The organism is Pseudomonas sp. BS3782 TE3695, assembly GCF_050435305.1.
Lineage (GTDB): Bacteria > Pseudomonadota > Gammaproteobacteria > Pseudomonadales > Pseudomonadaceae > Aquipseudomonas.
Map to the genome: position 1 here is coordinate 1151813 of NZ_JBNDKB010000001.1, position 112945 is coordinate 1264757.

The 112945-nt window shown below is 59.9% G+C and carries 108 protein-coding genes and 1 pseudogene (1 of these 109 only partly in view); 56 read left to right on the forward strand and 53 right to left on the reverse strand.

Going from position 1 to position 112945, the window contains the following annotated elements; translation table 11 throughout:
- Together ABH909_RS05150 and ABH909_RS05155 are read right to left on the reverse strand one after the other, a co-directional pair.
- Positions 1–166, reverse strand: partial view of a penicillin acylase family protein gene (locus ABH909_RS05150; protein ID WP_429430991.1) — the beginning only. 2246 nt of this gene lie to the left of the window's left edge; the window shows 166 of its 2412 coding nt (coding positions 1–166); the start codon lies at positions 164–166; the stop codon falls past the left edge of the window.
- 103 nt (positions 167–269) lie between these two features.
- Positions 270–848, reverse strand: coding sequence for a DUF6436 domain-containing protein (locus tag ABH909_RS05155; protein ID WP_429430993.1), 579 nt, complete (start codon positions 846–848; stop codon positions 270–272).
- A gap of 97 nt (positions 849–945) precedes the next feature.
- Here ABH909_RS05155 and ABH909_RS05160 point away from each other — a divergent pair, with 97 nt between their 5' ends.
- Complete coding sequence (locus ABH909_RS05160; protein WP_429430995.1) at positions 946–1893, forward strand: alpha/beta hydrolase; 948 nt, start codon at positions 946–948, stop codon at positions 1891–1893.
- Positions 1894–1996: 103 nt separating this feature from the next.
- On the opposite strand, the gene ABH909_RS05165 is transcribed toward ABH909_RS05160, so the two are convergent.
- Positions 1997–2749, reverse strand: a complete 753-nt coding sequence (locus ABH909_RS05165) for a DUF2059 domain-containing protein (RefSeq protein ID WP_429430997.1) — start codon at positions 2747–2749, stop codon at positions 1997–1999.
- A 133-nt stretch (positions 2750–2882) separates the two neighbouring features.
- On the opposite strand from ABH909_RS05165, the gene ABH909_RS05170 reads away from it, so the two are divergent.
- Together ABH909_RS05170 and ABH909_RS05175 are read left to right on the forward strand one after the other, a co-directional pair.
- A complete protein-coding gene (locus tag ABH909_RS05170; RefSeq protein WP_429430999.1) occupies positions 2883–3515 on the forward strand; it encodes a 2OG-Fe(II) oxygenase in 633 nt (210 codons plus the stop codon).
- A 2-nt stretch (positions 3516–3517) separates the two neighbouring features.
- Positions 3518–4003: a DUF523 domain-containing protein gene (locus tag ABH909_RS05175; protein ID WP_429431001.1), complete on the forward strand. Its 486-nt coding sequence runs from the start codon at positions 3518–3520 to the stop codon at positions 4001–4003.
- Between the two features lie 125 nt (positions 4004–4128).
- On the opposite strand, the gene ABH909_RS05180 is transcribed toward ABH909_RS05175, so the two are convergent.
- Positions 4129–4716, reverse strand: coding sequence for a transporter substrate-binding domain-containing protein (locus tag ABH909_RS05180; RefSeq protein WP_429431003.1), 588 nt, complete (start codon positions 4714–4716; stop codon positions 4129–4131).
- A gap of 138 nt (positions 4717–4854) precedes the next feature.
- On the opposite strand from ABH909_RS05180, the gene ABH909_RS05185 reads away from it, so the two are divergent.
- Positions 4855–5280 carry a DUF4399 domain-containing protein gene (locus ABH909_RS05185; RefSeq protein WP_429431005.1) on the forward strand — a complete coding sequence of 142 codons (426 nt, stop codon included), beginning with the start codon at positions 4855–4857 and terminating at the stop codon, positions 5278–5280.
- A 105-nt stretch (positions 5281–5385) separates the two neighbouring features.
- Here ABH909_RS05185 and serA read toward each other — a convergent pair whose 3' ends face one another.
- Positions 5386–6615, reverse strand: coding sequence for a phosphoglycerate dehydrogenase (serA, locus tag ABH909_RS05190; protein ID WP_007897715.1), 1230 nt, complete (start codon positions 6613–6615; stop codon positions 5386–5388).
- A gap of 204 nt (positions 6616–6819) precedes the next feature.
- Here serA and ABH909_RS05195 point away from each other — a divergent pair, with 204 nt between their 5' ends.
- The 4 genes from ABH909_RS05195 to ABH909_RS05210 all read left to right on the forward strand — a co-directional run bounded on the left by ABH909_RS05195 (position 6820) and on the right by ABH909_RS05210 (position 11172).
- Positions 6820–8214, forward strand: a complete 1395-nt coding sequence (locus tag ABH909_RS05195) for an FAD-binding oxidoreductase (protein ID WP_429439753.1) — start codon at positions 6820–6822, stop codon at positions 8212–8214.
- Between the two features lie 36 nt (positions 8215–8250).
- Entirely contained in the window at positions 8251–8916 is a 666-nt protein-coding gene (locus ABH909_RS05200) for a fumarylacetoacetate hydrolase family protein (protein ID WP_429431007.1), read from the forward strand.
- A 215-nt stretch (positions 8917–9131) separates the two neighbouring features.
- Positions 9132–10061: an SdiA-regulated domain-containing protein gene (locus ABH909_RS05205; protein WP_429431009.1), complete on the forward strand. Its 930-nt coding sequence runs from the start codon at positions 9132–9134 to the stop codon at positions 10059–10061.
- Between the two features lie 193 nt (positions 10062–10254).
- Positions 10255–11172 carry an SdiA-regulated domain-containing protein gene (locus ABH909_RS05210; RefSeq protein WP_429431011.1) on the forward strand — a complete coding sequence of 306 codons (918 nt, stop codon included), beginning with the start codon at positions 10255–10257 and terminating at the stop codon, positions 11170–11172.
- A gap of 122 nt (positions 11173–11294) precedes the next feature.
- Here ABH909_RS05210 and rpiA read toward each other — a convergent pair whose 3' ends face one another.
- Positions 11295–11969 (reverse strand): ribose-5-phosphate isomerase RpiA, encoded by a 675-nt coding sequence (gene rpiA, locus ABH909_RS05215; RefSeq protein WP_183680830.1) that lies wholly within the window; start codon positions 11967–11969, stop codon positions 11295–11297.
- A gap of 349 nt (positions 11970–12318) precedes the next feature.
- Between rpiA and ilvA the strand changes: the two genes are divergently transcribed.
- Positions 12319–13833, forward strand: a complete 1515-nt coding sequence (gene ilvA, locus ABH909_RS05220) for a threonine ammonia-lyase, biosynthetic (RefSeq protein WP_429431013.1) — start codon at positions 12319–12321, stop codon at positions 13831–13833.
- Between the two features lie 39 nt (positions 13834–13872).
- The gene (locus tag ABH909_RS05225; RefSeq protein WP_429431015.1) at positions 13873–14298 is read left to right on the forward strand and encodes a DUF2269 domain-containing protein; all 426 of its coding nucleotides are present in this window, start codon (positions 13873–13875) and stop codon (positions 14296–14298) included.
- A gap of 84 nt (positions 14299–14382) precedes the next feature.
- On the opposite strand, the gene ABH909_RS05230 is transcribed toward ABH909_RS05225, so the two are convergent.
- Positions 14383–15039: an HAD family hydrolase gene (locus tag ABH909_RS05230; protein ID WP_429431017.1), complete on the reverse strand. Its 657-nt coding sequence runs from the start codon at positions 15037–15039 to the stop codon at positions 14383–14385.
- 143 nt (positions 15040–15182) lie between these two features.
- Between ABH909_RS05230 and ABH909_RS05235 the strand changes: the two genes are divergently transcribed.
- Together ABH909_RS05235 and ptsP are read left to right on the forward strand one after the other, a co-directional pair.
- Positions 15183–15662 carry an RNA pyrophosphohydrolase gene (locus ABH909_RS05235; protein ID WP_007897732.1) on the forward strand — a complete coding sequence of 160 codons (480 nt, stop codon included), beginning with the start codon at positions 15183–15185 and terminating at the stop codon, positions 15660–15662.
- Positions 15663–15684: 22 nt separating this feature from the next.
- Positions 15685–17964 carry a phosphoenolpyruvate--protein phosphotransferase gene (gene ptsP, locus ABH909_RS05240; protein WP_429431019.1) on the forward strand — a complete coding sequence of 760 codons (2280 nt, stop codon included), beginning with the start codon at positions 15685–15687 and terminating at the stop codon, positions 17962–17964.
- A 160-nt stretch (positions 17965–18124) separates the two neighbouring features.
- Here ptsP and ABH909_RS05245 read toward each other — a convergent pair whose 3' ends face one another.
- Positions 18125–18871 (reverse strand): NRDE family protein, encoded by a 747-nt coding sequence (locus tag ABH909_RS05245; RefSeq protein ID WP_429431020.1) that lies wholly within the window; start codon positions 18869–18871, stop codon positions 18125–18127.
- Positions 18872–19005: 134 nt separating this feature from the next.
- Between ABH909_RS05245 and ABH909_RS05250 the strand changes: the two genes are divergently transcribed.
- From ABH909_RS05250 to ABH909_RS05260, 3 genes are all read left to right on the forward strand, one after another.
- A complete protein-coding gene (locus tag ABH909_RS05250) occupies positions 19006–19788 on the forward strand; it encodes a sulfite exporter TauE/SafE family protein (RefSeq protein WP_429431022.1) in 783 nt (260 codons plus the stop codon).
- 82 nt (positions 19789–19870) lie between these two features.
- Positions 19871–20677, forward strand: a complete 807-nt coding sequence (gene lgt / locus ABH909_RS05255) for a prolipoprotein diacylglyceryl transferase (RefSeq protein WP_429431024.1) — start codon at positions 19871–19873, stop codon at positions 20675–20677.
- A gap of 64 nt (positions 20678–20741) precedes the next feature.
- Complete coding sequence (locus tag ABH909_RS05260; protein WP_008007347.1) at positions 20742–21713, forward strand: thymidylate synthase; 972 nt, start codon at positions 20742–20744, stop codon at positions 21711–21713.
- Positions 21714–21838: 125 nt separating this feature from the next.
- Here the strand turns inward: ABH909_RS05260 and cadR are convergent, their stop codons facing one another.
- Complete coding sequence (gene cadR / locus ABH909_RS05265) at positions 21839–22288, reverse strand: Cd(II)/Pb(II)-responsive transcriptional regulator (protein WP_007897786.1); 450 nt, start codon at positions 22286–22288, stop codon at positions 21839–21841.
- Positions 22289–22372: 84 nt separating this feature from the next.
- On the opposite strand from cadR, the gene ABH909_RS05270 reads away from it, so the two are divergent.
- The 7 genes from ABH909_RS05270 (at position 22373) to ABH909_RS05300 (ending at position 31443) form a co-directional block, all read left to right on the forward strand.
- Positions 22373–24634, forward strand: a complete 2262-nt coding sequence (locus ABH909_RS05270; RefSeq protein WP_429431026.1) for a heavy metal translocating P-type ATPase — start codon at positions 22373–22375, stop codon at positions 24632–24634.
- Between the two features lie 16 nt (positions 24635–24650).
- Positions 24651–25514, forward strand: a complete 864-nt coding sequence (locus tag ABH909_RS05275; RefSeq protein ID WP_429431028.1) for a LysR family transcriptional regulator — start codon at positions 24651–24653, stop codon at positions 25512–25514.
- Between the two features lie 229 nt (positions 25515–25743).
- On the forward strand, positions 25744–26820 hold the full coding sequence (locus tag ABH909_RS05280) for a putative 2-aminoethylphosphonate ABC transporter ATP-binding protein (protein WP_429431030.1): 1077 nt from the start codon (positions 25744–25746) through the stop codon (positions 26818–26820).
- A complete protein-coding gene (locus tag ABH909_RS05285) occupies positions 26820–28544 on the forward strand; it encodes a putative 2-aminoethylphosphonate ABC transporter permease subunit (protein WP_429431032.1) in 1725 nt (574 codons plus the stop codon). Before ABH909_RS05280 ends, ABH909_RS05285 begins: the two co-directional genes overlap by 1 nt.
- A 36-nt stretch (positions 28545–28580) precedes the next feature.
- Positions 28581–29606 carry a putative 2-aminoethylphosphonate ABC transporter substrate-binding protein gene (locus ABH909_RS05290; RefSeq protein WP_429431034.1) on the forward strand — a complete coding sequence of 342 codons (1026 nt, stop codon included), beginning with the start codon at positions 28581–28583 and terminating at the stop codon, positions 29604–29606.
- A gap of 146 nt (positions 29607–29752) precedes the next feature.
- Positions 29753–30886: a TIGR03364 family FAD-dependent oxidoreductase gene (locus ABH909_RS05295; RefSeq protein WP_429431036.1), complete on the forward strand. Its 1134-nt coding sequence runs from the start codon at positions 29753–29755 to the stop codon at positions 30884–30886.
- On the forward strand, positions 30886–31443 hold the full coding sequence (locus ABH909_RS05300) for a phosphonate degradation HD-domain oxygenase (protein ID WP_429431038.1): 558 nt from the start codon (positions 30886–30888) through the stop codon (positions 31441–31443). The genes ABH909_RS05295 and ABH909_RS05300 overlap by 1 nt, the downstream gene beginning before the upstream one ends.
- Positions 31444–31590: 147 nt before the next feature.
- Here the strand turns inward: ABH909_RS05300 and ABH909_RS05305 are convergent, their stop codons facing one another.
- Together ABH909_RS05305 and ABH909_RS05310 are read right to left on the reverse strand one after the other, a co-directional pair.
- Entirely contained in the window at positions 31591–32967 is a 1377-nt protein-coding gene (locus ABH909_RS05305; RefSeq protein WP_429431040.1) for a GTPase/DUF3482 domain-containing protein, read from the reverse strand.
- Complete coding sequence (locus tag ABH909_RS05310) at positions 32960–34336, reverse strand: DUF2868 domain-containing protein (RefSeq protein ID WP_429431042.1); 1377 nt, start codon at positions 34334–34336, stop codon at positions 32960–32962. Before ABH909_RS05310 ends, ABH909_RS05305 begins: the two co-directional genes overlap by 8 nt.
- Before the next feature lie 85 nt (positions 34337–34421).
- Here ABH909_RS05310 and ABH909_RS05315 point away from each other — a divergent pair, with 85 nt between their 5' ends.
- Positions 34422–34934, forward strand: a complete 513-nt coding sequence (locus ABH909_RS05315) for a dihydrofolate reductase (RefSeq protein WP_429431044.1) — start codon at positions 34422–34424, stop codon at positions 34932–34934.
- Positions 34935–35052: 118 nt separating this feature from the next.
- Here ABH909_RS05315 and ABH909_RS05320 read toward each other — a convergent pair whose 3' ends face one another.
- The gene (locus tag ABH909_RS05320; protein ID WP_429431046.1) at positions 35053–36444 is read right to left on the reverse strand and encodes an L-cystine transporter; all 1392 of its coding nucleotides are present in this window, start codon (positions 36442–36444) and stop codon (positions 35053–35055) included.
- 238 nt (positions 36445–36682) lie between these two features.
- Between ABH909_RS05320 and ABH909_RS05325 the strand changes: the two genes are divergently transcribed.
- Entirely contained in the window at positions 36683–37744 is a 1062-nt protein-coding gene (locus tag ABH909_RS05325; RefSeq protein WP_429431047.1) for a haloacid dehalogenase-like hydrolase, read from the forward strand.
- A gap of 241 nt (positions 37745–37985) precedes the next feature.
- Here ABH909_RS05325 and ilvD read toward each other — a convergent pair whose 3' ends face one another.
- The 5 genes from ilvD to ABH909_RS05350 form a co-directional block, all read right to left on the reverse strand.
- Positions 37986–39827 carry a dihydroxy-acid dehydratase gene (ilvD, locus tag ABH909_RS05330; RefSeq protein ID WP_429431049.1) on the reverse strand — a complete coding sequence of 614 codons (1842 nt, stop codon included), beginning with the start codon at positions 39825–39827 and terminating at the stop codon, positions 37986–37988.
- A gap of 258 nt (positions 39828–40085) precedes the next feature.
- On the reverse strand, positions 40086–41306 hold the full coding sequence (locus ABH909_RS05335; protein WP_429431051.1) for a multidrug effflux MFS transporter: 1221 nt from the start codon (positions 41304–41306) through the stop codon (positions 40086–40088).
- Positions 41299–42273, reverse strand: coding sequence for a diiron oxygenase (locus ABH909_RS05340; RefSeq protein WP_429431053.1), 975 nt, complete (start codon positions 42271–42273; stop codon positions 41299–41301). Before ABH909_RS05340 ends, ABH909_RS05335 begins: the two co-directional genes overlap by 8 nt.
- Positions 42270–43349, reverse strand: a complete 1080-nt coding sequence (locus ABH909_RS05345) for a SagB family peptide dehydrogenase (protein WP_429431055.1) — start codon at positions 43347–43349, stop codon at positions 42270–42272. Before ABH909_RS05345 ends, ABH909_RS05340 begins: the two co-directional genes overlap by 4 nt.
- A 436-nt stretch (positions 43350–43785) precedes the next feature.
- The gene (locus ABH909_RS05350; protein ID WP_007897847.1) at positions 43786–44982 is read right to left on the reverse strand and encodes a class I SAM-dependent rRNA methyltransferase; all 1197 of its coding nucleotides are present in this window, start codon (positions 44980–44982) and stop codon (positions 43786–43788) included.
- A gap of 385 nt (positions 44983–45367) precedes the next feature.
- On the opposite strand from ABH909_RS05350, the gene ABH909_RS05355 reads away from it, so the two are divergent.
- The 3 genes from ABH909_RS05355 to ABH909_RS05365 are packed head-to-tail and all read left to right on the forward strand — an operon-like array spanning position 45368 to position 47401.
- A complete protein-coding gene (locus ABH909_RS05355) occupies positions 45368–46180 on the forward strand; it encodes an HDOD domain-containing protein (protein WP_429439755.1) in 813 nt (270 codons plus the stop codon).
- A 30-nt stretch (positions 46181–46210) separates the two neighbouring features.
- Positions 46211–47023: a bifunctional DNA-formamidopyrimidine glycosylase/DNA-(apurinic or apyrimidinic site) lyase gene (mutM, locus tag ABH909_RS05360; protein WP_429431057.1), complete on the forward strand. Its 813-nt coding sequence runs from the start codon at positions 46211–46213 to the stop codon at positions 47021–47023.
- Between the two features lie 54 nt (positions 47024–47077).
- The gene (locus ABH909_RS05365; protein WP_429431059.1) at positions 47078–47401 is read left to right on the forward strand and encodes a multidrug transporter; all 324 of its coding nucleotides are present in this window, start codon (positions 47078–47080) and stop codon (positions 47399–47401) included.
- 156 nt (positions 47402–47557) lie between these two features.
- Here the strand turns inward: ABH909_RS05365 and ABH909_RS05370 are convergent, their stop codons facing one another.
- The 5 genes from ABH909_RS05370 to ABH909_RS05390 form a co-directional block, all read right to left on the reverse strand.
- Entirely contained in the window at positions 47558–47809 is a 252-nt protein-coding gene (locus tag ABH909_RS05370; protein ID WP_003195146.1) for a YfhL family 4Fe-4S dicluster ferredoxin, read from the reverse strand.
- Positions 47810–47957: 148 nt separating this feature from the next.
- A complete protein-coding gene (gene coaD / locus ABH909_RS05375) occupies positions 47958–48437 on the reverse strand; it encodes a pantetheine-phosphate adenylyltransferase (protein WP_007897855.1) in 480 nt (159 codons plus the stop codon).
- A gap of 115 nt (positions 48438–48552) precedes the next feature.
- A complete protein-coding gene (locus tag ABH909_RS05380) occupies positions 48553–50148 on the reverse strand; it encodes a GMC family oxidoreductase N-terminal domain-containing protein (RefSeq protein ID WP_429431061.1) in 1596 nt (531 codons plus the stop codon).
- A 154-nt stretch (positions 50149–50302) separates the two neighbouring features.
- The gene (locus ABH909_RS05385) at positions 50303–50848 is read right to left on the reverse strand and encodes a twin-arginine translocation pathway signal protein (RefSeq protein WP_429431063.1); all 546 of its coding nucleotides are present in this window, start codon (positions 50846–50848) and stop codon (positions 50303–50305) included.
- A gap of 28 nt (positions 50849–50876) precedes the next feature.
- On the reverse strand, positions 50877–52307 hold the full coding sequence (locus tag ABH909_RS05390; RefSeq protein WP_429431065.1) for a coniferyl aldehyde dehydrogenase: 1431 nt from the start codon (positions 52305–52307) through the stop codon (positions 50877–50879).
- 146 nt (positions 52308–52453) lie between these two features.
- On the opposite strand from ABH909_RS05390, the gene ABH909_RS05395 reads away from it, so the two are divergent.
- Both ABH909_RS05395 and ABH909_RS05400 read left to right on the forward strand, forming a co-directional pair.
- Positions 52454–53125, forward strand: coding sequence for a TetR/AcrR family transcriptional regulator (locus ABH909_RS05395; RefSeq protein ID WP_429431067.1), 672 nt, complete (start codon positions 52454–52456; stop codon positions 53123–53125).
- 44 nt (positions 53126–53169) lie between these two features.
- Entirely contained in the window at positions 53170–54024 is an 855-nt protein-coding gene (locus ABH909_RS05400; RefSeq protein WP_429431069.1) for a sulfurtransferase, read from the forward strand.
- A gap of 114 nt (positions 54025–54138) precedes the next feature.
- Here ABH909_RS05400 and ABH909_RS05405 read toward each other — a convergent pair whose 3' ends face one another.
- The 5 genes from ABH909_RS05405 to ABH909_RS05425 all read right to left on the reverse strand — a co-directional run bounded on the left by ABH909_RS05405 (position 54139) and on the right by ABH909_RS05425 (position 59527).
- On the reverse strand, positions 54139–54981 hold the full coding sequence (locus ABH909_RS05405; RefSeq protein WP_429431071.1) for an AraC family ligand binding domain-containing protein: 843 nt from the start codon (positions 54979–54981) through the stop codon (positions 54139–54141).
- A gap of 3 nt (positions 54982–54984) precedes the next feature.
- The gene (locus ABH909_RS05410) at positions 54985–55995 is read right to left on the reverse strand and encodes a hydrolase (RefSeq protein ID WP_429431073.1); all 1011 of its coding nucleotides are present in this window, start codon (positions 55993–55995) and stop codon (positions 54985–54987) included.
- 73 nt (positions 55996–56068) lie between these two features.
- The gene (gene rsmD, locus ABH909_RS05415; RefSeq protein WP_429431075.1) at positions 56069–56686 is read right to left on the reverse strand and encodes a 16S rRNA (guanine(966)-N(2))-methyltransferase RsmD; all 618 of its coding nucleotides are present in this window, start codon (positions 56684–56686) and stop codon (positions 56069–56071) included.
- A 2-nt stretch (positions 56687–56688) separates the two neighbouring features.
- Positions 56689–58179 (reverse strand): M16 family metallopeptidase, encoded by a 1491-nt coding sequence (locus ABH909_RS05420; RefSeq protein WP_429431077.1) that lies wholly within the window; start codon positions 58177–58179, stop codon positions 56689–56691.
- Positions 58172–59527 (reverse strand): M16 family metallopeptidase, encoded by a 1356-nt coding sequence (locus tag ABH909_RS05425; protein ID WP_429431079.1) that lies wholly within the window; start codon positions 59525–59527, stop codon positions 58172–58174. The genes ABH909_RS05420 and ABH909_RS05425 overlap by 8 nt, the downstream gene beginning before the upstream one ends.
- 344 nt (positions 59528–59871) lie before the next feature.
- Here ABH909_RS05425 and ftsY point away from each other — a divergent pair, with 344 nt between their 5' ends.
- The 4 genes from ftsY to rpoH all read left to right on the forward strand — a co-directional run bounded on the left by ftsY (position 59872) and on the right by rpoH (position 64077).
- Positions 59872–61416, forward strand: a complete 1545-nt coding sequence (gene ftsY / locus ABH909_RS05430) for a signal recognition particle-docking protein FtsY (RefSeq protein ID WP_429431081.1) — start codon at positions 59872–59874, stop codon at positions 61414–61416.
- Positions 61413–62084, forward strand: a complete 672-nt coding sequence (ftsE, locus tag ABH909_RS05435; RefSeq protein ID WP_018928694.1) for a cell division ATP-binding protein FtsE — start codon at positions 61413–61415, stop codon at positions 62082–62084. The genes ftsY and ftsE overlap by 4 nt, the downstream gene beginning before the upstream one ends.
- Entirely contained in the window at positions 62081–63109 is a 1029-nt protein-coding gene (gene ftsX, locus ABH909_RS05440) for a permease-like cell division protein FtsX (protein ID WP_429431083.1), read from the forward strand. The genes ftsE and ftsX overlap by 4 nt, the downstream gene beginning before the upstream one ends.
- A gap of 113 nt (positions 63110–63222) precedes the next feature.
- Positions 63223–64077 (forward strand): RNA polymerase sigma factor RpoH, encoded by an 855-nt coding sequence (rpoH, locus tag ABH909_RS05445; protein ID WP_045059814.1) that lies wholly within the window; start codon positions 63223–63225, stop codon positions 64075–64077.
- Positions 64078–64257: 180 nt separating this feature from the next.
- On the opposite strand, the gene mtgA is transcribed toward rpoH, so the two are convergent.
- On the reverse strand, positions 64258–64980 hold the full coding sequence (gene mtgA, locus ABH909_RS05450) for a monofunctional biosynthetic peptidoglycan transglycosylase (protein ID WP_429431085.1): 723 nt from the start codon (positions 64978–64980) through the stop codon (positions 64258–64260).
- A gap of 73 nt (positions 64981–65053) precedes the next feature.
- Here mtgA and ABH909_RS05455 point away from each other — a divergent pair, with 73 nt between their 5' ends.
- The 4 genes from ABH909_RS05455 (at position 65054) to trmB (ending at position 67306) form a co-directional block, all read left to right on the forward strand.
- Positions 65054–65425 (forward strand): DUF423 domain-containing protein, encoded by a 372-nt coding sequence (locus ABH909_RS05455; protein WP_429431087.1) that lies wholly within the window; start codon positions 65054–65056, stop codon positions 65423–65425.
- Positions 65426–65515: 90 nt separating this feature from the next.
- Positions 65516–65716: a sulfur carrier protein ThiS gene (gene thiS / locus ABH909_RS05460; protein ID WP_007897898.1), complete on the forward strand. Its 201-nt coding sequence runs from the start codon at positions 65516–65518 to the stop codon at positions 65714–65716.
- Positions 65717–65776: 60 nt separating this feature from the next.
- A complete protein-coding gene (locus ABH909_RS05465; protein WP_429431089.1) occupies positions 65777–66571 on the forward strand; it encodes a thiazole synthase in 795 nt (264 codons plus the stop codon).
- Between the two features lie 9 nt (positions 66572–66580).
- A complete protein-coding gene (trmB, locus tag ABH909_RS05470; RefSeq protein ID WP_429431090.1) occupies positions 66581–67306 on the forward strand; it encodes a tRNA (guanosine(46)-N7)-methyltransferase TrmB in 726 nt (241 codons plus the stop codon).
- A gap of 132 nt (positions 67307–67438) precedes the next feature.
- On the opposite strand, the gene ABH909_RS05475 is transcribed toward trmB, so the two are convergent.
- The 10 genes from ABH909_RS05475 to ABH909_RS05520 all read right to left on the reverse strand — a co-directional run bounded on the left by ABH909_RS05475 (position 67439) and on the right by ABH909_RS05520 (position 74513).
- Positions 67439–67762 (reverse strand): DUF3392 domain-containing protein, encoded by a 324-nt coding sequence (locus ABH909_RS05475; RefSeq protein ID WP_007897907.1) that lies wholly within the window; start codon positions 67760–67762, stop codon positions 67439–67441.
- Between the two features lie 9 nt (positions 67763–67771).
- Entirely contained in the window at positions 67772–68977 is a 1206-nt protein-coding gene (gene hemW / locus ABH909_RS05480; RefSeq protein WP_429431092.1) for a radical SAM family heme chaperone HemW, read from the reverse strand.
- The gene (gene rdgB / locus ABH909_RS05485) at positions 68974–69570 is read right to left on the reverse strand and encodes an RdgB/HAM1 family non-canonical purine NTP pyrophosphatase (RefSeq protein ID WP_123500249.1); all 597 of its coding nucleotides are present in this window, start codon (positions 69568–69570) and stop codon (positions 68974–68976) included. The genes hemW and rdgB overlap by 4 nt, the downstream gene beginning before the upstream one ends.
- Positions 69567–70001, reverse strand: coding sequence for a DUF4426 domain-containing protein (locus ABH909_RS05490; RefSeq protein WP_429431094.1), 435 nt, complete (start codon positions 69999–70001; stop codon positions 69567–69569). Before ABH909_RS05490 ends, rdgB begins: the two co-directional genes overlap by 4 nt.
- A gap of 26 nt (positions 70002–70027) precedes the next feature.
- Positions 70028–70648: a methionine biosynthesis protein MetW gene (metW, locus tag ABH909_RS05495; RefSeq protein WP_008068110.1), complete on the reverse strand. Its 621-nt coding sequence runs from the start codon at positions 70646–70648 to the stop codon at positions 70028–70030.
- A 7-nt stretch (positions 70649–70655) separates the two neighbouring features.
- Entirely contained in the window at positions 70656–71795 is a 1140-nt protein-coding gene (gene metX, locus ABH909_RS05500) for a homoserine O-succinyltransferase MetX (RefSeq protein WP_218395303.1), read from the reverse strand.
- Between the two features lie 272 nt (positions 71796–72067).
- The gene (locus ABH909_RS05505; RefSeq protein ID WP_123357326.1) at positions 72068–72361 is read right to left on the reverse strand and encodes a DUF167 domain-containing protein; all 294 of its coding nucleotides are present in this window, start codon (positions 72359–72361) and stop codon (positions 72068–72070) included.
- The gene (locus ABH909_RS05510) at positions 72361–72948 is read right to left on the reverse strand and encodes a YggT family protein (protein ID WP_429431097.1); all 588 of its coding nucleotides are present in this window, start codon (positions 72946–72948) and stop codon (positions 72361–72363) included. The genes ABH909_RS05505 and ABH909_RS05510 overlap by 1 nt, the downstream gene beginning before the upstream one ends.
- Before the next feature lie 23 nt (positions 72949–72971).
- Positions 72972–73790, reverse strand: a complete 819-nt coding sequence (gene proC / locus ABH909_RS05515) for a pyrroline-5-carboxylate reductase (protein WP_429431098.1) — start codon at positions 73788–73790, stop codon at positions 72972–72974.
- Positions 73791–73826: 36 nt separating this feature from the next.
- On the reverse strand, positions 73827–74513 hold the full coding sequence (locus ABH909_RS05520) for a YggS family pyridoxal phosphate-dependent enzyme (protein WP_429431100.1): 687 nt from the start codon (positions 74511–74513) through the stop codon (positions 73827–73829).
- A 56-nt stretch (positions 74514–74569) separates the two neighbouring features.
- On the opposite strand from ABH909_RS05520, the gene ABH909_RS05525 reads away from it, so the two are divergent.
- Complete coding sequence (locus ABH909_RS05525; RefSeq protein ID WP_183680898.1) at positions 74570–75604, forward strand: type IV pilus twitching motility protein PilT; 1035 nt, start codon at positions 74570–74572, stop codon at positions 75602–75604.
- Positions 75605–75745: 141 nt separating this feature from the next.
- On the opposite strand, the gene ABH909_RS05530 is transcribed toward ABH909_RS05525, so the two are convergent.
- Positions 75746–76369: a C40 family peptidase gene (locus ABH909_RS05530; RefSeq protein WP_429431102.1), complete on the reverse strand. Its 624-nt coding sequence runs from the start codon at positions 76367–76369 to the stop codon at positions 75746–75748.
- 18 nt (positions 76370–76387) lie between these two features.
- Here ABH909_RS05530 and ABH909_RS05535 point away from each other — a divergent pair, with 18 nt between their 5' ends.
- Positions 76388–76606 carry a hypothetical protein gene (locus tag ABH909_RS05535; protein ID WP_429431104.1) on the forward strand — a complete coding sequence of 73 codons (219 nt, stop codon included), beginning with the start codon at positions 76388–76390 and terminating at the stop codon, positions 76604–76606.
- Positions 76607–76619: 13 nt separating this feature from the next.
- Complete coding sequence (locus ABH909_RS05540; RefSeq protein WP_192344910.1) at positions 76620–77051, forward strand: NINE protein; 432 nt, start codon at positions 76620–76622, stop codon at positions 77049–77051.
- A 97-nt stretch (positions 77052–77148) separates the two neighbouring features.
- Here ABH909_RS05540 and ABH909_RS05545 read toward each other — a convergent pair whose 3' ends face one another.
- The 7 genes from ABH909_RS05545 to gshB all read right to left on the reverse strand — a co-directional run bounded on the left by ABH909_RS05545 (position 77149) and on the right by gshB (position 83230).
- On the reverse strand, positions 77149–78420 hold the full coding sequence (locus ABH909_RS05545) for a dihydroorotase (protein ID WP_429431106.1): 1272 nt from the start codon (positions 78418–78420) through the stop codon (positions 77149–77151).
- Entirely contained in the window at positions 78417–79421 is a 1005-nt protein-coding gene (locus tag ABH909_RS05550; RefSeq protein WP_429431108.1) for an aspartate carbamoyltransferase catalytic subunit, read from the reverse strand. Before ABH909_RS05550 ends, ABH909_RS05545 begins: the two co-directional genes overlap by 4 nt.
- Before the next feature lie 27 nt (positions 79422–79448).
- Positions 79449–79952 carry a bifunctional pyr operon transcriptional regulator/uracil phosphoribosyltransferase PyrR gene (gene pyrR / locus ABH909_RS05555; RefSeq protein WP_429431110.1) on the reverse strand — a complete coding sequence of 168 codons (504 nt, stop codon included), beginning with the start codon at positions 79950–79952 and terminating at the stop codon, positions 79449–79451.
- Between the two features lie 99 nt (positions 79953–80051).
- Complete coding sequence (ruvX, locus tag ABH909_RS05560; RefSeq protein WP_008007435.1) at positions 80052–80489, reverse strand: Holliday junction resolvase RuvX; 438 nt, start codon at positions 80487–80489, stop codon at positions 80052–80054.
- Entirely contained in the window at positions 80489–81061 is a 573-nt protein-coding gene (locus tag ABH909_RS05565; RefSeq protein WP_429431112.1) for a YqgE/AlgH family protein, read from the reverse strand. Before ABH909_RS05565 ends, ruvX begins: the two co-directional genes overlap by 1 nt.
- Positions 81062–81252: 191 nt before the next feature.
- Positions 81253–82152: an energy transducer TonB gene (locus ABH909_RS05570; protein WP_123500229.1), complete on the reverse strand. Its 900-nt coding sequence runs from the start codon at positions 82150–82152 to the stop codon at positions 81253–81255.
- A gap of 106 nt (positions 82153–82258) precedes the next feature.
- Positions 82259–83230: a glutathione synthase gene (gene gshB, locus ABH909_RS05575; protein ID WP_429431114.1), complete on the reverse strand. Its 972-nt coding sequence runs from the start codon at positions 83228–83230 to the stop codon at positions 82259–82261.
- A 234-nt stretch (positions 83231–83464) separates the two neighbouring features.
- On the opposite strand from gshB, the gene pilG reads away from it, so the two are divergent.
- The 6 genes from pilG to ABH909_RS05605 all read left to right on the forward strand — a co-directional run bounded on the left by pilG (position 83465) and on the right by ABH909_RS05605 (position 93456).
- On the forward strand, positions 83465–83869 hold the full coding sequence (pilG, locus tag ABH909_RS05580) for a twitching motility response regulator PilG (protein ID WP_429439757.1): 405 nt from the start codon (positions 83465–83467) through the stop codon (positions 83867–83869).
- 57 nt (positions 83870–83926) lie between these two features.
- Positions 83927–84292, forward strand: coding sequence for a twitching motility response regulator PilH (gene pilH / locus ABH909_RS05585; RefSeq protein WP_008068134.1), 366 nt, complete (start codon positions 83927–83929; stop codon positions 84290–84292).
- A 10-nt stretch (positions 84293–84302) separates the two neighbouring features.
- A complete protein-coding gene (locus ABH909_RS05590; protein WP_429431116.1) occupies positions 84303–84848 on the forward strand; it encodes a chemotaxis protein CheW in 546 nt (181 codons plus the stop codon).
- 158 nt (positions 84849–85006) lie between these two features.
- Positions 85007–87055, forward strand: coding sequence for a methyl-accepting chemotaxis protein (locus ABH909_RS05595; protein ID WP_429431118.1), 2049 nt, complete (start codon positions 85007–85009; stop codon positions 87053–87055).
- A gap of 37 nt (positions 87056–87092) precedes the next feature.
- Positions 87093–92996 (forward strand): Hpt domain-containing protein, encoded by a 5904-nt coding sequence (locus ABH909_RS05600; protein ID WP_429431120.1) that lies wholly within the window; start codon positions 87093–87095, stop codon positions 92994–92996.
- Positions 92989–93456 (forward strand): chemotaxis protein CheW, encoded by a 468-nt coding sequence (locus ABH909_RS05605; RefSeq protein WP_429431122.1) that lies wholly within the window; start codon positions 92989–92991, stop codon positions 93454–93456. The genes ABH909_RS05600 and ABH909_RS05605 overlap by 8 nt, the downstream gene beginning before the upstream one ends.
- A 154-nt stretch (positions 93457–93610) precedes the next feature.
- Here ABH909_RS05605 and ABH909_RS05610 read toward each other — a convergent pair.
- Positions 93611–93987: pseudogene (locus ABH909_RS05610) on the reverse strand (DUF6124 family protein).
- Between the two features lie 540 nt (positions 93988–94527).
- On the opposite strand from ABH909_RS05610, the gene ABH909_RS05615 reads away from it, so the two are divergent.
- From ABH909_RS05615 to trhA, 5 genes are all read left to right on the forward strand, one after another.
- Positions 94528–95157 (forward strand): nucleotidyltransferase domain-containing protein, encoded by a 630-nt coding sequence (locus ABH909_RS05615; protein WP_429431124.1) that lies wholly within the window; start codon positions 94528–94530, stop codon positions 95155–95157.
- Positions 95120–95560: a hypothetical protein gene (locus ABH909_RS05620; protein WP_429431125.1), complete on the forward strand. Its 441-nt coding sequence runs from the start codon at positions 95120–95122 to the stop codon at positions 95558–95560. The genes ABH909_RS05615 and ABH909_RS05620 overlap by 38 nt, the downstream gene beginning before the upstream one ends.
- Before the next feature lie 240 nt (positions 95561–95800).
- Complete coding sequence (locus ABH909_RS05625; RefSeq protein ID WP_429431127.1) at positions 95801–97957, forward strand: hypothetical protein; 2157 nt, start codon at positions 95801–95803, stop codon at positions 97955–97957.
- Positions 97950–98981 (forward strand): NAD(P)/FAD-dependent oxidoreductase, encoded by a 1032-nt coding sequence (locus ABH909_RS05630; protein ID WP_429431128.1) that lies wholly within the window; start codon positions 97950–97952, stop codon positions 98979–98981. The genes ABH909_RS05625 and ABH909_RS05630 overlap by 8 nt, the downstream gene beginning before the upstream one ends.
- Before the next feature lie 114 nt (positions 98982–99095).
- Entirely contained in the window at positions 99096–99713 is a 618-nt protein-coding gene (gene trhA / locus ABH909_RS05635; protein ID WP_007897999.1) for a PAQR family membrane homeostasis protein TrhA, read from the forward strand.
- On the opposite strand, the gene ABH909_RS05640 is transcribed toward trhA, so the two are convergent.
- The gene (locus ABH909_RS05640; protein ID WP_429431131.1) at positions 99701–100648 is read right to left on the reverse strand and encodes a LysR family transcriptional regulator; all 948 of its coding nucleotides are present in this window, start codon (positions 100646–100648) and stop codon (positions 99701–99703) included. The genes trhA and ABH909_RS05640 overlap by 13 nt on opposite strands.
- 108 nt (positions 100649–100756) lie before the next feature.
- Between ABH909_RS05640 and ABH909_RS05645 the strand changes: the two genes are divergently transcribed.
- Complete coding sequence (locus ABH909_RS05645; RefSeq protein WP_429431133.1) at positions 100757–102004, forward strand: D-amino acid dehydrogenase; 1248 nt, start codon at positions 100757–100759, stop codon at positions 102002–102004.
- 27 nt (positions 102005–102031) lie between these two features.
- Positions 102032–102934, forward strand: a complete 903-nt coding sequence (locus ABH909_RS05650; RefSeq protein WP_429431135.1) for a transporter substrate-binding domain-containing protein — start codon at positions 102032–102034, stop codon at positions 102932–102934.
- An 83-nt stretch (positions 102935–103017) separates the two neighbouring features.
- On the opposite strand, the gene ABH909_RS05655 is transcribed toward ABH909_RS05650, so the two are convergent.
- Positions 103018–103737 carry a 16S rRNA (uracil(1498)-N(3))-methyltransferase gene (locus tag ABH909_RS05655; protein ID WP_429431136.1) on the reverse strand — a complete coding sequence of 240 codons (720 nt, stop codon included), beginning with the start codon at positions 103735–103737 and terminating at the stop codon, positions 103018–103020.
- Positions 103738–103938: 201 nt separating this feature from the next.
- The gene (locus ABH909_RS05660) at positions 103939–105345 is read right to left on the reverse strand and encodes an adenosylmethionine--8-amino-7-oxononanoate transaminase (protein ID WP_429431138.1); all 1407 of its coding nucleotides are present in this window, start codon (positions 105343–105345) and stop codon (positions 103939–103941) included.
- A gap of 222 nt (positions 105346–105567) precedes the next feature.
- Here ABH909_RS05660 and ABH909_RS05665 point away from each other — a divergent pair, with 222 nt between their 5' ends.
- A complete protein-coding gene (locus ABH909_RS05665; protein ID WP_429431140.1) occupies positions 105568–107331 on the forward strand; it encodes an FAD-dependent oxidoreductase in 1764 nt (587 codons plus the stop codon).
- A gap of 90 nt (positions 107332–107421) precedes the next feature.
- On the opposite strand, the gene ABH909_RS05670 is transcribed toward ABH909_RS05665, so the two are convergent.
- Positions 107422–108351 carry a YncE family protein gene (locus tag ABH909_RS05670; RefSeq protein ID WP_429431142.1) on the reverse strand — a complete coding sequence of 310 codons (930 nt, stop codon included), beginning with the start codon at positions 108349–108351 and terminating at the stop codon, positions 107422–107424.
- 284 nt (positions 108352–108635) lie between these two features.
- Between ABH909_RS05670 and ABH909_RS05675 the strand changes: the two genes are divergently transcribed.
- Both ABH909_RS05675 and ABH909_RS05680 read left to right on the forward strand, forming a co-directional pair.
- Positions 108636–109187, forward strand: coding sequence for a cytochrome b (locus ABH909_RS05675; RefSeq protein ID WP_429431144.1), 552 nt, complete (start codon positions 108636–108638; stop codon positions 109185–109187).
- A gap of 32 nt (positions 109188–109219) precedes the next feature.
- Complete coding sequence (locus ABH909_RS05680; RefSeq protein WP_260296571.1) at positions 109220–109813, forward strand: YceI family protein; 594 nt, start codon at positions 109220–109222, stop codon at positions 109811–109813.
- A 168-nt stretch (positions 109814–109981) separates the two neighbouring features.
- On the opposite strand, the gene ABH909_RS05685 is transcribed toward ABH909_RS05680, so the two are convergent.
- Together ABH909_RS05685 and ABH909_RS05690 are read right to left on the reverse strand one after the other, a co-directional pair.
- Positions 109982–111844 carry a DEAD/DEAH box helicase gene (locus ABH909_RS05685; RefSeq protein WP_429431146.1) on the reverse strand — a complete coding sequence of 621 codons (1863 nt, stop codon included), beginning with the start codon at positions 111842–111844 and terminating at the stop codon, positions 109982–109984.
- Between the two features lie 223 nt (positions 111845–112067).
- Positions 112068–112883 carry a substrate-binding periplasmic protein gene (locus ABH909_RS05690; protein ID WP_429431148.1) on the reverse strand — a complete coding sequence of 272 codons (816 nt, stop codon included), beginning with the start codon at positions 112881–112883 and terminating at the stop codon, positions 112068–112070.
- Between the last annotated feature and the right edge of the window lie 62 nt (positions 112884–112945).

Consider the following 112945-nt stretch of genomic DNA (forward strand, 5'->3'; position numbering starts at 1 on the left):
GGATATGCGGCACGCCGCGCACGTCGTAGCGCACGGTCACCGAACCTTGCAGGTGCTGCAATTCCACCTGGCCCTGGCGCGTTGGTTGCTTGCTGTACACATACCAGCCGCCTCCGGCGACGAGCACGACGATCAGCAAGGCAAGTACGGTCAGGACGCGTTTCATGGTGACTCCTTGTTCTTTCGGGATTGCCGCCCGTGGGGCTGCAAACGTGTAGCACAGACCTCCTGTGCCGGGCATCGCGGTCCTGGAAAGGTCAGCAATGCCTTTACTGCATCTCAGCAGGCCACGGGCAGTAGCAACCCACCGCCAGCGTATGGGTGGCGTTCACCGCCCGGCCTTCATTCAGCGCTTGCAGGATGGGCTCGATAAAACTGTTGCTTGAATTGCAGGTCAGGCCTTCGCTGTACGGACCGAAATACGCCAGCCTGCCACTGCGGTCCCAGATCGCCACCGCCGGGCTGGCAGGGATTTGTTCGGAACCTGGCAGGACAGTAATGGTTTTAAGGCGGCTCAACGTGCCGGGCAATTGACCGTGGCTGCCGGGCTTTTGGACTGCATAGAACTCGACGCCCTGCGGTACATACTGCTCGACCAGTTCGGTCAGGTGTTGTTGGTTGCCGACATTGCACGGGCAGGCCGGGTCCCAGAAATGCACCAGGCGAATGGCGCCGGGGCCTGCGAATTCATCCGGCAGGCGCAGGGGGTCGCCGGAAAACACCGCAGTGTGCGAACTGAAGGCGCGCAAGTAGCGCCCCTGAAACCAGTCATAGGCGGCCCACAACACGCCGGCACACACAAGGGCGAGCAGGCTGGCAAGCAATGTGGTGCGGTAGGCCGGACGCATGGGTTTCAATCCTCGAAGGTCGGCTAGCTTGCCATGCTTGCCGCGACAGATGAATATCGCAGGCCCATAAAGTCCGTTTTGCGCTCTGGAATAGCCCATGTTTGCCACTTTCGACCCCGATCATTTGCGTGCCAGCCTGCGGCCATTGGCCGAGTGGCAACCGCTGTCGACCGAGGCCATGGTCTATCAGCATTTTTATCGGCTGGATTTCCCCCGGCGAAATCTGCGCAGTGGCCTGGGACGTTTCGAGGTCGATGGCTATGAAGTGGTCAGCCAGCTCTGGTGGCCCGAGCGGGCGAAGGCGACGCTGTTTCTGTTTCATGGTTTCTACGATCACACCGGGCTCTATCGGCATGTGATCGAGTGGGCGCTGGACCAGGGTTTTGCAGTAATCGCCTGTGACTTGCCGGGACATGGCCTGTCTAGCGGCGAGCGGGCGAGCATCAAGGATTTCGCCGAGTATCAGAGCACCCTGCAAGGGCTATTGGCCGAGGCGCAATCGCTGGGCCTTCCGCAGCCCTGGCACTTATGCGGGCAAAGCACTGGCGGGGCGATCGTGATCGATCATGTGCTCAATCAGGGTGCGAACAGTCCCGCCCAGGGGCAGGTGATTCTTCTGTCGCCGCTGGTGCGGCCGCGAGCCTGGGGCTGGTCGCAGCTCAGTTATTACTTGCTCAAGCCGTTCGTCAAAGGCATCGCCCGGCGTTTCAGCGAGAACTCCAACGACCCTGACTTCCTCGCATTCCTGCAAGCCGATCCGCTGCAGCCGCTGCGTCTGCCAACGGCCTGGGTCGGTGCGCTGGGGCGCTGGATCAAGCGCATCGAAGCGGCACCGAGCAGCCCGCGGCAGCCGTTGATCGTGCAGGGGCAGGCGGACATGACCGTGGATTGGAAGCACAACCTTGATGTATTGCGGGGCAAGTTCGATCGGCCGCAGGTACTGATGCTGCCCAAGGCGCGGCATCATCTGGCGAATGAGTCAGCGGGATTGCGGCAGGAGTATTTCGGGTTTTTGAGCAAGCGGATGAGTCGTCAGAATCGATGAGGCAAGATCAAAAGATCGCAGCCTTCGGCAGCTCCTACGGGGTGCACGGCATGCTTTTGTAGGAGCTGCCGAAGGCTGCGATCTTTTCGGGAACGGCGCTATTTCACTGGGCAAGGCTCGACGTACTCTGCCCCACCGCCAACCCCGCCCGAATCGCCGCCAATGCCGCCTGGTAGTAAGCCTTGCCTTCGGTGGATTCGGCGAATGTGGCGAACTCTTCCAGTTCTTCATCCGACAGGTCGCGATAGACATACAGCAGCGTGTTGTTCAGGTCGGCGCCGATCTGCTCCATCAGGCGCTGGCGCTGGCCGTTCAGCATGCCTTGTGCCTGACCGCCACCAAGTAGACCGGGAATCATCGAGCTCAGGCTGTCGGCCGCCACGCCCGCGATGGCGAGGCTGACTTCAGCACCGGCCTCGCGAGCGGGCAGAGCCTGGGCGAGGTGGCCGATGATCAGCTGACGGGTATCGCTGGCCTGCATTTTCGGCAAGCCCTTGGCATTTTTGGCCAATTGATCGCGACGGGTCGCCAGCAGTTCGGCGGCGACGATTTTCCTGCCCAAGGGCGATTGGAAGAAGGTCAGCGCAGGTTTCGGATCGGCAAGCTTTTTGCGCAGCTGCGCTTCGGCACGCTGATCCATGGCTTTGGGCGCAAAGCGCTGATTGCTGTTGTTGACCAGGGCCTGAAACACCGCCGGCGGCAGGCTGTTCTGGTAGCGCTGCTGAGCGGCAGAGAGGGCATCGCTGAAATGCGCGCGTTGTTCTGGCCAACCGGCGACCTTGTACAACTGGTCGTGGCCGTCCGCCCAGGCGGGCAAAACACAGAACATCAGCAGGGAAAAAAGCAAACGGCGCATAGGGACTCCTGTCAGCAGGCGACTATTCTCCGTGCGGCATTCGTACTTGTCGAGAATTCGTATCAGGTTGCGTGCCTTATCCGACCAATCCTCCGCTGCGCGGCTCTGTCGGATTTGCGGGCACAGGAATACTATGCGCGCCATGCAAATATCCTCTGATCATCCGCTGCTGTTACGTATCGTCGACGACCTGGCTGAGCGCGGCTGGTCGCAGCAGACTATTTTCCTGCCTCTGGATCTGACCCGAGCGCTGGCGGCCGAGTGCCGCAAACGTGCCGCCGATGGCGAGCTCGCCCCGGCCGCCGTGGGACGTGGGCCATTTTCGGAGATCCGCGAGGGCATTCGTGGTGACCATATCCAATGGCTCGAACCCGGTCAGGTCGAGGCCTGCGACAGTTACCTGGGGTTGATGAACAGCCTGCGTGAGGCGATGAATCGCAGTTTGTTTCTGGGCCTGGAAGATTTCGAAAGCCATTTCGCCCTGTACCCGCCTGGCGCTTTCTACCTCAAGCATGTCGACCGGTTTCGCGATGACGACCGGCGCATGGTCTCGGCGGTGATCTACCTCAATGACGCCTGGCTGCCCGAGCATGGCGGCCAGTTGCGCATGTACCTGGACGAAGGCGTCGAACACGATGTGGTGCCCACCGGCGGATGCCTGGTGGTGTTCCTGTCGGGTGAAGTCCCCCACGAAGTCCTGCCCGCGACCCGCGAGCGCCTGTCGTTGACGGGCTGGTTCCGCCGTCGTGGCAACGAGCCGTTCTGATCATGCAAAAGATTCTGGTCAGCCGCTGTTTGCTCGGTCACCGCGTCCGTTACGACGGTGGCGCCAGTGGGCCATTCGATCTGTTGGAACAGTGGATTGCCGAAGGCCGGGTGGTGCCGTTGTGTCCGGAAGTCGCCGGTGGTTTGCCGACACCAAGGGCTGCGGCGGAGATTCCGGGCGGGCAGGGCGGTGAAGTGCTTGATGGCCTTGCATCGGTCATCACCACGGAAGGCGAGGACGTCAGCGCCGAGTTTCTTTCGGGGGCTTTTCAGGCGCTGGAGCTGGTGCAGCGGCACGGCATTCGTATCGCCGTACTCAAGGCCAACAGTCCGTCGTGCGGGAATCTGTTGGCCTATGACGGAACGTTTAGTGGCGTGAAGGTCAGCGGCGAGGGTGTCACCGCGGCATTGCTCAAGCGCCATGGCGTGCAGGTGTTCAGTGAGCTGGAGTTGGCCGAAGCGGCGATAGCCTTGGCAACCCTGAACTAACGACTTGCCACAAAACCCATGTGGGAGCGGGCTTGCTCGCGAAGAGGGAGTGTCAGTCGACATCAATGTTGCCTGACACACCGCATTCGCGAGCAAGCCCGCTCCCACATTAAATCTTCAGTGCCTTATGGTTTCGGCGCCACACTCGCATCCGCCCCGAACCATTTCTGCTCCAGCGCCTCCAGCCGGCCATCAGCCTTGATCCGCTGCAAAGCGTTTTCCAGGCTGGCTTGAAACGCCGGGTTACCCTTCTGAAACGGAATGGCCAGGCTCACAGCCGGGGCGGCTTTGGGCTTTTCTTCCGTCAGCGACTGCACCAACAGGATCGAACGCGGCGGCTCTTCTTTCTGCGCGATCAATTGCGCATTGGTGTGAATGTAAGGTTCGCTGAAGTCGAAACGATCTTTCAGCTCCGGGGTCTGTGCTATGTGATTGATGGCGACGTCGTACTTGCCGCTTTCGACGCCGGCCAGCAGGTCGACGGAATCGGTGACGACGAAGTCGGCCCTTACATCCAGTTCATTGGCCAACAACTGACCCAGCTCGACCTCGAAGCCGCTCAGTTTGCCGTCATCCTTGAAATTGAAGGGCGGGGTATTAGCCTCAAGGGCAATGCGCAATTCGCCGCGGTCGTTAACATCGTCAATCAGTTCGGCATGAGCCAAAGGGCTCAAAAGGGGTAGCAGGCAGATCAGGCCAGGCAAAAAGCGCATGGTCACTCCTTTGAGTTCATTTATCGCGATGCGCTGTTCAGGCTCGCTTTGCTATGGTTGTTGTCGTGTGCCTTCGACAACGAATGGCCGTTAAGTTGTCACGGCCGAGCGAATTTTACGGAAAAAATGGAGAAGAGAATGAAAAGCTTTATGTCACGTGCAACATGGACTGGCCTGTTATTGAGTGCTTCGATGCTGGCAACGGCTGCGACTCCGGCCCCCACGGGTGCCGAAGTGTCCATCGTTTCTCCTGAGGACGGTGCTACGGTACCCCAGACTTTCATCGTCAAATTCGCCGTGAAAAACATTGCGCTGGCACCTGCCGGTGATGTCACCAAAAACACGGGGCATCATCACCTGCTGATCGATGTCGACAAACTGCCTGCCGCCGGTGCGCCGATCCCGACGGATGCCAACCATATGCACTTCGGCAAAGCGCAGACCCAGGCTGAAATAAAACTGGCACCGGGCAAGCACACCTTGCAGCTGGAATTGGGTGATGCCGGGCACATGCCGTTCGAGCCGCCAATCGTTTCGAAGAAAATCACAGTGAATGTGAAATAAAAAACGGGAGCCCTCAGGGGCTCCCGTTTTTTATAGCGGCAAGCTTCAAGTAGAAGCCAAAGCTGACTCAACTTGCCGCTTGTAGCTTGCCGCTCGAAGCTGCTGTTAAAACAACACGCGGCAACGAATGGTGCCGTTGATGTGCTGGAGCTTCTCTTGCGCCATTTCCGAGTATTCGGCATCGACGTCGATCACGACGTAGCCGACTTTCTCGTTGGTCTGCAGGAACTGACCGGAAATGTTGATGCCGTTTTCGGCGAAGACCTTGTTGATCTCGCTCATCACGCCCGGAATGTTCTCGTGGATGTGTAGCAGACGGTGCTTGCCAGGGTGAGCCGGCAGGGCCACTTCCGGGAAGTTCACGGACGACACCGAGGTACCGTTGTCGCTGTACTTGACCAGTTTTTCCGCCACTTCCAGACCAATGTTGGCTTGCGCTTCAGCAGTGGAACCACCGATGTGCGGGGTCAGGATCACGTTGTCCAGGCCACGCAGCGGGCTTTCGAACTCTTCTTCGTTGGAGCGTGGCTCCACCGGGAAGACGTCGATGGCCGCGCCGATCAGGTGCTTGTCCTTGATTGCGTCCGCCAGGGCGTCCAGTTCAACCACGGTGCCGCGAGCAGCGTTGATCAGAATGCCGCCCTTCTTGATGGCGCGGATTTCCTTCTCGCCGATCATCCACTGGGTGGCCGCGGTTTCCGGAACATGCAGGGTGACGATGTCGGACATGCCCAGCAGCTCGTGCAGGTTGCCCACCTGGGTCGCGTTGCCCAGTGGCAGCTTGGTCACGGTGTCGTAGAAATACACCTGCATCCCCAGGCCTTCAGCCAGGACCGACAGTTGAGTACCGATCGAGCCGTAACCGACGATGCCCAGCTTCTTGCCACGGATCTCGAAGGAGTTGGCTGCGCTCTTGATCCAGCCGCCACGGTGGCAGGAAGCGTTCTTCTCAGGGATGCCACGCAGCAACAGGATCGCCTCGGCCAATACCAGCTCGGCTACGGAGCGAGTGTTGGAGTACGGCGCGTTGAATACCGCGATGCCGCGTTCGCGAGCCGCGTTGAGGTCGACCTGGTTGGTGCCAATGCAGAAACAGCCGACAGCCACCAGTTTCTTCGCGTGATCGAAGATCTCTTCGGTCAGCTGAGTGCGGGAGCGAATGCCGATGAAGTGCGCATCAGCGATCTTTTCCTTGAGCTGGGCTTCCGGCAGAGAACCTGTGAGGTACTCGATGCTGGTGTAGCCCGCCGCCTTGAGGACGTCGACAGCCGATTGGTGGACGCCTTCGAGAAGAAGGAACTTGATCTTGCTCTTATCGAGAGAAGTCTTGCTCATCTGCGTAAACCTGTATCCCGGAGAAAAATGGCAGGAAATGGTCAACAGACGCTGACCCGAGCGGCAGGAAAGCCGTCGCCGCAGGACAGCCGTTGGGCACTATGCTGCGGGGTCGGTATGCTAGCATATGCACCCCGCTAAACACTCATTCCTGCGACGTGAAGCGTTCTCAGGATGACCATGAATTGTTCGAGAGTTCTGTCGATGACCGATCCTGCGCTGATTGATGAGCTGAAGACCCTGGTTGAGCCTGGCAAGGTCCTGACCGACGTCGACTCCCTGAATGCTTACGGCAAGGATTGGACCAAGCATTTCGCCCCGGCCCCGACGGCCATTGTATTCCCCAAGACCACCGAGCAGGTCCAGGCCATTGTCCGTTGGGCCAATGAGCACAAGGTGGCGCTGGTGCCGTCTGGCGGGCGTACCGGGCTTTCGGCTGCGGCCGTGGCGGCCAATGGCGAAGTAGTCGTGTCCTTCGATTACATGAACCAGATTCTCGGCGTGAACCTGACTGACCGCACTGCCGTTTGTCAGCCGGGGGTGGTCACCGAGCAATTGCAGAACAAGGCTGAAGAACACGGCCTGTACTACCCGGTGGATTTCGCGTCGGCAGGTTCCAGCCAGATTGGCGGCAACATCGGCACCAATGCTGGCGGGATCAAGGTGATTCGCTACGGCATGACCCGCAACTGGGTGGCCGGCATGAAAGTCGTCACCGGCAAGGGCGATCTGCTGGAACTGAACAAAGACCTGATCAAGAACGCCACTGGCTACGACTTGCGCCAGCTGTTCATCGGTGCCGAAGGCACCCTGGGCTTTGTGGTCGAAGCCACCATGCGCCTGGACCGTGCCCCGAAAAACCTCACCGCGATGGTCCTCGGCACTGCCGATTTCGATTCGATCATGCCGGTGTTGCATGCATTCCAGAGCAAGCTTGACCTGACCGCCTTCGAATTTTTCTCCGACAAAGCGCTGGCCAAGGTCATGGCACGCGGTGATGTGCCAGCACCGTTCGAATCCGATTGCCCGTTCTACGCGCTGCTGGAATTCGAGGCGACCACCGAAGAAGTGGCCAATCATGCCCTGGAAACTTTCGAGCATTGCGTCGAGCAGGGCTGGGTACTGGACGGCGTGATGAGCCAGAGCGAAACCCAGTTGCAGAACCTTTGGAAGTTGCGCGAGTACATCTCCGAAACCATTTCCCACTGGACGCCGTACAAGAACGACATTTCGGTCACTGTGTCGAAAGTCCCGGCGTTCCTGAAAGAAATTGACGCGATCGTCGGCGAACACTACCCGGATTTCGAAATTGTCTGGTTCGGCCACATCGGCGACGGCAATCTGCATTTGAACATCCTCAAGCCGGACAACCTGAACAAGGACGAGTTCTTCGCCAAATGTGCGACCGTCAACAAGTGGGTGTTCGAAACCGTGGAGAAGTACAACGGTTCGATTTCCGCCGAACACGGCGTGGGCATGACCAAACGTGATTACTTGACCTACAGTCGCTCGCCGGTTGAGATCGAGTACATGAAAGCCGTCAAAGCGGTGTTCGATCCGAACGGCATCATGAACCCGGGCAAGATTTTCGCTGTTTGACTTTTGAATTCAAGAGCTACGAAACAGGAGTCGGTAATGAGCTATCAGCACCAGTATGTCGACGGCACGCGTATTCACTTCCCGTTGGGCAAAGTGGTGTGCATCGGCCGAAACTACGCCGAACACGCCAAGGAACTGGACAACCCGGTGCCTACCGAGCCACTGCTGTTCATCAAGCCGGGCAGTTGCGTGGTGCCGCTGGAAGGCGGTTTCAGCATTCCGACCGAACGTGGCTCGGTGCATTACGAAGCGGAGATTGCGGTATTGATCGGCAAGCCACTGTCGACCAAACCGAGCCGTGAAGAAGTACTGGATGCCATCTCCGGCATTGCCCCGGCTCTGGACCTGACCCTGCGCGACAAACAGGCCGAGCTGAAAGCGAAGGGCCTGCCGTGGGAAATCGCCAAGTCCTTCGACGGCGCGGCAGTGATTGCGCCGTTCGTGGCTGCCAGCACCTTCGCCGACCTGACCGACATCGGTATCCGCCTGACCATCAATGGTGAAGTGCGCCAGGATGGCAACAGCAAGGACATGCTGAATCCGATCGTGCCGATGATCCAGTACATGGCCGGCTGCTTCTCGCTGCAAGCTGGTGACGTGATCCTCACCGGGACGCCGGTGGGTGTTGGCCCGCTGAATGTCGGTGACGAACTGGTGCTCGAGCTGCCAGGCGCCAGCCGCTTCACCAGCAGCGTGCGCTAAAAAAGCAAAAGATCGCAGCCTTCGGCAGCTCCTACACCAATCTCTGTAGGAGCTGCCGAAGGCTGCGATCCTTTGATCTTGGCTGCCCGCAAAGGGCAATCCCGCCATTTCCCGTTTTTTTCACATCTTGTCCGGATAATTCCCAGGCTTCTGGCGTCTGAGCCAGTCCCAATGTGCTATTACCCATAGCCTGAATTTCTGGAACACATCCCTGCATGGCCACCCAATCGCTATCCAAGCCGAAAACTGCCCGCCGCGCGCGCTTTGTCATGCGTTGGTATTCCTGGCTTCTGCTGGTGGCGGCTGGCGTGTATGGCCTCGTGTTTGCGATGCACTGGGACGATCGCGGCGTGCTCTGGGTGATGGAGCGTTTCGAAAGCCCGGCCGAACGAAAAGAAAGTGTCTGGCTGCCGGATTATCGGGCGGTGATCGACGCCAAGTTGCTGCCGGGCATGGAGAAGGATGAAGCGTCAGACGTGACTTACGACCCGCAGACCAAAACCCTGTTTGCGGTGATGGGCAAGAAGCCGTTTCTGGTCGAGCTGACATTACAAGGCGATGTGTTGCGTAAGATGCCGTTGGTGGGTTGGGGCAACCCGGAGGGCGTGGCGGCCATGGGCAACGGTTTGCTGGCGATCACCGATGAGCGCAAACACTTGCTTTCCATCGTCAAGGTTGAGGCCGATACTCGCGAACTGAATCTCGACAGTTTCCCGAAATACGACCTGGGCCCGTCGAAAGATCAGAACAAAGCCTTTGAGGCGATCGTCTGGGATGCGCGTAACCAGCAACTGCTGCTGGGCGAAGAGCGTCCGCCGGCGCTGTTCAGCTGGAAAAGCGATGGCAGCCAGATCCTCAAGGGCGACAAGCAAAAGCTGTCCAGCGACGAACTGGATATCCGCAACCTGTCGGCCCTGACCATCGATCCGCGCACGGGCCATACCTTGGTACTGTCCGCCGATTCGCATTTGTTGCTGGAATTGGACGAAAAAGGCGAGCAGGTCAGTTTCATGACCCTGCTGGGTGGTTTCAATGATTTGAAAAAAACCATTCCCCGTGCTGAAGGCGTGACCATGGACGAAGCAGGCACGCTGTACATTGTGAGTGAGCCGAACCTGTTCTACCGATTCGAAAAACACCCGTAGGAGCTGCCGAAGGCTGCGATCTTTTGATCTTTTGATCTTTTGGCGCAGGCAAAATTGTTGAAAAGTCAAAAGATCGCAGCCTTCGGCAGCTCCTACGGGTTCGGTAATTGTGGTCAAAGGCCATTGGCCATTAAGCTTGAATTCATACTGCCGTGGTATTTCATCCGCCCGTCTTGTTTCTGAGCCCGCCTGAATGCGCCGACTTGCCCGCCCCAAACCTGTGATGCTGATCCTGTCGATCATTGCGCTGATCGTGCTGGTTGCCGTCGGCCAATACCTGCGTCTGTTCGAGCGCACCTGGTTCAATGTGCAGACGCTATGGCAGCCGATGAATGCCCAGTCGATTGGCCTGGATCAATATCAGGTAACGGTCGAGGCGCGAGTCATTGAGGGGCTGGACGATGATGTTTCGGCCCTGACCTTCGATCCCGTGCGCAAAAGCCTGTTCACGGTTACCAACAAAAATGCCGAACTGATCGAGTTGTCCCTGGAAGGCAAAATCCTGCAGCGTGTGGCACTGATCGGGTTTGGCGACCCGGAGGCGGTGGAGTTCATCAGCGCTGACACTTACGTGATTACCGACGAGCGCCAGCAACGGTTGATCAAGATTCATCTGGAGGCGGACACGACGTTCCTTGATGCCGCCGACGCTGAGCAGATCACCCTCGGTGTGCACATGCGTGGCAACAAGGGTTTCGAAGGGTTGGCCTATGACTCGGTGGGCAAGCGCTTGTTCGTCGCCAAGGAGCGCGACCCGATGCTGATCTACGAAGTGCAAGGCTTCCCACACTACAACCCGGAGAAGTCCTACGCGGTGCATGTGGTGAACAACCCCAAGCGCGATGCCGGGATGTTCGTGCGGGACCTGTCGAGCCTGCAATACGATGAGCGCAGCGGCCATTTGCTGGCGCTGTCTGATGAGTCGCGGTTGATTCTGGAACTGGATGTCGACGGGCGACCACTGACCACCCTGTCACTGAGCAAGGGCCGTCAGGGGTTGCAGAAGACTGTGCCGCAAGCGGAAGGCATCGCCATGGACGACGATGGCACTCTGTACCTCGTCAGCGAGCCGAACCTGTTCTACGTCTTCAAAAAACCACCGCAAAACTAACCAACACCGCAAAATACTGTGGGAGCGGGCTTGCCCGCGAAGAGGCCAGCACATTCAACATTGATGTTGGATGACAGACCGCTTTCGCGAGCAAGCCCGCTCCCACAGGTTTTGTGTATGCCTTATTGGGCGCGCAGGGTTTTCACGCCTTCGCTCGTGCCCAGCAGCAGCAAATCAGCCGGGCGGGCTGCGAACAAGCCGTTGGTAACCACGCCGACGATGGCGTTGATCTGTGTTTCCAGCTCCACCGGGTTGGTGATTTGCATGTTGAATACGTCGAGGATGATGTTGCCATTGTCGGTCAGCACGCCTTCACGGTAAACCGGGTCGCCGCCGAGCTTCACCAGTTGGCGGGCCACGTGGCTGCGGGCCATCGGGATCACTTCCACCGGCAACGGGAACGCACCGAGCACCGGCACCAGTTTGCTGGCGTCGGCGATGCAGATGAAGGTCTTGGCCACGGCCGCAACAATCTTTTCGCGGGTCAGGGCTGCGCCACCGCCCTTGATCAGGTGCAGGTGCTCATCGCTTTCGTCGGCGCCGTCGACGTAAAACTCCAGGTCACTGACGGTATTGAGCTCATACACCGGAATGCCATGGCCTTTGAGGCGGGCGGCGGTGGCTTCGGAGCTGGCGACCGCGCCATCGAACGCACTTTTGTGCTTGGCCAGGGCATCGATGAAGCAATTGGCGGTGGAGCCGGTGCCGACCCCGACGATGCTCTTGTCGTCGAGTTTCGGAAGGATGAAGTCGACGGCGGCCTGAGCCACTGCCTGTTTGAGTTGATCCTGAGTCATGCGGGCTCCGAAGTGCCGAAAGAGGGACGAAAGGCCGGCATTATAGGCCTCGCGATGGGCAAGGTCATTGCCGGTATGTCGAATGGTGGCGAGGGGGCTTGCCTGTGGCGAGGGAGCTTGCTCCCGCTCGGCTGCGCAGCAGTCGTAAAAGCTGCTGATGCGGCGTGTCTGAAAGAGCGAGGTGTCGGTTTTTGGGGAGCGCTTCACGCTCCAATGGGAGCAAGCTCCCTCGTTACAAGGAGTCTCTTGCGCTCGCGAGCGGCTAAAACCACCTGTTTAGTGTGGTCGCCCGCCCAAAAGCCGGGTTAGACTCCTTGACCCTGCCCAACCCGCTCAGTGATGCTTTCCGATGCTCGAACAGTACGTCAAAAAGATCCTCACCTCGCGCGTTTATGACGTTGCCGTAGAAACCCCATTGCAGACTGCCCGCCAGCTCTCCGAGCGGCTGGGCAACGATATCTGGCTCAAGCGTGAAGACTTGCAGCCGGTGTTCTCGTTCAAGATTCGCGGCGCCTATAACAAGCTGACGCAGCTTTCCGATGAAGAGCGCGCTCGCGGCGTGGTTACCGCATCGGCGGGCAACCACGCGCAAGGCCTGGCCCTGGCGGCCAAGGTTCTGGGCGTGAAAGCAACCATCGTAATGCCCAAGACCACCCCGGAAATCAAAGTCGAAGGCGTGCGCTCGCGCGGCGGCAAAGTGGTGCTGCACGGGGATTCGTTCCCGGAAGCCCTGGCCTATTCGCTGAAACTGGTCGACGAAAAAGGCTACGTCTACATTCACCCTTACGATGATCCCCACACCATTGCCGGGCAGGGCACGGTGGCCATGGAGATTCTGCGCCAGCACCCGGGGCGTCTGGACGCGATCTTCGTTCCGGTGGGCGGCGGCGGGCTGATCGCCGGGATCGCGGCGTACGTGAAATACCTGCGCCCGGAGATCAAAATCATCGGCGTCGAACCGGATGACTCCAATTGCCTGCAAGCTGCCATGGCGGCCGGCGAGCGCGTGGTGCTGCCCACCGTGGGGCTCTTCGCCGATGGCGTTGCAGTGGCCCAGATCGGGCAGCACACTTTCGATATCTGCAAAGATTACGTAGACGAAGTGATCACTGTCAGCACTGACGAGATCTGTGCAGCAATCAAGGATATCTACGACGATACCCGCTCGATCACGGAACCTGCCGGCGCCTTGGGCGTGGCCGGGATCAAGAAGTACATCGAGCAACACGGTGTCACGGGGCATACCTTCGTGGCCATCGACTCTGGCGCCAACGTCAACTTCGACCGCCTGCGCCACGTGGCCGAGCGCGCTGAGCTGGGCGAGGGGCGCGAAGCCATTATCGCCGTGACCATCCCCGAGAAACCGGGCAGCTTCAAGGCGTTCTGCGAAGCCATCGGCAAGCGCCAGATCACCGAATTCAATTACCGCTACAACACCGGCAGCGAAGCGCACATCTTCGTCGGCGTGCAGACGCATCCGGAAAACGACCCGCGCAAAGCGCTGCTCGCCAGTCTCACCGAGCAGGGTTTCCCGGTGCTCGACCTGACCGACAACGAGCTGGCCAAGTTGCACATCCGCCACATGGTCGGCGGGCGTGCTGTCCATGTGGTCGATGAAGTGGTGCTGCGCTTCGAGTTCCCGGAGCGTCCGGGTGCGTTGTTCAATTTCCTCAACAAACTCGGCGGGCGCTGGAACATTTCGATGTTCCACTACCGCAACCACGGCGCGGCCGATGGCCGTGTGGTCGCCGGCCTGCAAGTGCCGCACGACGAGCGTCATCTGGTACCGGCAGCGCTGGAAGAAATCGGTTACCCATACTGGGACGAAAGCGACAACCCCGCCTATCAGCTGTTTCTCGGCTGAGCGGCTACGCTGATCGGCAGGCCATAAGGAAATCGAACAATGGAAACGTTAACTGCCCTGAAAGTGGCGCATGTGGTGGCGACAGTGGTGTTGCTGGCCGGTGCGCTGGGTCTGGGCACCTGGGTATTGCTGGCCCGGCACAAAGGTGATGCCACGGCAGCCAGCCGCACCTTGCAGCGTCCGCGGGTGTTCGTCTGGCTGCTGATGGGCCTGGCGCTGCTGAGCATGCCGTTCACTGGCTGGTGGATGGTTCATCTGGTCGGCTGGCCGCTGGGGCAGGCCTGGCTGCTGGCCTCGAGCGTGCTGTACAGCGTGGCGGCGCTGGCATGGTTCTGGTTGCTGGTGCGTTTGAATCGCTTGCGCAAAGCGCCGGGCGGAGTGGGGCGGTTCAGCTTGGGTTTGGCGTTGCTGGGTTTTGTGTGTTTTGTGGCAATTGCCGGGTTGATGGGGGCCAAGCCGGTGTGAAGCGAAAAGATCGCAGCCTTCGGCAGCTCCTACATGGAATGTGAACACCTGTAGGAGCTGCCGAAGGCTGCGATCTTTTGATCTTCAACCGCGCAACGAAATCACCGGCCAACCCCGCTTCTGGGCCTCGGCCCGCAAATTGGGATCCGGATCGACAGCGATCGGATTCGCCACCTGTTCCAGCAGCGACAAGTCATTCATCGAGTCACTATAGAAATAGCTGTTTTCCAGATTGTGGCCGGTTTCGTCCAGCCAACGATTCAACCGCGTCACCTTGCCTTCGCGAAAGCACGGGACATCGGTGCTGCGTCCGGTGTAACGGCCGTCGATCATTTCGCATTCAGTGGCGATCAGGGTTTCAACGCCCAGACGTACTGCAATCGGCCCGGTCACAAAGCGGTTGGTGGCGGTGATGATCACCAGTTTGTCGCCGGCCTCACGGTGTTTGGCCAGCAGTTCAATAGCCTTGGGCAGCACGATCGGTTCGATGCAGTCGCGCATATACTCCAGGTGCCATTGATCCAGCGTGGTCATCTCGGTGCGGCCGAGCACTTCCAGGCAGAAGTTCAGGTACGCGTCGTTATCCAGCTTGCCGGCCAGGTAATCCTGATAGAACTCGTCGTTGCGTGCCTTGTAGGCGACGGCGTCGAGGAAACCGCGTTCGCACAGATAATCGCCCCAGGCGTGGTCGCTGTCACCGCCCAGAAGCGTGTTGTCCAAGTCGAATAAAGCCAGCCGCATTGCAGTTACTCGCTGAAAAGTCTGTAGAAAGGTGTCCAGAATACGGACTTTTCACAAGAGTGCACATAAGGTAGGTCGGCTCGTTGCTGCTTTCACAACCTTTGTGGAACAATGCGGCGATATGCGTTTGCGAGGTTGTTGCCGTGATCGACCCCGATGGTTTCCGCCCCAATGTCGGGATCATTCTGACGAATGATGCCGGCCAGGTGCTATGGGCTCGCCGTATCAATCAAGATGCCTGGCAGTTTCCACAGGGAGGAATCAATCCCCAGGAGACGCCGGAAGACGCCTTGTACCGCGAGTTGAACGAAGAAGTGGGCCTGGAGCGCGAAGATGTTGAAATACTCGCCTGCACCCGGGGCTGGTTGCGTTATCGTTTGCCGCAACGTCTGGTCAGGACGCACAGCCAACCGCTGTGCATTGGCCAGAAGCAGAAATGGTTTCTCCTGCGCCTGATCTCCAACGAGCAGCGGGTGCGGATGGATTTGACCGGTAAACCGGAATTCGATGGCTGGCGCTGGGTCAGTTATTGGTATCCGTTGGGCCAGGTGGTGACATTCAAGCGCGAGGTTTATCGCCGCGCTCTCAAAGAGCTTGCCCCGCGCCTTTTAGCGCGCGACTGACGACGGAGTTCGACCCCGAGCCATGCTCAATACGCTGCGCAAGATCGTCCAGGAAGTTAACTCCGCCAAGGATCTCAAGGCGGCGTTGGGGATTATTGTGTTGCGCGTCAAAGAGGCCATGGGCAGCCAGGTCTGCTCGGTCTACCTGCTTGACCCCGAGACCAACCGCTTCGTGTTGATGGCCACCGAGGGCTTGAACAAGCGCTCGATCGGCAAAGTCAGCATGGCGCCCAACGAAGGTCTGGTCGGCCTGGTCGGCACGCGTGAAGAACCCCTGAACCTCGAAAACGCCGCGGATCACCCGCGCTACCGTTACTTCGCCGAGACCGGTGAAGAACGCTACGCCTCGTTCCTCGGGGCGCCGATCATTCACCACCGTCGCGTCGTCGGCGTGTTGGTCATTCAGCAAAAAGAACGCCGCCAGTTCGATGAGGGTGAAGAAGCCTTCCTTGTGACCATGAGCGCGCAGCTTGCCGGCGTTATCGCCCACGCCGAGGCCACCGGTTCGATCCGTGGCCTTGGTCGGCAGGGCAAAGGTATCCAGGAAGCAAAGTTCGTCGGGGTACCGGGTTCGCCGGGCGCGGCGGTCGGAACCGCGGTTGTCATGCTGCCGCCGGCCGATCTCGATGTGGTGCCGGACAAGACCATCACCGACATCAACGCCGAACTTGGTCTGTTCAAGACCGCCATCGAAGGCGTACGCGCCGACATGCGTGCCTTGTCCGCCAAGCTGGCGACCCAACTGCGGCCTGAAGAGCGGGCGCTGTTCGACGTTTACCTGATGATGCTCGACGATGCCTCGCTCGGCAGCGAAATCACCACGGTGATCAAGACCGGTCAGTGGGCTCAGGGCGCGTTGCGTCAGGTGGTCACCGAACACGTCAACCGATTCGAATTGATGGACGACGCTTACCTGCGTGAGCGCGCCTCGGACGTCAAAGACCTCGGTCGGCGCTTGCTGGCTTATCTGCAGGAAGAGCGGCAGCAGACCCTGGTCTACCCCGACAACACCATTCTGGTCAGCGAAGAACTGACGCCGGCGATGCTCGGCGAGGTGCCGGAAGGCAAGCTGGTGGGTCTGGTGTCGGTACTCGGTTCCGGCAACTCTCACGTGGCAATCCTGGCGCGCGCCATGGGTATTCCGACGGTGATGGGCCTGGTCGACTTGCCGTATTCCAAGGTCGACGGCATCCAGATGATTGTCGACGGCTACCACGGCGAGGTCTATACCAACCCCAGTGACGTGCTGCGCAAGCAGTTCGCCGAGGTGGTCGAGGAAGAGAAACAACTGGCCCTTGGGCTGGATGCATTACGGGACCTGCCGTGCGTAACGCTCGACGGTTACCGCATGCCGCTGTGGGTCAATACCGGCCTGCTGGCGGACGTGGCCCGGGCGCAAAAGCGCGGTGCCGAGGGTGTGGGTTTGTATCGCACCGAAGTGCCGTTCATGATCAACCAGCGCTTCCCGAGCGAAAAAGAGCAACTGGCGATTTATCGCGAGCAACTCGCCGCGTTCCATCCACAACCGGTGACCATGCGCAGCCTGGACATCGGCGGTGACAAGGCGCTGTCGTACTTCCCGATCAAGGAAGACAACCCGTTCCTCGGCTGGCGCGGCATTCGTGTGACCCTCGACCACCCGGAAATTTTCCTGGTGCAGACCCGTGCCATGCTCAAGGCCAGCGAAGGCCTGAACAACCTGCGCATTCTGCTGCCGATGATTTCCGGCATCCATGAACTGGAAGAAGCCCTGCACCTGATCCATCGGGCCTGGGGCGAAGTTCGCGATGAAGGCACCGATGTGCCGATGCCGCCGATTGGCGTGATGATCGAGATCCCGGCGGCGGTGTATCAGACCAAGGAACTGGCGCGACAAGTCGACTTCCTGTCGGTCGGCTCCAACGACCTGACCCAGTACCTGCTGGCCGTGGACCGCAACAACCCGCGGGTGGCCGATCTCTACGACTACCTGCATCCGGCAGTGTTGCAGGCTTTGCAGAACGTGGTGCGCGATGCCCACGCCGAAGGCAAGCCCGTGAGTATCTGCGGCGAAATGGCTGGTGACCCGGCGGCGGCGGTGCTGTTGATGGCGATGGGCTTCGACAGCCTGTCGATGAACGCCACCAACTTGCCGAAAGTGAAGTGGATGCTGCGTCAGATCAACCTGAGCAAGGCCAAGGAGTTACTGGCTGAGCTGATGACCATCGACAACCCGCAAGTTATCCACAGCTCGCTGCAACTGGCGCTGAAGAACCTTGGGTTGGCGCGGATGATCAATCCGGCTTCGGTCAAGACCCTCTAAAACGCTGATGGCCTGTGGCGAGGGAGCTTGCTCCCGTTCGGCTGCGAAGCAGTCGTAATCCGGCCGATGCGATCTTTCTGAAAGAACGCATTGGCCGGATCGGGAGCGCTTCGCACTCCAGCGGGAGCAAGCTCCCTCGCCACAATTAATCGCCCGAGCTTCAAATCCTGATCTCTACCTCCCCCAAATGCCCCCCATACGGCCCGAAACTCGTTTCGACCATATGCCTCCTCCCATCCGCCTGAACAATCAACGCCGTACTCGCCCGTGTCCCGTAAGTCGGGCTCTTGATAAACACGCTCGACAACAACGTCTCGGTGGCCTGCCCCACGCCTGTGTCCGGCAGTTCGGCAAGCGGCGCCGTCTGCGGGTCGCTGAGCAAGGCCAATAACGCCTGCGGCTGCGGATCATCCAACACTTCGCTCAATGCTGCCTTGGCCTTGAGCACTTTCGGCCACGGCGTATCCAGCCCCGCGTTCGATAACCCATAAACCCCAGGTTTGAGCATGATTGCCTCTTTCTCACGTGCATTGAGGTGCCACAGCTCACTGGCGTTGCCGACCAACAGATTAAACCCCGCATATTCAGGCGAACGTTCGACAACGTCCTTTAAGTAGTCGGTAATCGACATGTCTCCACTGAGAAATTGCGCCACCAGTTCACCTCGCGACTTGCGCGCCGGCGGTTGAAGGGGATCACGGATGTTGGTCAGCGCGGCGAAGCGCCCGTTGGCGCCGACACCGAGCCACGTGCCTCCAGCCTCGAGGTCGCGACCGGCGTACACGTGCGGGGCGTCTGACCATTGCGCCAGAGGCAGGCTGGGCCGGGCATAGAATTCGTCGCGGTTGGCCGCCACGATCAACGGCTGGGCATGACCTGGCCGCCAGGCAAAAACAATCAGGCACATAAGGTGGTCCTAGTGTGTTTTTTGCTCACTCTACGCAGACATCGCTCATCGATCCATCGCCATCCGCAGTGGAGCCAGAGGCCATGCATCCGTTACCATGCCGCTCCTGATTCGGGATGCTTGGGGATGTGGCCATGGAATTTTTGCTCTATCTGGCGCTGGGCGCCTGTGCGGGCGTGCTGGCCGGGCTGTTCGGGGTAGGCGGCGGGATCATCATTGTCCCGGTGCTGGTGTTCAGTTTCACCTTGCAGGGATTTGATGCGTCGATCCTGACGCATCTGGCAGTCGGCACCTCCCTGGCGACGATCATCTTTACGTCGATCAATGCGGTTCGCGAGCACCATCGCCGCGGCGCTGTGCGTTGGCTGATTTTTGCCTGGATGACCCTCGGCATTCTGATCGGTGCCGGTTTCGGCGCGCTGACTGCCGAAGCGATCTCCGGGCCGAATTTACAGAAGATCATTGGGGTATTTGCGCTGATCATCGCCGTTCAACTCGCATTGGACTTCAAACCCAAGGCCAGCCGAACGGTGCCGGGCAAAGTCGGTCTGACCGTGGCTGGCAGCGTCATTGGCTGGGCTTCGGCGATTTTCGGGATCGGCGGCGGCTCGTTGACCGTGCCGTTCCTGACCTGGCGCAGCGTGCCGATGCAGCAGGCGGTGGCCACTTCGTCGGCCTGTGGCCTGCCAATCGCCTTGGCCAGTGCCTTAAGTTTCATGATTTTGGGGTGGCACGATCCACTGCTGCCGGCCCATAGTCTCGGTTTTGTTTATTTGCCGGCATTGCTGGGGATCGCCCTGACCAGCATGGTATTCGCCCGCCTCGGTGCACGACTGGCCCACAAGCTGTCGCCGCGCTTGCTGAAAAGACTGTTTGCCGCTTTGCTGTTTTGCGTCGGTTTGAGCTTCTTGCTCTGACGCACAGCGCAATCCTGGCTTAATCCTGGCGTGACAGCGTCGCCCGGGAATTTGAAGGTTTCAACTCTAACGAGGAGTCGCAATGCTGCCTTACCCGCAGATCGACCCGGTGGCCCTGGCCATCGGTCCGCTGAAAATCCACTGGTACGGCCTGATGTACCTGATCGGCATCGGCGGCGCGTGGTGGCTGGCATCACGCCGGCTGAACCGCTTCGACCCGACCTGGACCAAGGAGAAACTCTCCGACATGGTGTTCTGGATGTCGATGGGCGTCATTGTCGGTGGCCGCTTGGGTTATGTGCTGTTTTACGATCTGAACGCCTATCTGGCCAACCCGACCCTGATCTTCGAAGTGTGGAAGGGCGGTATGTCGTTCCATGGCGGGTTTATCGGTGTGATGCTGGCGGCGCTGTGGTTCGGTAAAAAGAACGACAAGTCGTTCTTCCAGTTGATGGACTTCGTCGCGCCGATGGTGCCGATCGGCTTGGGTGCCGGGCGCATTGGCAACTTCATCAACGCCGAGTTGTGGGGCAAGGCGACCGACGTGCCGTGGGCGATGGTCTTCCCGACCGATCCGGCGCAACTGGCCCGTCACCCGTCGCAGCTGTACCAGTTCGCGCTGGAAGGCGTGGCGCTGTTCGCGATCCTCTGGCTGTTCTCGCGCAAGCCGCGGCCGACCATGGCGGTGTCCGGGATGTTCGCGCTGTTCTATGGCATCTTCCGTTTCATCGTCGAATTCGTTCGCGTACCCGACGCGCAACTGGGTTATTTGGCCTGGAACTGGCTGACCATGGGCCAAGTGCTGTGCATACCGATGATCGTCGGCGGGTTGTTCCTGATCTGGTTGGCTTATCGACGCGCCCCGGCGGCCCCCGCAGCTGCTGTATAAAAAGCAGGCGCTATAAATTCGAACCCCGGGGCGACGGTCCCGGGTTCAAGGACACAGGTAATTCATGAAGCAATATCTCGAACTGGTCGCCCACGTCATCAAGAACGGCACCAAACAGGCCAACCGCACCGGCGTGAACACCATCAGCTTTCCGGGCGCGATGCTGCGCTTCGATCTGCAGGAAGGTTTCCCGGCGATCACCACTCGCAAGATGGCCTTCAAATCCGCCATCGGCGAGATGTGCGGTTTTCTACGCGGGGTGAACAACGCCGCCGAATTCCGTGCGCTGGGCTGCAAGGTCTGGGACCAGAACGCCAACGAAAACGCCCAATGGCTGGCTAACCCGTTCCGTCAGGGTGAAGACGACCTCGGCGAAATCTACGGCGTGCAATGGCGCAAATGGCCGGCGTACAAGCAGATCCCGGTCAGCAACCAAGCCGCCATCGAGCAGACGCTGAGCCAGGGTTATCGTCAGATCGCCGAAGGCGAAGAAGACGGTCAGGCTTACGTGGTGCTGTACAAGGCGATCGACCAGATCCGCCAGTGCGTCGACACCATCATCAAGGATCCGGGCAGCCGTCGCATTCTGTTCCACGGCTGGAACGTTGCGCAGCTCGACGAAATGGCCCTGCCGCCGTGTCACTTGCTGTACCAGTTCCACCCGAATGTCGAGACCAGGGAAATCTCCCTGACCCTCTACATCCGCTCCAACGACCTGGGCCTGGGCACGCCGTTCAACCTCACCGAAGGCGCCGCACTGCTGAGCCTGATCGGTCGCCTGACCGGTTACACACCGCGCTGGTTCACCTATTTCATCGGCGACGCCCACGTCTACGAAAATCACCTGGACATGCTCAACGAACAGCTCAAGCGCGAGCCGTTCGCCATGCCGAAGCTAAAGATATCCGACCGCGTGCCGGAATTCGCCAAGACCGGCGTGTATCAGCCGGAGTGGCTGGAGTTGATCGAGCCGAGTGATTTCTCGCTGGAAGGCTATGAACACCACGCACCGATGACCGCGCCGATGGCGGTATAAGCCTCGACACCGAACCAATGTGGGAGCGGGCTTGCTCGCGAAGGCGGTGGATCAGTCGACATCAATGTTGAATGAATGACCGCCTTCGCGAGCAAGCCCGCTCCCACAGGGGATCTGTGGTGTTCTTAGTGGCCGTGACTTCTCCCAACATGGGAATGCTCAACCTCCGTCGCCACAACCCCGCCGCTCACCTCCAGCCGCTGCAAAATCCCGCACTGATCGATATCCGGCCCTTCGCTGCAGCGTTGGCGCAGGTCGAGCAGTTGTGTCTGCAAGGCCAGTAAGCCGTCGATTCGAGCCTTTACATGATGGATGTGTTCGTCGATCAACGCGTTGACGTTTTCGCATTGATCCTGCGGGCTGTCGCGCAGGGCCAGCAGGCTGCGGATCTCCTCGAGGGTCATGTCGAGGGTGCGGCAGTTGCGGATGAAGGTCAGGCGCTCGGCGTGGGCCTGGGTGTAGACGCGGTAATTGCCGTCGCTGCGGGCCGGCTCCGGCAGCAGGTTTTCGCGCTCATAGTAACGGATGGTTTCCACAGCGCAGTCGGTGAGTTTTGCCAGTTCTCCGATTTTCATCGCGACAATCTCCAAAAGGGTGCTTGACCCTATAGTGGCTACAGGGTCTTTACTTGGCAACAGGCACCTTCATGGACGCGACCAATGAGCGATTCTCTTCACACCCACAAACCCGGGCACGATCACAGCCACAAGCTACAGCCTGTGTCCAAGCATGACCATGGCGGCCACGGGGATTCCTGCTGTTCCTCCAAAGCAGCAGCGCCGTCGTTGATCAAGTTGAGCGAAACGCCGACCGCCGGTGCGCGGCTGAGCAGCTTTCGCATCGAGGCCATGGATTGTCCGACCGAGCAGACGCTGATCCAGAACAAACTCGGGAAGCTGTCGGGTGTGCAGCAACTGGAGTTCAACCTGATCAATCGGGTATTGGGCGTGACCCATGACCTGCCAAACACTCTGCCAATCATCGACGCGATCAAGTCCCTCGGCATGCACGCCGAACCGATGGAGCAGGGCGTCGAAGCGCCGGTATCGAGCCCTGCGCCTGGGAAAAAGCCCTGGTGGCCACTGGCGTTGTCCGGTGTCGCGGCGCTGGCCGCCGAACTTATGCACTTCACCAGTGCGGCACCGAACTGGGTGGTGGCGGTGATTGCGCTGGTTTCGATCCTCAGTGGCGGCCTTAGCACTTACAAAAAGGGCTGGATTGCCCTGAAAAACCTCAACCTGAACATCAATGCACTGATGAGCATCGCTGTGACCGGCGCGATCCTGATCGGTCAATGGCCGGAAGCGGCGATGGTGATGTTCCTGTTCACCGTGGCCGAGTTGATCGAAGCCAGGTCGCTGGACCGTGCACGCAACGCCATCGGCGGGCTGATGCAGATGGCCCCCGAGCAAGCCACGGTGCAGCAGGCCGACGGCAATTGGGTCGCGCAACCGGTAAAAGACATCGAACTGGGTGCGCGGGTGCGGGTGCGTCCCGGCGAGCGGATTGGTCTGGACGGCGAAGTGCTGTCCGGCAACTCGACCATCAATCAGGCGCCGATCACCGGTGAAAGCCTGCCGGTGGAGAAAGCCATCGGCGACAAAGTGTTCGCCGGCACCATCAACCAGTCCGGTTCGCTGGAATACACGGTAACCGCTGCGGCGAACAATTCGACCCTGGCGCGGATTATTCACGCCGTGGAACAGGCTCAGGGCGCGCGCGCTCCGACCCAGCGTTTCGTCGACAGCTTCTCGAAAATCTACACCCCGGCGGTGTTCATCCTGGCCCTGGCCGTGGCGGTGATCCCGCCGCTGTTCATGGATGCGCTGTGGTTCGACTGGATCTACCGGGCGCTGGTGCTGCTGGTGGTCGCCTGCCCGTGTGCCTTGGTGATTTCCACCCCGGTGACCATCGTCAGCGGTCTCGCGGCTGCGGCGCGCAAAGGGATTCTGGTCAAGGGCGGCGTCTATCTGGAGCACGGCCACAAACTCGATTACCTGGCCCTCGACAAGACCGGCACCCTCACGCACGGCAAACCGGTGCAGACCGACTATTTGTCCCTCGACCCAACCGTTGCTGAAACGGCGCCAGCCATTGCCGCGGCACTCGCCACTCGCTCGGATCATCCGGTGTCGCTGGCCATCGCCAATGCGGCTGTGGATAAGCATCCGGTGCCACTGACTGTGGATAACTTCGCAGCACTGGCGGGTCGTGGCGTGCGCGGCGAGATCAACGGTGAGCTCTACCACTTGGGCAATCACCGCCTGGTGGAAGATTTGGGTTTGTGTTCGCCAGCGCTGGAAGAGCAGCTGTTTGCTCTGGAGAAACAGGGCAAATCCGTGGTGCTGCTGCTCGATAAATCCGGTCCGTTGGCGCTGTTTGCCGTGGCAGACACCGTGAAAGCGTCCAGTCGCGAAGCGATCGAGCAGTTGCATGAGTTGGGCATCAAAACCCTGATGCTGACCGGCGACAACGTTCACACCGCCCAGGCCATCGCCGCCCACGTGGGCATCGATCAGGCGCAGGGCGATCTGTTGCCGACCGATAAGTTGCAAGCCATCGAAGCGCTGTATGCCCAAGGCCATCGGGTCGGGATGGTCGGCGACGGCATCAACGACGCCCCGGCACTGGCGCGGGCCGAGATCGGTTTCGCCATGGCGGCGGCCGGTACCGATACCGCCATCGAAACCGCTGATGTCGCCCTGATGGACGACGATCTGCGCAAAATTCCGGCTTTCATCCGCCTGTCGCGACAGACTTCGAATATCCTCAAACAGAACATTGCCCTCGCATTGGTCATCAAAGCGATCTTTCTTGGGGTAACCTTCGCCGGGATCGCCACCATGTGGATGGCGGTGTTCGCCGACATGGGCGTGAGCCTGTTGGTGGTGTTCAACGGTTTGCGCCTGTTGCGCAAATAGACGATGAGGGAAGGCTGTGCTGAGTGCCGAGCTGAAGGCGTTTTACATGGTTGCCCGGTTGGGCAGCATTACCCTGGCGGCGAAAAAGCTCGGCCTGAGCCAACCGACGGTGACGACCCAGATTCGGCATCTGGAAAGCCAGTATTCGGTTGAACTGTTCTACCGTGGCGGCCGTCGTCTCAGTGTTAGTGATGAAGGCGCGCGGTTGTTGCCGATGGTCAAGGCGCTGTTGCAGCAGGAAGCCGACATCGAGTTCTTCCTGCGTAACAGCGGTCAGGTCCAGGGTACGTTGCGCATCGCTGCCACGGCGCCGTATTACATCCTTGATCTGGTGAAGACCTTTCGCGAGCGCTTGCCGCAAGTGGAGGTGTCGGTGGAAATCGGCAACTCCCAACAGGTGCTCGAAGCGCTGGAGGATTATCGGGTCGATGTCGCGGCGTCCTCGCAGTTGCTGGACGATGCGCGGTTGATCCGCCGGGTGCTCGGCAGTGATCCGCTGGTGCTGGCGGTGCATCGCAATCATCCGCTGGCGGGGCATGATCATGTGCCGCTCAGTGCGCTGGCGGGGCATACTTTGTTGATGCGCGAATCGGGCTCGACGACTCGGCGCTTGACCGAAGAGTTGCTGGCCGGCGCCGGGGTGAGTTTCGGGCCGTTGCTGGAGATTGGCAGCCGCGAGTCGATCCGCGAGGCGGTATTGCGCAACATCGGCATCAGCATCATTGCCCGCCAGGAAGTGCCGCACGATCCGCAATTGCGGGTGCTGACCCTCGAAAATGCGCCGCAGATTCCCGAGTACCTCTACTGCCTCAAGGAGCGAAAAGGGGCGCGGCTGCCGGCGGCGTTTCTGGGGTTGGCGCAGGAAATGGCCCCGGCTTAAGTCCTGCGGTGACTGTGCCGGCCTCTTCGCGAGCAAGCCCGCTCCCACAATGGAATGCGTTCCCCTGTGGGAGCGGGCTTGCTCGCGAAGGCGCCAGATCAAACAACACAGAACCTGAACCCCCAACCCAAATCCCCGAATACCACTATCGGCCGTTTTTGCCTCATTGCCACATGACGGACGCATTGCAAACCTAGGATGGCCCTCATCTGCTTGATGAGGCCTGTCCATGAACCACTCGACTGCAACTGCCCTGACCAACCCCGGTGCGCCGATGAAAGTGCGTAGCGTGCAGAAACGCTTCGGCGCCTTCACCGCGTTGGATAACGTTTCCCTCGACGTCGAGGCGGGTGAGCTGGTGTGTCTGCTCGGTCCGTCGGGCTGTGGCAAAACCACCTTGTTGCGCTGCATCGCCGGCCTCGAGAAGCAGGACAGCGGCGAGTTGTACCTCGGCGATCGCGACGTTTCCCACCTGGCACCTCAGGCTCGGGACTACGGCATTCTCTTCCAGTCCTACGCCCTGTTCCCCAATCTCAGCGTCGAAGCGAACATTGCCTACGGCCTCGCGGGCAATGGTCGCGATGAAGTGCGCCAGCGTGTCGGTCAGATGCTGGAGCTGGTCGGCCTGACCGGTAGTGAAAAAAAATACCCCGGCCAATTGTCCGGCGGTCAGCAGCAGCGAGTCGCCCTGGCGCGAGCCTTGGCGCCGGCCCCTTCATTGTTGCTGCTGGACGAACCGATGTCGGCGCTTGACGCCCGGGTCCGCGAGCACCTGTGCACCGAACTGCGCCAATTGCAGCGCAACCTCGGCGTCACCACCCTGATGGTCACCCACAATCAGGATGAAGCCATGCTGATGGCCGACCGCATCGCCGTGATGAACAACGGCAAGGTCGAGCAGTACGCCACGCCGCAGGAAATCTACGACCGCCCGGCGACGCCGTTTGTGGCGGAGTTCGTCGGTCAGGGCAACTGGCTGCCGTTCAGCCGCAGCAGCGACAGCCATGCGCAGGTCGGCGGAATGAGCATGCGCCTGGCGGAGGGCAGTGCCAAAACCCCATCGGGCCGTCTGTTCTGCCGTCCCGAAGCGATCAACGTCAACCCGCCCGTGCATGAAGAAAACCTGTTCCCGGCCAAGGTTCGCGAAATCACTTTTCTCGGCAACCGCTGTCGCATGAGCTTCGAACTCGATCAACTGCCGGGCCATGCACTGCTGGCGGAACTGGCGCCGGAAGCCATGCCGCGTCTTGGCGCGCAGCAGATCATGGTCGCCTTGCCGCCGCGCAGCCTGCAGGTGTTTGCCTGATGAGCGTGAACGTCGCGCTGCCGATACCGCACAAGCAGGTTCGGCAGGCCTCCCGTGCCGAAATCGGCGATCGGCTGTTCGTGGTTGGCGGCAAGGTTCTGCTGCTGGTGTTGCTCGGCGTTGCGGTGTTGATGCCATTGCTGGCGATCTTCTGGCGCGGTTTCAGCTCTGAAGCCGGGCAGGGCGGTGGACTGATCGCCGCTCGCGAACTGCTGAGCAGCGCCAATTTCCACTGGCTACTGGGCAACAGCCTGAAAGTGTCTGTCAGCGTCGCGGCCATTGTCGTACCGCTGGCTTATCTGTTTGCCTACGCGCTGCAACGTACGTTGATTCCCGGTAAAGGCATCTGGCGCGGTATGTCGTTGTTGCCGCTGATGGCGCCGTCGATGCTGCCGGGGATTGCGCTGGTTTATCTGTTCGGCAATCAGGGCATGCTGCGCGGTTTGCTTTCGGACAATATCTACGGCTTCTGGGGCATTGTTCTGGGCGAGGTCATCTACACCTTCCCACACGCCTTGATGATTTTGCTGTCGGCGCTGTCCCTGGCGGATGCGCGATTGTTCGATGCGGCTTCCAGCATGGGCGCCAGTCCGGCGAAAGCTTTCCGTAGCATCACCTGGCCGGCGACCCGTCAGGCGGTGTTCGCGGCGTTCTGCCTCGTCTTCACCCTGACCATCACCGACTTCGGCGTGCCCGTGGTGGTCGGGGGTGACTATCAAGTGCTGGCGCTGGAAGCCTACAAAGCCGTGGTCGGCCAGCAGCAATTCGGTCGCGGCGCGTTGATTGGCATGGTTTTGCTGCTGCCGGCGCTGTTCAGCTTCGGCGTCGATGCCTGGCTGCGTCGGTGCCATGGCGATTCCATGAGCGGTCGGGCGCAAGTGTTTCAACCGGCTCCGTCGAAACTACGGGACGGTTGCTACCTGGCCATCGTGCTGCTGATCTGCGCAGTGTTGCTGCTGGTGTTCGGCATGGCGGTGTACTCATCGCTGGTGAAGTTCTGGCCATACAACCTGTCGCTGTCGCTCAACCATTATCAGTTCAACGACACGGCGGGCGGCGGCTGGCTGGCCTACGGCAACAGCGTGAAGATGGCGTTGTGTACGGCGTTGATCGGCAGTGTGCTGATCTTCACCGGTGCTTATCTGATGGAAAAAACCCGTGGCCAGCGCGGACTGAATCTGACCCTGCGCATGCTCAGTTTCGTACCGATGGCGGTGCCAGGTCTGGTGCTGGGGTTAGGTTACGTCTTCTTCTTCAACCTCAGCGGCAACCCGTTGCATGTGCTCTACGGGACCATGACCCTGCTGGTGGTTTGCACCATTGCTCACTATTTGACCACCGCACAAATGACCGCGACCACCGCGCTGCGTCAACTCGATGCCGAGTTCGAAGCCGCCGCGCTGTCGCTCAAAGCACCGCTGTACCGGCACTACCTGCGGGTCACCGTGCCGATCTGCCTGCCGGCATTGCTGGACATCGTGCGTTACCTGTTCGTCTCGGCCATGACCACCGTCTCGGCGGCAATCTTCCTCTACAGCCCCGACACCATCCTCGCGGCGGTGGCGGTGCTGAACATGGACGACGCCGGCAACGTCGGCGGCGCGGCGGCGATGTCGACCCTGATTCTGTTCACCTCGGCGGGCGTGTCCCTGCTGCTGGCCTGGGCTTCGCACGGTTTGTTGCGCCGCTCCCAGGCCTGGCGGCAGACCGCGCCCAGTCATTGATTTGTCCCCACCCCTCAACTCAAACAGGAAACGATCATGTTCAAGCCTTTGGCTCTGGCCGCTGCTGTCCTCACCGCTTTCAGCCTGAATGCCTTTGCGGCGAAAACCGAGTTGACGGTGTACACCGCCCTCGAAGCCGAACAACTGAAGACCTACAAAGAGGCTTTTGAAAAGGCCAACCCGGACGTCGAGATCAAGTGGGTGCGCGATTCCACCGGCATCATTACCGCCAAACTCCTGGCCGAAAAAGCCCGCCCACAGGCTGATGCGGTGTGGGGCCTGGCGGCGTCAAGCCTGGCGATTCTCGATCAGCAAGGCATGCTGCAAAGCTACGCACCGAAGGACTTGGGCAAGATCGGTGGCAACTACCGTGACGCGGCCAACCCACCGGCCTGGGTCGGCATGGACGTCTGGGCGGCGACCATTTGCTTCAACACCGTCGAGGCCGAAAAGCAGGGCTTAACCAAACCCGTAAGCTGGCAGGACCTGACCAAGCCTGAGTACAAAGGCAAGATCGTCATGCCCAACCCGGCCTCGTCCGGCACCGGTTTCCTCGACGTCAGCGCCTGGCTGCAAACCTTCGGCGAGAAGCAGGGCTGGCAATACATGGACGACCTGCACCAGAACATCGGCCAGTACGTTCACTCCGGTTCCAAGCCGTGCAAGCTTGCGGCCGCCGGTGAATTCCCGATCGGCATTTCCTTCGAATACCCGGCGGTTCAGTTGAAACGCCAGGGCGCGCCGCTGGACATCATCCTGCCGAAGGAAGGCCTGGGCTGGGAGATCGAAGCCACCGCCGTGATCAAAGGCACGCCCCACGAAGACGCGGCGAAGCAGCTGGCTGACTTCTCGGCGAGCCCGGCGGCGATGGAGCTTTATAAAGTGAACTTCGCCGTGCTCGCGCAACCGGGTATCGCCAAGCCGCAGACCGAACTGCCGGCGGATTATGAGCAGCGTCTGATCAAGAACGACTTTGCCTGGGCCTCGAAGAATCGCGACCAGATCCTCACCGAATGGCGCAAGCGCTATGACGGCAAGTCCGAGAAAGTGGCGGCCAAGTAAGATCTTCATCGGCTGACAGGGCCCCTTCGCGGGCAAGCCCGCTCCCACAATAGATCTCCAGCGGACACTAAATTTGTGAACGACACAGATCAAATGTGGGAGCGGGCTTGCTCGCGAAGGCGGCTTGGAATTCAGGACAAAACCCCATGACACAACACAGCGATATGCTAATCATCGGCGCCGGCATTCTCGGCCTGTCCCACGCCTATGCGGCGGCCAGACGCGGCCTCAAAGTCACCGTTTTCGAACGCACCGCCACACCTTTGGGCGCTTCGGTGCGCAACTTCGGCCAGGCCCTGGTCACCGGCCAGCCACCCGGCTCAATGCTTGAACTGGCCAAGGCCAGCCGCGACATCTGGGGCCAATGGGCCCAGTTCGCCGGTCTGCAACTCAAGCGCAACGGCTCATACCTGTTCGCCCGCACCGAAGCGGAAGAACTCCTGTTGGAAGCTTTCTGCGCCGGCCGCGCCATGGAGCATGGTTACCGCGTCGACCTGCTGCGCGGTGCGGCATTGCGTGATCTGTACGGCGGCCAGTTCAGTCATCACCGCGCTGCGTTGCACGGGATGGACGATCAGCAACTGTATTCCCGCGAAGCGATTCCGGCGTTGATCGACTACCTGCACCGCGAGTTAGGCGTCGAGTTCCACTTCTCTACGCTGGTGCGCGACATCGAGCCAGGGCGTTTGCACAGCACCGCCGGCACCTTCAGCGCCGAGCAGATCATCGTCTGCTCCGGCCACGATTATCAAACGCTGCTGGCCGAGCCGATTGCCGAACTGAATCCGCAAATCTGCCGCCTGCAAATGCTCCGCGCCCGACCGCAGATCAACCTCAACCTGCAACATGCGCTGCTCACCGGCCTGAGTTGCGTCCATTACGGCGCCTTTGCCGATCTGCCGGAAGCCGCAGCGGTGCAGGCGCAGATTCTGCACGACGCACCCCATTTGCATGAAAACGGCATTCACCTGCTGATCAGCCCGACGCCTTACGGTGAGTTGATCATTGGCGACTCCCACCATTACGGCAGCGATCCATCACCGTTCAATGCCGAGCAGGTGGACGACTGGATGATTGAACTGGCCGAGCAGACCTTGGGCTGCAAGGTGCAAGTTATCGAACGCTGGCAGGGTGTCTATGGTTCACGCGGACCGGGGCCGTTCTCCTTTTTGCGTCCGATGCCAGGCGTGAGCGTGGCGCTGATGCACACCGGCGTCGGCATGAGCGTCGGGCCGGCGATGGCCGAACGTAACGTTGCGACTTTATTGGGAGACAGTTGATGGACCGTCATCAGCAAGTGATCGCCGAGGTGTTCGGTCTGTATGAGCGTTTTGGCGACAACGATTACATCGGCGAACCGGTGTCGCAGATCGAGCACATGTCTCAGGCGGCGGAACTGGCGATGGCCGAGGGGTTCGATGATGAAGTGGTGCTGGCGGCGTTCTTTCATGACATCGGGCATCTCTGCGCCGAGGGTGCCGAGAGCATGGGTGGTTTTGGGATCGTCAGCCACGAGCGACTGGGGGCGGATTACTTGCGTCGCGCCGGCTTCAGCGAACGCCTGGCGCGGTTGGTGGAATACCACGTTCAGGCCAAGCGTTATCTCACGTTCAAAGAGCCTGGGTACGACGAGCGCTTGAGCGAAGCCAGTCGGCGGACGCTTGAGTATCAGGGCGGGGTGATGACGGCTGCTGAAGCTGAGGCGTTCGAGCAGGATCCGTTGTGTGCGGTCAATTTGCGGATGCGTCAGTGGGATGAGTTGGCCAAGCAGAGGTGGGTGCCGGTGATGGATCTGGGCATCTTGAAGGGAAAGGCGTTGCGGCTGCTCGTGGCCTAAGGCAGTGAGACCGAGGTGCGGCCTTCGCGAGCAAGCCCGCTCCCACATTTGATCTTCAGCGATTAGAGATTTTGTGTACGACGCAGATCCAATGTGGGAGCGGGCTTGCTCGCGAAGGGGCCCGCCTGAACAGCACATCACTCGGTTCTACAACTGTCGAGCCAACACCTCAACCTGCTCCTGCCGCTCCCCCTGACTCAACTTCGAATTCGGATTGAGCGACGACCACTGCGGATGGGCCCGCGCCTTGTTCAGCGCTTCGGACAGTTTGCCTTCGCGCCAGGTTTTGTCCTGCGGTGTGGCGACCTGAATACTGTCCATCGCCGCATGCCCACGCTGGTTCAGAGCCTGCAGCAATTGCCGCTGACGCAACGCCAACAACCGTAGCACGCCGTCGTCGACGGTCAGTTCTCGCTGCCCCTTTATCTTGCCCAGCAAACGGCTGCCGTAACTGCGGGCAGTTTGCAGGGCGCCACCGGCAATCGCTCCGGCCAGTGCCGCCGCGCCAAGGGTCAGGCCGCCCACCAGCAAGTCAACCCCGGCCCCGGCCGCCGCGCCGGCCGCGATGCCGCCGCCGACCCGCACACCGAGCTGCTTCAGGGTTTCCGGGTTGAACAGATCATCGCCCCAGCGGCCATCGAGCAACGGCAAGTCACTGGCCGCCGCATCCTGTGGGCGGAAGGCGTAGAGCTTGAGCAAGGCCTCGACGCAGCGTTGTTCACGCTGGCGCACCGCTTTGCGCAATTCGCTGATTGCTTGTTGTTCCTGCGCCGCTTCGCTGACCACACTGCGCCGGCAGGCGGCGCAATCGATCAATAAATCGGCAATCAGCCGCGCTGCACTTCGCTGACGGGCCAGGCGTTGGGCCTGCTGATCAGCGACCAAGCGCCCCAGTTGTTCGCGGCCGTTTTCCAGCAGCAGCGCGAGGCTTTCATAGAGTCGACGTTCGCCATCTTCTGGCGGCGCGACACTGTCGAAACGCACCAAAGCATGTAAGCCGAGACGCGCCAGAGCTTCACGCCAGTCAGGTTCGCGGTGCTGGGCGCTGCTGACAAAATTCAGCACCGGCAGCAGCGGTTTGCCGCAACTGGCCAGCACCTCCAGTTCGTCGCGGTACTTGGCCAGCACCGGCTCCCGGGCGTCGATCACATAGAGCCCGGCGTCCGAGGCGAGCAGTTGCCGCAGCACTTTGGCTTCCTGTTCGAAGCGCTGCCGGGCTTCGCTGCTCTCCAGAAAACGCGCCAATCGTGCCGGGCCATCGAGGCGTTCGCCGGGACGTTCCAGGCGCTCGAGGTAGTCGAGCAGGGCGATGGCGTCTTCCAGACCTGGCGTGTCGAACAGATCGAGTAACGGCTCGCCGTCCACCGACAAACGCGCGCCTTCGACGTGCCGCGTGGTGCTGGGGCGATGGGACACTTCGCCGAAGCCGACGTCGCGCGTCAGCGTTCGCAGCAACGAGGTTTTGCCGACATTGGTGTGGCCGACCACGGCGAGCTTCAACGGCTGTTTCCAGGCATCAGTCATGACCCGTCTCCAGCCAGTTCAACGGCGCGCAATCGGCGAAGGGCAGGTCCAGTTGTTTTAGCGCAACATGCCAGTCGCCCAGGCGTTCTGCATCCAGTGCTTCGCCGGGCGGCGCTTGCAGCAACCACACGCGGGTGGCGCTGGCGCTGCGGGCCAGTTCGGTGATCAGCGCCAAGCTGCCACGGTCTGGCGAACGCCGTGGATCGCAGGCGATGGCCAGACGGGCCGGGGGGAAACGACTCAGCTGTTCGAGCAGTTTGTGTCGGGATTCGCGGCTGTCGAGGACGCCGGCGTTGTTGACGTTTTTCGGCAACTGCGGCGGCCAGGGACGGTCATCCAGCTCAATGGCCACCAACAGCGCGCCATCGCTTTGCAGGTCGCTGGCAGCATTTTCAACCCGATGAAGTTGTTCTGGCGCGGCATCGCTGATGCCCAGGCGTTCACTGGTGGGCATCAGCCGTTCACGCAGTTGGGCGTAGCCGGGCAGGTTCAAATCCAGATGCAGGGCTGCTTGCCCGGTTTTCCAGCGCCACAGGCAGAACAATGCAAGCAGCAATCGCGGCAAAACGCCGTACACCAGCAGCACCCCCACCAGCCACGCCGCCCAGGCCTGGCGGGCGCTTTCAATGTTCAGCGCGGCATCGCCGCTGGCGCGGATCATCTCCACGCTGGGAACACTGAAACCGAGCAAGGCCGGCAAGGCGCCGAGGGCTTGGGTCATGGCGACGAAGGTGTCGCCGCCGAGAAGGGTGGTTTCCCAGACGAAGCCGTAGCGCCGGGTCGCCATCAGCGTCAGCACCATCACCAAAGCGCTGAGCATCACCAGCAACCAAAACCCGTTGACCAGCACACCCAGCGCCCAGCGATTGAGTTTCTGCCGTTGCAGCAACAGCAACAGAGCCGGTGCCAGTTGCGCGGCGTTGGCATCACGGGCGAGTTTTTCACTGAGCCACAGCCACAAGCGTCCAAGGGCAGCGCCTTGTTCACCGACGAACACCAAACCCAGGGCCCAACTCAACAATAGAATCAGATTCAGCCCGAGCAGACTGCCCAATGCCCAGAACACATTGACCGGGGACTGGCCGTCGCCCAGTGCGGCAAACGCCAGCCCGGCGCCGCTGATCACGGCGAGAACGGCCAGCACGATCAGCGCCAGTCGCGCGCCTTGCAGCCAATGTTTGAGGGCGTGGGTCTGCCCGTCGCGCTCGGCCAGCCACAGGGCGCGGCGTTGAATGCGCGTCGGCAGGTCGCCGCCGGCGCTTCGGGCGATTCGATTGGCTTCCAGATCGTCCAAGGGGCCTGCGTGTTCTTCACGCAGGCGCACGGTTTCGCTCAGCCAGAGGTTTTGCAGTGGGGTCAGTTCAGTCACGCGGCTTCCCGTCGCTTAATTGAGCGGTGAGCATAACCGCTGTGACGCTTATCGGGGTAAGGGAGGCTCTGGTATCCTCGCCGACATGACTAAATCACTCCCCCTCAGCCTGATCGCAGCCCTCGGTGAAAACCGTGTGATCGGCGTCGACAACAGCATGCCCTGGCACCTGCCGGGGGACTTCAAATACTTCAAGGCCACCACCCTTGGCAAACCGATCATCATGGGTCGCAAGACCTGGGATTCCCTCGGTCGTCCGCTGCCGGGCCGGTTGAACATCGTGGTCAGCCGTCAGGCGGATCTGCAGCTGGAAGGCGCGGAAGTTTATCCGTCGCTGGAGGCTGCCGTCGTTCGGGCGCAGCAATGGGCGAACGAGCAGGGCGTCGATGAGGTGATGCTGATTGGCGGGGCGCAGTTGTATGCGCAAGGGTTGGCACAGGCTGATCGGCTTTACCTGACCCGCGTGGCGCTGAGCCCGGAAGGGGATGCGTGGTTTCCGGAGTTTGATTTGAACCAGTGGAAACTGGTATCGAATGTTCCGAATCCGGCGGAAGGCGACAAGCCGGCTTACAGCTTTGAGGTTTGGGAAAAGGCCTGAAAGCTTCGCGAGCAAGCCCGCTCCCACATTGGATCTGGGGTGTTCACACGATGTGTGCTTCACCGCAGGACTAATGTGGGAGCGGGCTTGCTCGCGAAAGCGGTCTACCGGTCGTCGATCAAGCCTGAGCCAACGCCCCATGCTCATCCGCATCCAGCAGTGCTTTATCGGTCTGCTGCATGATCTGGCTGGTAATCGCCCCAGCGGTGATAGAACCACTCACGTTCAACGCCGTACGACCCATATCGATCAGCGGCTCAACCGAAATCAGCAACGCCACCAGCGACACCGGCAAACCCATGGCCGGCAGCACGATCAACGCGGCGAAGGTCGCGCCGCCACCCACCCCGGCCACACCGGCCGAACTCAGCGTCACAATCGCCACCAGCGTCGCGATCCACAGCGGGTCCAGCGGGTTGATGCCCACGGTCGGCGCGACCATCACCGCCAGCATTGCCGGATACAGACCGGCACAACCGTTCTGGCCAATGGTTGCGCCAAACGAAGCGGCGAAACTGGCGATGGACTGTGGAATCCCCAAACGGCTGGTCTGGGCTTCGATGCTCAGTGGAATGGTGGCGGCGCTGGAGCGGCTGGTGAAGGCAAACGTCAGCACCGGCCAGATCTTGCGGAAAAACCGTAGCGGGTTGATCCCGGCCGCCGACACCAGCAGGCCATGGACCACAAACATCAAGCCCAGGCCAATGTAGGACACCACCACGAAACTGCCGAGCTTGAGGATGTCTTGCAGATTGGAGCCAGCGACCACTTTGGTCATCAGCGCCAATACGCCGTACGGGGTCAGCTTCATCACCAGACGCACCAAACGCATCACCCAGGCCTGCAGGGTGTCGATGGCGTTGATCACTTTCTGACCTTTCTCGACATCATCCTTGAGCAGTTGCAACGCTGCGACCCCAAGGAACGCGGCGAAGATCACCACGCTGATGATCGAGGTCGGCTTGGCGCGGGCGAGGTCGGCGAACGGGTTCTGCGGGATGAACGACAGCAGCAGCTGCGGCACATTCAGGTCAGCGACCTTGCCCGCGTAATCACTCTGAATGGTTTGCAGGCGAGCCATTTCCTGGGTGCCGGCGACCAGGCCTTCGGCGGTGAGGCCGAACAGGTTGGTCAGGCCGATGCCGATCAACGCTGCGATAGCGGTGGTGAACAACAGCGTGCCGATAGTCAGAAAGCTGATTTTGCCCAGCGACGAAGCGTTGTGCAGGCGTGCCACGGCGCTGAGGATCGAGGCGAACACCAGCGGGATCACGATCATCTGCAGCAACTGCACGTAACCATTGCCCACCAGATCGAACCAACTGATCGAGGCTTTCAGTACCGGGTTGCCCGCACCATAAATCGTGTGCAGAGCGACACCCAATGCCACGCCCAGGACCAGCGCCAGCAGAACTTTTTTGGCCAGGCTCCAGGTGGTATGACGGGTTTGCGCCAGGCCAAAGAGCAAGGCGAGGAACACCAGCAGATTGAGGATCAGCGGCAGATTCATAGAAGCTCCATAGGCTTGTGCCAGCCACCTTCGTGTGTGACTGCGAACCAGCAAGCCTAACAGCTTGAAATGTAATGAATTAATATCAAAAACAGCGGTTGACTGTCGTTTTTGGAATAAGCCAGTGCCGCTGTGAGGAATGCAGTTGGCGGAATCAGGATGCAAGCGGTCGCGGGGAGGTGGGGACTGTCATACGGATTTGTTAGCGTCGATATCTTTGAATCAGGGAGAAACGCCGATGAAGCTCGCACCGAAATTTCTGGCTGTCGCACTGAGTTTGGGACTGGGCCTTGCCGGCCAGGTTTTCGCTACGGATTTGAAGCACTGGCCAGCCGATCAGGCCAAGGCGCTGGACGCAATGATCGCGGCCAATGCCAACAAGGGTAACTTTGCGGTGTTCGACATGGACAACACCAGTTATCGCTACGACCTTGAAGAATCGTTGCTGCCATTCATGGAAAACAAGGGCCTGATCACCCGCGAGAGCCTCGATCCCTCCCTGAAACTGATGCCGTTCAAGGACACTGCCGATCATAAGGAAAGCCTGTTCAGCTACTACTATCGCCTCTGCGAATTAGACGACATGGTTTGCTATCCATGGGTCGCCCAAGTGTTTTCCGGCTTCACGCTTCAGGAACTCAAGACCAACGTCGATGAGCTGATGGCGTCAGGGAAACCGGTGCCGAGTACTTATTACGACGGCGACGTGGTCAAGACCATTGACGTCAATCCGCCGAAAATCTTTACCGGTCAGAAAGAGCTCTACACCAAGCTGATGGAGAACGGTATCGAGGTCTACGTGATGACCGCCGCCTCCGAAGAACTGGTGCGCATGGTCGCCTCCGATCCTAAATACGGCTACAACGTCAAACCGCAGAACGTGATTGGCGTGAGCCTGTTGCTCAAGGACCGCAAGACCGGCGAGCTGACCACAGCACGCAAGCAAGTCACCGCGGGCAAGTATGACGAGAAGGCTAACCTGGGCCTCGAACTGACGCCGTACCTGTGGACTCCGGCAACCTGGATGGCCGGCAAGCAGGCGGCGATCCTGACCTACATCGATGAGTGGAAAAAACCGGTCCTGGTGGGTGGCGATACCCCGAGCAGCGATGGCTACATGCTGTTCCACAGTGTCGACGTGTCCAAGGGCGGCATCCATTTGTGGGTCAACCGCAAAGACAAATACATGAGCCAGATTAACGGCATGATGGCCAAAAACGCAGCAGCCCAGGCGAAAGAAGGGTTAGCGGTGACGGCGGACAAGAACTGGGTGATCGTCAAGCCGGAAGAGATTCAGTAAGACCGAGTCGCTACCAGACTCACTCTCAAAGGCAACATAGAACAAATGTGGGAGCGGGCTTGCTCGCGAAGAGGTCATAACATTCAACATCAATGTTGACTGTCAGACCGCCTTCGCGAGCAAGCCCGCTCCCACAGTTGCTTCGGGTTGCCTGCAATATTTGTGAATGGCAGTTGCCCGAGTTGTTCGCAAAAAAATGCCCCGCACTTGGCGGGGCATTTTTTTGTTCGACGGTTAAGTATTACAACCCGTCGAGCATCGCCTTGTTACGTACCGCACCCTTGTCGGCGCTGGTGGCCAACAGGGCGTAGGCTTTGAGTGCCGTGGTCACTTTACGTGGGCGCACTTCCACCGGTTTCCAGCCTTTCTTGTCCTGCTCGGCACGGCGCGCGGCCATTTCTTCATTGCTGATCAACAGGTTGATCGAGCGGTTCGGAATGTCGATCAGCACCTTGTCGCCATCCTGTACCAGACCAATCGCGCCGCCAGCAGCGGCTTCTGGCGAAGCGTGGCCGATGGACAGGCCCGAAGTGCCGCCAGAGAAGCGGCCGTCGGTGAGCAGGGCGCAGGCTTTGCCCAGGCCTTTGGATTTCAGGTAAGACGTCGGGTACAGCATTTCCTGCATGCCCGGGCCGCCTTTCGGGCCTTCGTAACGAATGATCACGATATCGCCGGCCTTCACTTCATCGGCGAGGATGCCGCGTACGGCGCTGTCCTGGCTTTCGAAGATCTTCGCGTTGCCTTCGAAGACGTGGATCGACTCGTCGACGCCGGCGGTTTTCACCACGCAGCCGTCCAGAGCGATGTTGCCGTACAGAACGGCCAGGCCGCCTTCTTTCGAGTAAGCGTGTTCGACACTGCGAATACAGCCGTTTTCACGGTCGTCGTCCAGGGTTTCCCAACGGGTCGACTGGCTGAACGCGGTTTGCGTCGGGATGCCTGCCGGGCCAGCCTTGAAGAAGTGATGCACGGCTTCGTCAGTGGTCTGGGTGATGTCCCACTTGGCGATGCCTTCAGCCAAGGACTTGCTGTGCACGGTCGGCAGGTCGGTGTGCAACAGACCGCCACGGGCCAGGGAGCCGAGGATGCTGAAGATCCCGCCGGCACGGTGCACGTCTTCCATGTGGTACTTCTGGATGTTCGGCGCGACTTTGCACAGTTGCGGCACATGGCGGGAGAGACGGTCGATGTCGCGCAGGTCGAAATCGATCTCGGCTTCCTGGGCCGCGGCCAGCAAGTGCAGGATGGTGTTGGTGGAACCGCCCATGGCGATGTCCAGGGTCATGGCGTTTTCGAACGCCTTGAAGTTGGCGATGTTGCGTGGCAACACCGACTCGTCGTTCTCGCCGTAGTAACGCTTGCACAGTTCGACGATGGTGCGGCCGGCCTGCAGGAACAGCTGTTCGCGGTCGCTGTGGGTGGCCAGGGTCGAACCGTTGCCCGGCAATGCCAGGCCCAAGGCTTCAACCAGGCAGTTCATCGAGTTGGCGGTGAACATACCGGAGCAGGAACCGCATGTCGGGCAAGCGCTACGCTCATACTCGGCAACTTTCTCGTCAGAGGCGCTGGAGTCGGCGGCGATCACCATGGCATCGACCAGGTCGAGACCGTGGCTGGCCAGTTTGGTCTTGCCGGCTTCCATCGGGCCGCCGGAGACGAAGATCACCGGGATGTTCAGGCGCAAGGAGGCCATCAGCATGCCAGGGGTGATCTTGTCGCAGTTGGAGATGCAGACGATGGCATCGGCGCAGTGGGCGTTGACCATGTATTCGACGGAGTCGGCAATGATCTCGCGGCTCGGCAGCGAATAAAGCATGCCGTCGTGGCCCATGGCGATGCCGTCGTCCACGGCGATGGTGTTGAATTCTTTGGCGACGCCGCCGGCCCGCTCGATTTCGCGAGCGACCAGTTGCCCCAGGTCCTTGAGGTGCACATGACCCGGTACGAACTGGGTAAAGGAGTTGGCAATGGCGATGATCGGCTTCTTGAAGTCGTCATCTTTCATCCCCGTGGCGCGCCACAGTGCGCGGGCACCGGCCATGTTGCGGCCGTGGGTGGATGTTTTCGAGCGGTAATCAGGCATGAAGCACTCCGGGCGGCTAATCAGGTATCAAAAGGGGAAGTGAGCTTCTATTGACGTCTGGAACACTCAGAAATGGCCGTGTGTCCGGAAGTTGCCGATAACTTTGCGGGATCGCCGCGCGCTTCAGCTTGAGCTCATAAACCCGCCGGGGGATGAATGGCGATGAATCTCGCGATTCTACACCGCTGGCGTCAGGAGGGAATGCCGGAAAGTGTTGATCCAGCGCCGATGAAGCGTGTGGGGTGACGATCGGCGGGGTTATTCGACGCTTGGGCTGGCTCTTGCGCTTTTGGCTCGTTGATTGATACGACGGTTGAGCGCCAGCGCCATGCTGCTCAGGATGACGAAGCTGTATCCAAGGGTGGCTTGCAGGTTGGCTGGCCCCAAGCTGATGAGCGCACTGATCAACCCGCCGCAGATGAAAATCACCGTGCTGCCGGCCGACGCCGAAGTTCCCGCAGTTTCAGGGAACAGGCTCATGGCTTTGGACGTGGCGGCCGGTCGGGCAATGGTGGTGCCGGCGGTGCAGATGAGCATCGGTACCAGGACGGTGACCGATGACAGTGCAACGTGATTTGAAAGGTAAAGCATGCTGAGACCGGCCAGCAGGATCAGGCTCAGCCCGCTGATGATCTGATGACGGGGACTGATGCGTTGGCCCAGCACAATCGCGGCCATGCCGCCGACGATGTAGGCGCCGCCGTATACCAGCAGGATCAGCGAGTAGTCATAGGCCGATAACTGGAGTTGGTCCATGAAGATCAGCGGCGAAATGACGATGAACGAAAAATGGCAGGCGAAAGCAAAGCCTGAAATCAACCAGTAGGGCAGGAAGTCGGCATCACGCAGGACCCGACGGTAGGACTGGAGGATATTGGGCCACCCGCGGGTTGCTGCCGGGCGGGTATTGTCGAGAAACAGCCAGGCGTTGAGCAGTACGCCGCCGGCCAATGCGGTAAACACCCAGAAACTGCCCTGCCAGCCCAGCGTGGCTTGCAGGAATGTACCGGCCAACGGCGAAACCGAAATGAAAATGCCGGTGGCAGTGACCATCAGGACCCGCAACCGGTCACGTTCCTCGCCTTCGAACAGATCCTGAATCAGTGCCTGTGACAGCACGAAACAGCCGCAGCCGAGCGCCTGAATGACACGCAGCAGCAGGAAGTGAACATAGTCCGTGGTCAGTACGCAGCCCACCGCACCCAGCATCGAAACGGTGATTCCGGCGAGCAACAGCCCTTTGCGTCCGATCACATCCGACAGCGGCCCGATCAGCAGTTGAGAGACCGCTATACCGACGGCAAACAAACTGATCGACAGCGCAATGTCGGCGGACGGGCTGCGAAAGTGTTCGGCGAGTGCAGGGAACGAGGGAAGCAGGACATCCAGCGGGAATACGCCAAGCAGCACCATCGCCAATAACAGGCTGACCGCCCCACGACGCTGTCTGGCGGTTGCCGCAGAAGGTCCTTCATCCATCGATAAGTCCTGCCTTCATGAACAGCTGCTGGTTGTAGGGCAGGGCGAAGAATCCGGCTTTTTTCAACGCATCGAGCGTCGCGCCACTGCCGGATCGGGCACGCTGAAGGGTGGCTTGGCGGCTGGTCAGCGCTCCGAGAATCTCTGTGACGGCGGTCTCGTCGACACCCGCGCTGTGCAGGCTTTCCCGCAACCATCGCTCATCGGCTTCGAAGAAGATCCGGATGCAGTCCAGCAGCAACCTGCTGGCGAACGTGCGTTGACGGCTGTTCAGGGTCAACCACAGGTAATGGAACACTTCAGCGAAATAGCGGCTGTGAAGCGCCTCGTCCGAGAGATGGTCCCTGAGCATTGCCTGGACGCTGGACACCAGATCGTCACGGCAGAGGTCGAGCAGCTCCTTGGCAATGATCGTCTCCGACACGAACCCGACAAGAAACCAGGCCAGTGCCCTGTTTTTTTCAGGTGTGCGCTCGAGCAAGGTGTTCAACTGCGTGATGCGGTGAGGCATGACCGGGCGCGGACTGATCCCGTAAACCCCGGCGACCTGCTCGGCAAGGTTATTGGAGAACAGGGCGTGATAACCCTCGTCTGTATAAAGCTGAAGTGCGGCGGTCTTCATCCGCGGGGAGACGTAGGCCTTCAGTTCACCGTGGATGATGGTTTCCACGGATCGGTTGACGATGCGGTGTTCGAGCAAGGTGGTGTAGTCGAGGAAATACACCAGATGATTGGCCGACAGCCGATGGATGACGGTTTGGCCCAGCGCTTCGATCGCAGGGTGCTTCAGATAAGCGAGGAAGGCCGGTGGAAACCAGTGGCGTGTTTCCAGTTGCTGTTCCAGGTCTGGCGGCAACAGATAGTCGTGCTCGCTGGTTCGCACCGAGGCGCGGGCATTCCAGTCGCCGAGGGTGAAACGAAGGGCCCAGGAAACGGGGCGCTCCGACGGCTCGATGATGGCATTCATTGCGCCAGCTCCTGGCTGCCGAGCAGCGCCTTCAATTCCTTGCACATCACCTGACCGTCGCTTTTGCCACAGCCGACAAAAAACAACGGTTGCTCCGCACTGTCTTCAAGTCCCAGCAAAGCCTCGACCTGATCATCTGCCAGCGCGCCCGTCAGCCAGGTGTTCAGCCCCAGCGCAGTAGCTACCAGCTGGAATGTCTGGGAAATATGCCCCGCCTCCACGAAGGCCATTCGGTAGGCTCGCGAGTGTTGATACTTCCACCACAGCTTGTCGAATCGACTGGTGATGAACAGGCCCACGGGCAGGTTATTGATGAAATGCTGCCCACACAGCAATTGCCCCAGTGACGAATCGAGTGCCGGGTTGACGAAACTCAGTGCGTGATCGACGGGATGATAGGCGTAGAACCCGGGTTCAAGACCGCTGACGTTTTGTGCATGAAGAAAGCCTTCGCAGGCATTCAGCCCGCCGCCGGACGGGCTGCTGCGTCGGGCACCGAGACCCTCGACGAGGCAATCGTCGATATCATTTGCGCGCTCATGTAAGTAGCCCAGGGACAGGTAAAGCAGTGTGCCAAGAGCTTCCAGTGAAATCGCTACATCCGTGAACGTGCGGCAGGTCTTGCGGCCGATCAGGACGTTGGCAAGCGAACCTTGCGGCAGGCAGGAAGGTTTTGGCAGGGCAATCAGCTTGCGTGCCTGGCATTCAGTGGGCCGGGTTCCCGGCGCGGGTGTGGCCAGTACTTCGCTGCAATGGTCCAGATAATGCCTCGACCATTCATCAATGTTCTGGGGGACATGTTCGCAGGGAATGTTCCTGGTACCGATATGGAATATCTTCGATAGTTCATCCCAACCCCATTCAATAGTGTCTTGTATTGAATGGGTCAATATTCCGGAGTTCAGAAGTTGAGCGTCTACTCTATTGCTGTCGTTATACAGCTTTGGGTTGTTGATAAGTTGTGCAAGCCTGGTTGAATATTCCAGGTCAAGTTCAAATTGTTTGTGGTTTTTGTAATCCCAGACTATTTGGCTGGGCGTGCGCGGAAGTATGAATAAATATGGATTTATCTGCATGATGGACAGTTCGCTCTGGATATAGCCATAGAAAACGCTGGGTAGCCGGCACTCCCCAGCGCTTCATTTACTTAGCGGGTTTTTGGCGCAACCAGAAAAGCCAGGTTCGCGATTTTGTTTGTTTCCAGAGTAATGGCTTTCATGTTTTTGACTCCTTGTCATTGATAGTGAGTGTCACTTCGCGGTGACAATTCAATCATAGGCGGTAATGAGCTCTTATCAAGGGGGTATTAGGTAGGAATATTCTAGTAATTTTGTCGGAGCGATCTGGCGGTTGGAACAAGTTTGTAAGTTATATTCTTTTAAATAAAAGATGCAGGGAAACGTCCTGCAAGTCAGTAGGACCGCAAGAGTAAGAAGCAGAGAAAGAAGAGGGAATATTGTGGCGTTGAAACGGCTGACGGAGAGCCTTTGGCTCCCCGTCAAACCGGCGTACTCAGCTGTTTGGCAGCAGACGGCAGGTGATGCTCTTGATGTAGCGGGTCTCGGCAATGGCTGGGTGTACCGGGTGATCCGGGCCCTGACCGCCGCGTTCCAGCATCTGGATGTTGCGATCCAGGTGACGGGCGCTGGTCAGCAGGATGTTCTGCAGATCGTCTTCCGGCAGGTGCATCGAGCACGACGCGCTGACCAGGATGCCGTCCTTGCTAAGCAGGCGCATGGCTTGCTCGTTCAGGCGACGGTAGGCGCCTTCACCGTTTTTCATGTCTTTCTTGCGTTTGATGAACGCAGGAGGGTCGGCCACGATGACGTCGAAACGCTCTTCGCTGGCTTTGAGCTCCTTCAGGGCTTCGAACACGTCGCCTTCGATGCAGGTCATTTTTTCGGCGACGCCATTCAGTGCAGCGTTGCGCTCGACGCCGTCGAGGGCGAAGGCCGAGGCGTCGACGCAGAATACTTCACTGGCGCCGAACGCCGCCGCTTGTACGCCCCAGCCACCGATGTAGCTGTACAGGTCTAGTACGCGCTTGCCTTTGGCATAAGGAGCCAGGCGCGCGCGGTTCATGCGGTGGTCGTAGAACCAGCCGGTTTTCTGCCCCTGGATGACCGGCGCTTCGAATTTCACGCCGTTCTCTTCCAGAGCGACCCATTCCGGCACCAGGCCGAACACGGTTTCGACGTAGCGGTTGAGGCCTTCGGCATCACGGGCAGCGGAGTCGTTCTTGAACAGAATGCCGCTTGGCTTGAGCACTTGGGTCAGTGCCGCGATCACGTCGTCTTTGTGAGCTTCCATGGTCGCCGAGGCAATCTGGACGACCAGGATGTCGCCGAAACGGTCGACCACCAGGCCTGGCAGCAGGTCGGAGTCACCGTAGACCAGGCGATAGAACGGCTTGTCGAACAGGCGATCGCGCAGGGACAGGGCAACGTTCAGGCGATGCACCAGCAGCGACTTGTCCAGCGGCAACTTGATGTCGCGCGACAGCAGGCGGGCGCAGATCAGGTTGTTCGGGCTCATGGCAACGATGCCCAGCGGCTTGCCGCTGGCGGCTTCGAGGATCGCCTGGTCGCCAGCTTTGAAACCGTGCAAAGGCGTAGCGGCTACATCGATTTCGTTGCTGTAAACCCACAAGTGGCCGTTTCGCAGGCGACGGTCGGCGTTGGCTTTAAGGCGCAGGCTAGGCAGGGACATGACGTCGCTCCGGAAAAAAGAGCGGGAGTATAGCGTGTTGAGATCCCGGATAGGCCGGCGAGTGGACATGTGGCGAGGGAGCTTGCTCCCGCTGGATGGCGAAGCCATCCCATAAGCGGTAGTTGCAGTGCACTCGGGCAAACCGCATTCGCTGGATTTGCGACTGCTTCGCAGCCGGACGGGAGCAAGCTCCCTCGCCACAGGAGGTTGCTTTGTACCCGGGAGAGGGCCTGAGCATTTGCTGATGAAACTTCAAGCGATGTGCCGGCCAAAGGTGTCAGATCCATCTTTTTAAGGGTTAGAATCCCCGCCTGACCCGGAGTGTGTACTTATGTCCCAAGCGTTGACGACCGAACAGATTCAACAGTCCCTGCAAGGCATCAGTGTGCCGCCCCAGCCGCAGATCATGGTGGATCTGCAGATGGAGCAGTACATGCCCGACCCGGATCTGGAAGTGATCGCGAAGCTGATCTCCCAGGACCCGGGCCTGTCCGGCGCCTTGCTGAAAATCGTCAACTCGCCGTACTACGGCTTGAGCCACAAGATCACCGCGATCCAGCGGGCAGTGAATCTGTTGGGCAGCCGCTCGATCATCAACCTGATCAATGCGCAGTCGATCAAGGGCGAGCTGAACGACGACGCGATCGTCACACTCAACCGTTTCTGGGACACGGCGCAGGACGTGGCGATGACGTGCCTGACGCTGGCCAAGCGTGTCGGTGTCCAGGCCGGCGATGAAGCCTATGCGCTGGGCCTGTTCCACGATTGCGGCATCCCGTTGATGATCAAGAAATTCCCCGACTACATGAAAGTGCTGGAACAGGCCTATGCCAATGCCAGCGCCGAATGCCGGGTGGTGGATACCGAAAACAGGCAATACAACACCAATCACGCCGTGGTCGGGTATTACACCGCCAAGTCCTGGCGCCTGCCGGAACATGTCACCCAGGCCATTGCCAACCATCACAACGCCCTGGCCATTTTCAGTGATGAATCGTCGCGCAACACACCGCTGAAAAACTTGCTGGCGATCCTGAAGATGGCCGAACACATTTGTGCCTCCTTCCGGGTACTGGGCAACCAGTCGGAAGACCATGAATGGAACAGTGTCGGGCCGCTTGTGCTCGATTACATCGGTCTATCGGAATACGATTTCGAAACCCAGAAACAAGAGATTCGCGACCTCGCCACGCGTTGAGTGTCGAACCTCGCCTGATTCGAGAGCCCCATGCCTGAACTGCCGGAAGTCGAAACCACCCGCCGCGGGATTGCACCGCACCTGGAAGGCCAGCGCGTCAGCCGGGTGATCGTGCGTGAGCGCCGTCTGCGCTGGCCGATCCCTGAAGACCTGGATGTTCGGCTGTCCGGCCAGCGCATCGTGTTGGTGGAACGACGCGCCAAGTACCTGCTGATCAACGCCGAAGTCGGCACGCTGATCAGTCATTTGGGGATGTCGGGCAATCTGCGGCTGGTGGAGGTCGGCCTGCCGGCAGCCAAACATGAGCATGTGGACATTGAACTGGAATCGGGCCTGGCCCTGCGCTACACCGACCCGCGACGGTTTGGCGCGATGCTCTGGAGCCTGGATCCGCTGAACCATGAACTGCTGATTCGACTCGGGCCGGAGCCGTTGACCGATCTGTTTGACGGCGAGCGGCTGTTCCAGCAATCCCGCGGGCGTTCCATGGCGGTCAAACCGTTCATCATGGACAACGCGGTGGTGGTCGGTGTCGGCAATATCTACGCGACAGAAGCATTGTTTGCGGCGGGCATCGACCCGCGCCGTGAAGCCAGGAGCATTTCCCGGGCGCGTTATTTGAAGCTGGGGATCGAGATCAAGCGCATCCTTGCCCATGCCATCGAACGTGGAGGCACCACGTTGCGGGACTTTATCGGTGGCGACGGTCAACCGGGTTACTTTCAGCAGGAACTGTTCGTGTACGGCCGTGGTGGTGAACACTGCAAGGTCTGTGGCACAGGGCTGCGGGAAGTCAAGCTTGGGCAGCGCGCCAGCGTCTTTTGTCCGCGCTGTCAGAGCTGATACCGGCTACGGTCTATAGTCAGTGTTCTCACTGCCAAGCCGAAGGACCGTGCCATGAATCTGTTTCGAACCCTTGTTGTTGCGCTGCTGCTGAGCGTCGGTGCGTCCGCGCTGGCGGCTGAGAACGGCAGCGGCGATCCGCGTTACACCATCCAGAACCCACCGGCCTACGCCATGCTTGGCGATTTACTGATTGCCCGACCGTTATTGGTGGCGGCGACGGTGATCGGTGCCGGGGCGTTTGTGCTGTCGTTGCCGTTTACCGTGCTGGGTGGCGGCATTGGCGATGCGGGGCAGGCGCTGGTGGTCGATCCGGCGAAAGCCGCATTTGTGCGGTGTCTGGGGTGTATCGGGGAGGGGTTTGAGCAGCGGGAATGAGGCAGTTAAGTTTTCGGTGCTGCTGATGACGCCTTCGCGAGCAAGTCGAATCGTCGCACCGCCGCTCCCACATGGGATTTGTGAACGACGCAGATTCAATGTGGGAGCGGGCTTGCTCGCGAAGAGGCCCGGGAAGACAACACAAAACGGTCAGACTCAAGCCTTACCGGTAATCTTGCGGTACTTCTCCATCAACTGTTCTTCAGTCTCCGGATGAGCCTCGTCCAGCGGGATGCAATCCACCGGGCAGACCTGCTGGCACTGCGGTTCGTCATAGTGGCCGACACATTGTGTGCACAGGTTCGGGTCGATCACGTAGATCTCTTCGCCCTGGGAGATGGCGGCGTTCGGGCACTCAGGTTCGCAGACGTCGCAGTTGATGCAATCGTCGGTGATGATCAGGGACATGCTAACTCCAGCCAGGGCGACAGGCCCGGGCGCAATAAATCAATGCGCACAATTGTGCCGCATTGGCGCCCGCAGTGCACGCGGGCGCGATCAAGTGCAGCGATCGAAGATTGCGGCAGCCGTAAAAGGTCGCAGCCTTCGGCAGCTCCTACTTTTTAAAGCGCAGGGTGAGGGCGTCGGCCACCGCCGGGTGGACGAACTTGGTGATATCGCCGCCCAAGGCTGCGATTTCACGAACCAGCGTCGAGGAAATGAACGAATAACGCTCGGACGGCGTAAGAAACAGGCTTTCCACATCCGGCGCCAATTGACGGTTCATGTTGGCCAGCTGGAATTCGTATTCGAAGTCCGATACCGCGCGCAAACCACGCAGGAATACGTTGGCGTTCTTCTCTTTGGCGAAGTGCGCGAGCAGCGTCGAGAAACCGACGACTTCAACGTTCGGCAAATGTTTGGTGACCTCGCGAGCCAGCTCCACACGTTGTTCCAGGGGAAACAGCGGGTTTTTTTTCGGGCTGGCGGCGACGGCGATGATCACATGATCGAACAGGCGCGAGGCGCGTTCGACCAGATCGCCATGGCCCTTGGTAATAGGGTCGAAGGTACCTGGGTACAACACTCGGTTCATCGCGTCGTCCTGGCGGGAGTCCGTTGGGGAGTCGGATGGTATCGCAGCCTTCCCGGTCGGCCAAGTCGCCTGTTGGGTAAGAAAGCACTATAGACGATGGGAATATTCCGCCTTTTCATGGGTTTTTCAAACGTTCGGCCAGCGAAGTGGCCAATTGCGCCGTCAACCCGTAGACCGACAATTGTGGGTTTGCGCCAATGCTGGTGGGGAAAAGCGAGCCGTCATGAATCGACAGATTGCGCAATTGGTGATGTCGGCCGAGGCTGTCGGTCACGGCATTTTTCGGGTCTTCACCCATGGCACAACCGCCCATCACATGGGCACTGCCCAGACGTGTGCGATACAACTCAAGGCTCAGGCCATCAATCAGTGTGCGTGCTTCGGCCAGGGTTTTCACGTAGCGCGCATCGGCGTGCATCGGCATCACGGCGTTGGCGCCACCGGCGAACTGGATCTCGGCCATGCTGTGGAAAGCCCGGCGCAACCCGTCCCAGGCATAGGGTGAAACCTGATAGTCGAGCACCGGTGTGCCGTCACCGCGCAATTCAACGCTGCCGCCGGGACTGTCCGGATGAAAACCGTCCCGCAGCAACGCCAGCATGGCGTGGGTGTGCGGCAGGTTTTCCATATGCCGGGCGTTTTGCGTGCCGAAGCCGCCGAGCAGAGTGCTGGCCAGTGCCGGGTGCAACGGCGGGACCTCCAGTTTGTAAGACATCTTGCCGGTGGGGCCATCCTGCCACTGGAAATGGTCGGAATAGATCGATGGCGGTGCCCCGTAGAACGGGTTGATCACCTCATCGAACAATCCGGCAGACATGTTCACCAGATGCAGGAAGGTCCGTTTGCCCAGCCGCTCGTGAGGATCCGGCGCCTCGGAGCGCAACAGCAGCGCCGGGCTGTTGATCCCGCCGCCGGCCAGCACGTAATGCCGCGCCTTGACCGTAATCGTGCGTCCGGTGGGCGCAACGCAACGCTCATCCATCGCCACACATTGCAGCTCCGTAACCCTGCCGTCTTTGATCAACAGCTTTTCGGCGCGGGCCAGATAGAGCAGCTCGCCACCTTTTTCCAGGGTTGCCGGGATGGTCGTGACCAGCATCGATTGCTTGGCGTTGGTCGGGCAACCCATGCCGCAGTAGCCGATGTTCCAGCAGCCGCGCACGTTGCGCGGAATCACATGCCAGGCGTAGCCGAGTTTTTCACAGCCCTTGCGGATGACGTCGTTGTTGGCATTGGGCGGCACCCTCCACGGGGCGATACCCAGGCGTTGCTCCATTTTCTCGAACCAGGGCGCCATCTCGGCCGGTGTGTGGCCTATGACGTCGTGCTCTTTGGCCCAGTGTTCCAGCGTCGGGTCCGGGGTGCGAAAGCTCGACGTCCAGTTGACCAACGTGGTGCCGCCCACCGCCCGACCCTGGAGGATGGTAATTGCGCCGTCCTTGCTCATGCGCCCGATGCCTTCCTGATAGAGGCTGCTATAGGCCTGGTCTTCGAGCATCTTGAAGTCGCTGCTGGTCTTGAGCGGGCCTTCTTCGATCAGCAACACCTTGTAGCCGGCGGCGCTGAGGATTTCGGCGGTGGTCCCGCCGCCGGCACCGCTGCCGATGATTGCCACGTCCGCTTCGAGTGTCAGGTCCTGGGTCAGGCGGGCGCCGTTGCAGGTTTTCCAGCCACGGGCCAGGCCTTCGCGGAATGGATCGGGTACGGGCATGTTTGGGTTCTCTTATTATTTTGGATTCTGTGGTGAGGCGGCTGACGTCTTCGCGGGCAAGCCACGCTCCCACAGGTTTGAGGTAGCCCAACTTTTTGTGAACGACTCAAACCCTGTGGGAGCGTGGCTTGCCCGCGACAGGGTCGACTCGGTCTCAAACCGTAGGCGGCCCGGGATAGCCGCAATGCGCCCACGACTCCGCCCGGCTGTACCACGCCATCATTACCATTTGCACTAATGAGCTGTGGCCCATGCGCAGCAGGCTCAATGAGCTGTTTTGCCAACGGTCGAGAAAGTGCCGGATCTGTTCGCTGCTGGCGTTTTCCCAGCTGCCCCAAATCCCGGTCAGGGGGCCGCGAGTCACGGCCATCCCCAACACATCGAACAACTGCCGTGTGAGTTTGAGCATTTCCGGCGACAGGTGATTCAGGCCGTTATCCAGGCAGTGCAAGGTCTCGGCGACGGCGGCTGGCATTTTTTCGACGGCCACGGCGCCGTCGAGCATCACCGGAATCACTGCCCGCAAAAACAGCAGGTCGGCGCTGCGCAGAATCGCAAAACCGCTGGCCGGTGTATTCGACGAGCAGCCGCTGAGGCTCGCGCCTAATCCGGCGGTGGCCAGAAAAGCGCTGGCGCCGAGGCTGAATTTGAGTAGGCCGCGCCGTGACAGCGAGGGTGTATCGGACAGGCTTGGGCTCATTATTGTTATTACCCGGCGGTGAGGATGTTTAGCGGATAAACAGCTTCTGGATCAGTTTCTGAATGAATTTGCCGTACGGCGGGTAAATCAGCTTTGCCGCATTGAAACGCTGTTTGATCAGCACGCCTTTGGCCTTACTGAAGGTCAGGAAGCCTTCGTGGCCGTGGTAGTGGCCCATGCCCGAGGCACCGATGCCGCCAAACGGCATGTCGTCCTGAGCAACGTGCAGCAAGGTGTCATTGAGGCAAACGCCGCCGGAATGGGTTTCGTGGAGGACGCGGTTTTGCTCGCGCTTGTCGTAGCCGAAGTAATACAGCGCCAGTGGACGAGGCCGTTGGTTGATGTAGGCAAACGCTTCATCGAGATCCTTGTACGGCACGATTGGCAGCAGCGGGCCGAAGATTTCGTCCTGCATCACTGTCATGTCGTCGCTGACGTTGAGCAGCAGGCTATGACTCATGCGCCGGCCCTGGCCCTGATCGAACAGCGGAATCAGCAATGCGCCCTTACTAGTGGCGTCGCTAAGGTAGCCGTTGAGCCGCGCCAACTGCCGGTCGTTGATGATGGCGGTGTAGTCCGGGTTGTCGGCCAACGTCGGATAAAACCCGCGAACCGCCTGACGATAGGCTTCGACGAAAGGGCCGACGCGGTCTTCAGGCACCAGCACGTAGTCCGGGGCGACACAGGTTTGCCCTGCATTGAGGGTCTTGCCGAAAGCGATGCGTTCGGCGGCGTCCTTGAGCGGCACATCGCGGGAAACGATGGCCGGCGACTTGCCGCCCAGCTCGAGGGTCACCGGCGTCAGATTCTCGGCCGCCGCGCGCATCACGTGTTTGCCGATGCTGGTGGCGCCCGTGAACAGCAAGTGATCGAAACGCAACCGCGAGAACGCCACACCGATATCAGCCTCGCCCAGCACCACGCAGACCAGGTCCTGGGGAAAGATTCGGCCCAGCAACTCCTTGAGCAGCAAACCGGTGGCGGGGGTCGATTCGCTGAGTTTGAGCATCACCCGGTTGCCTGCCGACAATGCCCCCACCAGCGGTCCGATGGCCAGGAAAAGCGGATAGTTCCACGGCACGATCACGCCGACCACGCCCAACGGCTGATAAACCACTTTGGCTGACGCTGGCTGGAAGGCGAGGCCGACGTTGCGTCGCGAGGCCTTCATCCAGCTTTTGAGATGCCGGCTGGCGTAGTGAATGCCGTGCAGGCTGGGCATCAGTTCGGCGAGCAGGGTTTCATCGGCGCTGCGGTGGCTGAAATCCTGGCTGATCGCCTTGATCAGGGCTTGGCGCTCATCACTCAACAGCGTCTTCAGCGCCTTTAGCCATTGCAGGCGTTGAGCTGCCGGTGGCATCGGGTTGGCGGCATACGCCGCGCGCTGAGCATCGAACAGGGTTTGGAGCTCGTCCAGAGGCTGCTGCAGGTTCTTCAGGTAGGCAATGTCAGCAGGCATGGTCGGCACCGGATTTATTGGAATGAGGGACTTTTTAGAGTCTATGCTCTAGAAAGTCAAATAGCACTTTGGTACGGCTTTGTTTTAACCCCATGCGGATAGGTCGTAAGATGCCCCTCATCGCACTCTGAATTAAAGCTCAAGCCATGGCCCCTCGGATCAAAACCAGCGAGCGCATCGTGCAGAACAGCCTGGAGCTGTTCAATCAACTGGGCGAGCGCAGTATCAGCACCAACCACATTGCTGCCCACATGGAGATTTCCCCGGGCAACCTGTACTACCACTTCCCCAACAAGCAGGCGATTATCGCCGTGTTGTTCAGTGAGTACGAAAACCTGGTGGACAGCTTCCTGCGCCCGCCCCAGGGCCGCGCCGCGACGGTCGAAGACAAGCGTTTCTACCTCAAGGAACTGCTCGCCGCCATGTGGCAATACCGCTTCCTGCATCGCGACCTCGAGCATCTGCTCGACAGCGATCCTGAGCTGGCTGCCCGTTACCGGCGTTTTTCCCAGCGCTGCCTGATCCAGGGCACACACATCTACGCGGGTTTCGTCGAGGCCGGCATTCTGTGCATGGACAAGGTTCAAATCGAATCCCTGACCCTCAATGCCTGGATCATCCTCACCTCGTGGGTGCGTTTTCTATGCACGACGCGGGAAAACTCCAACCATCTGAGCGAGCAGGCGATCAAGCGGGGCGTTTACCAGGTGCTGGTGCTGGAGGCCGGGTTCGTCACCGATCAGGCTCGCGAGGCAGTGAATGCGCTGTTCCAGGAGTTTTATGTGCCGCTGGCCCAGGCGCTGGAAGAAGTGAGATAAAGCGTGCTGCAGCACTGAAACCGACAACATCACAGGAGCCCGTTATGCCCATTGCGCAACTGATCAGCCCGCAAGCGTTGGACCTGAAAAAGGAGACGCCTGGGCTGGTGATTCTGGATTGTCGTTTTGCCCTCGAAGACCCTGATTATGGTCAGCGCAGCTACGCCGAAGGGCATATTGCCGGATCAAGCTTTGCCGATCTTGAGCGTGATTTGAGCGGGACAGTGGTCAAGGGGGTTACCGGGCGCCACCCATTGCCTGAGCCCGCCGACTTGATCGAACGCTTTCAAGCCTGGGGCATCAACGCCGACAGCGAAGTGGTTTTGTACGATGATGGTCCCGGCGCCTACGCGGCGCGGGCCTGGTGGTTGCTGGCGTGGCTGGGCAAGCGCGATGGCGTGTTCATTCTCGATGGCGGGCTGAAAGCCTGGCATGCCGCCGGATTGCCTCTGAGTCTTGATCCTGCGTCGATCACCCGCGGCACCTTCACCGGGACGCCGGATGCTTCGTTGGTGCTCAGCGCCAAACAACTCCAGCAACGTCTGGGCCAGCCCTCGCTGACCTTGCTCGATGCCCGCGGCTTGCCGCGCTTCAAGGGTGAAGTGGAGCCGATCGATCCGATTGCCGGACACATCCCCGGCGCACAATGTGCCGCGTTCACCGATAACCTGGACAGCGACGGGCGCTTCCTGCCGGCCGAACAGCTCAAGCAGCGGTTTGCCGCCAAGCTCGGCGATCGTTCGTCGACGGAGTTGGTCGCGTACTGCGGTTCCGGTGTGACCGCCTGTCACAACCTGTTTGCCCTGTGCCTGGCGGGTTATCCGTTAGGAGCGTTGTATGCCGGGTCGTGGAGCGAGTGGATCAACGATCCTGCGCGAAGCGTTGCCAAGGGCGAGTAAACGCCAAACCAATGTGGGAGCGGGCTTGCTCGCGAAGGCGGTGTAACAGACGACATTAGTATCGACTGACCCACCGCTTTCGCGAGCAAGCCCGCTCCCACATTTCGATCTTCGTCATCCATAACCGCGTAGCTGCCGCGCGCTGCGATACGCCCCCGGTCCTACGCCGTAAACCTGTTTGAATTGCCGGCTCAGATGGCTCTGGTCGGCAAAACCCAGTTGCGTCGCGACTTCCAGTGGCAGGCAGCCGCGCTTTAACAGCGCCCGGGCCCGGGCGATACGCTGCTGCATCAACCAGGTGTGTGGCGGCATGCCCGTGGCCCTGCGGAATACTCGGGCGAAATGGAAGGGCGACAGGTTCACCGTTGTCGCCAGTTCTTCCAGCGAGGGCGGTGCCGCCAGGCGTGATTGCAGCAGCTCCTTCGCCAAGGTCACCGCCCGGTGTTCCTTGCCGGGTTTACCGGCAATTGGAACGGCTGCGTGACGTTGCAACAGCGACAGCATCATTTCCCGCCAAGCCGTTTGCTGCTGCAGCGCCGTGGACGGACTCTCCAGCAAACAATGCAGTTGGCAGAATCCCTTCACAAGATCCGGATCGCGATACAACGTGGCACCAAACGCCGGCAAGGTATCGGTTGGCAGTTCGAGCTCGTCCAACAGTGAAAGAATCTGCCCACTGTCGGGATAAAACGCCCGGTACAACCAACCGTCTTCCGTACCTTTATGGCCGGTGTGCAGTTCATCCGGGTTGATCAGCACCAGGGTGCCGCTGCCCGCCAGATGCTCGGCACCTCGATAGCGATAACGCTGGGCGCCGGCCATGATCATGCCGATCACATAGACGTCATGCACATGGGGGGCGAAGCGGTGTTCGATGTAGCGTGCGGACAATAACTCGACCCCGGCCAACGGCGCCGTTTGCCAGAAGTGAATCGACTCGCCCTGATCCGAACCCATGCTCTACTTGCGCCCTGTGGTGGCGAGCCATTGGGGAATGCGCCTTTCCAGGTAGTAACCCGGTTGCCGGAACGAGCCCTCGACGAAGCCGACATGCCCGCCCTTGGCCTGCAATTCGAATTGAGTGCAGGCAGACAATTCGTCGGCTTGCGGCAGGCTATGCGGAAAGACAAACGGGTCATCGGCTGCCTGGATAATCAGGGTTGGTGTGCGAATCTCCCCAAGGAAATAACGACTCGAAGCGCGACGATAATAATCCGCGGCATCGGCGAAACCATTCAGCGGCGCGGTGACCCGGCCATCGAAATCCCAGAAGGTGCGCATGTTCTCCAGCGAGCCCAGCGCCGCCAATGCCGCCAAGCCATCCTGATGCCCTTCATGCTGGAACCTGCGTTGCTTGTTCTTGATGTAGGCGACCATCTCCCGCATGAAATGCGCTTGATAGAATTTGGAAAAACCCTGGCTGATACGATCGGCACACTGGTCGAGCCGAAACGGCACCGACACTGCCACCGCACCGAGCACGCCGCTGTTGCTGCCGGTTTCGCCCAGGTGCTTGAGCAACACATTGCCGCCCATGGAGTAACCGACCGCATACAGCGGTGCGAGAGGGCGCTGGGTTCGCAGGTGCTTGATGGTTTCGGCCAGGTCTTCACTGGCCCCTGAATGGTAACTGCGTGGCAACAGATTGGGTTCGCCGGAACAGCCTCGCCAGTTCAGCGCGACGCTGGCCCAGCCTTGGGCGCTCAGTGCCTTTTGCACGCCAGCCACGTAAGGCGAATTCGATGAGCCGGTCAGGCCGTGCAGCACCAGCACCAATGGCGCATTTGTGCTGTGGGGGCCGTGCCAGTCCAGGTCAAGGAAGTCGCCATCTTCGAGCCACAAGCGTTCGCGCTGGCGATCGATATGTGTGGTTTTGCGCCACAGCGGTCCCCACAAGGTTTGTAGGTGCGGATTGCCCAGGCCGTAGGCGGGGCTGAATTGGGGGGTGAAGCGTTCTGGCAGATGGGACACGATTGCTCTCGATGCAGCGGTGCTTACCCGCAGCGTTAACTGACTGAGCTTCGCACCGTTTTTACAGGCCGGACTAACCGGCGGTCCCTGCCATACGTTGCCACAACGCGTAGTACACCCGTCCTGATTTCTGCTCCCGATGCAGGCGCCAATTTTCTGGCAAACCCAATATCGACGGTGCCGTTTCGCTTTCAGTGTAGACCCACGCATCGTCACTCAGCCACTGACGCTCCTCGAGCAAGGTGCAAACGGCAGGTAGCAGATTCTGATTGAACGGCGGGTCTAGAAACACCAGATCGAACGCCGTGGCCGGTTGGGTTTCCAGATAGCGCAAGGCGTCGGCAGTCTGTACCTGGCCGGTTGTGCAGCGCAGGGTGCCCAGATGTTCCTTGATGCTCGCTACCGCAATGTTGCTTGCATCCAGTGCCTGGCCCATTGCTGCGCCACGGGACAAAGCCTCGAGAAACAATGCGCCGCTACCGGCAAAGGGGTCGAGCACCTTGGCCCCGGCGACATAGGGCGCGAGCCAGTTGAAGAGGGTTTCACGGACTCGGTCCGGCGTTGGACGCAGGCCGGGAGCGTAAGGAAAACCGAGCTTTCGGCTGCGCCACTCGCCACCGATGATGCGCAGTTGATTCACACCGTTATGCACGTTGTGAACAGGTTTTTTTGGATGCGATGATCGGCCCATCATTAATGCTCCGGAACCCCGAGCGGTTGCTCGGCAGGTTTGTCAGTAGGGGCCGGCAACGGCTTTTGTGGCACGGTCGGGCCAGCGCTGACGATGACCAGTTTGTCCGTGCTCAGGTGTTTGTTCAATGCGGTTTTGACTTGCTCGACAGTCAGGCTCTGGGACTGCTGCATGAAGTCTTCCAGATAGCTCAGCGGCAAGTTGTAGAAGCCCATGGCGCCCAGCTGACCGACGATATCGGCGTTGCTGGCGGTGGATAGCGGAAAGCTGCCGGCCAGTTCACGCTTGGCGTCGTCGAGTTCTTTCTGGGTGGGGCCGGTCTTAAGGTAGTCGGCGAGTACATCCTGTACCAGTTTCAGGGTGCCTTCGCTCATCTCGGCGCGGGTTTGCAGGTTGATCATGAACGGGCCGCGAACCTGCATCGGGCTGAAACCCGAATACACGCCATAGGCCAGACCGCGCTTCTCGCGCACTTCGCTCATCAACCGGGTGCCGAAGCCACCGCCGCCAAGGATCTGATTGCCCAGCGACAACGCTGCGTAATCCGGATCGTCACGGTCGATGCCCAGTTGCGCGATCATCAGGTTGGTCTGCTTGGACGGAAACTCGATGTGGCCGATGCTGGGCTTGGGGTCGGTCGGTTGTTCGATTTTCACCAGGGCCGGCCCTTTGGGCAGATCGGCGGACACTTGTGCGGCAACCGCCTCGGCCTCGGCGCGGGACAGGTCGCCCACCAGCGCGATCACCACGTTACCGGCGGCGTAGGCTTTCTGATGGAAGGCCCGCAACTGCGCCAGGGTAATCGGTGGAATGCTTTTCGCCGTGCCATCGCTGGAATGCGCGTACGGGTGATCGCCATACAAGCGGTTCATCAGCTCCAGGCTGGCGAGCTTGCCGGCGTTTTGTTTCTGGTATTCGAAGCCCGCCAGCATCTGGTTCTTGATACGGGCAAAGGAATCGGCGGGGAGGGTCGGTTTGCCGACGACTTCAGCAAACAGCTTCAAGGCAGGCTCGCGTTTATCCGCGGCACTGAGGCTGCGCAACGAGGCAATCGCCATGTCTTTATAGGCGCCGTTACCGAAGTCAGCCCCCAGGCCTTCGAAGCCCTGGGCGATAGCGCTGACATCCTTGCCGGCCACCCCTTCATTGAGCATGGCATTGGTCAGCAGTGCCAGGCCGGGAGCATCGCCGTCCTGGCTGCTGCCAGCGGCGAAGATCAGGCGCATGTCGAACATCGGCAGCTCACGGGCTTCGACGAACAATACCTTGGCGCCTTCGGCGGTGTTCCAGGTTTGTACGTTCAGCGAGCGATGGCTTGGGGCCTTGCCGTCGAGTTCTGCCAGCGATTGCAGTTTCTGGCTGGCCTTGGCCTTGTCGAGGGCTTCGCTGGCGCTGGTTTTGTCAGACTTGGAGAAATAGAAGACGCCAGACCCCAGCAATGCAATGACGATCAGGCCGATCAGGGCCAGGCGCGGTTTTTTACGCTCACTCATGAGTCGTCTCCTGTGGCAGTACATGGGCGACGCTGAGACGTGCGCGAGTGAAGTACAGCTTGGCGGCCTTCTGGATGTCTTGCGGGGTCACGCTTTCCAGATCGGCGAGTTCGGTGTCCATCAGTTTCCAGGACAGCCCGACGGTTTCCAATTGGCCAATGGCGGTGGCCTGGCTGGTGATCGAGTCACGCTCGTAGACTAGGCCGGCAATTACCTGCGCCCGTACGCGCTCCAGCTCTTCAGTGGACGGCGCCGTGGTTTTCAGCTGCTCAAGCAGTTTCCACAGGCCGGCTTCCGCCTGGGCCATGGTTTTCTTTTTCTGGGTGTTCGGCGTAGCCGACAGGGTAAACAGGCTGTCGCCGCGGGTGTAAGCGTTGTAGCTCGACGAGCCGCCGGACACCAGCTCTTCGCCGCGTTCCAATTGCGTCGGGATCCGGCCGCTGTAGCCGCCATCGAGCAGTGCGGAAATCAGGCGCAGAGCGTTCACCGAGCGTTTGTCTTCAGCGGTGACGATGCTCGGCACATTGAAGGCCAGCATCAGGCTCGGCAATTGAGTCTGCACATGCAGGGTGATCTTGCGTTCGCCGGGCTCGGCCAGCTCCAGCGGGATTTTCGCGGATGGCACGGCGCGCTTGGCGATCGGGCCGAAGTAGCGCTGGGCCAGGGTTTTGACTTCGTCCGGGGTGACGTCACCGACCACCACCAGAGTGGCGTTATTCGGCACATACCAGGATTGATACCAGTGGCGCAGTTCTTCGATCTTCATGCGGTCGAGGTCCGCCATCCAGCCAATGGTCGGTGTGTGATAACCGCTGGCGGGGTAGGCCATGGCCACGAAGCGCTCGTAGGCCTTGGACATCGGCTTGTCATCGGTGCGCAGGCGACGTTCTTCCTTGATCACCTCGATCTCGCGGGTGAACTCGTCGGCCGGCAGGCGCAGGTTGGCCATGCGGTCGGCTTCCAGCTCGAAGGCCACGCCCAGACGATCACGGGCCAGTACTTGGTAATACGCGGTGAAGTCATCGCTGGTGAACGCATTCTCTTCGGCACCGAGGTCGCGCAGGATCAACGACGCTTCGCCGGGGCCGACCTTCTCGCTGCCCTTGAACATCATGTGTTCCAGCGCATGGGACAACCCGGTCTGACCCGGGGTCTCGTAGCTTGAGCCGACCTTGTACCAGACCTGGGAAACCACGACTGGCGCACGATGGTCTTCGCGCACGACGACCTTCAGGCCGTTGTCGAGGGTGAATTCGTGGGTGGGTTGTGGATCGGCAGCCAGGGCTGAGAGGGGCAGACAAACTGTACTGAACAGCAGGCCTGCAGCGCGGCGGGCTAGAGCATTCATTCGTTTTTAAACCTGTTGGGCTGCCCGCTTGGTCTTAGCGTCGGCGGGCGAGAGGGTGCTAGGATACTGATCCGTTTTACTGACGGCCACGCCTATCAGGCCTTTACGTTTGATCAGGTTGTATGGGTTTACGGCAGAAGGCTGGAGTTTATCGACTAAACTCTGCTCTTTCGCCGATTTTGCCGCTTCAGTCCTTCGTGAAATCGTTTTTTGCAAGGTGCCGTTTGCACCTCGACAAAATGTTGCGCGTGAACAAGCTGGATGAATCGCAGTCTGTTCTGCATCGAATTATTTATTGCCGAGGCGCCCTTTGGCGCATCGCTACCGTGAGATAGCCGTCCTCCATGTTTGGTTCCAACGACGACAAGAAGACCCCAGCTGCGGCTGGCGAGAAGAAAAGCCTGTTCGGATGGCTGCGCAAAAAGCCGCAGGAACCCGTTGTCGAACAGCCACAACCACTTCCTGAGCCAACACCTGCGCCAGTTTTGGAAGAAGCGCCCGCGCCGGTTGCCCTGCCGATCGCCGAGCCGGTACTGCAATCCGCGGCCGAGCCTGCGCCGGAACCTGAAACCGAAGTCGTGGCCCCATTGCCACTGACGCCTGCCGCCGAGCCATGGCTGACGTTGCCGGTGGCGGAAGAGCCGGTGGCATTGGTCGAAGATGAGCAGGCAGCTCACTTCACGCCGCCGATCCCGGCCCCGACTGCGTTTGCGCCTGAGCCGGTTCGTGCGCCAGTGGTTGAGCCAATGGTTGAACCTGTGTTCGTGGCCGGGCCTGCGCCGGTTGCTCCAGAACCTGTAGTGCCGGTATTTGTTGCTCCCGCTCCGGTTGCTCCGATTGTTCAAGTGCCTGCGCCTGCGCCTGCACCTGCACCTGCACCGGTTATCGCTCCTGTCGCCGCCGCGCCTGTTGTGCCCGTCGAAACTCCGGTGGAGCCGGTGCGTACCGAAGAGACCAAAGCCGGTTTCTTCGCCCGTCTCAAACAAGGCTTGTCCAAGACCAGCGCCAGCATTGGCGAGGGCATGGCCAGCCTGTTCCTCGGCAAGAAAATCATCGATGACGAGTTGCTCGAAGACATCGAGACCCGTCTGCTGACCGCCGATGTCGGCGTCGAAGCGACCTCGGTGATCATTCAGCGCCTGACCCAGAAAGTCGCCCGCAAAGAGCTGGCCGATGCCGACGCGTTGTACAAATCCTTGCAGGCGGAACTGGCGGCGATGCTCAAACCCGTCGAACAGCCGCTGAAAATCACCTCACAGAACAAGCCATTCGTGATTCTGGTGGTGGGCGTCAACGGCGCCGGCAAAACCACCACCATCGGCAAACTGGCGAAGAAGCTGCAACTGGAAGGCAAGAAAGTCATGCTCGCCGCCGGTGATACTTTCCGCGCCGCAGCGGTCGAGCAATTGCAGGTCTGGGGTGAGCGCAACAAGATTCCGGTGATCGCCCAGCACACCGGCGCCGACTCGGCTTCGGTCATCTTCGATGCCGTGCAGGCCGCCAAGGCTCGTGGCATTGACGTGCTGATCGCCGACACTGCCGGTCGCTTGCACACCAAAGATAACCTGATGGAAGAACTGAAAAAGGTTCGCCGGGTGATCGGCAAGCTCGACGCCGATGCGCCGCACGAAGTGCTGTTGGTGCTCGACGCCGGTACCGGCCAGAACGCCATCAATCAGGCCAAGCAATTCAACCAGACCGTCGAACTGACCGGCCTGGCACTGACCAAACTCGACGGCACTGCCAAGGGCGGGGTGATTTTCGCCTTGGCCAAGCAGTTTGGTTTGCCGATTCGCTACATCGGCGTCGGCGAAGGCATCGACGATTTGCGTACTTTTGAAGCAGAACCCTTTGTCCAGGCATTGTTTGCCGAGCGGGAGCGTTCATGATTCGTTTCGAGCAGGTCGGTAAACGCTACCCGAATGGTCACGTCGGCTTGCATGAGCTGAGCTTTCGAGTCCGTCGGGGCGAATTCTTGTTTGTCACTGGCCATTCCGGCGCCGGTAAAAGCACCTTGTTGCGCCTGCTGCTGGCCATGGAACGTCCGACCACCGGCAAATTGCTGCTGGCAGGGCAAGACCTGAGCACCATCAGCAATGCGCAAATTCCGTTCCTGCGCCGGCAAATCGGCGTTGTGTTTCAGAATCACCAGCTGCTGTTCGATCGCACGGTGTTCAACAACGTCGCGTTGCCGCTGCAGATCCTTGGCCTGTCCAAGGCCGAAGTCGTCAAGCGCGTGGATTCGGCCCTGGAGCGCGTGGCGCTCTCGGACAAGACCGATCTCTACCCTGGCGACCTGTCCACCGGCCAGCAACAGCGGGTCGGCATCGCTCGCGCCATCGTCCACCGTCCGGCCTTGCTGCTGGCGGATGAACCGACCGGTAACCTCGATCCGCGTCTGGCGGCAGAAATCATGGGCGTGTTCGAAGACATCAACCGTCTGGGCACCAGCGTGCTGATCGCCAGTCACGACCTGGCACTGATTGCCCGCATGCGTCATCGCATGCTCACTTTGCAGCGTGGCCGATTGATCGGCGACGGGGAGGCTGGCGTATGAGTGCGACACGTAGCCCCAAGGTTTCCGAGCGCGTAGCCCCGAAGGCTGCTGATCCGCAACCGCAGTCGCAGAAGAAAAAGCGCGACGATGACGATGGCCCGGACTTCCCTACGCTGTTCCGCGCCTGGATCGAAAGCCATCGCGCCAGTCTGCTGGACAGCTTGCGACGGTTGGGCAAACACCCGATCGGCAGCTTTTTCACCTGCATGGTGATGGCAGTTGCCTTGAGTTTGCCGATGGGCCTGTCACTTTTGCTAAATAACGTCGAGCGTCTAGGCGGTTCCTGGCAGCGTGCGGCGCAGATTTCCTTGTACCTGCAACTCGATGCGAGCCCTGAACAGGGCGAGTCGTTGTGCGAGCAGATCAAGGGCATGCCGGGTGTGGCCGAGGCCGAATACGTGGGTCGCGATCAGGCGCTGGAAGAATTCCAGCAGCAGTCCGGACTGGGCGAAGCGCTCAAGGAACTCCCGGAAAACCCGCTGCCGGGCGTGGTTCTGGTGACTCCGGACGAGGTCGACAAGCCCGCGCTTGAAGCATTGAGACAAAAACTTTCCGAATTGCCGAAGGTACAACAGGCGCAACTTGATCTAGTCTGGGTCGAGCGTCTGGCAGCTATCCTCAAGCTGGGTGACCGTTTTGTCTTCGGTCTGACCGTACTTTTGGTTTCTGCATTACTTTTGGTGATAGGCAATACCATTCGTCTTCATATTGAAAACCGCCGCACAGAGATAGAAGTGATTAAACTCGTCGGCGGCACTGACAGCTATGTGCGCAGGCCCTTTCTGTATATGGGCGCGCTTTATGGCTTTGGGGCGGGGATTCTTTCTTGGGGTGTATTGGCGTTCGGCCTGAACTGGCTGAACGACGCGGTAGTCGGACTGGCCGGTTTGTACGGCAGTGATTTCGCGCTGGCCGGAGTGCCAGTTGCCGACGGTCTATCGCTCTTGCTTGGCGCGGTGCTGTTGGGGTATATCGGTGCATGGATTGCAGTTGCACGCCACCTGCGGGAGCTTGCGCCAAAGTAATATCATTTTGCTCGTATTGACCTTTCAGCGTTTATGGGAACTTGTCTTTTGGTTTCCGGTCAATTTTCGCAGTGCTGAACTGCACGAGTTATGTAAGTCGGAGGTTTTTTCGTATGACCAATTCTTTGCAACCTGCATATGCTCTGGTCCCGGGTGCAAACCTGGAGGCCTATGTGCACACGGTGAACAGCATTCCATTGCTGACGCCGGAGCAGGAGCGCGAACTGGCCGAGAGTCTCTATTATGAGCAGGATTTGGGGGCGGCTCGGCAGATGGTGCTCGCCCACCTGCGTTTTGTCGTACACATTGCCCGTAGCTATTCCGGCTACGGTCTGGCCCAGGCTGACCTGATTCAGGAAGGCAACGTCGGCCTGATGAAGGCAGTCAAGCGTTTCAATCCGGAAATGGGTGTGCGCCTGGTGTCCTTTGCGGTGCACTGGATCAAGGCGGAAATCCACGAGTTCATCCTGCGCAACTGGCGAATCGTGAAAGTCGCGACCACCAAGGCTCAGCGCAAGCTGTTCTTCAACCTGCGCGGCCAGAAGAAACGTCTGGCCTGGCTGAACAACGAGGAAGTCCATCGTGTGGCGGAAAGCCTCGGCGTAGAGCCGCGGGAAGTGCGCGAGATGGAAAGTCGCCTGACCGGCCATGACATGGCTTTCGACCCGGCAGCGGAAGCGGACGACGACAGTGCATTCCAGTCGCCGGCCAACTATCTGGAAGACCACCGGTACGACCCGGCCCGTCAACTGGAAGACGCCGACTGGAGCGACAACTCCAATCACAACCTGCACGAAGCGCTCGAAGTGCTGGACGACCGCAGCCGCGACATCCTCTACCAGCGCTGGCTGGCAGAAGAAAAAGCTACGCTGCACGACCTGGCGCAGAAGTACAACGTGTCGGCCGAGCGTATTCGTCAGCTCGAGAAGAGCGCGATGAACAAGCTCAAGTTGTCGATCGCCGCATAACCTGCGCACCGGCCATAAAAAACGCCCCGATCATTGATCGGGGCGTTTTTGTTTGTGCACTACACCACAAAACTAATGTGGGAGCGGGCTTGCTCGCGAATGCGGTGCATCAGTCAACATTAAAGCTGAATGACACACCGCATTCGCGAGCAAGCCCGCTCCCACAGGGGAGCTTCAGCGTTATTGAGACCAAGGCGCCCGACGCGAATCGTTGAGGCCGACCAGATAGCTATCACCACCCAACTGACTCATCTGCTGGCGAATCCACCCGGCTCTTCTTGCAACGTAAGAGGTTGGATGGCTGGCGCTCCACACCCGCGGGTTTGGCAGTACCGCAGCCAGTAAACTTGCCTGCTGTCGGGATATCGAGCGAGCGCTCACACCAAAGTGATGCCGGGCCGCCGCTTCGGCGCCAAACACGCCTTCATCCCACTCGACGCTGTTGAGGTACACCTCAAGAATCCGCTGTTTGGGCCAGAGTACCTCGATCAGCCCGGTAAACCAGGCTTCCAGACCCTTGCGCAGCCAGCTGCGTCCAGACCACAGAAACAGGTTTTTCGACACTTGTTGGCTCAAGGTGCTGGCGCCACGAAGCGAGCCGCCGCGCTCGTTATGCGCAAACGCTGCCTGAATCGCGCCGATATCGAAGCCCCAATGTTCGGGAAACTTCTGGTCTTCACCAGCAATCACGGCGACTTTCAGGTCGTCGGAGATTTCATCCCAAGGTTTCCAGGTGCGTTGCAGGTCAATGGGTTCGCCGTCGAGCCAGGATTCGATCTTGCGCTCGACCATCAACGCCGTTCCCGGTGGCGGCACCACCCGGAACAGCAACACCAGCAATACGCTGCCAGCCCCGAACCAGAGCAGGGCCTTTGTGAAACGACGGAAAATTAACTGCAGCATAGAGATGGCTTGGCCGAACCCGTTGAGCCGGCCATTATACAGACCCTGTTGATCGAGTCTGACTGGAGTTCTCATGTTGCATGGCTTCCTGATGCTGGCTGCTTTTTTCGGCTTCACCGGTGTTGCCTTGGGCGCATTCGCCGCTCATGGGCTGAAAAGCCGCCTGAGTGCCGAGTACCTGGCGATTTTTCATACGGGCGTCACCTATCAACTGGTGCATACCCTGGCGTTACTGGGTGTAGCGCTGTTGGCCACGCAGATTCCCGGTCGACTGATTACGTGGGCTGGCGCATCATTTGCCATTGGCATTTTGTTGTTTTCCGGCAGCCTGTACCTGCTGACGATGACGGGCATCGGCAAGCTCGGGATCGTGACGCCCTTCGGTGGCCTGGCATTCCTGGTTGGCTGGTTTTGCCTGGGGCTTGCCGCCTGGCGGTTGAGCTGACCACGCGGTCCATTTCGTGACGAATGGCTTGGGTCGGCCTGACTGATCGGGCTAGAATGCCAGCCCCTAAAAATGATGGCGGCATTCGGTATGCGCATTCAATTGAACGGCGAATCCCTTGAACTGCCCGACGGTGAAACCGTTGCGGCCCTGCTGACCCGTCTGGAACTGACCGGACGCCGGGTGGCGGTCGAGCTCAATCTGGATATCGTCCCGCGCAGCCAGCACGCAGAAACCACGCTGAACGACGGCGATTCCGTCGAGGTGGTACACGCCATCGGCGGCGGCTAGCTGCCCGGTCCGTAAGGGCACAGAATTCTGCAAGAACCTCACCCCTACAGAGGATTTCCCATGAGCATCGTTCGTAGCGACAAGCCCTTCGTCCTGGCCGGTCGTACCTACCAGTCGCGTTTGCTGGTAGGCACCGGCAAGTACCGCGACATGGAAGAAACCCGCCTGGCCATCGAAGCCTCGGGCGCCGAAATTGTCACCTTCGCCGTGCGCCGGACCAATCTGGGCCAGAACCCGGGCGAACCGAACCTGCTCGAAGTCCTGTCGCCGGATCGCTACACCTTCTTGCCTAACACCGCCGGCTGCTTCGACGCTACCGAGGCTGTGCGCACCTGCCGCCTGGCCCGCGAGCTGCTCGGCGGCCACAACCTGGTGAAGCTGGAAGTGCTGGCGGACCAGAAAACCCTGTTCCCTAACGTGATCGAAACCCTCAAGGCCGCCGAAGTGCTGGTCAAGGAAGGCTTCGAGGTGATGGTGTACACCAGCGATGACCCGATCATTGCCCGTCAATTGGCGGAAATCGGCGTTATCGCGGTGATGCCGTTGGCCGGTCTGATCGGCACGGGCCTGGGGATCTGCAACCCGTACAACCTGCAGATCATCCTCGAAGAAGCCAAGATCCCGGTGTTGGTGGATGCCGGTGTCGGTACCGCCTCCGACGCCACCATCGCCATGGAGCTGGGTTGCGAAGCGGTGCTGATGAACTCGGCAATCGCCCATGCCCAGCAGCCGATCATGATGGCAGAAGCCATGAAACACGCCATCGTTGCAGGTCGCTTGGCCTACCTCGCCGGCCGCATGCCGAAAAAACTCTATGCCAGCGCCTCCTCGCCGCTGGATGGTCTGATCAAGTAAGAGCCATTGATGACTGAATCAAACGAAACGCCTATCCAGCAGGAAGAAGGCGAAGAGCGCCAACACCGTCGCATCAAGAGTTTCGTGATGCGCGCCGGGCGCATGACCGAAGGCCAGCAGCGTGGTCTGGACCAAGGTGCGCCGCTGTTTGTGCTGCCTTTGGCCGATGCACCGGTGGACTTCGATCAGGTGTTCGGGCGTTCGGCGCCACGTTCGCTGGAAATCGGCTTTGGTATGGGCCATTCGCTGCTGGAAATGGCCGCGGCCTCGCCGGAGCAGGATTTCATTGGCGTTGAGGTTCACCGGCCGGGTGTCGGCGCGCTGCTCAATGGCGTGCTGACACAGGGGCTGACCAACCTGCGCGTCTACGATTGCGATGCAATCGAAGTGCTCAACCGTTGCATCGCCGACAACAGCCTCGATCGCCTGATGCTGTTTTTCCCGGACCCGTGGCACAAGAGCCGTCACCACAAGCGTCGTATCGTTCAGGCGTCGTTCGCCGAACTGGTGCGCAGCAAGTTGAAAGTCGGTGGTGTGTTGCACATGGCCACCGACTGGGAACCGTACGCCGAGTACATGCTGGAAGTGATGAACGTCGCCCCGGGCTATCGCAACCTCGCCGAAGACGGCAAATGCGTCCCGCGCCCGACCGAGCGCCCGATCACCAAGTTCGAACGCCGCGGCGAACGCCTTGGGCATGGCGTGTGGGATCTGAAGTTCGAAAAACAGTCCTAAGCCCTACGCAATACCAAATGTGGGAGCGGGCTTGCTCGCGAAGGCGGTTCATCATTCAACGCTAATGTTGACTGACACGACGCCTTCGCGAGCAAGCCCGCTCCCACATTTGTTTTGTGCTGTGCCTGGAGATCAGCGGCGATCAGCGACCACGCCAATCAACACCAGCACCACCAACAACACCGGTGCCAGGCTGTAGTTGTTGAACTGGCTCAGGCCTTTGATGATCCATGGCGTTGCATAGATCAGCGCCACGCCACTGCCGACCATGCACAGCAGGGCCATCAGCGGGACGCGCAAAGCGCCGGCGATGCTGCCCAGGCGTTGGTCGACCCAACCTTTGATGTCGGCGCCAAACAGCACCAGCAGGCAGCCCACCAGCGCCAGAGAGATTTCCGACAGGTTGCTACGGCTCCAGCGGGACACGGTGGCGAGCAGGTCGAGTACCAGATCCATTCGATTTCCTTATGTCAGAAATTTTTGCAGCAAGTCATTGAGAAAGAGTTGTCCGCGCAGCGTGGCCGCCAGACGTGACGGTTCGACCTGCAACAAGCCACTTTGTTCGGCCTCGCGACGGCCTTCGGCGAGGCTTTCCAGAGGTAACCCGGTGCGCTCCGGATACAACTGCGCTTCGACGCCCTCGGTCAGGCGCAAGGCGTTCATCAGGAACTCGAACGGCAGTTCTTCGTCGGGCAGCGCTTTCTCGCCAGCCTTGAAGCTTTTGGCCGGATTGAGGTAGTCCTTCGGCAGGCGGGTCTTCCAGGTGCGCACGATGCGCCCGTCCGGGTGACTGAGTTTGCCATGGGCGCCGGCACCGATGCCGATGAAGTCGCCAAAACTCCAGTAATTGAGGTTATGCCGCGCCGGACGGCCGGGCAGGGCATAGGCCGAGACTTCGTATTGCGCGTAACCGTGTTCGGCCAACAGCGCCTGACCGGCCTCCTGAATGTCCCACAGGGTGTCGTCTTCCGGCAGCGTTGGCGGCTGGTTCCAGAACACCGTGTTCGGTTCCAGCGTCAGTTGATACCAGGACAGGTGCGTCGGCTTCAGGGCAATGGCCTGGCGCAGGTCGTTCAGGGCATCGTCCAGGGACTGATCGGGCAAACCATGCATCAGGTCGAGATTGAAGTTATCGAAACCGGCCTGGCGGGCCATGCCGGCGGCACGTACGGCTTCATCGCCGTTGTGAATTCTCCCCAGGGCCTTGAGTTTCTCTTCCTGAAAGCTCTGGATGCCGATCGACAGGCGATTGATGCCCAGCGCCCGGTAGGCGCGGAATTTCTCCTGCTCGAAGGTTCCGGGGTTGGCTTCCAGGGTGATTTCAATGTCGCTGGCAAACGTAATACGTTGCTCGACACCCTTGAGCAGGCGGCCCAGGGCCTCGGCGCTGAACAGGCTCGGCGTGCCGCCCCCGAAGAAGATCGAGCTCAGCTCACGGCCATAAACCGCATGCAGGTCCTGATCGAGGTCGGCCAGCAAGGCGTCGACATATTCTTCTTCCGGCAGCACGGGGCTGGCGGTGTGGGAGTTGAAGTCGCAATAAGGGCATTTGCGTACACACCACGGGATGTGGATGTACAACGCCAGGGGCGGCAACACGGGCAGGGCCGCTCGAGGCGATTGGACGGCGCCGCCGAAGATCAGCGGCGACGCGGACGAGTCATGGGTCATTTCAGGCCCAGACGCTGGCGCAGCAGATCCATTGCACGGGCGCGGTGACTGATCTGGTTCTTGTCGCTCGGGCTCAGCTCGGCGCTGGAGCACTCGCGCTCCGGCACCCAGAACAGCGGGTCGTAGCCGAAACCGTGTTCGCCGCTGGCCTGGGTCAGGATGCGCCCATGCCACAGGCCTTCGCAGAGGATCGGCAACGGATCGTCGGCATGACGCACCAATGCCAGCACGCAGACGAACTGCGCACCGCGCTCGGCTTCGGGCACATCTTTCAAGACGTCGAGCAGTTTGGCGTTGTTCGCCGCATCGCCTTTTCCGTCGGCGTAACGGGCCGAATAAATGCCCGGTGCACCGCCGAGGAAATCCACCGCCAGCCCCGAATCATCGGCCAATGCAGGCAGCCCGGAAATGCGTGAGGCATTGCGTGCCTTGAGAATGGCGTTCTCGACGAACGACAGGCCGGTTTCTTCAGGCTCGACGCTGCTGAACTCGCCGATCGAGCGCAAGTGCACCGATTCGCCGAGCATGGCCTGGAGTTCCTTGAGTTTGCCGGCGTTGTGGCTGGCCAGTACGAGTTGGGTGAAATTCATCATTGGCCGGGGAAAAGCTCTTGTTGGAAACTGATGGTGTTGGTTTTGTCGCCGGTCTGCACTTTGATGTCAAAGGTGCGGATTTCCTGCTGATCCACCGGGAACTGGGCGATGTAGTACACCGCACCTGTTTCGGTGATTTGTTTGAACTTCAGCGGGATGCTTTGGCTGGTCAGGTCTTTGACCGTGCCGCTGACCTGGGCCGTCTGTGGTTTACCTTCCTTGAGTACCGAGACGTTGATCACGCCCTGATTCTTGCTGCGGTTCAGCTCCGCCGCTTTGGCGATCTCCGGCGTCAGGAAAGTGGAATTGAAGGTGTTGTAATGCACCGTCACATCGCCAAAGGTCTCCTTGCGCTCGCCCTTGATGACGTCGGCGGCCATGGCGGTGACGCTCAGGCAGGCAGTAAGTAAAAACAGTGCTAGACGACCCATGATCGTTCTCCTCGAAGTGTCGTGATTCAGACCGCGACCTTGTGGTCCGGCAGACCGGGGCTGCTGACGCGGTAGATGCCGATCTCACCTAACAGATTAGGCCATAGCTTACTGGCCCACCCATGCCGATGCTGTTGATCCACGGCAAGCCGATCAATGACCTTGGCTTCACGTTCGCGACACAGCGCTTCAAAGTCTTCGAAAGTGCAGAAGTGGATGTTCGGCGTGTTGTACCAGGTGTATGGCAGAAACTCCGAAACCGGCATCCGGCCCTTGCTCGCCAGGTACCAGCGGCAGCGCCAGTGACCGAAGTTGGGGAAGGTGATGATGCACTGGCGACCGACGCGCAGCATTTCATCGAGGATCCTGTCCGGGTAATGCACCGCTTGCAGCGCCTGGGTCATGACCACGATGTCGAAGCTGTTGCTGGCGAAGTTGCCCAAGCCCTTGTCCAGGTCCTGCTCGATGACGTTGATGCCCTTGGCCACGCACTCGGCAATGTTATCCGGGTCGTTTTCCAGGCCATAACCGGTCACTTGTTTGTTATCGCGCAGCCAGGTCAGCAACTCGCCATCACCGCAACCGAGATCGAGCACGCGGCTGCCGGCGGGGATCCATTCCTGGATGATTTCCAGATCGGCTCTCATGTCTTCCTCAAAGCGCTATACGGTTCATGTAATTGCTGAAGGCCTGCAAATAACGCGGGATCGGAATCAGGAAGGCATCGTGACCTTGCGGAGCGTCGATCTCCAGGTAGCAGACGTCTTTCCTGGCCGCCATCAGCGCGTCCACCAACTCCCGCGAGCGGGCAGGAGAGAAGCGCCAGTCGGTGGTGAAGGACATCACGCAGAACCTGGCCTGGGCATTGGCGAAGGTTTTCGCCAGGTCATTGTCGAAGTTTGCCGCTGGATCGAAGTAATCCAGTGCCTTGGTCATCAGCAGGTAGGTGTTGGCGTCGAAACGTCCGGAAAACTCCTCACCCTGATAGCGCAGGTAGCTTTCGACCTGGAACTCGACGCTGTGGAAGTCGTAGTTGAGCTTTTCGCTCTTCAGGCCGCGACCGAATTTCTCGCCCATGGAGTCGTCGGACAGGTACGTGATGTGCCCGACCATCCGCGCCAGCATCAGCCCGCGCTTGGGGATTACACCCGCTTCCTGGAACGAACCGCCGTGGAACTCCGGGTCGGTGAGGATCGCCTGACGTGCGACTTCGTTGAACGCAATGTTCTGCGCCGACAGTTTCGGCGCCGAGGCGATGGCCAGGCAGTGCCGCACGCGGTCCGGGTAGGTGATGGTCCACTGCAGGGCCTGCATGCCGCCGAGGCTGCCGCCAATCACCGCCGCCCATTGGTGGATGCCGAGCAAGTCAGCCAGACGCGCCTGGCTGTGGACCCAGTCTTCCACAGTCAGGACCGGGAAGTCGGCGCCGAATGGCTTGCCGGTTTCCGGATTGACACTGCTGGGGCCGGTGGAACCATTGCACCCGCCGAGATTATTCAGGCTGACCACGAAGAACTTGTTGGTGTCGATCGGCTTGCCGGGGCCGATGCAGCTGTCCCACCAACCGGGTTTGCGGTCGTCGGGGCTGTGGAAGCCGGCAGCGTGATGGTGGCCGGACAAGGCGTGACAGATCAGCACGGCATTGCTCGCCGTAGCGTTCAGCGTGCCGTAGGTTTCGTAGATCAGGTCATAAGCGGGCAGCGAACGTCCACAGGCCAAGGCCAGGGGTTCACTGAAGTGCGCCACTTGCGGCGTCACCAGACCAACAGAATCGGGGGGGAAGGCAGCTGGCATCGACCCTGCTCTCATTGAAATGAGGCGTAAGTCTAAAGACCGCTGTGGCTAGCGGCAAGCAAAGGCCGGGCCTGATTTTTTCCCGATGTACCTGTGGCGAGGGAGCTTGCTCCCGTTGGGGCGCGAAGCGGCCCCGTAGGAGCTGTCGAGTGCAACGAGGCTGCGATCTTTCCCCTACCAATTGAGTTCAAAGCGAAAGATCAAAAGATCGCAGCCTTCGGCAGCTCCTACAGGGCGCAGCCCAGTAGGGATAAATCCCCTCGCCACATTGGTCAGACTGGGCGAACCAGATCCGGCAAATCCGGCAGCTTCTTCGGCGAACAGATCCGCACCCGTTTCTGCCGGTTCAATTCCCCGCTGATCAAACTCACCTGACTCTTTGAAACCCCGAACGCCTTGGCCAGAAACGCCATCAGGTACGCATTGGCCTTGCCCTCGACGGGTGGCGCGGTCAGGCGGATCTTCAAACGATCACCATGCAGCCCGCAGAAATCATCGCTGCGGGCCGCCGGTTGCAGGTGACATTCCAGAATCAGGTCATCACCGTCCCAGCGAAAGTAGCTCATCAGATCAGGCCGAGCAGCCCCTGCGGCATGAGGGCATAGTACGCAAGGCGCGGGATCAGCCAGCTTTGCAGTAACTGGATCGCGATAAACGCGAAGATCGGCGAGATGTCGAGGCCGCCCAGGTTCGGAATGATACGGCGGAACGGGGCGAGTACCGGTTCAGTGATCTGCTGTACCAGCTCTGCGCCCGGATTGTGGCTCCCCGGGGCGACCCAGGACAGAATCACGCTGATGATCATCGCGTAGAACAGAACACTCAGAAACAGCGAGAAGACTGCGATCAGTGCCCAAGGTACCAAAAGCAGCAAGTCGACCTCGAAGCCTTTGAGCAGCAGGATGACCGCTATCAGCACCATCTGCACCATCAGCGCCAGTACCAGTGACGACATGTCCAGCCCGAACATGCTCGGGATGACCCGGCGCAGGGGTTTGAGCAACGGTTGAGTGGCTTTCACGATGAACTGGCAGAGCGGGTTGTAAAAATTCGCCCGAACCAATTGCAGGATGAAGCGCAGCAGCACGATCAGCAGGTACAGGCTGCCCAGGGTTTTGATGATGAAAATGGCAGCGTCATTGAGTCCGAGCATTATTGATTCCTTGTAAGAGCTGATTAGCGACCGAGTTGCTCAGCCATCTCGGCCGAGCGGTGCGCGGCGGCGCCGAGTGCTTTTTCCACCAGGGCTTCGAAACCACCGGCCTGGAATGACTTGATTGCCGCTTCGGTGGTGCCCGCAGGCGACGTCACACGACGACGCAGTTCGGCCGCGTCGACATCACTGGCGACCGCCATCTGTGCAGCACCCAAAGCGGTTTGCACGGTCAGTTGCGCGGCGATGTCCGCTGGCAGGCCGAGCTTCACGCCCGCGGCGGTCATGGCTTCGATCAGCAGGAAGAAATACGCAGGGCCTGAGCCGGAAACGGCGGTAACCGCGTCCAGCTGCTGTTCTTCGTCCAGCCACAGGGCAATGCCAACCGCCGACAGCAATTCTTCAGCTTGCTGGCGTTGTTCGGCGCTCACTTCGCCGGTGGCGAACAAACCGCTCACACCCTGACGCAGCAGCGCCGGGGTGTTGGGCATGCAGCGCACGATAGGCTGGGCGCCAAGCCAGTTGTGCATGCTTGCGCAGGTGATGCCGGCCGCGATCGAGACCACCAGTTGATTCGGCGCAAGGCTTGGACGAATGGCTTCGCAAACGGCTTTCATCGCCTGGGGTTTGACCGCCAGCACGATCACGTCCACGCCCTGGATGGCTTCGGCGTTGTCGGCGAACACTTCGATGCCGTGTTCGGCGCTCACGCGGGCACGGGTTTGTTCACCCGGATCGCTGGCGCGGATTTGCGCGGCGTCCAGACCTTTGGCGCGCAGGCCGCCGATCAGGCTGGCAGCCATGTTGCCGGCTCCGATAAAGGCAATACGAGTCTTGCTCATGTCAGGTCCTTATAAAGAGAGGTGTCAGCCATTATTTCAAGACTGGCCGTAGTCGCGGGCACCAAACAGGGCCGTTCCGATGCGGACCCAAGTGGCGCCCATGGCAATGGCCGACTCGAGGTCGTGGCTCATGCCCATGGAAAGTGTGTCGAGTGGCAGGTCCAGGCTGGTTTGCAGGTTCTGCACGGCAGCAAAAGCCGCGTCCTGAGCGGCGCGATCTTCAGTCGGCTCGGGAATCGCCATCAGCCCGCGCAATTTCAAGCGTGGCAGAGCGCTGATGGCGTTGGCCAGGGCGGGCAGGTCGGCCGGGGTGCAGCCGGACTTGCTGGCTTCACCGCTGACGTTGACCTGGATGCAGATGTTCAATGGCGGCAAATCGGCGGGGCGTTGTTCGGACAGGCGTTGTGCGATTTTCAAGCGATCCACGGAGTGCACCCAGTCGAAATGCTCGGCGATAGCGCGAGTCTTGTTCGATTGAATGGGGCCGATGAAGTGCCAGATCAAGGGCAGGTCGGCCAATTCGAGCTGTTTGCCCAAGGCTTCCTGCAGGTAGTTTTCGCCAAAGTCGCGGATCCCGGCGGCGTAGGCTTCACGCAGGGCGTCGGCGGGTTTGGTCTTGCTCACGGCCAGCAGCTGGATGCTGTGCTCGTCGCGCCCGGCGGCGAGGGCGGCAGCACGGATGCGTGAACTAACCTGAGCAATGTTGTCTGCTATCGTGGACATCAAGAGGCGCCAGCGGTCTGAAGGTTCGCGGCATTCTACTGGAATTGAGGAGCGCTATGGATATCACTGAGCTGCTGGCTTTCAGCGCCAAACAAGGCGCGTCTGACCTGCACCTGTCCGCCGGTCTGCCACCGATGATCCGTGTCGACGGCGATGTACGACGCATCAACCTGCCGGCCCTGGATCACAAGGAAGTGCATGAGCTGATCTACGACATCATGAACGATCTCCAGCGGGTGGACTTCGAGAAGCATCTTGAAACCGATTTTTCCTTCGAAGTGCCCGGCGTGGCGCGGTTTCGGGTCAATGCCTTCAACCAGAATCGGGGTGCGGGCGCGGTATTCCGGACCATTCCGTCCAAGGTGCTGAGCATGGACGATCTGGGGATGGGGGAAGTGTTTCGCAAGATTACCGAGGCGCCCCGGGGCCTGGTGCTGGTGACCGGTCCGACCGGCTCGGGCAAATCCACCACACTGGCGGCGATGATCGATTACCTGAACAACCATCGCCATCACCACATCCTCACCATCGAAGACCCCATCGAGTTCGTCCACGAATCGCGCAAATGCCTGATCAATCAGCGCGAAGTCCATCGCGATACCCGCAGCTTCGCCACGGCGCTGCGCTCGGCTCTGCGCGAAGACCCGGACGTGATTCTGGTGGGGGAGATGCGTGACCTGGAGACTATTCGGCTGGCATTGACTGCCGCCGAGACCGGTCACCTGGTATTCGGCACGCTGCACACCACGTCGGCGGCGAAAACCATCGACAGGGTGGTGGATGTTTTTCCGGGCGACGAAAAATCGATGGTGCGCTCGATGCTCTCCGAATCATTGCTGGCGGTGGTGTCGCAGACATTGATCAAGAAAATCGGCGGCGGGCGAATAGCCGCCCACGAAATCATGATCGGCACTTCGGCGATTCGTAACCTGATCCGCGAAGACAAGGTGGCGCAGATGTATTCGTCGATTCAGACCGGAGGGTCGCTGGGGATGCAGACGCTGGATATGTGCCTGAAGGAGCTGGTGACCAAGGGCGTGATCAGCCGTGAGCATGCGCGGGAGAAGGCGCGCTCGCCGGATAATTTTTGAGGTTGGAATGCGAACCTGTGGCGAGGGAGCTTGCTCCCGCTGGGCTGCGAAGCGGCCCCAAAAACTGCGAGCGCTGCGCACTCGAACGGGAGCAAGCTCCCTCGCCACAAATGCCCCCCTTCAAAAGGTGGGGGGTTCAAATCAGCGCTGAACAACCCGCAATGCGTTCTGTTCTTTGGGCAGAACCCGCTTGGCAACCACATAGTGGCTTTCCCAATACGGTTTCTTCAGGGTGTCGATGCTCACCGACTTGCCACGGCGTGGTGCGTGGATGAAGCGGTCGTTGCCCAGGTAGATGGCAACATGATTGACCCGACGGCTCTTGATGTTGAAGAAAATCAGGTCGCCTGGCTTCAGATCGTTGCGATCGACCTTCTCGCCATGACCGCTGGCCATGGCGTTGGAGGTACGAGGCAGGTCAAACGTGGCGTCGTTGAACGCGTATTTCACCAGACCGCTGCAATCGAACCCTTTACTTGGGCTGCTGCCACCCCAACGATAAGGCGTACCGAGCACGTTTACCGCGCGGCTCAACACGTTGCTGCTTTCCTTGCTGGCCATTGGCGGTACCAGTTTGCGGTTAGCGCTGCTCAGTGGGATGGAGCGTTTTACTGTCTGTTTGTTGTTTTTGCTCGAAGGAGCAGAAACATGGGATTTGGGGGTGTAACCATTAACGTTGGGAAGACGTTGCTCACGATTGGTGGCGTGGGCGGCCAGGGGCAATAATAGGCAAATGGTTAGCCATGTCTTGAAAAATGGACGCATTAGGCAAGGCTCGTATGGATGAACGCGCAACTTTATAACAGCTTTTTTGGCCCTTCCGAGGCCGTTGGTCGATTCAAACGGCGGGCTGCGGAACTAAAAGTCGGCAAAGTTGACGTGGGTTGTCTGACAAAAGTCAGGGATAACAAGGCTTTGACGGGAATGAAGGTAACATTTGCCGTATGTCGGCCGCCTGTAAAAAAGTCACAAAGAATTCAAGAATATTTCTCTATCGTGTGAGTCGAGGTCATCCATGAACACCTATCAACACCCCGTTTCAGAGCAAGACACACACAGCAAAGTGATTGGTTACCTGTTGTGGATTTTCGGTTTTACCGGAGCTCATCGCTTCTATTACGGCAAGCCGGTGACCGGGACGATCTGGTTTTTTACTTTCGGTTTGCTGGGCATCGGCTGGTTGATCGACCTGTTTCTGATCCCCTCCATGGACCGTGAAGCGGACCTGCGCTTTACCGCTGGCCCCATCGAATACAACGTTGCGTGGATTCTGCTGACGTTTCTGGGGGTATTCGGTGTGCACCGGATGTATCAGGGGAAATGGATCAGCGGGTTGCTGTACCTGGTGACAGGCGGGTTGTTCTTCCTGGGCGTGTTGTATGACTTCTGGACGTTGAATGACCAGGTGTCTATTCGCAATGCGCAGAACAGAGGCGCCTTCCAGTAAGTTGTGGCGAGGGAGCTTGCTCCCGCTGGGTCGCGAAGCGACCCCAAAACAGGTCTGCTGCGCAGCCCAGCGGGAGCAAGCTCCCTCGCCACAGGTTTTACGCTTGGTGACTGATCCGCCCATCCACCAGGGTGTAACGCACCACACCCGGCAAGCTATGGCCAATGAACGGGCAGTTTTCGCCCTTCGACAACCAGGTCTCACCGGCCACGGTCGAGGCCGCAGGGTCGAACAACACGATATCTGCCGGTCCTCCCACCGCCAATTTGCCCGCTGGTAAACGCAACGCGTCGGCAGGGCCGGTACTCAAGCGTGCGAGCAGCGTTGGCAAGTCGAGCAAACCGTCTTCCACCAAGGTCATCGCCAGCGGCAGCAGCAGTTCAACACTGCTGATGCCCGGCTCAGTGGCACCGAACGGCGCCAGTTTGGCATCGCGCTCATGGGGCTGGTGATGGCTGGAGATGGCCGAGACCACCCCCGACTTCACCGCTGCCCGCAGGCCGTCGCGGTCCGCACGAGTGCGCAGCGGCGGCTGGACGTGATAGAGGCTGCTGAAGTCGATCAGCGCTTCGTCGGTGAGGATCAGCTGATACAACGCCACGTCCGCCGTGACTTTCAGGCCACGGGCCTGGGCTTGGGCGATCAGCGCCACACCGCGGGCGCTGGTGAGCTGGCTGAAGTGCGCGCGCACGCCGCTTTGCTCGACCAGCAGCAGGTCCCGGGCCAAGGCCACGGTTTCAGCGGTTTCCGGAATGCCCGGCAAACCGAGAAAACTCGCCGTCGGGCCTTCGTGAGCCAAGCCACCTTCGGCCAGATCATGGTCTTGCGAGTTGAAAATCACCGTCAGATCGAACGTCGCCGAATATTCCAGCGCCCGGCACAGGGTTCGGGTGTTGCGAAAGCTCTCCAGACCGTTGCCGAAGGCCACGCAGCCGGCGTCGCGCAAGGCGACCAGTTCGGCCAGCTGTTCGCCATCCAGGCCTTTACTCAAGGCGCCAATCGGGAAGACTTTGGTGTTGCCGGCTTCGCGAGCGCGGTCGAGGATCAGTTCGGCCACGGCCGAGGTGTCCAGCACCGGTTTGGTTTTCGGTGGGCAGCACAGGCTGGTCACGCCACCGGCGGCGGCGGCACGGGTTTCGCTGGCGATCGAGCCTTTGCGGCTGTAACCCGGCTCGCGCAGGGCGACGTTCAGGTCAACCAGGCCGGGGGCGGCAACCAGGCCTTTGGCGTCGATGGTGTCTACTGCAACGAAACCTGCCGGAGCGGCGCCGAGGGCGACGATCTTGCAGGCTTCAACGTGGATATCAGTCACTTGATCCAGGCCGCTGGCCGGATCGATAACGCGTGCGCCGAGAATGCTGAGCTTCACTGGGCGTTCTCCTGCTCGAATTGGCGCTGGGCTGTTTGCCCGCTCATGGCCATGGACAGCACAGCCATACGAATCGCGATGCCGTAGGTCACCTGGTTGAGGATCACCGAGTGCGGGCCGTCGGCCACCGCCGACTCAATTTCCACCCCACGGTTGATCGGCCCCGGGTGCATGACGATGCAATCCGGTTTGGCCCCGGCCAGGCGCGCGGTGGTCAGGCCGAACAGGCGATAGAACTCGCCTTCGCTCGGCAGCAGGCCACCGCTCATGCGTTCACGCTGCAGGCGCAGCATGATCACCACGTCGACGTCTTTCAGGCCTTCGGCCATGTCGGTGTAGACCTTCACGCCGTACTGCTCGATGCCGATCGGCAACAGGGTTTTCGGCGCGATCACGCGGATGTCCGGGCAGCCGAGGGTTTTCAGGGCCAGCATGTTCGAGCGCGCTACACGCGAGTGCAGGATGTCGCCGACGATGGCCACCGAAAGGTTTTCGAAGCCGCCCTTGTGCCGACGAATCGTGAGCATGTCGAGCATGCCCTGGGTCGGGTGGGCGTGACGGCCGTCGCCGCCGTTGATGATCGCCACTTGCGGGCAGACATGCTCGGCGATGAAGTGTGCCGCGCCGGAATCACCGTGACGCACGACGAACATGTCGGCGGCCATGGCTTCCAGGTTGCGCAGGGTGTCGAGCAGGGTTTCGCCCTTGCTCGCCGACGACGTGGACACGTTCAGGGTGATCACGTCGGCCGACAGCCGCTGAGCCGCCAGTTCGAAGGTGGTGCGGGTGCGGGTGGAGTTCTCGAAGAACACGTTGCACACGGTCTTGCCGCGCAGCAACGGGACTTTCTTCACCGCCCGGGCGCCGACTTCGAGGAACGAGTCAGCGGTGTCGAGGATTTCCGTCAGCAACTCGCGGCGCAAACCGTCGAGCGAGAGGAAGTGGCGCAGCTGGCCCTGATCATTGAGCTGCAGCGGGCGCTTGGTTTCTAGAGGCGTCATCGCGAGGGGGACTCTCAATAGGGCAAATTAAAGGGCGAGGTCTTGAAGCTCGAGCTTGAGTTCCGGGCCGGACAGCTTCACGCGTTCATGGGCCGCCAGCGACAGCGTTGCGCCGACCACGTTCGGGCGGATCGGCAGCTCACCGGCGTCCAGGTCCAGCAGGCATACCAGCGTCACGCTGGCCGGGCGGCCATAGTCGAAGAGTTCGTTCATCGCCGCGCGGATGGTCCGACCGCTCATCAGCACGTCGTCGATCAGCACCAGGTGCTGGCCTTCGATCTCGAACGGCAGCGCCGATGGGCGTACTTGTGGATGCAGGCCGTTCTGGCTGAAGTCGTCGCGGTAGAACGAAACGTCCAGGGTGCCCAACGGCGAATCGCTGCCCAGTTCATCGAGCAACGCCTGCGCGACCCAGACGCCACCGGTCCGAATGCCGATATAGCGTGGTTCGCTGATGCTACGGTTTTCCAGATAAGCCTTTAGGCGGATCGCCATCTGGCTGATCAGTTCGGCGGGATTGGGCAGGCTCATGGTTTGCTCCTTCTTTGTCCCGAGCCGAATGCTGCTTGAGTGGTGGCTCGGGTTGTAGCTAAGGGAGACGCCGCAGCGACTCTTCAGAATCAGTTGCGGTCAGGATTCGAACAATGCGCTGTTTTCGTCGAGCCAGCCTTGCAACAGCAGGGCGGCAGCGATGGCATCGACCGGGTTGTCGCGGTAACTGCCCTTCTGGCCGCCACGGACCAGGCGTTCGCCCTTGGCCTCGAAGGTGGTCAGGCGCTCGTCATGCGTATAGAAGGGCAGGTTGTAGCGGCCGTTCAGGCGCCTGGCGAACTTCTCGGCCCGCAGGCACATGTCGCTGGGTGTGCCGTCCATGTTCAGCGGCAGGCCGACCACCACGGCGTCGGGTTTCCACTCCTTGATCAGGGCTTCGACCTGATTCCAGTCAGGAATGCCGTTTTGTGCCTTCAAGGTGCACAGCTCGCGGGCCTGCCCAGTAATCACCTGGCCGACCGCAACGCCGATTTGTTTGGTGCCGTAGTCGAAACCCAGAATCAGCCGCAGGGCCATCAGGCGTGCCCCGCCTGGCTGGTGAGCAGACTGAGATTGATACCCAGATGCTTGGCCGCCGCTTCAAGGCGTAATTCGCTGCTGGTATTGAACAGGATGTCGGCGTTGAACGGGCAGGTCAGCCAGGCGTTGTCGGCCAGTTCGGCTTCCAGTTGCCCGGCTTCCCAACCGGCGTAGCCGAGGGTGATCACACTTTTCGTGGGGCCAACGCCGTCGGCAATGGCGAATAGCACATCCTGCGAAGTCGACAGCGACAACTCGTCGTCCAGATCAACGGTTGCCTGATAGGTTTTCCCCGACGGGTGCAGAACAAAACCGCGATCGGTTTGCACTGGGCCACCCATAAAGATCGGCACATGCTGGCAGAGCACTGGCGGTTCGATTTCGGGGCGCAATTGCTCGAGGATATCGGCCAGGTTCAGGTCCTGCGGGCGGTTGACCACCAGCCCCATGGCACCATTGGCCGTGTGCTCGACGATATAGGTCAAGGTGTGCGCAAAGTTCGGGTCGGCCATGTGAGGCATGGCGATCAGGAAGTGATGCTTGAGGTAGCTGGGGCTGACGTTCTTCATGAGCGCTAGTGTGGCGTTGGAGGGGCAAACTGACAAGCCGAGGATGCACAGGAAATGCCTCAAATACCCTGACAACACAGATCAAATGTGGGAGCGGGCTTGCTCGCGAAGAGGCCGGCCCATTCAACATTGATGTCGACTGACCTGACGCCTTCGCGAGCAAGCCCGCTCCCACAAGGGTTTTGCAGTGTTCAATTGCTTGAGAGCCGGTCCCCACGTGCAAACTTCCACGTGCGAATGATTTCCAGACGATCGATGTCCGACAGATCTCCGGTGAACGGTGCAAACGGCGCCGCGAGCCTTACGATGCGCTGCGCCGCCTGGTCCAGCAGCGGCTGGCCGGACGATTCCAGCACCAGCACTTCATATAGCGAGCCATCGCGGTTGATCGAGACCATCAGTCGCAAATTGCCGTAAATCTGTTTGCGCCGGGCTTCATCGGGGTAGTTGAGGTTGCCGATGCGCTCGACCTTCTTGCGCCATTCATCTTTGTACCAGGCGCCCTTGTCGCGCATGGTCGACGCGGCGCTCAAGCGATGGATGCGTGGGCGCTTGGCGTACAGCTGTTGTTCGCTGGCCAGTTCCGCTTCCAGGCTGGCGATGTCGCTGGACAGCTGCGCGCTGTCGAAGGTCGGTGCCACGACCTTAGGTTTGGTCTCGGTCTTGATCTCTTCGCGCTTGGTCGCGGTTTTCTTCGGTTTCGGCGCGACAGTCGTCACGGCTGCCTTGGGGGCTGCTTCAGGCACTGGCGGCGTGGCGGTTGGCGGTGGGGTGACTGGCTGCACCTTGTTGTCCTGGAAGGGCGCGACCTCGGTGGTCTTGGGCGTCGCCTTTTTCTCCAGGGTGCCGCTGCCTTCCTGATTTTCCTGGGCGAGAAAGTCAGCTTTTTCCGGCTTCTTTTCGCTTTTGAACGTGGCGAGGGTGATTTCCAGGGTTTTGCTGATTTGCTTGGGTTCGACCATGGAGAACCCGACGCCCAACAGCAAGGCCAGGTGAATCAGCGCCGCCAGAAACAAGGTGAAACCGAGGCGATCGGCCGGACGCACGCCACGGTGGGCGAGTTCAGGGGGCAGATCGGACGGAAGTGTCATGGCAAAAAAACCAACATCGCGTTTTTACAGGCCCGGCATGATAACGCAATGTTGGTTTTTAACCTCAAGCTACAAGCTTCAAGCGACAAGCTGTATGTCGCAGCTTTCAAACTTGCGGCTTGAGGCTTGCAACTTGCAGCTTTTTCTCTATGGCATCCATCAGAAGGCCACCAATGTCGGTGCCGAAAGCGTTATCGATCTCACGAATGCAGGTCGGGCTGGTGACGTTGATTTCGGTCAGATGCTCACCGATCACGTCGAGACCGACGAACAGCAAGCCCTTCTCACGCAGGGTCGGGCCGACTTGCGCGGCGATCCAGCGATCTTTCTCGGTCAGCGGTCGGGCTTCGCCACGGCCACCGGCGGCGAGGTTGCCACGGGTTTCACCGAGTGCGGGAATCCGTGCCAGGCAGTAATCCACTGGTTCGCCATCGATCATCAGAATGCGCTTGTCGCCATCAACGATTGCCGGCAGGTAACCCTGGATCATGATCTGCTGACGGCCATGCAAGGTCAGGGTTTCGAGGATCACCGAGAGGTTCGGGTGGCCAGCGGTGTGACGGAAGATCGACGAACCGCCCATGCCGTCCAGCGGCTTGAGGATCACGTCACCGTGATGGTCGGCGAATTCACGCAACACGTCGGGGCGACGGCTGACGATGGTCGGCGGCGTGCACTGCGGGAACAGCGTGGCGAACAGCTTTTCGTTGCAGTCACGCAGGCTTTGCGGCTTGTTGACCACCAGTACGCCGGCATTTTCCGCTTGTTCCAGCAAATACGTGGAATAGACGAATTCCATGTCGAATGGCGGATCCTTGCGCATCAGGATCACGTCCAGATCGCTCAGCAGCGCGTCGCTTTCGACGCCCAGTTCAAACCATTTTTCCGGGTTGGCGAATACTTTCAGCGGACGCATCCGCCCGCGAGCCTCGCCTTCGGCCTGATACAAGTCGCGCTGTTCCATATAGAACAGTTCCCAGCCACGCTTTTGCGCAGCCAGCAGCATGGCCAGCGAGCTATCCTTTTTATAGGAGATGCTGGCGATGGGATCCATGACAATCCCGACGCGAACGCTCATGGGGTTTTCCTCGAAATTGGGGGTGGAAAGTGTTGTGAAAAAGTGGCGTCAGAGTGGCGCTGAGTGTGTTCCCGGTCAAGGAAAAACCACTGTCAGGGTCGCCCGATAGATCGGATGGGGAGACTGTGCTAAAAAGGCTGGCATGTCGTGCTGGCCCTTGATCAATAAGGGTTTCGAGCCCTCGACTGCCCGTAGATGGACAATTTGATTCACAAAGGCGACGGTAGAGCCACTATGGAACAGCATTCCAGCGCCTTGAAGGTCATGGTGATCGATGATTCGAAAACGATTCGTCGCACCGCCGAAACGCTGTTGAAAAATGTGGGCTGTGAAGTCATCACCGCAATCGATGGTTTCGATGCCCTGGCCAAGATTGCCGACAATCATCCCGGCATCATCTTTGTCGACATCATGATGCCGCGTCTGGATGGTTATCAGACCTGCGCTTTAATCAAGAACAACGCTGCGTTCAAGTCCACGCCAGTGATTATGCTGTCGTCCAAGGACGGGTTGTTCGACAAGGCCAAGGGTCGGATCGTCGGTTCCGACCAGTTTTTGACCAAGCCTTTCAGCAAGGAAGAACTGCTGAACGCGATTCAGGCCCATGTACCGGGCTTCACCGCCGTTTCGCCGCAGTAGGACACGCACAGTGACGCTCGGCCATGGGGCCCGGTGTCGACAAGAATGGGGAAGACCATGGCACGTATTCTGATCGTCGATGACTCGCCGACCGAAATGTACAAACTGACCGGCATGCTCGAAAAGCACGGTCATGAGGTGTTGAAAGCCGAAAACGGCGCCGACGGCGTGGCCCTGGCCCGTCAGGAAAAACCCGACGCGGTGTTGATGGACATCGTCATGCCCGGCCTTAACGGTTTCCAGGCGACCCGTCAGCTGACCAAAGACCCAGAAACCGGGCACATTCCAGTGATCATCATCACCACCAAGGATCAGGAAACCGACAAAGTCTGGGGCACGCGCCAGGGCGCCAAGGACTACCTGACCAAACCGGTCGACGAAGAGACCCTGATCAAGACTCTGAACAACGTGCTGGCCGGTTGATCGTCCGGTCATGACCGAGTCGCTGACGGCTTTCGAACTGCTGCTGCAGATCGACCAGCGCTGTCGTCTGCTGGCGGCGGACTTGCCGTCCCAGCCAACCCGGCAGGACAGCTGGAGCGGCATCGGCTTTCGCTTGGGCGAGCATTGGTATGTCGCGCCCATGGGCGAAGTCAGCGAAGTCCTGCACGAACCGCGCGTTACACAGTTGCCGGGGGTCAAGCCCTGGGTCAAGGGCGTGGCGAACCTGCGGGGGCGCCTGCTGCCGATCATGGATTTGCATGGCTTCTTTTATGGTTATGAGCCCGGTCATGAACGGCCCTTGCGCAAGCAACGGCGAATATTGGTGGTGGAACACAACGACGTGTTTGCAGGGTTGATGGTCGATGAGGTCTTCGGCTTGCAGCACTTTGCCCAGGACAGCCTGGAACCGCTAGATACCTTGAGCGGCGCGGTTGCACCGTTCATCAAAGGCCGGTTTCAGCGTGAGCAGAATTGGCAGGTATTCAGCCCGTTTGCGTTGGCGCAGTCACAGAGTTTCATGAGCGTAGCGCTGTAACCGGAATGACGCAGATCCAATGTGGGAGCGGGCTTGCTCGCGAAGGCGGTGGGTCAGTCAGCATTGATGTTGAATGAATGACCGCTTTCGCGAGCAAGCCCGCTCCCACAGGGTTCCTGTCAGGTCTCACAAGATGTTGGTTAACAGGCGAAAACCCGATGATTAAAGCAAAAACAGACAAGCCAGAAGGGTCGCGCAGCCGGGCGCAGATCATTGCGCTGTTCATCGCGTTGATCGTCTTCATCATGCTGCTGTTCGTCAACTTCGCGTACCTCAACACCCAGGCGAATTACGACAAGCAGTACATCGGCCACGCCGGTGAGCTGCGCGTGCTGTCCCAACGCATCGCCAAGAACGCCACCGAAGCCGCCGCTGGCAAGGCAGCAGCGTTCAAGTTGCTCAGCGATGCACGCAACGACTTCGCCCAGCGTTGGGGCTACCTGAAGAAAGGCGATCCTTCCACCGGCCTGCCGCCGGCACCGTCCACCGTGCGCCCGGAAATGCGCGCCGTGCAGCTGGATTGGGAGCGTCTGCTGAAAAACACCGACGCCATCCTCTCCAGCGAGCAGACCGTGTTGTCCTTGCATCAAGTCGCCGCGACCCTGGCCGAAACCGTACCGCAGTTGCAGGTCGAATATGAAAAGGTCGTCGAAACCCTCCTGCAACGTGGCGCCCCGGCCACTCAGGTGGCGGTGGCCCAGCGTCAGACGCTGCTGGCCGAGCGGATTCTTGGTGCGGTGAATACCGTGCTGTCGGGCGATGAAAATTCGCAGCAGGCGGCCGACGCTTTCGGCCGCGACGCGGCGCGTTTCGGCCAGGTGCTCAACGGCATGCTTCAAGGCAGCGCGGCGCTGAAAATCAGCCAGGTCGAAGACCGCGACGCGCGCGCCCGGTTGACCGAGATTTCCGAGCTGTTCGAATTCGTATCCGGTTCGGTGGATGAAATCCTCGAAACGTCGCCGCAACTGTTCAAGGTCCGTGAATCGGCCACCAACATTTTTACCCTGTCGCAAACCCTGCTCGATGAGGCTTCGCAACTGGCCAGCCGTTTCGAAAACCTCGCCGGCGGGCGCAATACCGGCACTATCGGTGGTTATGTACTGGCCTTGCTGGCGCTGATGTCGATCATTCTCATCGGCCTGGTGATGGTGCGCGAAACCAACCGTCAGCTGCGTGAAACCGCGGAGAAGAACGAGCGCAACCAGAACGCGATCATGCGTTTGCTGGATGAAATCGAAGACCTCGCCGATGGCGACCTGACCGTGACCGCCTCGGTGACCGAAGACTTCACCGGGACCATCGCGGATTCGATCAACTATTCCGTCGACCAGTTGCGCGATCTGGTGGCGACCATCAACCTCACTGCCGGCCAGGTCGCCGCCGCTGTGCAGGAAACCCAGGCCACTGCCATGCACTTGGCCCAGGCCTCGGAGCATCAGGCGCAGCAGATTTGCGAAGCCTCCACGGCGATCAACGACATGGCCCAGTCCATCGATCAGGTCTCGGCCAACGCCGCCGAATCCTCTGCGGTAGCCGAACGCTCGGTGGAAATCGCCAACAAGGGCAACGAAGTGGTGCACAACACCATTCATGGCATGGACAATATTCGCGAGCAAATCCAGGACACCGCCAAGCGCATCAAACGGCTGGGTGAGTCCTCTCAGGAAATCGGCGACATTGTCAGCCTGATCGATGACATTGCCGATCAAACCAACATCCTCGCCCTCAACGCGGCGATTCAGGCCTCCATGGCCGGTGATGCCGGGCGCGGTTTTGCGGTGGTGGCCGACGAAGTCCAGCGTCTGGCCGAGCGTTCGTCCGCGGCGACCCGGCAGATCGAAACGCTGGTGCGGGCGATTCAGGCCGACACCAACGAAGCGGTGATTTCCATGGAGCAGACCACCACCGAAGTGGTGCGCGGCGCGCGTCTGGCGCAGGATGCCGGGGTGGCCCTGGAAGAAATCGAAGGCGTATCGAAGACCCTTGCGGCATTGATCCAGAGTATTTCCAACGCCGCGCAGCAACAGACTTCGTCGGCCGGCCAGATTTCCCTGACGATGAACGTGATCCAGCAAATCACCACGCAGACCTCGTCCGGCTCCACCGCCACCGCCGAGAGCATCGGCAACCTGGCGAAAATGGCCAGCCAGCTGCGGCGCTCGGTGTCCGGTTTCACCTTGCCGGCCAAGTCTGCGGACAACGCTTGAACCGCCTCTGGGCGGATGCATCTTGATTGGAGTGGTTATGGGTGATCGGCACGACTATGTGGCCCTCGAGTGGGTCAAAGGCGAGATTGCCGAAACGCTGAAGCAGGCTCATCAGGCAATCGAAACCCTGATCGACGACCCGCAGGCGACGCTCGCGCTGAGCGAGTGTCTGGCCTGTGTCCATCAGGTTCACGGTAGTTTGCAGATGGTCGAATTCTACGGCGCGGCCCTGCTCGCCGAAGAAATCGAGCAGTTGACCAGCGCCTTGCAGCAGAACCGCATCAGCCATCGTGACGAGGCGATCCATCTGTTGCTGCACGCCCTTGGGCAATTGCCGACTTACCTCGACCGGGTGCAAGGCGCCCGTCGCGATTTGCCTTTAGTCGTGTTGCCGTTGATCAACGATTTGCGCAGCGCTCGTGGCGAAAGCCTGCTGTCGGAAACCAGCCTGTTCAGCCCGCAACTGCCGGAGCTGCTACCTCTGGGCCCAGAGGCCTTGGCGCTGCTGGAACCGTCCGACTTGCCGAATGTGCTGCGTAAATTGCGGCAGATGTTGCAGATGGCCCTGGTCGGTTTGTTGCGCGAACAGGATGATGAAACCCACTTCGGTTATCTGGCCAGGGTGTTTGCGCGCCTCGAAGCGCTGTGCGACAACGCGCCCCTGAGCCCGTTATGGCAAGTCGCTTCAGCACTGGTCGAAGGCATGCGCAATGGCTCAATCGCCAACAGCCCGGCGTTGCGCAGTTTGTTCAAGGACACCGACAAACAGCTCAAGCGTCTGCTCGAACAAGGCATGCCCGGAATCAATCAACCGGCACCGCCGCAGCTGCTCAAGAGTTTGTTGTTCTATATTGCCAAAGCCGAACACCCCACCGGGCAGATACTGACCATGAAAGATCGCTACTCACTTGACGACGCGCTACCCGACGGCGCGATGGTCGATGAAGAACGGGCACGCCTGGCCGGCCCTGACCGCGACGCCATGCGCTCGGTATTGTCGGCGCTGTGCGAAGAGCTGGTGCGGGTCAAGGAGCGCCTGGACTTGTTCGTGCGCAGCGACCGCCAGCACACCTCGGACCTCGAAAGCCTGCTGGCGCCCCTGCGACAAATTGCTGACACCCTGGCGGTGCTCGGTTTCGGCCAACCGCGCAAGGTCATCATCGATCAACTGGCGGTGGTGCTGAGCCTCGCTCAGGGCCAGCGTGAACCCAACGACGCGACCCTCATGGACGTCGCCGGGGCCTTGCTCTACGTCGAAGCGACCCTGGCTGGCATGGTCGGCACCGTGGAGCCGCAAAGCCAGGAAGACAGCCGTCTGCCGACCACCGACCTGACGCAGATCCACCAGATCGTGATCAAGGAAGCACGCATTTGCCTGCAACAGGCCAAGGACATGATCGTCGACTACATCGACGCCGATTGGGACCGCCAGCATTTGCAACCCTTGCCGGCGTTGCTGACCCAGGTGCGCGGTGCGTTGGCGATGATTCCGCTGGCCCGCGCGGCGAGCCTGGTCGAGACCTGCAACGGCTTCATCCGCGAACATCTGCTGGTGGACCCGGGCCAGCCCGGCTGGGAGCAACTGGACAGCCTGGCCGACGTCATCACCAGCATCGAATATTACCTGGAGCGCCTCAGCGACGACCCCGAAGCGCCGGGGGAACACCTGCTCGATGTCGCGGAAAAAGGTTTGGCCTCGCTCGGCTTCTTCCCCATCGAACAGCAGGTGCCGGTGCTCAAGGATGTGCTCAGCCCCAGTGAAGCCCTGGTCATGCAGGACATGCAGGCGCTGGATGACCCCGAAACCGTTCAGTCTCTGGCCGATGTGTTGGCCAGCCCGGTGTCGTCCGTCAACCCGCCAGCCCTGACCACACCGGGCAGCCTGTTGCCGCCGCCCGCCGGTGAAGAGCCGATAGACGATGAGCTGCGGGACGTCTTTCTCGAAGAGACTGACGAGGTGCTGGAAATCCTCGAGGAGTATCTGCCGCGCTGGTCGGCCAGCCCCGACAGCACATCGGTCTTGAGTGAGTTGCGCCGCGCCTTCCACACCCTCAAAGGCAGTGGCCGAATGGTCCGTGCGCTGGTGCTGGGTGAGTTGGCCTGGGCGGTGGAAAACCTGCTCAATCGCGTGCTGGAACACAGCGTTGCACCTTCGCCTGCGGTGCAACAACTGGTGGGCGATACGCTGAAGCTATTGCCGGAACTGGTGGCCGAGTTCGCCGCCAATGCCCAGCGCCAACGCAACGATGTCGATCAATTGGCCGCGCGCGCCCATGCCCTCGCCAAGGGTGATAAACCGGTGTCCGATGAGGACGTGCAAGATGTCGCGGCGCTCGATCCACTGTTGCTGGAGATCTTTCGCAACGAAGCCGAAACCCATTTGAGCAGCCTCAATCGCTTCCTCGACCAAGCCGCCGAGCACGTACCGCTTCAGGCCAGCGACGAGTTGCAGCGGGCGTTGCACACGCTCAAGGGCAGCGCCTCGATGGCCGGCGTGCTGCCGATTGCCGAGCTGGCGGCGTCGCTGGATGAATTGGCCCGGGAGTACAAGGCGCACCGGATTGCCCTCGACCTGGACGAAGTCGAATTGCTGCTGGAAGCCGAAGGGCTATTGCGCCTTGGGCTGCGACAGCTCAAGAGCGATCCGCTGGCTGAAATCCCCGACGCCCGCTCGCTGATCGAGCGAACCCAGGCATTGCTGGCCGAGCGTCTGCAAAGCCTGTTGAGCACGCCCAATACGAAGCTGCGCATCAAGCGCGATCCGCAACTGATCAACAACTTCCTTGCCCAGGGCATGGACATCCTGCTGGACGCCGAAAGCCTGTTGCAGCGCTGGCAGCTACATCCCGGCGAGCGGCAGGAACTCAGCGCGCTGCTGGACGAACTGACCACCCTCGGCGAAGGCGCGCACCTGGCCGATCTGCATCCGGTGGATGAACTCTGCGAAGCTTTGCTCGACCTGTATGGCGCTGTGGAAGAAAGCAGCCTGGCGGTCAGCGACCGGTTTTTCCACGAGGCGCAAAGTGCCCATGAAGCGCTGATCAACATGCTCGACGAACTGGCCGCCGGCCAGGAAGTCACTGCGCAACCGCAGCGGGTGCGTGCCTTGCGCGGCTTGCTCGATGAGAGTCTCGATCCATCCTCCATGGGCCTGATCCGCAGTGACGGCAGTCGCACCTTGAGCATCCGCGAACTGGGCAGCGCCACCGCTGAGCTGGAGCAGAGCGCGACGCAGGTGGAACTGGATGAGGAAATCGTTTCGATCTTCCTTGAAGAAGCGGTGGATATCCTCGAAAGCGCCGGCCAGGCCTTGCAACGCTGGCTGAGTGACCCGGACAACGGCGCGCCGCTGTTGTCCTTGCAACGCGATTTGCACACCCTCAAGGGCGGTGCGCGGATGGCCGAGGTCGAACCGGTCGGTGATCTGGCCCATGAACTGGAAAATCTTTACGAAGGCCTGGTGGATCGCCGTTACAGCCACAGCGAAGCGCTGGCACCATTGCTGCAACAGGGCCATGACCGACTGGCCCTGTTCCTTGATCAGTTGCAGCACAACCGTCCGTTGGGTGATCCGGGCGAGTTGATCGAAGCCATTCGTGAGTTCCGCTTGCGCAATGCGGGTAGCGCCGAGGCGATCGAACCAGCGGTCAGCAATGACTCGACGGGCCATGATTCCGAGCTTCTGGATATCTTCCTCGAGGAAGGTTTCGACATCATTGAAAACTCCGGCGCGGCCCTGTTGCGCTGGCAGGCCGAGCCGTCGAATCGCCAGGAAGTGGAAACCCTGCTACGCGATCTGCATACCCTCAAGGGCGGCGCACGGATGGTGGAGATTGTGCCCATTGGCGACCTGGCCCATGAGTTGGAATTTCTCTACGAAGGCTTGTCGGCGGGCGTGCTGCAACCTACTGCCGAGCTATTCTCGCTGTTGCAACGCAGCCATGACCGACTGGCGCAGATGCTCGACGCCACCCGCGCGGGTCAGCCATTGCCGCCGGCCGATCGGCTGATCGACGCGATCAAGAATTTCAGCCATCCGGCAGTGCCCGAAACATCGGCGCCCGTGACGCTGCCCGTAGCGCCTAAAGCCGAGCCAACTGCGCTGCAACCGGAAGGCACCGATACGGTCAAGGTCTCGGCGGAATTGCTCGACGACCTGGTCAATCTGGCCGGGGAAACTTCAATCTTTCGCGGACGCATCGAACAACAGGTCAACGACGCACGGGTGGCGTTGAGCGAGATGGAAACCACCATCGAGCGCATGCGCGACCAGTTGCGCCGCCTCGATACCGAAACCCAAGGGCGGATTCTCAGCCGTCAGCAAGTCGACGCCGAACGCCTGGGCTACGAAGAATTCGACCCGCTGGAGATGGACCGTCACTCGCAGCTGCAACAGCTGTCGCGGGCACTGTTCGAATCCGCCTCCGACTTGCTTGACCTCAAGGAAACCCTCGAGCGGCGTAATCAGGACGCGGAAAACCTGCTGCAACAGCAGGGCCGCATCAACACCGAATTGCAGGAAGGCCTGATGCGTACGCGCATGGTGCCGTTTGAGCGAATGCTGCCGCGGTTGAAGCGCATCGTTCGGCAGGTCGCCAGCGAACTGGGCAAGGACGTGGATTTCATCGTTGGCAACGCCGAAGGCGAGATGGACCGCAACGTCCTCGAACGCATGGCCGCGCCGCTGGAACACATGCTGCGCAACGCCGTCGACCATGGGTTGGAGTCGGCCGAGGTGCGAATTGCGGCGGGTAAACCGGCCCAAGGCAAGATCACCCTCGACTTGTCCCGAGAGGGCGGCGACATCATTTTCGACATCCGCGACGACGGTGCCGGCGTGCCTTTGGATGCCGTGCGACGCAAGGCGATCAAACGCGGGTTGCTCGACCCGGACAGCGACATCAGCGACCGCGACGTGCTGCAATTCATCCTGCAACCGGGGTTCTCCACCGCCGAGAAAATCACCCAGATCTCCGGGCGTGGCGTGGGCATGGACGTGGTTCACGAAGAAGTCCGGCAGCTCGGCGGCAGCATGAGCATCGACTCTGTGCCGGGGCAGGGCGTGCATTTCCGGATTCGCCTGCCGTTCACCGTGTCGGTGAACCGCGCGCTGATGGTGCAGTGCGGGGAGGATCAATACGCGATTCCGCTGAACACCATCGATGGCATCGTGCGGGTGTTGCCCAACGAACTCGAAGGTCATTACCGGCTCGATCCTCCGACCTACGAATACGCTGGGCAACGTTACGAGTTGTGCTATCTCGGTGAACTGCTGAAAACCAGCACCCGTCCGAAACTGCTGGGCCAGAGTCTGCCGTTACCCGTGTTGCTGGTGCAATGCAATGAACGGCACGTCGCGGTGCAAGTGGATGCCATGGCCGGCACCCGGGAAATCGTGGTCAAAAGCCTTGGCCCGCAGTTCGCCGCGGTGCAGGGTTTGTCCGGCGCGACGATTCTGGGCGATGGCCGGGTGGTGCTGATTCTCGACTTGCTGGCGCCGATCCGCGCGATGCAAACGCGGGTGCCGCAACGCCCGGTGACGCAGGACGTGGAGCCTGAATCGCAACGGCCATTGCTGGTGCTGGTGGTCGACGATTCGGTCACCGTGCGCAAGGTCACCAGCCGTTTGCTGGAACGCCACGGCATGAACGTGCTGACGGCCAAGGACGGTGTCGACGCCATGTTGCTGCTGGAAGAACACAGGCCCGACCTGATGCTGCTGGACATCGAAATGCCGCGCATGGACGGCTTCGAAGTGGCGACCCAGGTGCGCGCCGACGAGCGCTTGCAGCATCTGCCGATCATCATGATCACCTCCCGCACTGGCCAGAAACACCGCGACCGCGCCATGGCCATTGGCGTCAACGACTACCTAGGCAAGCCATACCAGGAATCGGTGCTGCTCGACAGCATCGCATTGTGGAGCAAAACCCATGCATGAGCTGCGCTTCAACAAGCGCTCCAGCAACCTCACTGGGCTTTTATTGCCCTTGGCTGATCGCAACCTGATCCTGCCCAACGTCGCTGTCGCTGAACTCATCGACTATCAGCCAGGTGCTTTCGATCTCGATACACCGCCGTGGTACCTGGGGCGGGTGACGTGGCGAGAGAGGCAGATTCCGTTGCTCAGTTTCGAGTCGGCATGTGGCAACAAAGTGGTGATCGGTGAGCGAGCACGGATCGTCATCCTCAACGCCCTCGGCGGGCGGCCTGAGCTGAAGTTCATTGCACTGCTGGTGCAGGGGATTCCGCGGTCTTACAAGCTGGATAGCCAGTTGAGCTATGTGGATGTGCCGTTGTGTGCGCTGGAACAGGCGGCGGTGCAGGTGGGGGAGCAAGTGGCCAAGGTGCCGGATTTGTTGGCGTTGGAAGAGTTGCTTGTAAGTGCCGGTCTGGTCTGACCGAATCCCTGTGGCGAGGGAGCTTGCTCCCGCTGGGTTGCGAAGCGGCCCTAAAACCTGCAATCGCGGTCTATCAGGTACACCGCACGCAATGATTTTACGACTGCTGCGCAGCCGAACGGGAGCAAGCTCCCTCGCCACAAGGGGTTCTGCGCTAAACCCTGGCCCGAGCCTTCATCTGCAACGACTCATGATGATCCAGCACTCGCTCCACCAACAACTGCACGCCATCGGCCAAACGGCTGAGCGCCAAGGCTACAGAGCGGCGTGAGCCTTCCACATCGTCCGCCAGATCGGCAGCAATGGCGCTGATGGACAGCAGGTCTTCGGAGGCATTGGCCAGAAGGGCTTCGGTGTCGATATCGGGGGCGACGGTGAAGAGCTGGGACTTACGGCGTTTGGCCGGTTTTTCGTGGAGTGGGGGGAAGTAATGGGAAAAGGCGCGGTCAGCGGCTTCCTTCATTTTTTCTGCATCGAGGGAGGCTTGGGAATCGGCGTCGGTTTCGGGGGGGTGGGAGTAGCTTTGAACATAGTGAAGCTCCGCTTATGGTTTGGAGCTGGCCCTTTCGGTTTCCGAACGAAGGGGTGGCAGCTGTACGCAGGCTGGAAACCCGGGAAACGGCAACCCGGTTGACCCGAAGGTCTCCCGCGCACAGCCGCCATAACGGAGTGCACACTTTAAAGGTGCGCAAGCATACGTCATGAGTGGCGCTTTCACGCCGTTTACTCGTCGGGGTTTCCAATCCCGGTCGCTGAATTGGCAGCGACCCGTAAACGATATAGCTCAGCGCAAAACCCCACCAGTCAGCGGGTTCCGGCATTGCTGTAGGCAGCAACGCCAGACTGCGTAGCCTCTCACCGTTCCAGCGGACAAACTTTTAAACACAAAACCCCAAGCGGTCGGACATCCCTGTGGCGAGGGAGCTTGCTCCCGCTGGGTTGCGAAGCAGCCCCAAAACCTGCAACCGGGGTGTATCAAGTACACCGAGAACAATGGTTTACGCTGCGCAAGGTTGAAGATTCCCAAAAAGGGACCTATCGTTCCTTTTTTGGGACTTATCGGTCGTTGCCGTGAAAAACCTGTCACTAAGCGAAGCCTTGTTCACTACCACTCAGCAAAAAGTGCTTGGCCTGCTATTTGGTAAACCCGACCAAAGCTTTTACGCCAACGAGATCGCCCGCTGGGCTCAAGTGGGTAAAGGCAGCCTCATGCGCGAGCTGGATCGGTTGCAGTGGGCAGGCGTGCTGACCCTGACCCGTCAGGGCAACCAGACCCACTATCAAGCCAATCCCGACTGCCCGATCTATGCCGAACTGCTGGGCATCGCCCGCAAAACCTTTGGCATTGCCGAGCCTCTGCGTCAGGCGCTCCAACCCTTTGCCGAACAGATTACTTGGGCATTTGTGTACGGTTCTATCGCCAAGGATCAGGCAAACGCATCCAGTGACATTGATCTCATGCTGATCGGCGAGGGCCTGCACTACAGTGAAGTGATGGAGAGGCTTATACCGATGGAAGAGCTGTTGGGCCGCGTCCTCAACCCGACGCTCTACACCCCCGACGACTGGGCCGCAAAACTGGCGGCTGAGAATAGTTTCGTCGTGCGGGTAGCGCAGCAGGACAAGATCAATCTGATGGGGGGAAACCCTTTGGAGTCCAAGGATGGGCAGCAACGAGAACCTGGAAAACCTGTTACGTAGCGGTGGACTGAAAGCTGAGCCGCCGGATCGCAAGGAATGCGAAGGGCTGATGCGTTCGGCTGTGGACCGATTGAAAGACGCGCAAACGTCTTCGCTTTCCTTCGCGAGTCGTTTCGACCTGGCTTATAACGCTGCCCATGCCCTTGCACTGACGGCTCTTCGCTTGTGCGGCTACCGTTCAGACAAGCGATATCTGGTGTTTCAGTGCCTGGTTCATACCGCTGATGTTGGCAAAGTACAGGTTCGGCTATTCGCCCTGTGTCATGAGCGACGAAACCTGGCGGAGTACGAAGGCTATATGGATGAAGATCCGGCGTTGTTGGCGCAGTTGTTGGAAAGTGCTGAACAGCTTCTGATTCGAGTGCAGGAACAGATGGCGTCCTTCAGTTCATCGCGAACCTGATCATTCCCACGCTCTGCGTTTTGGGAGAACGATGGGCGTGACTCTTATTCGAATCGCTCGATTGTGCCCAATTCCTATAGATCATGCTTATCTGGAAATCACAGCCTGAAAAATCTCCGATTGCTTCACGCCCACGGCAAAACCAGCGCCAGTCTCGAAACTGATATTTCTAACAGGTTCGGCTGCCTCATAAAAATTGCATACTGATTTCACCCATTGGGTCCTGATCCAGGAGTTTTTATGGCTCTGATTGATGAGGTTCAGCGAGTCTGCGAGCGTTTGGCGTCCGCCGGCTGGCGTGACCTGCTGATGCTTCATGGTCTGGATATCCAGGCCAGGCCGTTGGCCGATGAGTTAAAAAAAACGCTGTCGATTGACCGCACAATCAAGGGCTTTGAGGACTTCTCGTGGCAAGGTACCAGTGGGATTGAAGCCGGTCATCCGGCGCGCAGTCTGCTGTACCACGCGTTGGCATCGCCCAATGTGACAGAGGTGGCAGGGGCAAACCCGCTCGCGGATTTCCCGACTGCGGCAGAGTTAGAGACACTGCTCAACTATGTGTACGGCGTCAGTCCTCCGACACTGGCGCAACTTCAGGCGCTGGCGGGTGCAGATGCGATCTTGGGGCTGGTGGTGTTTGCCTATGAATACCGGCCTCAACCAGATACGACGCATCGCAAGTACGCCGACCTGTGTTTTTCCCGCACCGGCATAGCACGTGTTGGCACCGCTCCTGTGCTGTACGACGCTCGACTGCGTGGTTTCAGTCCCTTTGTGCAGAATCAACCGCAGGTCATGCGAGTCATTCCGGCTCGCTTCGGTGCGTTTATAGCAGTGCAACAAAAGGGCGGGGTAGGTCGCGGCTGGAGGAGCGGTGATGAAGAACTGAACTTCTGGTGTCCGCTGCATATGGTTTTCAATGGCACCGAGTGCATCGACGGCCTCGATGTGGACTTGAAACTTGAGGCTTTTCACGTCAATGACAAGCTGCGGCAGTTCCAGATCAGGAGAGGGACTGAAGCGGACTGGTTTGAACCCGACCTATCGAAAGCTCCATTTGTGCTGACTGACGACCTCGCCGAATGGGGTGACAGTTCGGTATTCGGGGCTGGCCTGAATGTGCCGGTACCCAGGCGCAGGCTGGTTGAGCCCGCGTTGTATAACAATCAATTAGTCTCTTTCAGGGTCCCGCCCGGCGCGAATTTTGGTGGTTACATCATCAATAAACGCCATCAGTTACAGGGCGATGGCTCGATCCGTGACTTGAACAAAGAGCCGGGGGTAGACGCGATTGTCAGCGCCGGCAACTACCAGGCACTGCACTTTATAGACTTCACTGCTGAAGGCTGGGTCAAGCCCATTTGTCCGGCGCTGAGTGCACACATTCCGATCATCGCAGTCGCCTACTCTATTTTATCGGCACCTGATTTTTACCCGGGCTGTGGGCAAGCAGCGTTGATTGAGTGGGAGCAGCAACAGGCGTTTCCCGAGCCAATCTGGTACGTCAGTTTGCAGGCCTTGTCTGAACTGAGGCTGGCAGGTAATCCGCAGCTGCCGGGGGGGCATTTTGTTGCGGAGGATAAAGGCATTACCGCGTTGGTCTATCAGCGATTACCAGGCGTGGGCACCGCAACGGTGGGGCCTTCTGCAAGCGCCCAGCGTCCGTCCTGGCTGCCCGATCACGCTGCGGGCACCTTTAGCCCGGGATGGGAAATTTCCACTGACGGGGGATTTCGGCCGACATTTCTCTGCGCGTTCAACCTGGGCAGCCCGTTTTCAGAAGACGTGAGAATCTGTTCGGCCGCGGGCGGCTATTGGCCTGCTGTGACACCTGACAGTGCACGTACATTTGAGCCCGATGGTACAAAACCGACGGTCATACCGCTGCCGGACTCTGAGAATGGTCAAACCAGCCAGCCGTCATGGGATGGCGAAACCGGGCCTCGTCTGGTGGTGGTAGGCGGGCGTGAGGTCGTCGAATACACCGCCTATACGTACAGCGATTACACGAATAGAGCACTGGCCGGGCAGTTGACGCTCTCAGTCACAGGGCAGACTTCCCGCGAGGAATATCAGCAGCGGATTCTGGCCATGCAGTCGGCTTACATCGCCGTAGGTGCAACCACTCGCCAACTGCAGGGGGCGTGGGCGGTGTTGTCCTTTGTCCCGATTGTGCATTCTGATTCGGCTCTCGCCAAGGCAGAGTCTGCGGTAGGGAAGCAGTTGGGTAGCAATGTGCACTTCTTCAAGATGTATAAATACGGCGCCATTTCGACACCCTCCGATTTCACTCGGCGTCACGTTGAAATACTCGAAATGGTTGAGCTTTTTATCGGGGCGAAAACTCTTTTGATTAATAAAGACAACAAGGGCTGGCAGATCCGCTCTCGTGACTGACCACGATGTGGTCATCGTCGGAGCCGGGCCTGCGGGCGCGGCGGCGGCCATTCTGTGCGCGCAACGGGGGTTGCGGGTGGCGCTGTTGGAGCAGGCGGTTTTTCCTCGCAAGCGTCCTGGTGAGACGCTGCAACCTGGTGTTGAGCTTTTGCTGCAACAGCTGGGCGTGGCCGACGCGGTGCAAGCGGCTGGTTTTTTACGGCATACGGGCCATTGGGTGCAATGGGGGGGCGCGCGCCAATTCAGTGCCTTTGGTCAAGGTGCGACGGGACCGGAGCGGGGGTTTCAAATTCCTCGCGATGCGCTGGATGGCCTGCTGCTGTGTCGGGCCGTCGAGTCAGGTGTGCGGGTCGTGCAGCCGTGCCATGTGCTCAAGGTGATCAAGGACCAGCAGCGAGTATGCGGGGTGCAAACCCGACAAGGTGATTTCACTGCTCCCCAAGTGATCGACGCCAGTGGCGCCAGCAGTTGGTTGTCTCGTCAGTTGCAACTTCGCTGGCGAAGATTTTCGCTGCCTCTGATCGCTCATTATGGTTATGCCGCCGGGGCGAGCCCTGAAGATGAAATTTTTTGCGGAATTGAAGCAGACCCGCTTGGCTGGTACTGGACAGCGAAGATTGGCGAATACCTTTTCCACTGGACCCGTCTGAACTTTTTTCCTGAAAACAAAGCGCAGGGCATTCCACCTGCCACCTTCAAACACCTGACGGCATCCGGCCCGATACGTGGGGCCGACGTGACCTGGCGTGTATGCCAACAGGCGGCAGGAGATGGATTCTTTATCGCGGGGGATGCGGCGTTTGTGCTGGACCCGGCGGCGTCACAGGGCGTGTTGAAGGCGTTGATGTCAGGAATGATGGCCGCGCATGCGGTGATTCAAGCGCGAAGTACGCCTTGGCATGAGCTCAGCATCCAGCAGCAATACCAGCAGTGGCTGAATGAGTGGTTTAACCGCGACCGGCGCAGGATGTGCGAGTTATACCGGGCTCACCCTTTCCCTCCGACGTGGCTGTTTGACCGCTGAGCGGGTTTTAACCAGAACCTTTTTGTCCGGCGATTGCGTTCGGAAACATTGCACTTTTAACCTTCAGAGCTGAGCCTTGTGCATTGTTGTATGGAACTGCGAGGTGAGCAACGCATGTATCACGGGGAAAGATTGAACGCCTGGACGCATTTGGTCGGGGCGGTGGCGGCGTTTGTCGGGGGTGTGTGGCTGCTGGTGATCGCCAGTATGGACGGCAGCCCGTGGAAGATCGTCAGTGTGGCGATTTATGCGTTTACCTTGCTGGTGCTCTACAGCGCTTCGACCGTGTACCACAGCGTGCGCGGGCGCAAGAAAGCGATCATGCAGAAGGTCGATCACTTTTCGATCTACCTGCTGATTGCCGGCAGTTACACACCGTTCTGTCTGGTGACCCTACGCGGGCCGTGGGGCTGGACGTTGTTCGGGATCGTCTGGGGGCTGGCGCTGATCGGCATCCTGCAAGAGATCAAACCCCGCTCGGAAGCGCGGATTCTGTCGATCGTGATTTATGCGGTGATGGGCTGGATCGTGTTGGTGGCGGTAAAGCCATTACTGGCGGCACTGGGGCCGGTCGGCTTTACCTGGCTGGCGTCGGGCGGGGTGTTGTACACCGTGGGAATTATCTTTTTTGCCCTCGACCATCGTCTGCGCCATGCCCATGGGGTCTGGCATTTGTTTGTGATTGCCGGGAGCGTGCTGCACTTTGTGGCGATTCTGTTTTACGTCTTGTAGATCGCATTGCAGCTATTTGCAAAACCTGTGGGACACAGGTGATCCAATTGCGCCTGCGCCCGTCGGCTGAACACCTGCAACAAATCGCTCAAGGTGTGTGGCGGTGGTTCGTCGGCGCGGGTCACGGCATATAGGGTGATTGGTAGTGCCGGTGCAAGGGGGCGAATTACCGTGGTGGCGGGGGACGCACCGAGTGCGGTGAACGGGTCGATTACCGCTAACCCGGCCCCGGATTCAACCATCGCTCGCGCCAGCGAGTAGGTCTGCACCGCGATGCGTACCTTTGGCGGCGGATTGACCGCTTCAAGGTAGCTGTCGAGTCGGGCGGCCAGCGGGTCGGCGCTGGACAGGCCAATCAGCGGCGCACCGGCCAGTTCGATCAACGGCAACGGTTTACCGTGAGTGTCGTCGGGCCAAAAGTCTTTCGGCGCCAGCGCCACCAACATTCCGCAGGCCAGGGCCTGCGCCTTCAGGCCCGGATGATCGGGCAGTTGCAACGTCAGGGCGACATCCACTTCGCGCATCAACAGGTTCTGCATCAGCTCACGGCTGTGAGCGCTGGACAATTCGCAGGCGATTTGCGGGTAGCGTTGCGTCCATTCGTTGATCGCCGGCGGCAGCAGCGACAAGGCCAGCGCCGGGATCGCGCCAATCCGTACACTGTGGCCCGGCTCGCGGCGCAGGCTCTGGGCCAGGCGTCGCACGCCTTGCAGGCTTTCGCTGACCTTGTCGACCTCGCGCTCAAGCTCCAGGGCTTCGGGCGTCGGCTGCAATTTGCCGCGCACCCGCAGGAATAACGCAAAGCCCAGTTGCTGTTCGGCGTGTTGCAGCACTTTGCTCACCGCCGGCTGCGACACGTGCAGCAACTGGGCGGCGCCACTGACCGAACCGGTCTGGCGAATGGCCTGGAAAATCTCGATGTGTCGCAGTCGCATGGCAAGTCCATAACCTTTGTTTATGGCTCAGGCATCTTTATGCATTGTTCAGCGTCTGTCACCTGGTCCTAAGCTGAGGGCACGTTTCAACAACGCTTAAGGACTGACATGGCTCAGCGGGTTTGCATCATCGGTGGCGGCGTCATCGGGCTGACAACGGCTTACGCACTGGTTCGCGACGGCATCGACGTGACGCTGATCGAGGCCCGGGATTCGTTTGCCAGCGAGACCAGTTTCGCCAACGGCGGCCAGTTGTCCTACCGCTATGTCGCGCCTCTGGCCGATGCCGGCGTACCGTGGCAGGCGCTGGGATGGATGTTGCGCGGAGACTCGCCGTTGAAGCTGCGTCCGCGCCTGGACCCGGCGCAGTGGCGCTGGATGGCGGCCTTTCTGGCGGCCTGTCGGCGTTCGGTGAATCAGCGCAACGGCGCCCATCTGCTGCGCCTGGCGCTGCTGAGCCAGGCCACGCTGCAAGGCTGGCGCGACGAAGACCGCCTCGATGGTTTCGACTGGCGGCGCAACGGCAAACTGGTGACGTTTCGTGAAGCTGCGAGTTTCGAGCATGCGCGCCAAGGGCTGGCTGATCCGCGACAGCAACAGGTGTTGTCCCGGGCCGAGTGCGCACAGCTGGAGCCGGCGCTTGTCGATGCGCCATTCGTGGGCGCGATCTACACGCCCGATGAAGAAGTCGCCGATTGCCATGCGTTCTGCCTGCAACTGGTGGCCCGGCTCAAGGCGTCGGGGCGTTGCGAGTTTTTGCCGGGCCGCACGGTCACCGGCATTCGCCACGGGGACGGCGAGGTGCAGGCCGTCGAAATGGGCGCACAGGTATTGCCGGTCGAGCAACTGGTGATCGCTGCCGGTCATCGCAGCCCGGCGCTGGCGTTGCCGGGCATGAACCTGCCGCTGTACCCACTCAAGGGCTATAGCCTGACCATGCCGATCCGCGCCGAACACCGCGCGCCAGAGCTGAGCATCACCGATTACAACCGCAAGATCGTTTACGCCCGCATCGGTGCACAACTGCGGGTGGCGGCGATGGTCGACATTGTCGGTTTCGACCCGGCGCTCGATCCCAAGCGCCTGGCGCTGATCAAACGCCAGGCGCAGGAAACCCTGCCCAATGCCGGCGATTACGATGTCGCCATCGAATGGGCCGGCATGCGCCCGGCGACTCCCAGCGGCGTGCCGTTGATTGGCGCCACGGCGTACCGCAACCTCTGGCTCAACCTCGGCCATGGCGCCTTGGGCTTTACTTTGGCCTGCGGTAGCGCGCGGCTGCTGAGTGAGTTGATTGCCCAGCGCGCACCCTCGATCGAAATGCAGGGCCTCGCCCCCCGCGTCGCTCGCTGCTAAACGCTTAACCCACAACGGAGAATAACAATGCAAAAAATCACGTTGATCGGCTGCACCCTCGGCCTGCTGCTCGCCAGTCAGGTCCAGGCCAACGAAGCGCCGCTGACCGGCACGCTGAACAAGGTTGCCAATGCCAAGAGCATCACGCTGGGCTATCGCGATGCGTCGGTACCCTTCTCTTACGTGGGTGATCACACGGGGCAGCCGATGGGCTATTCGGTGGACCTGGCGAGCAAGATTGTCGAGCGCATCAAGCAAAAGCTTGAACTGCCGGATCTGCAGGTGAAGTACAACCTGGTGACCTCGCAAACGCGCATTCCGCTGGTGCAGAACGGCACGGTCGATCTTGAATGCGGCTCCACCGGCGTGACCGCCGAGCGCATGCAGCAAGTGGCGTTTTCCTATGGGTTCATCTACGTGAAGGGGCAGTTGCTCACGGCGAAGGACAGCGGCATCAAGCGCTTCGCTGACCTGCGCGGCAAGAACGTCGTGACCACCGCCGGCACCACCAATGAGCGGTTTCTGAAGAGCTACAACGTCGATCACAAGATCGACATGTTCGTGATCAGCGCCAAGGATCACGGCGAAGCCTTCCAGATGCTGCAGTCTGGGCGGGCGGCGGCGTTCTATATGGATGACGCGCTGCTCTACGGCGAACGGGCCAAGGCGCGCGATCCGCATAAGTGGGTCGTGGTGGGCGAGGAGCAATCGCGGGAAATCTACAGTTGCATGGTGCGCAAGGGCGATCCGCAATTTCTCGAGTTGGTGAATTCGACGCTTGCTGATTTGTACAGCTCAGGGGAAATCAACAGTATCTACAACCGCTGGTTCCAGCAGCCGATTCCGCCTAAAGGTTTGAACCTTGAGTTTCCGATGACCAGCGAGTTGAAAGCGATCATTGCGAAGCCGGTGAGTGATCCTGTGCAATAGATCAAGATCAAAAGATCGCAGCCTGCGGCAGCTCCTACGATGGGAACGCGATCCCTGTAGGAGCTGCCGCAGGCTGCGATCTTTTAGAAATCACCCCAAAGTTGCTGAGCCACCGCCAACGCCACCACCGGCGCGGTTTCGGTGCGCAATACGCGAGGGCCGAGGCGGGCGGCGTGGAAACCGCCCGCCTTGGCCTGCTCGACTTCAGCGTCGGACAACCCGCCTTCCGGGCCGATCAGAAACGCCAGCGTCGCCGGTTTCGCATGGCTCACCAGCGGCTCGGCCACCGGGTGCAGCACCAGCTTCAATTCGGCTTCCGTCTGCTTCAACCAGTCGGCCAACAGCAGCGGCGGATGTATCACCGGCACCGATGAGCGCCCGCATTGCTCGCAAGCGCTGATCGCCACCTGACGCCAGTGCATCAGGCGTTTGTCGGCGCGCTCGTCCTTGAGGCGGACTTCGCAGCGGTCGGTGAAGATCGGGGTGATTTCGCTGACGCCCAGTTCGGTGGCTTTCTGAATCGCCCAGTCCATCCGCTCGCCACGGGACAAGCCCTGGCCGAGATGGACCGCTAGCGACGACTCGACCTGCCCGGCGAAGCTTTCATCGATGTTCACCACGACGCGCTTCTTGCCGACGTCCGCCAGCACGCCGCGAAACTCGTGGCCCGAACCGTCGAACAATTGCACCGCATCACCCTCGGCCATGCGCAGCACGCGGCTGATGTAATGGGCCTGAGCCTCGGGAAGCTCGTGTTCGCCGGTGCTCAAGGGGGCGTCGATAAAGAAGCGGGACAGTCTCATCAATGGTCTCTGTAAAAAGTGTCGAATGTAGCAGCGTGCGCAATCAGCTTTTGTGGCGAGGGAGCTTGCTCCCGCTGGGTTGCGAAGCAGCCCCAAACCCGGCGACCGCGTTTTGTCAGTTAAAACGTGCAAACCGGATTACGACTGCTTCGCAGCCGAGCGGGAGCAAGCTCCCTCGCCACAGGGAATCTATGTATGGCTTCAGCCCGGATCACGGTAACCCGGATGAAAGTCCTTCGGCACTGCCACGCTGATGCTGTCACGGGTGGCGAGGTCGATGCCTTCGCTGGCCACCTCGGCCAGAAAATCGATCTGCTCCGGGGTAATCACGTACGGCGGCAGGAAATACACCACGCTGCCCAACGGCCGCAGTAAAGCACTACGCTCCAGCGCATGCTGGAACACCCTCAAACCGCGACGTTCCTGCCACGGGTAAGCGGTCTTGCTGGCTTTGTCTTTGACCATCTCGATGGCCAGCACCATGCCGGTCTGGCGCACTTCGGCAACGTTCGGGTGATCGACCAGGTGCGCGGTGGAGGAGGCCATGCGTTGAGCCAGGGCCTTGTTGTTCTCGATGACGTTGTCTTCTTCGAAGATATCCAGCGTCGCCAATGCCGCCGCGCACGCCAGCGGATTGCCGGTGTAGCTGTGGGAATGCAGGAAGGCGCGCAGGGTCGGGTAGTCGTCGTAGAAGGCGCTGTAGACCTCATCGGTGGTCAGCACCGCCGCCAACGGCAGGTAACCGCCGGTCAGGGCCTTGGACAGGCAAAGGAAGTCCGGACGGATACCGGCCTGTTCGCAGGCGAACATCGTTCCGGTGCGACCGAAGCCGACGGCGATTTCATCATGAATCAAGTGCACGCCATAACGATCGCAGGCTTCGCGCAGCAACTTGAGGTACACCGGATGATACATGCGCATCCCACCGGCGCCCTGAATCAGCGGCTCCAGAATCACCGCGGCCACGCTGTCGTGGTTGTCGGCCAGGGTCTGCTCCATGGCGGCGAACATGTTGCGCGAGTGTTCTTCCCAGCTCATGCCCTCGGGGCGCAGATAGCAATCGGGGCTCGGCACCTTGATGGTGTCCATCAGCAGGGCTTTGTAGGTTTCGGTGAACAGCGGCACGTCGCCCACCGCCATCGCCGCCATGGTCTCGCCGTGATAACCGTTGGTGAGGGTGACGAAGCGCTTCTTGTTCGGCTGGCCGCGATTGAGCCAATAGTGAAAGCTCATTTTCAGCGCGACTTCGATGCATGACGAACCGTTATCGGCGTAGAAGCACCGGGTCAGGCCTTCGGGCGTCATCTTCACCAGACGCTCCGACAGTTCGATCACCGGCTGATGACTGAAACCGGCGAGGATCACGTGTTCCAGCTGATCGACCTGATCCTTGATGCGCTGGTTGATCCGCGGGTTGGCGTGGCCGAACACGTTGACCCACCAGGAGCTGACCGCGTCAAGGTAACGTTTGCCTTCGAAGTCTTCCAGCCAGACGCCTTCGCCGCGCTTGATCGGGATCAGCGGCAGCTGTTCGTGGTCTTTCATCTGGGTGCAGGGATGCCATAAAACCGCGAGATCGCGTTGCATCCACTGATTATTCAGGCCCATGTTCAGTCTCCTCGAGGCGGCTCGCTTGGTGCGCGGGCAAACAATCGCGCAAGCCTATGCAATGCGCGTCATCGGGACAACCCATTGTGTCAATTGAGCTACTTTGTATAAGGCGGTAGACGTGGCTGGCGGCGTTTTGATGGCTGACGTATTCTTCGCGGTTCTTTGAGTCGTCTGACTCGTAAAACCGCTATTTTCTCGTATATTTCCGGAGTTCGCTGAATGTCTGCTGGTTGGCTGCGCGCCTGTGCGCTGGTGATGTTGGGGCTGTTCAGCGTTTCGGCGCTGGCCAAGGATAAAACGGTGATCGTGGTCGGCGGCGGGCTTTCGGGCCTCACCGCGGCGTACGAGCTGCAGAACAAAGGCTGGCAGGTCACCCTGCTGGAAGCCAAACCGACATTGGGCGGTCGCTCTGGCATGGCCACCAGTGAGTGGATCGGCAACGACAAGACCCAGCCGGTGCTGAACAAGTACGTCTCGACATTTAAGCTGACCACCACGCCAGCCCCTGAATTCGTGCGGACTCCGAGCTACCTGATCGACGGTGAGTATTTCACCGCCGCCGATCTGGCGACCAAACAGCCGGCCACCGCCGAGGCGCTGAAACGCTACGAAAAAACGCTGGATGATCTGGCGCGTTCGATCGAAGATCCGCAGAACCCGGCCGCCAACAGTACATTGTTCGCCCTGGACCAGATCACCGTGTCCAACTGGCTCGATCGCTTGAGTCTGCCAGCCACTGCTCGTCAGCTGGTGAATCAGCAGATTCGTACCCGCTATGACGAACCTTCACGTCTGTCTCTGCTGTACTTCGCACAGCAGAGCCGCGTCTACCGTGGTGTTGCCGACCGTGACCTGCGTGCCTCGCGTCTGCCCGGCGGCAGCCCGGTGCTGGCCCAAGCCTTCGCCAAACAACTGAAAACCATCAAGACCAGTTCCCCGGTTTCGTCCATAAGCCAGGACAAGGACGGCGTGACCGTCAAAGTCGGCAGTGTTGGCTATCAGGCCGACTACGTTGTGCTGGCCGTGCCGTTGCGTGCATTGAACAAGATCCAGATGACCCCGGCGCTGGATGCCCAGCACCTGGGCGCCATCAAAGGCACCAACTACGGCTGGCGTGACCAGATCATGCTGAAGTTCAAGACGCCGGTGTGGGAAAGCAAGGCGCGCATGTCCGGCGAGATCTACAGCAACACCGGCCTGGGCATGTTGTGGGTCGAGCCGGCCCTGAAAGGCGGCGCCAATGTGGTGATCAACCTGTCCGGCGACAATGCGCGGGTGATGCAGGCTTTCGGCGACAAGCAGATGGCCGATCAGGTACTGATTCGCCTGCATGCGTTTTATCCACAGGCTCGCGGTTCGTTCACCGGTTATGAAATCCGTCGCTACAGCACCGACCCATCGATGGGTGGCGCTTACCTGGCCTTTGGCCCGGGCCAGATCAGCAAGTACTGGCGCCTATGGGAGCGTCCGCTGCAACGTGTAGCCTTTGCCGGCGAACACACCGACGCCTTGTACCCGGGCACTCTGGAAGGCGCATTGCGCACCGGTCAGCGTGCAGCCAGTCAGGTAGAAGACCTGGCGGCGGGCAAGTCGTTCGAACCGGCGAAAGTTGTTCCGGCGGCGACCGCAGCAGCGGCAGGTGCGGTGGCGGCGAAGAAAGGTAACTTCTTCACCAACCTGTTCGGCGGTTCTGACGACAAACCGGCACCGGCCAAGGTGCCAGCCCCCGTCGCACCGGTTGCTCCGGCACCCGCCCCGGCACCTGCACCGACGCCAGCGCCAGCACCGGTTGAGGCGCCGAAACCGGCGGCACCAGTGAAAGCAGAGCCTGCCAAGAAAGCACCAGTGAAAAAGCCTGCTGCCAAGACCGAGGCCAAAAAAGCCCCGGTCAAGGCGACGGCGAAAAAGACTGAGCCGGTAAAAAAGCCAGCGGTCAATACTGCTGCGAAGACCCCAGTGACGACTGAAACCAAGACGCAATAAGTTCCGGAAGCAAAAAAACGCGGCAGTGATGCCGCGTTTTTTTATATCTTGCGTACGTTGTTCCAGCGCCGGTTGCTGCGTGCTTTGTCGTTAAGCCAGATCGACGATATGGATTTCGTCGCTTTGGTAGTCGCTGATATAGGCACGTCTATGCTGACCAAGAACCATGTCATACGGCCCGCAAGCATTAGGAATGGGAGTCCTGCGGACAATCTCATGAGTGTCGGTATCAACTTCCACGACCTCTTTTCCAGTTTGATCGACGGCATAAGCATTCTTTTCGCCGAACACTATTTTTCCTTCGCAATTCACAAAATCGAAATGCCTGGTTATCGATGACCGGGTGTCCAGCACGGTGAGTTTTTGAGCGTCCAGCCCCACGATATAGACTTTTTTGCCATCGGGACTGACGCTGACCGCTGATGGATAAGTTGCGGTTCTGATGATGTCGAGAACTTCGAACGTCTTGCTGCTGATGACCGTGAGCGCGTCCTGATAAGGACCGTCAGGAGGGTTGGTACTGGAAATATACAGACGCGAATTGTCCGGGCTGATATCCACACTGATGGAGGGAGAAGGCAATCCTTGCACTCTGCTCACGGCATAAGTGCGGGTGTCAATAATTGCCAGCCACTCTTTATCTTGTCGAACGGTGACGTAAACGTGCTTCCCGTCCCGGCTTACTACGATTGCCCAAGGATGCCTTCCTACCCCGACGTGACCTACCTCATAGGTTTTGGTATCGATAACCGAAACCGAACTTGAACCGTAGTTGGTCACGTAAGCTCTTTTGCCCCGATGGCCAAGAGCGATGCTTTGGGGGTGACGCTCGACGGCAATGGTGCGGATTACCTTTTTGTTCCGAGTGTCGATGACTGACACATTGCCTGAGATGTAATTACAAACAAAAACCCGGGATCCATCGTCGTTGATGGCTATCCCTCGCGGTCCTTCCCCTACGGGTATCGAATTGGATCGGTTACGCGTAATGACGGGGAATGAACTCGAATGGTGACTCATGGTAGAACTCCTGTTCAGACGCTCGGACAATTGCCCGAGATCAGGTTCATCAATGACCTGTAATGTTGGCTACTGTCAGATATGACAGTTCTGACGAGTGGTAAAGTTTTTTTTCAAGTGGGAAGGGGACGGCATCTGTAGGTTTTTTCGTTCGGTTAACACTCTCTTAACATCTCGACCGCAAGGTCTTGATCGTATTTCTCGATATTTCCGAGCGAAATTTTCCGCTTTAAATCGATAGATAACTCGATAGTCTTGGACGCAGTTCTTACAGGGTTTGGGCAATGCAACTACGTAACTCTTCTTCCCGCTACGGTTGGATCAGCCTCTTCATGCATTGGGGTGTGGCGCTCGCGGTCTATGGTCTGTTCGCGTTGGGGTTGTGGATGGTTGGTCTGGACTACTACAGCGCCTGGCGCAAAGATGCGCCGGATCTGCACAAGAGCATTGGCCTGCTGTTGTTCGCGGTCATGTTGCTGCGGGTGTTGTGGCGCTTCATCAGCCCTCCGCCGCCGGCCCTGCAAAGTTATAGCCGAATGACGCGTCTTGGTGCCGTGTTCGGCCATGCCTTCCTTTATCTCGCGCTGTTCGCTGTGATGATTGCCGGTTACCTGATTTCCACCGCAGACGGTGTCGGGATCCCGGTGTTTGGCCTGTTTGAAGTGCCTGCACTGGTTTCCGGACTACCGGATCAGGCAGACACCGCGGGTGTGATCCATTTGTACCTGGCCTGGGCGCTGGTAATTTTTTCCGGCCTCCATGCGTTGGCAGCATTGAAACACCACTTTATCGATCGTGATGCGACCCTCACCCGAATGCTGGGTCGCAAAGCCTGATGTTCAACCTCGACTCCAAAGGAATAGAAAGCATGTTGAAAAAGACGCTCGCCGCTCTGGCAATCGGTTCTGCTCTGCTGTCCGCCAACGTGATGGCGGCCGATTATGTTGTCGACAAAGAAGGCCAGCACGCCTTCGTTGATTTCAAGATCAGCCACCTGGGTTACAGCTACATCACCGGTACCTTCAAGGACATCGACGGCAAGTTCAGCTTTGACGCAGCCAAGCCTGAAGACAGCAAGATTGAGTTCAATGTGAATACCGCCAGCGTGTTCACCAACCATGCCGAACGCGACAAGCACATTGCCAGCAAAGATTTTCTGGATGTGGACAAGTTCGGCAAGGCGACCTTTGTTTCCACCAGCGTCAAATCCACCGGCAAAAACGCCGCTGGCAAAGACACTGCCGACGTAACCGGCAACCTGACCTTGCTGGGTGTAACCAAGCCAATCGTGGTCAAAGCTACTTTCCTGGGTGAAGGCAAGGATCCATGGGGCGGCTACCGTGCCGGCTTCGAAGGCACCACTAGCATCAAGCGTTCCGATTTCGGCAAGCAGAAAGACCTGGGCCCAGCGTCCGACGCCGTCGAGTTGTACGTTACGTTTGAAGGTGTGAAAGCGAAGTAATGCTGAGACGTAGGAGCTGCCGCAGGCTGCGATCTTTTCAGGATCACCGCTGATAAAGGCAAGATCAAAAGATCGCAGGCTTCGCCAGCTCCTACAAAAGCAGTTTGCAGCGCCCAAAAAAATGCCCCGGATCGCGAGAGCCGGGGCATTTTTCATATCAGCGATAAATCAGCGATTGCGTGTCAGCAACGCTGGTTTTTCGCCGCGTGGACGGCCTGGCAGTTGATCCAGTTGCTCAGGTGTCGGGAAGCGATCGCTTTTCGACTCCTTGTGAATGATCTTCGGTGCCGGGCCCCGCGGGTTCTGCACGGCCGGTTCCGAACGAGGCTGTTCGTCACGGGCCGGGCGACGGTTGCGGGACTCTTCGCGACGGGCCTGGCCATCACGTGGAGCGCCGTTGCGTGGGCCGCTGCGCTTGGCTGGCGGCGTGCCGGTGGTTGCGCCGCTGCTGTTGCGCGGACCATTTTGGCGACCTTGTGGCTGACCGGTGCGCGGAGCACCTGCGCCTGCGCCTTGTGCCGGAGCGCCCGGACGGCGGCCACGGCCCTGAGCCGGTTTGGCTTGAGGCACATAGTCGACGCGGTTACCGAAGTTATCGATGTCGTCATCCAGGAACTCGTCCGGAGCACGGTCAGCGGCGGCGCGAGGTGCCGGACGCTGTTGCTCACGGGCCGGGGTGCCTTCGCGGGGCTTGTGTTCACGGGCCGGGCGATCGCCACGGCCAGTGGCAGCAGGTTTTTCCTTGCCCTTGTCCTTGCCTTTGTCTTTACGACCGCCACCACCACCGCTGCCGTTCGGACCGTCGCCGCGCGGGCCGCGTGGGTTGCGCGGGTTACGCACATCCGGACGCTCGCGGACTTCAGGTTTCTCGGCTTCCACAGCGCTGGAGTCGAAGCCCATCAGATTGCCGTCGGCAATCTTCTGCTTAGTCATGCGCTCGATGCTTTTGAGCAGCTTTTCTTCGTCTGGAGCGACCAGCGAGATCGCCTCGCCCGAACGACCGGCACGGCCGGTACGACCGATACGGTGCACGTAATCTTCGTCGACGTTCGGCAGTTCGAAGTTGACCACGTGAGGCAACTGGTCAATGTCCAGGCCGCGAGCGGCGATGTCGGTGGCGACCAGGATGCGCACTTCACCGGCCTTGAAGTCGGCCAGGGCTTTGGTGCGGGCGTTCTGGCTCTTGTTACCGTGGATGGCGACGGCGGTGAGGCCGTGTTTGTCCAGGTACTCGGCCAGGCGGTTGGCGCCGTGCTTGGTGCGGGTGAACACCAGCACCTGTTCCCAGGCGCCGGCGGTGATCAGGTGCGCCAGCAGCGAACGCTTGTGGTTGGCTGGCAGACGGAATACGCGCTGTTCGATCCGCTCGACCGTGGTGTTCGGCGGCGTGACTTCGATGCGTTCCGGGTTGTGCAGCAGCTTGCCGGCAAGGTCGGTGATGTCTTTGGAGAAGGTCGCCGAGAACAGCAGGTTCTGGCGCTTGCTCGGCAGGCGGGCGAGGACCTTTTTCACGTCATGGACGAAGCCCATGTCGAGCATGCGGTCGGCTTCGTCCAGCACGAGGATTTCCACGTGGGACAAATCGACGCTGCCTTGGCCGGCGAGGTCGAGCAGGCGACCCGGGCAGGCCACCAATACGTCGACACCGCGGGACATGGCCTGAACCTGCGGGTTCATGCCGACACCGCCGAAGATGCAGGCGCTGACGAACTTCAGGTCACGGGCATAGACCTTGAAGCTCTCGTGCACCTGGGCCGCGAGTTCGCGGGTTGGGGTCAGGACCAGTACGCGCGGTTGGCGCGGGCCGTGACGCTGGGATTTGTCCGGGTGACCGTTGGGGAACAACCGCTCCAGAATCGGGAGGGCGAAACCACCGGTTTTACCAGTACCTGTCTGTGCCGCAACCATCAGGTCGCGACCTTGCAACACGGCGGGAATGGCCCGCTGTTGCACCGGAGTAGGCTCGGTATAGCCCGCTGCCTCGATGGCGCGGACTAAAGCCTCGGAGAGACCGAGGGAAGCAAAGGACATGAGTAATCCTGTTTTAGTTAGGGCTTGGCCCAATGGGAGTCTTGCCTGGCGCGAATCGCGTTTAAGAGGACGCAATCCCGTCCGGTCCTGCTGGGCCTCGAAGGCTCGTCTGGAGCGCTCGCGCGGGCTGAAAAAGCTGCGCTGTAGCGGGATCGAGATGCCTTGAACAAGTCCGAGCGTCCGGGCGTGAGCCTGGCGGGAAGGCCGGAGTATAACAGAGCAATCACTGCGCGCCGCTTTCCTGCTGCTCAACGGTTTTTCCGCCCGCTGCGGTGGTGCTGGCAGACCGTGCTTCGGTGGCCGGGCTGGCGCCATAGCGGGCGCTCAGTTCAGCGTAGGCCGGCTCGCGCTTGAAGCGCTTGAGCTCGGCACCGAAACGCTGCACCAACAAATCCATCCCGGCATTGCGGCGTACCGCAAGGAACTGGCTTTGCTGGCTGATGACGAGCGGGTTCTCGGTAATCTTGTCGCGGATGTTCAGTTGATCGAGCAAATGTTGGCCAACCCGGCGATCGGTGATCAGCAGGTCGATGCGGCCGCGCACCAGTTTGCCGAAGTTGGCTTCATGGGTGGGTGCCGGCTCTTGGGTAAACAGCGTCGATTCGCTGAAGTCCTTGCTGTACAGGTAGCCCGGCGATGTGCCGATGGTCAGGCCTTTCAGGTCGTCCAGGGTACGGAACGGATACGGTCGCTCGTTGGCGTAGAACATCACGAACTCGACTTGCGAAAGCGGTTCGCTGGGGTAGAGCAGGGTCGCATCGCGTTCAGTACTGTGGAAAATATCCAGCACGCCATCTGCCTGGCCTTGCTCAAGCATCGACAGGCAGCGTTTCCATGGCAGGAACTGCCATTCCACGTCGATTCCGAGGCGTTTGAAGACAATGGCGGTGGTTTCGTAGTCAAGCCCCAAAGACTTGCCGTTTTCCTCATACACGTAAGGTGCCCAGGGTTCGGTGACAATACGCAACTTCTCGCCCCGAGCGGCAAAGCTCAGGCAAGTAAAAAGAAACACGGTCATGAACTGCGCGATCAAAGGCATGGGTTGAGATTACGACGAGAAACCGGAAAGAGCCAGAAACGGGATCCAGAAGCTCTAACTCA

Bases quoted from the DNA above. Each gene is read 5' to 3' on its own strand.
- ABH909_RS05675 (WP_429431144.1), top strand. From the start codon at position 108,636: ATGCAACTACGTAACTCTTCTTCCCGCTACGGTTGGATCAGCCTCTTC.
- ABH909_RS05650 (WP_429431135.1), top strand. From the start codon at position 102,032: ATGCAAAAAATCACGTTGATCGGCTGCACCCTCGGCCTGCTGCTCGCC.
- ABH909_RS05400 (WP_429431069.1), top strand. From the start codon at position 53,170: ATGCCCATTGCGCAACTGATCAGCCCGCAAGCGTTGGACCTGAAAAAG.
- ABH909_RS05660 (WP_429431138.1), bottom strand. From the start codon at position 105,345: ATGGGCCTGAATAATCAGTGGATGCAACGCGATCTCGCGGTTTTATGG.
- ABH909_RS05565 (WP_429431112.1), bottom strand. From the start codon at position 81,061: ATGAAGAACGTCAGCCCCAGCTACCTCAAGCATCACTTCCTGATCGCC.
- ABH909_RS05225 (WP_429431015.1), top strand. From the start codon at position 13,873: ATGGAAACGTTAACTGCCCTGAAAGTGGCGCATGTGGTGGCGACAGTG.
- ABH909_RS05270 (WP_429431026.1), top strand. From the start codon at position 22,373: ATGAGCGATTCTCTTCACACCCACAAACCCGGGCACGATCACAGCCAC.
- ABH909_RS05510 (WP_429431097.1), bottom strand. From the start codon at position 72,948: ATGCTCGGACTCAATGACGCTGCCATTTTCATCATCAAAACCCTGGGC.
- rpoH (WP_045059814.1), top strand. From the start codon at position 63,223: ATGACCAATTCTTTGCAACCTGCATATGCTCTGGTCCCGGGTGCAAAC.
- ABH909_RS05530 (WP_429431102.1), bottom strand. From the start codon at position 76,369: ATGCGTCCATTTTTCAAGACATGGCTAACCATTTGCCTATTATTGCCC.
- ABH909_RS05605 (WP_429431122.1), top strand. From the start codon at position 92,989: ATGCATGAGCTGCGCTTCAACAAGCGCTCCAGCAACCTCACTGGGCTT.
- ABH909_RS05380 (WP_429431061.1), bottom strand. From the start codon at position 50,148: ATGCCCGTACCCGATCCATTCCGCGAAGGCCTGGCCCGTGGCTGGAAA.
- ptsP (WP_429431019.1), top strand. From the start codon at position 15,685: ATGCTCAATACGCTGCGCAAGATCGTCCAGGAAGTTAACTCCGCCAAG.
- ABH909_RS05340 (WP_429431053.1), bottom strand. From the start codon at position 42,273: ATGAATGCCATCATCGAGCCGTCGGAGCGCCCCGTTTCCTGGGCCCTT.
- pyrR (WP_429431110.1), bottom strand. From the start codon at position 79,952: ATGAGCCTGCCCAATCCCGCCGAACTGATCAGCCAGATGGCGATCCGC.
- ABH909_RS05260 (WP_008007347.1), top strand. From the start codon at position 20,742: ATGAAGCAATATCTCGAACTGGTCGCCCACGTCATCAAGAACGGCACC.
- cadR (WP_007897786.1), bottom strand. From the start codon at position 22,288: ATGAAAATCGGAGAACTGGCAAAACTCACCGACTGCGCTGTGGAAACC.
- ruvX (WP_008007435.1), bottom strand. From the start codon at position 80,489: ATGGCCCTGCGGCTGATTCTGGGTTTCGACTACGGCACCAAACAAATC.
- ABH909_RS05680 (WP_260296571.1), top strand. From the start codon at position 109,220: ATGTTGAAAAAGACGCTCGCCGCTCTGGCAATCGGTTCTGCTCTGCTG.
- ABH909_RS05455 (WP_429431087.1), top strand. From the start codon at position 65,054: ATGTTGCATGGCTTCCTGATGCTGGCTGCTTTTTTCGGCTTCACCGGT.
- ABH909_RS05600 (WP_429431120.1), top strand. From the start codon at position 87,093: ATGGGTGATCGGCACGACTATGTGGCCCTCGAGTGGGTCAAAGGCGAG.
- ABH909_RS05290 (WP_429431034.1), top strand. From the start codon at position 28,581: ATGTTCAAGCCTTTGGCTCTGGCCGCTGCTGTCCTCACCGCTTTCAGC.
- mtgA (WP_429431085.1), bottom strand. From the start codon at position 64,980: ATGCTGCAGTTAATTTTCCGTCGTTTCACAAAGGCCCTGCTCTGGTTC.
- rsmD (WP_429431075.1), bottom strand. From the start codon at position 56,686: ATGGGCCGATCATCGCATCCAAAAAAACCTGTTCACAACGTGCATAAC.
- ABH909_RS05180 (WP_429431003.1), bottom strand. From the start codon at position 4,716: ATGCGCTTTTTGCCTGGCCTGATCTGCCTGCTACCCCTTTTGAGCCCT.
- ABH909_RS05230 (WP_429431017.1), bottom strand. From the start codon at position 15,039: ATGCGGCTGGCTTTATTCGACTTGGACAACACGCTTCTGGGCGGTGAC.
- ABH909_RS05670 (WP_429431142.1), bottom strand. From the start codon at position 108,351: ATGAGTCACCATTCGAGTTCATTCCCCGTCATTACGCGTAACCGATCC.
- ABH909_RS05645 (WP_429431133.1), top strand. From the start codon at position 100,757: ATGGCTCAGCGGGTTTGCATCATCGGTGGCGGCGTCATCGGGCTGACA.
- ABH909_RS05665 (WP_429431140.1), top strand. From the start codon at position 105,568: ATGTCTGCTGGTTGGCTGCGCGCCTGTGCGCTGGTGATGTTGGGGCTG.
- ABH909_RS05370 (WP_003195146.1), bottom strand. From the start codon at position 47,809: ATGTCCCTGATCATCACCGACGATTGCATCAACTGCGACGTCTGCGAA.
- ABH909_RS05205 (WP_429431009.1), top strand. From the start codon at position 9,132: ATGGCCACCCAATCGCTATCCAAGCCGAAAACTGCCCGCCGCGCGCGC.
- pilH (WP_008068134.1), top strand. From the start codon at position 83,927: ATGGCACGTATTCTGATCGTCGATGACTCGCCGACCGAAATGTACAAA.
- thiS (WP_007897898.1), top strand. From the start codon at position 65,516: ATGCGCATTCAATTGAACGGCGAATCCCTTGAACTGCCCGACGGTGAA.
- rpiA (WP_183680830.1), bottom strand. From the start codon at position 11,969: ATGACTCAGGATCAACTCAAACAGGCAGTGGCTCAGGCCGCCGTCGAC.
- metW (WP_008068110.1), bottom strand. From the start codon at position 70,648: ATGAGAGCCGATCTGGAAATCATCCAGGAATGGATCCCCGCCGGCAGC.
- ABH909_RS05520 (WP_429431100.1), bottom strand. From the start codon at position 74,513: ATGTCCACGATAGCAGACAACATTGCTCAGGTTAGTTCACGCATCCGT.
- ilvD (WP_429431049.1), bottom strand. From the start codon at position 39,827: ATGCCTGATTACCGCTCGAAAACATCCACCCACGGCCGCAACATGGCC.
- ABH909_RS05535 (WP_429431104.1), top strand. From the start codon at position 76,388: ATGAACGCGCAACTTTATAACAGCTTTTTTGGCCCTTCCGAGGCCGTT.
- ABH909_RS05590 (WP_429431116.1), top strand. From the start codon at position 84,303: ATGACCGAGTCGCTGACGGCTTTCGAACTGCTGCTGCAGATCGACCAG.
- ABH909_RS05570 (WP_123500229.1), bottom strand. From the start codon at position 82,152: ATGACACTTCCGTCCGATCTGCCCCCTGAACTCGCCCACCGTGGCGTG.
- ABH909_RS05325 (WP_429431047.1), top strand. From the start codon at position 36,683: ATGAAGCTCGCACCGAAATTTCTGGCTGTCGCACTGAGTTTGGGACTG.
- ABH909_RS05395 (WP_429431067.1), top strand. From the start codon at position 52,454: ATGGCCCCTCGGATCAAAACCAGCGAGCGCATCGTGCAGAACAGCCTG.
- ABH909_RS05280 (WP_429431030.1), top strand. From the start codon at position 25,744: ATGAACCACTCGACTGCAACTGCCCTGACCAACCCCGGTGCGCCGATG.
- ABH909_RS05335 (WP_429431051.1), bottom strand. From the start codon at position 41,306: ATGGATGAAGGACCTTCTGCGGCAACCGCCAGACAGCGTCGTGGGGCG.
- ABH909_RS05175 (WP_429431001.1), top strand. From the start codon at position 3,518: ATGCAAAAGATTCTGGTCAGCCGCTGTTTGCTCGGTCACCGCGTCCGT.
- ABH909_RS05690 (WP_429431148.1), bottom strand. From the start codon at position 112,883: ATGCCTTTGATCGCGCAGTTCATGACCGTGTTTCTTTTTACTTGCCTG.
- ABH909_RS05425 (WP_429431079.1), bottom strand. From the start codon at position 59,527: ATGAATGCTCTAGCCCGCCGCGCTGCAGGCCTGCTGTTCAGTACAGTT.
- ABH909_RS05305 (WP_429431040.1), bottom strand. From the start codon at position 32,967: ATGACTGATGCCTGGAAACAGCCGTTGAAGCTCGCCGTGGTCGGCCAC.
- ABH909_RS05365 (WP_429431059.1), top strand. From the start codon at position 47,078: ATGAATCTGTTTCGAACCCTTGTTGTTGCGCTGCTGCTGAGCGTCGGT.
- serA (WP_007897715.1), bottom strand. From the start codon at position 6,615: ATGAGCAAGACTTCTCTCGATAAGAGCAAGATCAAGTTCCTTCTTCTC.
- trmB (WP_429431090.1), top strand. From the start codon at position 66,581: ATGACTGAATCAAACGAAACGCCTATCCAGCAGGAAGAAGGCGAAGAG.
- ABH909_RS05170 (WP_429430999.1), top strand. From the start codon at position 2,883: ATGCGCGCCATGCAAATATCCTCTGATCATCCGCTGCTGTTACGTATC.
- ftsY (WP_429431081.1), top strand. From the start codon at position 59,872: ATGTTTGGTTCCAACGACGACAAGAAGACCCCAGCTGCGGCTGGCGAG.
- gshB (WP_429431114.1), bottom strand. From the start codon at position 83,230: ATGAGCGTTCGCGTCGGGATTGTCATGGATCCCATCGCCAGCATCTCC.
- ABH909_RS05350 (WP_007897847.1), bottom strand. From the start codon at position 44,982: ATGTCCCTGCCTAGCCTGCGCCTTAAAGCCAACGCCGACCGTCGCCTG.
- ABH909_RS05490 (WP_429431094.1), bottom strand. From the start codon at position 70,001: ATGGGTCGTCTAGCACTGTTTTTACTTACTGCCTGCCTGAGCGTCACC.
- hemW (WP_429431092.1), bottom strand. From the start codon at position 68,977: ATGACCCATGACTCGTCCGCGTCGCCGCTGATCTTCGGCGGCGCCGTC.
- proC (WP_429431098.1), bottom strand. From the start codon at position 73,790: ATGAGCAAGACTCGTATTGCCTTTATCGGAGCCGGCAACATGGCTGCC.
- ABH909_RS05595 (WP_429431118.1), top strand. From the start codon at position 85,007: ATGATTAAAGCAAAAACAGACAAGCCAGAAGGGTCGCGCAGCCGGGCG.
- ABH909_RS05320 (WP_429431046.1), bottom strand. From the start codon at position 36,444: ATGAATCTGCCGCTGATCCTCAATCTGCTGGTGTTCCTCGCCTTGCTC.
- ABH909_RS05655 (WP_429431136.1), bottom strand. From the start codon at position 103,737: ATGAGACTGTCCCGCTTCTTTATCGACGCCCCCTTGAGCACCGGCGAA.
- ABH909_RS05390 (WP_429431065.1), bottom strand. From the start codon at position 52,307: ATGCCTGCTGACATTGCCTACCTGAAGAACCTGCAGCAGCCTCTGGAC.
- ABH909_RS05540 (WP_192344910.1), top strand. From the start codon at position 76,620: ATGAACACCTATCAACACCCCGTTTCAGAGCAAGACACACACAGCAAA.
- ABH909_RS05300 (WP_429431038.1), top strand. From the start codon at position 30,886: ATGGACCGTCATCAGCAAGTGATCGCCGAGGTGTTCGGTCTGTATGAG.
- ABH909_RS05465 (WP_429431089.1), top strand. From the start codon at position 65,777: ATGAGCATCGTTCGTAGCGACAAGCCCTTCGTCCTGGCCGGTCGTACC.
- mutM (WP_429431057.1), top strand. From the start codon at position 46,211: ATGCCTGAACTGCCGGAAGTCGAAACCACCCGCCGCGGGATTGCACCG.
- ABH909_RS05640 (WP_429431131.1), bottom strand. From the start codon at position 100,648: ATGCGACTGCGACACATCGAGATTTTCCAGGCCATTCGCCAGACCGGT.
- ABH909_RS05625 (WP_429431127.1), top strand. From the start codon at position 95,801: ATGGCTCTGATTGATGAGGTTCAGCGAGTCTGCGAGCGTTTGGCGTCC.
- lgt (WP_429431024.1), top strand. From the start codon at position 19,871: ATGCTGCCTTACCCGCAGATCGACCCGGTGGCCCTGGCCATCGGTCCG.
- ABH909_RS05250 (WP_429431022.1), top strand. From the start codon at position 19,006: ATGGAATTTTTGCTCTATCTGGCGCTGGGCGCCTGTGCGGGCGTGCTG.
- ABH909_RS05345 (WP_429431055.1), bottom strand. From the start codon at position 43,349: ATGCAGATAAATCCATATTTATTCATACTTCCGCGCACGCCCAGCCAA.
- ilvA (WP_429431013.1), top strand. From the start codon at position 12,319: ATGCTCGAACAGTACGTCAAAAAGATCCTCACCTCGCGCGTTTATGAC.
- trhA (WP_007897999.1), top strand. From the start codon at position 99,096: ATGTATCACGGGGAAAGATTGAACGCCTGGACGCATTTGGTCGGGGCG.
- ABH909_RS05405 (WP_429431071.1), bottom strand. From the start codon at position 54,981: ATGGGTTCGGATCAGGGCGAGTCGATTCACTTCTGGCAAACGGCGCCG.
- ftsX (WP_429431083.1), top strand. From the start codon at position 62,081: ATGAGTGCGACACGTAGCCCCAAGGTTTCCGAGCGCGTAGCCCCGAAG.
- metX (WP_218395303.1), bottom strand. From the start codon at position 71,795: ATGCCAGCTGCCTTCCCCCCCGATTCTGTTGGTCTGGTGACGCCGCAA.
- ABH909_RS05295 (WP_429431036.1), top strand. From the start codon at position 29,753: ATGACACAACACAGCGATATGCTAATCATCGGCGCCGGCATTCTCGGC.
- ABH909_RS05475 (WP_007897907.1), bottom strand. From the start codon at position 67,762: ATGGATCTGGTACTCGACCTGCTCGCCACCGTGTCCCGCTGGAGCCGT.
- ABH909_RS05550 (WP_429431108.1), bottom strand. From the start codon at position 79,421: ATGACGCCTCTAGAAACCAAGCGCCCGCTGCAGCTCAATGATCAGGGC.
- rdgB (WP_123500249.1), bottom strand. From the start codon at position 69,570: ATGATGAATTTCACCCAACTCGTACTGGCCAGCCACAACGCCGGCAAA.
- ABH909_RS05385 (WP_429431063.1), bottom strand. From the start codon at position 50,848: ATGAGCCCAAGCCTGTCCGATACACCCTCGCTGTCACGGCGCGGCCTA.
- ABH909_RS05315 (WP_429431044.1), top strand. From the start codon at position 34,422: ATGACTAAATCACTCCCCCTCAGCCTGATCGCAGCCCTCGGTGAAAAC.
- ABH909_RS05210 (WP_429431011.1), top strand. From the start codon at position 10,255: ATGCGCCGACTTGCCCGCCCCAAACCTGTGATGCTGATCCTGTCGATC.
- ABH909_RS05285 (WP_429431032.1), top strand. From the start codon at position 26,820: ATGAGCGTGAACGTCGCGCTGCCGATACCGCACAAGCAGGTTCGGCAG.
- ABH909_RS05525 (WP_183680898.1), top strand. From the start codon at position 74,570: ATGGATATCACTGAGCTGCTGGCTTTCAGCGCCAAACAAGGCGCGTCT.
- ABH909_RS05620 (WP_429431125.1), top strand. From the start codon at position 95,120: ATGGGCAGCAACGAGAACCTGGAAAACCTGTTACGTAGCGGTGGACTG.
- ABH909_RS05505 (WP_123357326.1), bottom strand. From the start codon at position 72,361: ATGAGCTACTTTCGCTGGGACGGTGATGACCTGATTCTGGAATGTCAC.
- ABH909_RS05165 (WP_429430997.1), bottom strand. From the start codon at position 2,749: ATGCGCCGTTTGCTTTTTTCCCTGCTGATGTTCTGTGTTTTGCCCGCC.
- ABH909_RS05420 (WP_429431077.1), bottom strand. From the start codon at position 58,179: ATGAGTGAGCGTAAAAAACCGCGCCTGGCCCTGATCGGCCTGATCGTC.
- ABH909_RS05200 (WP_429431007.1), top strand. From the start codon at position 8,251: ATGAGCTATCAGCACCAGTATGTCGACGGCACGCGTATTCACTTCCCG.
- pilG (WP_429439757.1), top strand. From the start codon at position 83,465: ATGGAACAGCATTCCAGCGCCTTGAAGGTCATGGTGATCGATGATTCG.
- ABH909_RS05685 (WP_429431146.1), bottom strand. From the start codon at position 111,844: ATGTCCTTTGCTTCCCTCGGTCTCTCCGAGGCTTTAGTCCGCGCCATC.
- coaD (WP_007897855.1), bottom strand. From the start codon at position 48,437: ATGAACCGAGTGTTGTACCCAGGTACCTTCGACCCTATTACCAAGGGC.
- ABH909_RS05160 (WP_429430995.1), top strand. From the start codon at position 946: ATGTTTGCCACTTTCGACCCCGATCATTTGCGTGCCAGCCTGCGGCCA.
- ABH909_RS05185 (WP_429431005.1), top strand. From the start codon at position 4,855: ATGAAAAGCTTTATGTCACGTGCAACATGGACTGGCCTGTTATTGAGT.
- ABH909_RS05155 (WP_429430993.1), bottom strand. From the start codon at position 848: ATGCGTCCGGCCTACCGCACCACATTGCTTGCCAGCCTGCTCGCCCTT.
- ftsE (WP_018928694.1), top strand. From the start codon at position 61,413: ATGATTCGTTTCGAGCAGGTCGGTAAACGCTACCCGAATGGTCACGTC.
- ABH909_RS05195 (WP_429439753.1), top strand. From the start codon at position 6,820: ATGACCGATCCTGCGCTGATTGATGAGCTGAAGACCCTGGTTGAGCCT.
- ABH909_RS05245 (WP_429431020.1), bottom strand. From the start codon at position 18,871: ATGTGCCTGATTGTTTTTGCCTGGCGGCCAGGTCATGCCCAGCCGTTG.